Genomic DNA, 115,343 nt, shown 5'->3' on the forward strand with positions numbered 1-115,343 from the left:
GCGACTCTTACCTGAACGGGCACCACCCAAAATAAATTGTTTCATGTTGTTACCTTGGCTGCTTAATAACAGTGAATCGTGATTAAATGAACGACAGTTAAATAATGCAGTGAGTAGGTTGGCAGGAGTGATGAGAGAGCGGTATGAGTTGCGGGTTAGTGGAGTTATTTCTAAATATAACGAGCAGCCCTAACGCTCGATTAATGTATAACCGATAGATGAACTAGGACTCGCTCGTTAACATCATTTTTACTCGTGCAATAAGCTGCCTACTTGCAGTAGCGGAGCTACGTCAAGATCGTTGGCGTTCATCATTAATGAAATGCGCTGCACCGAGGATAGCAATAAGTTTTGCTCCCACTCGGCGAGTGCTTGAAAGCGCTGAATAAAGCTTTCTTGCAAGGGACGAGGGGCAGTTTTAAGTTTATCTTTACCTTCATCCGTTAGCACCGCATAGACTTTACGCTTATCGGTTTGGCTGCGTTCGCGGCGCACTAACAGTTTTTGTTCGAGTCTATCTATGATGGTGGTAGCGGTTGCTTGACTCATATGAGTTGCTTGCGCCAATTTACGCATCGTAATGTCGCCGTGCTCGCTGATCGATTGCAGTAACAGGAGTTGCGGGCCAGTGAGGCCGGACTCTTTACTGAGTTGACGGGAGTGCAGGTCAATTGCGCGAATAATCTGGCGCAGAGCCACCAGCATATCTTCATGTTTTTCCAAGGTCTTACGGCCGCCGATGGTTATCTGAATTTGGCCGAACCATAGCGCAAAATCACGCTTTTTTAAAGTCCAACCAGATAAAGCCTTGAGTAAGCGCCTTACGCGTTACGTACGGCGTAGCGCGTTATCTCGTTTTATAGCGCCCTAGCGCCACTTCTCGAGTTGCAGGTCTAGGCTGTGCTCGCCATCGGTAAGCTGTAGGTCGGTTTCTTGTAAGGTGGCAAATAAGTCAATGCTGCGCTGACATAACGCTGCCAAGGCGGCGGGCTGGGGCTCTGTTAAATGATAAATGGCCAGCCGAGGAAGTGCCGTTAACTCGGACTTATGCTTGTCCCACCACAGCTCGGCGCTGCGGCCACCATAGCTATATACTAAGACTCGCTCAGCGCGCGATAACGCTTGTTTGATGCGCTTTACGCTGGGCTCACCCAGCTCAATCCAGCTTAAGATACGGCCATCGGGTGATTTGAGCCACAGCTCGGGTTCGTCGTCTGTGCTTAAGCCTTTAGTGAAGCTCAAGTCTGGGTCTGCGTGGCGAATAAACGCCAATAAACGCACCATGAGTCGAGTATTGGTCTCCGACGGATGCTGTGCCACGGTCAGGCTATGCTCTTGGTAATAATGGCGATGTAAATCGCTGATATTCAGACGAACTTTATGCAGTGTGGCAGACAGAGCCATGGTGTTTACTCATATAAAAAGCGCTATGTTAACGGCAAGCTCCAAGTAAAGCCACGCCCTTTGGGCCGTTAAAAGGCGCGGCGTGAAGGGCGAGGTGTGAGCAGTCAGACATGCCGCGTAAGGCTTAGCGCGTGTTTTATCGTATGAGTCCTGTTTTTTTATCCAGTACCTTTTGTTTTTTTATTCAAGACCGACTGTTACACTTTGCGCCCTTTATTCGCCTGGAAATTGGTGATGGCTGATTTTAAAACCCATGTACAAGTAGCCTCTGTGGTGTCCGGCGTGTTGGCCAGTGCCTTAGCCTGGACCGAGCTGGTGAGCCTGCCCGAGGCCTGTTTATTATGGTTAACCGGCTCTTTGGGCGGCATTATGCCGGATATCGACTCTGATACGTCGCGCTCGATTCAAATCATTTTTCGTTTGTTTGGCATCTTGGCCAGCACGCTGATGTTGTTATATGGCCGCCAGTATTTACCCTTGCTCGATACCTTGCTGCTGAGTGGCGCTGCATATTTTTTGGTGCGTTATCCCTTTTGCTGGGCATTTGCCAAGCTCACTGTGCACCGCGCCAGTTTGCACTCTTTATTGGCCAACATGGTGTTTGCGGTGGCGGCCGTGGTGCTCAGTCATCATCTGTTTCATTTAAGTGTTGAGCAGTCTTGGCTGATGGGGCTGTTTATGTTTATCGGTGCCTTAATACATCTGTTGCTCGATGAGATGTACAGCATAGATTTGGAAGGGCGACGGCTAAAAAAATCCTTTGGCACCGCCTTAAAAGTCATGCAGTGGCCCGCCCATTTACCTAACTTAGGCTTGTTGGCGTTATTGTGGCTTGGGTTGTGGCTGGCGCCGTCGCCCGCACCCTTATTAGTCGTGTTAAGGCAACTTTTGCCGCTGCCTCTTAGCTGATAAGATAATGCGGCTGGCATGACTCGCTACCCCTCACTTAATACTAATAATGAGTAGCGGCACCGGCGCTTCCCCCATACCACACACAGGACACAACAGATGAGCCTTGCAGACCAGGTGTTGGCCGTAAATAACGACCTACCGATCCGTACCCAGCAAGCTGTACACAGCGGAAAGGTGCGCTCCGTTTACTGGCTAACCGCCGCTGACAGTCGCCGTTTGATAAAAGAGAAAGGCTACAATGTGGCTGCCGATGCGCCCTTGGCCATCATGGTGATCAGCGACCGTATCTCGGCGTTTGATTGCATTTGGCACGGTGAAGAGGGCATGCAAGGCGTGCCCGGTAAAGGGGCGGCCTTAAACGCCATTTCTAACCATTGGTTTAAGCTGTTTCAAGAACAAGGCTTAGCTGATAGCCATATTTTGGATATTCCCCATCCGTTCGTGTGGATAGTACAAAAAGCCACACCAGTAAAAATTGAGGCTATTTGCCGTCAATATATTACCGGCTCAATGTGGCGCAGCTATGTCAAAGGCGAGCGGGAGTTTTGTGGTATTCGCCTGCCTGATGGCCTGCAAAAAGATCAAAAGCTGCCAGAATTGCTGATGACGCCGTCCACCAAAGGTATCTTAACCGGTATCCCAGGGGTGCCCGAGGCGGATGACGTTAATATTACCCGTCAAAATATCGAAGATAATTTTGCTGCCTTTAACTTTAAGCAGGCTGGCGATATCGACCAATATGAGCGGTTATTGCGCGAAGGTTTTGAAGTAATTAGCACGGAATTGGCCAAGCTTAACCAAATATTTGTCGATACCAAGTTTGAGTTTGGTTACGTGACCGATGCTCAAGGCCAAGAAAAACTGATCTACATGGATGAAGTGGGTACGCCGGACTCATCGCGTATCTGGGATGGTGCCGCTTATGCTACTGGCCACATTGTAGAAAATTCGAAAGAAGACTTTCGCCAAATGTTACTGGCGCACTTTCCTGATCCGGATATTTTGCTTAATAAAGAACGCATGCCTGAGCGCGAAGCACTGGCGCGCGATAATGCCCTGCCGGTAAGTGCATTAATGGATATCTCGCGCACCTATATTGGTATGGCAGAAAAAATAACCGGCCAAAAACTGGTGTTATCGGATAATCCCAAAGCCGATATTATTAACATCTTGCGCGAGCAATATGATTTGGTTGATTAATCGGGCCGAGCCGTTTACTGAACAAAATAAAAAACCCGAGGCCAGCTCGGGTTTTTTTATACGTGGTACTTTACTAGCAGGTGTTAAACATCGCTATTTATCGGGTACCAAATACCACGATAGTTTTACCATGAGCAGAAATAAGCTCTTGTTCCTCTAGCATCTTTAAGATGCGGCCCACAGTTTCCCGTGAACAACCCACTATCTGACCAATTTCTTGGCGGGTGATCTTAATTTGCATACCATCTGGGTGCGTCATTGCATCGGGCTGGCGCGCTAGGCTGAGCAGAGTCTCGGCGATACGACCCGTCACATCCAAAAAGGCCAAGTCGCCCACTTTTTGGCTAGTGGTTTGCAGACGTTCGGCCATTTGTGCCGAAACGCGCATCAGTATTTCTGGATTCACCTGAATGAGTTGGCGAAACTTTTTATAAGAAATTTCGGCAACTTCACAGGGAGATTTAGCACGTACCCAAGCGGTACGCAGCGGATTATCTGTTTCTTCAAATAGCCCCAATTCACCAATAAAATCACCTTTATTAAGATAAGACAGGATCATTTCTTTACCGTCTTCATCTTTGATCAGCACCGAAACTGAGCCTTTTACGATGTAATATAAGGTTTCTGCTTTTTCACCCGCATGGATCAAAGAGCTCTTCGCTGGGTATTTATGAATATGGCAATGCGACAGAAACCACTCTAGGGTGGGGTCACTTTGGGGCTTGCTAATAATCATCTCTTACCTCTTAATTATTTTAATTAGCTCGGGGCTTAGGCCTAGCAAGCTATCTGCGTTCAGTATACCTAGTGGGCTAGCATAAAAGGCTTAACTCATATCATCAAGTGGCTTAGGCTTTTATCCTGCTCGTCGTGACTAATCCAATAGGATAACATAGCTATTTTTATGGGAGATTATGATGAAAGCGACAGTTACCTGGTTAGAAGGCATGTGTTTTGAAGGCTTATCTGAGTCTGGTCATAAAATCTTGTTAGATGGCACTAATCCAGGCAAAGGTGCTAGCCCCATGGAAGCTGTATTGCTGGGCGCCGGTGGCTGCAGTGCTATAGATGTAGTTTCTATCTTAGAAAAAGGCCGCCAGCAGGTTACTGGCTGCGTGGTAGAGCTAGATGCAGACCGCGCCGAGCAACCACCACGGGTGTTTACCACTCTTAACATGCACTTTGTTGTGACCGGCCACGATTTATCGGAAAAGCAGGTCGCGCGCGCGGTGAGCTTATCGATGGAAAAATACTGCTCAGTAATGAAAATGCTGGATAAAGCACTGGACGCCTCTTCGTCTTTTGAGATACGCCAAGCATAAGCAGTGAGGTGTGAGGGGATAAGTGTAAAGCGGAAAGCGCGCTCTGTTTTTACTCCTCACTCCTTGCACTTCTCGCTCTTAACGAATCTTCCCAGTTTCCAGCAGGCGCTCCAGCATGGGGCGTAGGATCAGCTCCATTACAAAACCGACTTTGCCACCCGGCACCACTATGGTGTTGCGCCGAGACATAAAAGAGCCGTCGATCATGGCCAGCAAATAGGGATAATCCACGTCCTTAATGCCGCGAAAGCGGATCACCATCATGCTTTCATCGGCACTGGGGATCACCTTGGCACTAAAGGGGTTCGAGGTGTCGACGGTCGGAATGCGCTGAAAGTTAATATGCGTGCGCGAGAACTGCGGCGTAATAAAGTTAATGTAATCTTCCATGGAGCGCACTATGGAGTCGGTGACCGCTTCTCGTGAATGTCCGCGCTCGGCGGTGTCGCGGATCAGTTTTTGGATCCACTCTAAGTTCACGATCGGCACCATGCCGATCAACAGATCCACATGTTGCGCCACATTGTGCTCATCGGTCACTACGCCGCCGTGCAAGCCTTCATAAAACAGCAAATTAGTGTCGTTGGGTAACTGCTGCGAAGGGGTAAAAGTGCCGGGCATTTGATTAAAAGGCACGGCTTCATCAAAGGTATGTAAATAACGACGAAACTGGCCGGTACCTGTGTTGCCATATTCCTTGAAAAAGTGCTCAAGTAGCTCGAAGTCGTTGGCTTCTGGGCCAAAGTAGCTGATATGTCTGCCTTGTTCGCGGGCGCGCCGAATGGCCACGTCCATTTCGGGCCTTGTATAGCGGTGAAAACTGTCACCCTCCAGCATGGCGGCTTTCACCCCCAGCTGGGCAAACATGGACCGAAACACCTCGGTAGAGGTTGAGGTGCCGGCACCCGAGGAACCGGTCACCGCAATGATGGGGTGCTTGGCAGACATAAATAACCCTAAAAATGAGTAAACTGTGAATGTTTATACGCAGTGCGCTGGGGTTAGGTCAAGGCTTGTTACGCAGTTGAGCCGCCGGCACTATGTTCACACTCTCGTGTAATTCACTGTAGACTATGACCGCTTCGCCTACTTTAAGTTGTTGTTTAACTTGAATTACTTTCTCTGATAACGAGATGTCATGTTCGCCATATTCAGTGCCTTCTTGCAGCACAAATTGTTCGATTAAGTTATCTAGCGTTTCGCTGCTTAAGTCAGTAAAAGGAATAATCATGCGTTCTCCAAGTAGGGCGGCCATTGCTGTGCCAACCAGTGCGGCACTCTGTATTCTAACCAATAAAGCGGTGCCCAAGGGGTGCCATGTATAAAACCCACATGGCCGCCACTGCGGCTTAACTCATAGGTGATGGCGGGGGCTAAGTCGCTGGCATCGGGGATCACGCTGTCATCCATAAAGGGATCGTCCGCCGCGTGTATGATCAAGGTCGGGGTGCTGATTTTATCTAATAAATACAGACCGGAGCAACGCTGATAATAATCCTCTGCATCATGAAAGCCATGAGTGGGGGCCGTGATTTTATCATCAAATTGGCGCAGGCTCTTGACCTGGTAAGCCTTAACTTGGCTTTGGTGCTGCGGATGACGCTGCAGCCGTTGCTGCCAATTAAACAGCATGCGCTTAAGTAAATAGTGCTGATAACCCCGAGACAAGCCTGAGTCTATACGATCCGCAGCGGCCGAGAGTTGCAGTGGCGCTGAAATAACCACGGCCGCACATAAAGTATTACGCGGATGCTTAGCTAAATAATTGACCAGCATATTGCCGCCCAACGAATAGCCAATGGCGGCAATGGGGCGCTCGGGGTAGCGCTGGCGTAATAAGTCCAACACATAATGCGGATCTTCAATGGCGCCGGAATGATACGCCTGCAAATAGCGATTGGGCTCGCCGCTACATCCTCTAAAGTGCATAAGCACCGCCTGCCAGCCTTGTTGGTGCAGGGCGGCCATCATGCCTTGAATATAATGGGATTCAATATTGCCTTCTAACCCGTGAAATAACACCACTAGCGGCTTGTTATCATGTTGCACAGACAAGCCCCACGCCAAGTCTACAAAGTCGCCGTCGGGCAGTTCAAGGCGCTCTTTGCGGTAGTTGATGCGCGTGCGATGCAATACTTTGGCTAATATGGTTTGGCTATGGGGGTTACGGGCCCACCAAGGAGGGTGAAATTTGCTGGGATGGATCATGATTGCTGCTTTACCCTTAACCGAATTGATCTAACAGGCTTAGACCGCCGCCCTAAAAAAGCGCGCTGACCGTTAGACGCGTTAACTAACAGCCAATAGACAGACAAAGTACTGGGCGCTGCGCACAAAATCGAGTAAAAGAATACTTTTGCTGCATTTTTACCGAGTGACTCATGGATTTGACCTTACTGGCGTCGGTGGCGGGCTTTGCCTTTGCCGCTTGCGGCACGCCCGGCCCCAATAATATGCTGTTAACCCATTCGGCCACGCGCTTTGGTTATCGACCCACATTGAAGCTGTTATTGGGCATTATGCTGGGCTTACAATTGTTGTTGCTGTTTACCGCGCTCGGCTTAGGCCAGCTATTTTTACGTTGGCCGGTGCTGCAATGGACGCTGAAAATACTCGGCAGTGGTTATTTATTGTGGCTGGCGTGGCAAATTAGCCGTGCCGCGCCGCCGGAGGCTGATACAGTTGAGACCAGCATGAACTGGCGCCAAGGCGCGGTGTTTCAATTGTTTAACCCCAAGGCTTGGCTGATGGCAGTCTCGGCGATGAGCGGCTTTACCTTAGCCGGTGAACAATATTGGTCTTCGGCATGGCTAGTATTGGCAGTATTTTTAGCCTTTGGCATAATTACCGGACATTTATGGACCTTGTTTGGTTTAAATTTGCGCACTTGGTTACGCTCAGGCCAGGATTGGCGACGTTTTAATCAAGGCATGGCATTATTAACCGCCGCCAGCGTAGTCATGATCTGGTATTAACCGATTTTTACGCTTTTTCGTGACAGTTTAACGCTAAAGCAGGTAAAATCTCGGCGTTTTTCGTACTTGTACCTTTTATTTTTTATCAATAGCTTAAGGTTGTCATGGTTTCTGACACTGATTTATTTAAAGACATTCGCCCCTATCGGGATGACGAAGTCGAAGGCGCGATTCAGCGCCTGATCCACGACGATGAGTTTGTGGGTGCCATTGCTAAATACCGTTTTTCGACGTTGTCCGGTATTGGCGGCCCTGTTATCAAGGCTTTGATCCGTCTGTATTTGAGCTGGCGCTGGCGTAAGCTCAAGAGTGTGCGCCACATTCAGCTCGAAGTGGCCAGCTACATGGAAAAAATGATTGCCCGTACCACCTCAGGCGTCACCTATTCTGGACTGGAGCAATTAGATCCCAGCAAAGGCTATGTGTTTATCTCTAATCACAGAGATATTGCCATGGATCCTGCGTTTGTGAACTGGGGTCTGCACAGTCACGGGTTGGATACGGTACGCATCGCCATTGGTGATAACTTATTGCGCAAGCCCTGTGCCGCGGAGCTGATGAAGCTGAATAAAAGCTTCGTGGTAAAACGCTCAGTTAAAGGGCCACGGGAAATGATGAAGGCCTTTAGCGAGCTGTCGGCGTATGTTCGCCACTCCATTGATGAGCAACAATCAGTCTGGATTGCCCAAAAAGAAGGGCGTGCTAAAGACGGTTTTGATAAAACTGATCCGGCTATTCTCAAGATGTTTTACATGGAAGGTAAGCGGGAAAAAATCCCCTTTAGCGATTACATCAAAACCTTGAATCTGGTGCCGGTGTCGATTTCTTATGAGTATGATCCGGGCGATCAGGCCAAGGCGCGCGAGCTGTATGCCAAGGCTGCGCAGGGCGCTTATGAGAAACGCGAATTTGAAGACGTAGAGAGCATAGTACAGGGCATCGTCGGTCAAAAAGGCCGAGTACACGTGGCCTTTGGTCAGCCGGTGCAAGGAGACTTTGAGACGGCGGATCAACTCGCAGACGCCATAGATAAGCAGATTTACGCTAACTATCATTTGTTTCCGAGCAACTTAGCGGCAGCTGGTGATACGGCCGCCGCCCAGCAAACTGCGGACAATGGCAAAGCGGTACAGCTGTTTGAGCAACATATGGCACAAATACCCGCCGAGTTAAAAGCCTTGGTCTTGGCCATGTATGCGCAGCCGGTCTTTAATAAAAACAAAGTGTCATAGGTATGCGCTAAATTACGCCAACGTGAGCCCGCAATGCGCAGCGTTCAAAAAGCATAAAAGAAGCCGCCTACTGTTATGTACAGTAGGCGGCTTTTTTGCACCTAGTAGTGCTAAATAGTGACTGCTTAATAGCAATAAAAACGCTAGCGCTTGGGGGCTTTTAACGCGGGCGTGGCTTGTAAATTGCCTTCAGCGGCCACTAATTGCTTGGGCTCGCAACGCATTAAAAAGCTGACCGGGCGGGCGCACTCTGTTTGCACGATCAGTTCCAGTAAGTCGCCACTGAGTAAGGCACTTTTTAACTGGGCTACTTCGCCGTTCAGCCAAGCCTTGCCGGTGACTTCTTGGTATTTTTGCTTTAGTTCAACACGATAGGTTTCACCTTTGCTGGTTTGCCACTCCCAGCTGCCGGCTACTTTAGCGGGAATAATCCATTTATAGAGGTTGATGCTGCCACAGCGTTGCTGCTGATCTGGCTTCCAATCTCCCATATTAAAGGCATGGGAAACAACACGCGTGCCAGGTTGCAATTCATCAAGCAAGCGTGGGCGCAGCTTAATATTCACGATATCAAGCAGATAAAGTGTGACGACGGTAGCCGCACTGATATCCACTTCCATTAAGTCCGCTTCAGCGAAGTGCACTAAATGCTCAACGCCAGTGTGGCCTGCGTATTCAATGGCCTCATTGATGCGCATGGGGTCTATATCAATCCCCACACCGTGAGCATTGCGCTCTAACGCCGCGGCCACCAAGATGCGACCATCGCCACAGCCCAGATCGTACAAGGTGTCTTTGTTGGTGACTTCGGCTAAATCGAGCAGGCTATGCACTATTTTTTCATCGGAGGGTACATAAGGCACATCGAGGATCATGCCGGAGTCTTCTGTAGAGTAACCGTCAAAATCGAGATCTCTAAAGTCTGAGTCTGACAGGGAATAATCATTAAGTTCATAGCCTAAGTCTCTAAGCTCATCGATCATCTCATCATCAATATTAAAGTCTGATTGGTTATACAAGATAGGCACCTAAGGTTATAAAGTTAATTAATTAAACAGCATATTTCTTAGCTTACAGCGCTAAAAATTAATCCGCTTTTTTTAGCCACTCTAAATTCCACGCTGCAGCATGTTTTGTTGCTAGCTCTTGCTCTAATGTAGCTTGGCCTAAGGTTTCAGCCAGCCTTGGTAGCAACTGCTTAAGCTGTTCATCTAGCTTCCACGGTGGATTTAAGACAATCATGCCGGAGCCATACATGCCAAAGTCTTGGGCTTGCTCGCTTACGCTTAACTCGGCACACAGAATGTCCTTAAAGCCGCTGTTGGCTAAGGCGGTTTTGAGTGCGCCACTGCGGTCTACGTCTTTGGCCAATAGCGGATACCAGATGGCATAGATGCCAATCGGCCAGCGCTTATGCGCTTGGGCCATGGTCTCTACTACGGTCTGATAATCTTCTTTGAGCTCATAAGGCGGGTCAATTAAAACCAAGCCGCGTTTAAGCGTGGGCGGCAACAGACCAATTAAGCCGGCAAAACCATCTTGATGGTGAATGGTCGGGCCCTTGCTTCTCGCAGAATAGTGGTCCCTTGAGCGCCGGCCTTGGGGCGCCATATTCTCACGCAATAGCTCTACTTCATTATTGTGCAGCTCCATCAGCGTCATGCTGTCTTGGGGGCGCTTAAAGTACTCGGCAACTTTAGGTGAGCCGGGATAGAAGTCTAAAGCGTCATCTGTATTCATGTCGCCATTCATCGCATCAATGGCGGCAAAGTAGCCGGCCAGTTCTGGCCACTGCTCACGGGCTTGCCATAAAGGCGCGATACCGGTCAGGTATTCCGACTTCTTTTGCGTCCACTCATGATCCAATGCATAACCACCGGCACCTGAGTGGGTATCGATATAGCTAAAGCCTTTATCCTTAACGGTTAACGACTCTAAGATCAAAGACTGTACCGCGTGTTTAAGCACATCCGCATGATTGCCTGCATGAAAAGCATGACGATAACTGAGCATGAGAATTCCATATTTAAATGAGGTAAAGAAATAAGATAAATGAACCGCTTATGCAGCTAACTTAAGTTGCCAGAGCGGTGCATCAGGCACCTGTAATAAGCTTAAGTAGGCAATCAAACCGCTGCCGCCGTTTGTGCTGAGCGGTATTTGGCCGAGCACTTGTATAAGCTCTTGTTGTTGCCAGCACTCCAGCTCTAATTCATGGCGCAATAAGGCTAAATAATCATCGGTGCAGAGCTTAGCTTTAAGTTGGCGGCGCAGTGGCCGCCACTGGTTAAATAATCCCGATCGCTGGCGTAGTATCGGCAAGAAATGAGTAGGATCTAAGGTCAAGCCGCGCTCCTCCAACATCACCAGCAGCAATAATAAATTCACGTTGGCATCATGGTCATCTTGCAGTTGCAAGCACGCTTCAGCCACGCCGGAGCGCGCATAATGTTGCTCGCTAAACTGCCAAAATTGCTCGGCGCTCGGAATGCTCATCACGTTCCCTCACTGCATCTGCGGTTGACTATTCAGCTTGTTATTCGCTCTCTGCTTACTACTCGCTTTCGGCTTCTAGGGCTTCCAGCTGTTCTTGTAACTCTAGCCACTGGGCTTCAGCAGCGGCTAATTGCTGTTGCAGAGGCGCTTGGGCTTGCAGCAATTGCTGCAGCTTAGTCTTTTGCTCGCTGCTGTATAGCTCAGGATCCGCCATGGCGGTTTCAATATCGGTTAATTGTTGCTGGGCCGACTCCATCTGCTGCTCAAGCTTAGTAATGGCTTTGCGCATCGGTTGTGTGAGTTGGCGCAATTCTGCTTGGCGACGTTTTTCGGCTTTGCGATTATTGGCCGAGTGCTCGCCTAACGTGGGCGTGCTCTCAGGCTGCTCGGCTTTATCTTGATTGACTAACCACTGGTGATAATCTTCTAAGTCACCGTCAAAGGGCTCCACCTTGCCGCCATCCACCAAATAAAACTCATCTGTGGTGGCACGTAATAAATGGCGGTCGTGGGACACAATCACCATGGCGCCTTCGAAAAACTGCAAAGCCATGGTGAGCGCTTCACGCATATCCAAGTCTAAGTGGTTAGTAGGTTCATCCATTAACAGTAAGTTGGGCTTTTGATAGACGATTAACGCCAATACTAAGCGTGCTTTTTCACCACCAGAAAACGGACCCACCGGCTCTTTTACCTTATCGCCTTTAAAATCAAAGCCGCCGAGATAATCGCGCAGGCTTTGCTCGGTGGCTTTGGGATCTAGGCGTCCTAAATGGGTGAGTGCCGACTCGTTAAGATCCAAGCTTTCCAATTGATGCTGAGCAAAGTAGCCCAAGGCGATGCCGCTATTGGCCACTAACTTACCGGATAAGGGCGTTAACTCGCCGGATAACAGCTTGATCAGCGTCGATTTACCGGCACCGTTACGACCCAGTAAGCCAATGCGCGAGCCCGGTACCAGGTTGAGCTTAATGTTCGACAAAATTACCTTGTCCCCGTAACCGGCAGACAATTTCTCCATGGTGATCAAGGGTATGGGCAAGCTACTGGGAGCAAGAAACTTAAAGTTAAACGGCGAGTCGGCGTGGGCCGGCAAAATGCGCTCCATACGTTCCATGGCTTTTAAGCGGCTCTGAGCTTGCTTAGCCTTACTGGCCTTGTAGCGAAAGCGGTCCACGTATTCTTGCATATGGGTCAGCTCACGCTGCTGCTTGGCAAACATCGATTGTTGCAAAGCCAACTGCTCGGCGCGCAAGCGTTCAAAGTCCGAGTAGTTGCCTGTGTATTCATTGAGCTGCTGATTATCGATGTGGATCACTCGATTCACCACCGCATCGAGAAAGTCGCGGTCGTGAGAGATCAGGATCAAGGTGCCAGGGTAGCTTTTTAGCCAGCGCTCCAGCCAAATCACCGCGTCTAAGTCTAAGTGGTTAGTGGGTTCATCGAGCAGCAATAAATCGGAGCGACAAATCAGCGCTTGGGCCAAGTTAAGGCGCATCCGCCAACCGCCAGAAAAAGCACTCACAGGGCGACTTTGAGTGTCGTTGGCAAAGCCTAAACCGTGCAGTAATTCGGCGGCGCGAGCATGAATATGATAACCGCCGTGGGTGTCGAGTTTGCCATGCAATTCGGCAATGGCGATGCCGTCTCCGCGCTCTTCAGCCTTTTCTAGCTCGCTGCACAAACGGCGATATTCTTGGTCACCGTCAATCACATAATCCAGAGCCGAGCATTCGAGCGCTGGGGTTTCTTGGGCCACGCTGGCCAGTTGCCAATCGGCAGGTAAATAAAACTGGCCGCTGTCTAAGCTCAGCTCGCCTTTAAATAAGGAAAACAAGGTGGACTTACCACAGCCATTTTTTCCTACCAGTCCCACTTTTTTGCCGGTGTGAATGGTGGCGCTGGTGTCTTTTAACAGAGGGCGTCCGCCCCTGAGTAGTTCAATCTGGCTGAGGGTGATCATAGAATCTCAAACATGTGATGGTAATAAGAAGGCATTTTATCCGTTTCTAAAGCGTTATTCGCCGCTCTTGGCTAACTAAAGAGCTAACTACAGCGATAACTAATGGGCTAACTGGCGAGCCAGTGGGCACACGCTTGCTCAAATTCGGCTATCGAGCTAAAGCCATAACTTTGTACTAACTGCGCCAAGTCGGCGGTTTTAGCCAACTCTCGTAATATGGTGAGCAAGGCGGCTTGGCGTTTAAAGTCGGCGGGCGCCATATTAAAGTGCGCCTGAAACTCCGCTTCTTGCGGCTTGGTTAAGGCAAAGTAGACCAAGTTAGCACTAATAATCTGTTGCAACTTAGACAAGGAGGCCGCTTTCGAAGAGGCAGTCAGCGGCTGCGGCGTTTGGTGTTGCAATTCATCGTGTAACACGCGGCACAAACGACCGTAAGCACCTTGCCAATTTGACTCATGACCAGCACTGGATGGATGAGTGCTTGACCAGTTTGCTAGTCTGGCGGCACCGGCTAATAACAGCGGGGCATCCGTTAATAAGCCCGCTTGGCGCGGCTGCACTAAGCGCGGCGAAAAGGCCAAGCGACTAATGCGGCTGTGGGCCACCGTGTGCCACGTGAACAAGGTGTCGGCGGGTAAAAACACCGCGTCATCTTTGCCCAGCACATAAAAGTGCGGGCCGAGCTGTAGCAGGCCAGCCCCTTGGTGCACGATAAAGAGCAAACCTTTGAGGTAGCGATGACGTTTGCCAGGAATTAAGTGCGCTGGCTCAAGAAGCTGGTAGTGAATACTGTGTTGGGCGGCTGTGGTCATTGTGATCAGTTCATTTTTGGCGGAGAATTTGAGACAAGGTTTATTGTTCAGGATGTAAAGCCATGGTAACCCGTCGTAAAAAACGTTTTATAGCTGGAGCTGCGTGCCCCAAGTGTCAGGAAATAGATACCATGATGCTGTATCTGGAGCAGGGTGTCGAGAAAGTCGAATGCGTGAGCTGCGGCCACACTCAAAGCCAGACCGCCGAGCAAGTCGCCAAGGCTGGCCAAGGTGAGGTAATCGGACTTTTTAAGCCGGATTAATAGCTCGATTAATGACTTGGTGAGTCCGGGCCAAGGATACTCAAGCGTCGATAAAAGCGGTGCGTTTGTGCGCCCCGCGCATTTAAACCACCTTGGCCATCCTGTATGCTATTACAAAATTCATTAGCAGGTTATCTCATGAGCATTTCTGAAAACAGCGTAGTAACCCTCGATTTCACCGTGACCAACATTGACGGTGAGGTCTTAGATACCACAGAAGACAAGCAGCCGTTAGAGTATTTGCACGGTACCGGTTATTTAGTATCGGGCTTAGAAGCCGTGCTGGAAGGCAAGGTCGTGGGTGAAGACTTCGACGTAACCTTAAGCCCTGAACAGGCTTACGGCGAGCGCGACGACAGCTTGATCCAGTCGGTACCCGGTGAGCTGTTTGATGGCATGGAAGTATCTGAAGGCGATACTTTTGTGGCTGAGACCGACGATGGCCATCGCCCCGTGACCATTATCGAAGTGTCTGAAGAGTCAGTCACCGTAGACGGCAACCACCCCTTAGCCGGCATGACGCTGACCTTTAAAGGCGTGGTGCGTGACATACGTGTGGCTACCGAAGAAGAGCTTGAGCATGGCCATGTGCACGGCGAACATGATCACGACCATGATGATCACGAGCATTCAGACGGCTGCTGCGGCCACCAGCACTAAGAGTCATTTAGTGAGTCGTAAATAAAAAAGGCGCCGAGGCGCCTTTTTTTTGTAAGTGAGGCGTGAGGAGTTAAACACCGAATTTGTAGGGATAGGTTTATATCTCAGCTTTATTCTCGATGGTTCAGTTTTTTCTTTGGCATATCGCGTAGGCTGATAGCGTACGAAGTCGTTCTCGCCTCACACTTTACCGCTTAAACCGTGCCGAACAAGTTGGCACACTACAAAACACAACTCCTGTTAGTTTGGGAGTTAGCTGATCCTTGTCGCAAATAAAGTCTCTTTCAGATTTGATCTTTATTTTTCCGTGCGTTCCGTGTTCTTCCGTGGCAAAAATATTGAGTCTTTAATGTCTAATGTTAGTGTCGCTCACGCCTAACAGACCAATCAATAATGCGGCGGCGGTGGCTCATCTGCTTGGCTGCCAATATTGCTGGGCTGCAGGTCTTTAAGCCGCTGCGCCATCATGCTGAGTTGGGCCTGCAGACGTGCGCTCAGGGCGCCTTGGGCGGTGATCTCTTGGTTGAGCTGCTCTATGGTGTCATCTTGAAACGCGAGTCGTGTTTCCAGTTGCTCTAAGCGCGCTAGGATATCGTTAGTCATTGATTTGATTCTCTTGTTTTTCTTGGCTCTCTTGTTCTAAGGCCAAGGCCCAGCGCTCGCCTAAGCCAGACGAGCTAACGCTGTAAATTTCTTTGCCGCCAATAAATGCCACGTCATAAACCATGGCACTGGCGGGGCGCAGTTTGGTGTGGGTGCCCACCAGCCATGATTGTAATAATTCACCGTTGTCGAGCTGCCATAACTCTAAGCGTCGCGCCGTGCTGCCGGTCAGCAATCTATTGTGCTTAGGGTCAAGCCTTGCACTGACAAAGGTTTGGCCGCGATAGGGCACTTGTAGTTTTGACAGCAACTCACCCGAGGGCAGTTGATGTAATTGGCCTTGCCCTTGGGCATCGGCGCTAAAGGCAGTTTGGCCTTGGGCGTCTAAGCGCACCACAGTAATGCTGTTTTCTTGTTGCCATTGGCTCAGCACGCGGGCATCCGTGGTTTGCCAGAGTAAAACTTGGCCATCCAAGCTGCCGCTTAAGGCGTAACGGCCATTAGCGGAGAGATCGACGGTGTTGATGCGATTATTACCCTCGGGCCTTTGGTGACCCATAAAGAGCAGCCGCCGCCCAGTTTGTAAGTCCACAAACTCTACCGTGCCATCTTGGTAGCCCAGCAACATGCTGCGTGCCGCGTCACTGATGGCTAAGGTGCGCAGTGATTGGGTGAGCTCATAAAAGCCGAGGTTTTGGCCATCTTGCAGCGACCAGAGCGCCACGGTTTTTTCAGTAGCAGTGGCGGCCGTTTGACTATCCGGTGAGCTGGCTAATAGTATGATGCTCTCGCTCGATGCACCTTGATACCAGTGATAAATAGGTGCAGGTTCGCCGGCTCGCCATACTTGCACCGGGCTTGGCCCTGTGGCAACAAAGGTAAAGCGGCCATCTTCGGTGGTTTGCGCGGCCAGCACAGAGCCCTTAGAAAAACGGCTCTGCTCAAGAGGCGAATCGGTGGCATCACAGCCCGTAAGCTGTAAAAAAGTGACGCAGAGCATCAAGCTAAGTAGGTAAGCAGGCATTTTTATCAGTTTGGGCTTTCGCATCGGCAAGAGGACACGTTAGTATAGGTTCGGATTTATAAGCATCTCATTTTCCATGGGAATTTTCCCCTATTCTGGAGCTAATAATGAAAAAATTGTTACAAGTCAGTTTACTTGCCTCTGCGGTATTAGTGGGCCTGAGTGGTTGTAATGACGACAAGGCGACAACCTCTGCCCCTGCGGCAGAGAAGAAAGCGCCTGCTACTCAAGAAAGTGCTGCGAATGAATTCACCAGCTTTGAAGCTAAGTCTGCGTATGCCATTGGTTTGTCTATGGGCCGCTACATTGGCTCTACGCTAGAGAAACAAGAAGAGCTGGGTGTGAACTTGGACAATGACACCATTCTTAAAGGCGTTCAGGATGGCTTTACCGATAATGGCAAGATGAGCGATGAAGAAATTCAGACCGCATTAACCGCCTACGATGAGCACATCAATGAGCTTATCGAAACTCAAGCCAAAGAGCAGTCCACCAAGAGCTTGGAAGACGGTAAGAAATTCTTAGCTGAAAACGCCAAGCGCGACGGCGTTAAGGTGACTGAGTCTGGCTTACAGTACGAAGTGCTGACCGAAGGCAAAGGCAATAAGCCTAAAGCCGAAGACATGGTTACCGTACACTATGTGGGTACGCTCACCGATGGCACCGAGTTTGATAGCTCGATTAAACGTGGCGAGCCGACCAGCTTCCCGCTGAACCAAGTGATCCCAGGTTGGACCGAAGGCGTGCAGTTAATGCCAGTGGGTGCCAAGTATAAGTTTGTAATCCCCTCCGATCTGGCCTACGGAGAAACCGGTGCTAATACCATTCCGGGTAATGCGGTACTGGTATTTGAAGTTGAGCTGTTAGATATCGAATCAGACGAGCCAACCGCTGCTGAGATTGCAGAAGAAGTTAAAGCCGAAGTAGCTGAAGTTAAAAAAGAAGCCAAAGCTGCAGTCGCTGACGTAAAAGAAGACGCTAAAGCCGAAGTAGCCGAAGTTAAAGCAGAAGCCAAAGCTAAAGTAGCTGACATTAAAGAAGACGCTAAAGCGGAATAAGCTTAAGCTGAGTTGATGATGTTGACGGCGCCTTAGGGCGCCGTTTTTATTTGGGCTTTATTTGTGCCAACAGTGCCTGCCAGCCGTTATCTTGCAGTAATAACTGTTCTTTTTTTATTTTAGTTAGGCGTTTAAGCCGCAGTTCTAATTTGAGAGCTTGGGGTTGGTCCGCCACCTCGCGTTGCCACACCAAGTGCGCTGGCCGTCGCGCCCACACATAACGTGACGCCCGCGAGCGTTGTTGATTGTGCTCCATACAGCGCCGCTCAGGATCTAGGCTGATGCCCGCATACAGGCTGCCGTCAACGCAGCGCACTAAGTAGAGATACCAAGGGGCAGGCGTGTTTTCGGGCTGGATGCCCTCGGGCTGAATGTTTTCGGGCAAAACTTTTGGCAAAGAATTGGCTAAACAGGCGGTCATAAAGCCTGTGGGCTCAGTGGCACTTGCACGATTTGTGGCGCATAGCAGAGATCTGTGGTGCAGCCTTGATATTGCACCGTCACGTACGCCTGCTCCGCTACGTGCAGCAAAGGCAAGTTCAAACTAAAAGACTGTTTATATACTTGGCTCTTGCCAAAATATTCATCCTCATGGGGCTCGCCTGCGGGCAACTGCCAGTCCCCGAATGTAGCCAGTTTAGGTTCAATGGTGAGCTGGTGGCGATAGAGATAATAGCCAGGCGCTATATCAAAGCTCAGCTTAAGTGAGTCCGACGTTTGGCTTGAGCTCAATATAAAAGCTTGTTCGGCGGTTAAAAAGTCGCTGTGGTTACTGGCGGCTTTATCGTTAATGCCTAGCCAATCTAACAGGCCCGCGTGGGCTAAGCTCGGAGCCAGCGAAGTGCTCAATAAGCTTAACAAAAACAAATGAGTATAATTTTTTTTCTTGAGCTTGAGAGTAGAAATAAGCACAGACATGGGCAGCTAACCTCATCAATAATGGCTTGAAAACGTCACTATATCGCGCCCCATGGCTAAAAGCATCGGGCGTTGTTTATTGAAAATGGCACGCTTTGTCCCCATTATCATGTTTTAACCCCAATTAAGCGCGGTTTAAGCGCAAGTCGAGGCATGAGTGGGTAAGGTTTTTCTATTGTTCGTGGCAGCAACGCTGTTAGAAATATTCGTATTTATCGAAGTGGGCTCAGCTATAGGGGCGATGAGCACCATAGTGTTAATTTTACTCAGTGCCATAGTGGGCTTGAGCTTGGTGCGGATCCAAGGGTTTCAAACGCTAATGGAGGCGCAGCGTAAAGTTAGCTTAGGTGAGCCACCGGCCCGTGAAATGCTCAGTGGTATTATGCTGGCACTCAGTGGCATCTTGTTGGTGTTGCCGGGTTTTGTGTCGGATATGCTGGGCTTGTTGCTGTTACTGCCGCCGGTGCGCGAAGCGCTAGTGGCGCGTTTACTAAGCAAGGTGCAAATGCAGACTCGCCAGCAGGGACAGACTTTTAGTGGTGAATTTCATCACACCGATGGCGGCGAACAGCAAGCGCGATTGGATGAGTTCCTTAAGTCTCACCAAGGCCATGCTCAGCAAGACGATGACCAAGGTAACGCTAAACCAAATAACGCTCAGCCAAATAAGCAGGACTCTGGTACCACCTTCGAAGGTGACTTTGAGCGCAAAGACGATAAGTAATAATACGTGAGGAGTGAGGCGGAAGGTGTGAGGTGTTGCTGCATCTGCAGACTGATCCTGTGTTTTTGCTCTGCTCCTCACTTTTATTTCTCACTCACTCCTCGCCCCTCACTTTAGTCAATTCGGCCTTTTTATCTTCCACGGGAAGCGCCACCAAGCGAAGAGTCCGGCGATAATGCCGGCCAAGATATTGGCCACTAAAATGCCGATAAACACTCCTTGCTCACCGCGCCATACATTGCCCAGCCACGCCAAGGGCAACAAGATGCCAAATAACCGCAGGCTGTTTAGGCCCAACGAAATACTCGACACCCTCAGGCCATTTAAAGCCGAGGCCAGCAGCATAAAGCAGCCTTGTAAGCCGTAGCCCAGCGGCACTAACTGCAGATAAAACGTCAGGTGCGCACTAACTTCGCTATTGTCAGTAAAGCGCTGGGCCAGCCAAGGTGCGCTTAGCCACAGTAAACCAAATAAGATCAGCTGAAATAACAAGGCAAAGCGCATTGATTGTAATAACGCGCGGCGGCTACGTTGATGTAAACCGGCACCGGTATTTTGCGAAATAAAGGGTGCAAGCACAGAGCCGAGCGCCATGATACCAATCAGTAACATGGCTTCGATGCGTGAGGCTGCGCCATAGGCGGCCACCACTTCGGTGCCTAAACCGGCCAAGATCATCATTAACACGGCGGTGCTTAATGGATTCAGTAAGTTAGTAAAACAAGCGGGTAACGCCACGTGCAACAGCTGGCGCCAATGGGCAAACATGCGACTAGCCTGCTGCAAGGGCCACACTAATAATCGCTCGCGGCGCCACAATAACCACAAGCCCACGCTGCAGGCCATCAGCCAAGAGCAGGCTGAGGCAATGGCCGCACCCTTGATACCTAATTCGGGGAAAGGGCCTAAGCCAAAGATCAGCAGCGGATCCAAGATACCGTTCACTAAACCCGCCACTATCATCACTAGGCTTGGGGTGCGAGTGTCGCCAGTGGCGCGAATGGCCGAGTTGGCCACCATGGGCAATACCAGCAGCGGCACCGTCATATACCAAATCCACATGTAGTCGTGCAGTAGCAATAGCAGCGCCTCTGTGGCGCCTAATAGCCGAAACAGCGGGTCTATGGTGAGCGCTCCCAACACCGACAATAGACTGATCAACCCCAGCGTTAATAACAAGCTATGACTGGTAAATAACGCGGCCTGCTGGTGATTACCGGCACCCAGCGCTTGGCCCATGCATGCGGAGAGGCCCGCCCCTAAGCCCATGGCCAGTGAAATCACCACAAAGGTGACCGGAAAGGTAAAGCTAATGGCGGCCAGTGCATCTGTGCCCAATAAACCGATAAAAAAGATATCGACCAGATTAAAAGCCTGAATGGCCATAATACCCAGCGCCATGGGGCCGGCCATCTTGGTCAGTTGCCGGCCAATGGGGGCGGTGAGTAATAAGTTTGGTGAACCCACAAATGATCTCTTGGGATGGTCGCAGCACCTTATTTAGGCAAAAGTAACCCTGAGTGCGCGCGTCATGAATGAAAAATATTATGCCTAAACCCTTGAAGCAGAAAAAATTGCTCCCATATAGTATGACAGTCTAACAGTTTGCGGCCGTCGGCCGTTTATGTCACTAAGTAACACCACTCATCAGGAGAGTTATTGATGAAAATTCGTCCATTACATGATCGCGTCATTATCAAACGTACCGAAGTCGAGTCAAAATCTGCCGGAGGCATAGTGCTGACTGGGTCTGCTGCCGAGAAATCTACCCGCGGCGAAGTGCTGGCAGTAGGTAACGGCCGCGTACTGGACAGCGGTGAAGTGAAAGCCATGTCCGTTAAAGTGGGTGATCAGGTTATTTTCAACGAAGGCTACGGCGTAAAAACCGAAAAGCTGGACGGCCAAGAAGTGCTGATCCTGTCTGAAAATGACATTCTCGCGATCGTTGAGTAATCCTCACGTTTCCCCATTTTAATTTACACGCTAAGGAATATAAAGAATGGCTGCTAAAGACGTAAAGTTTGGTAATGACGCCCGCGTAAAAATGCTGGCAGGCGTGAACATCCTCGCCGACGCCGTTAAGGTAACGTTGGGCCCTAAAGGTCGCAACGTAGTACTGGATAAGTCATTCGGTGCACCTGTGATCACTAAAGACGGTGTATCCGTTGCCAAAGAAATCGAGCTGCAAGACAAGTTCGAAAACATGGGCGCACAGATGGTTAAAGAAGTGGCGTCTAAGGCGAATGACGAAGCCGGTGATGGTACTACTACCGCAACCGTATTAGCTCAGTCTATCGTGAACGAAGGCCTAAAAGCCGTTGCCGCTGGTATGAATCCAATGGATTTGAAGCGCGGTATCGACAAAGCCGTTCGCCACGCAGTAGAAGAGCTGAAAGCGCTGTCTGTACCTTGTAAAGACACCAAAGCCATTGCTCAGGTAGGTACTATTTCTGCCAACGCCGATGAAACTGTAGGCGCTTTGATCGCCGAAGCCATGGAAAAAGTGGGCACAGATGGCGTGATCACCGTTGAAGAAGGCCAAGGCCTGCAAGACGAGCTGGATGTGGTTGAAGGCATGCAGTTTGACCGCGGTTACTTGTCTCCATATTTCATCAACAAGCAAGAAACAGGCACCGTTGAATTAGACGACGTCTTCATTCTGCTGGTTGATAAGAAAGTCTCTAATATCCGCGAACTGCTGCCAGTATTGGAAGGCGTGGCCAAGCAATCTAAGCCGTTACTGCTGATTGCTGAAGATATCGAAGGCGAAGCGCTGGCCACCTTGGTGGTGAACAACATGCGCGGCATCGTGAAAGTGGTGGGCGTTAAAGCGCCAGGCTTTGGTGACCGTCGTAAAGCTATGCTGCAAGATATCGCCATTCTGACCGGCGGTACTGTGATCTCTGAAGAAGTGGGTCTGGATCTGGAAAAAGCGACGCTGGAAGACTTAGGTCGTGCCAAGCGCATCGTGATCAGCAAAGATAACACCACCATTATCGATGGCGCCGGTGAAGCGACCACCATTGAAGGTCGCGTAGCACAAATTCGTCAGCAACTTGAAGAGTCTTCTTCAGACTACGACAAAGAAAAACTGCAAGAGCGCGTGGCCAAATTGGCAGGCGGTGTGGCAGTTATCAAAGTCGGTGCTGCGACCGAAATGGAAATGAAAGAAAAGAAAACCCGCGTTGATGATGCACTGCATGCCACTCGTGCTGCAGTAGAAGAAGGCGTAGTACCGGGCGGCGGTGTGGCACTGGTACGTGCTGCGAGCAAGCTGGCAGAGTTGACCGGTGACAACGAAGACCAGAACGTAGGTATCAAGGTGGCACTGCGCGCCATGGAATCTCCACTGCGTCAAATTGTTACCAACGCCGGCGAAGAAGCGTCAGTCGTGGTTTCTAAAGTGAAAGACGGTTCTGGTAACTTCGGTTATAACGCCGGTAACGGTACTTACGGCGATATGCTCGATATGGGTATCTTGGATCCGACTAAGGTCACGCGCTCTGCACTGCAGTTTGCGGCATCAGTAGCGGGCTTGATGATCACCACCGAAGCCATGATCACCGATATGCCACAGAAAGATGGCCCAAGCATGCCTGATATGGGCGGCATGGGTGGAATGGGCGGAATGATGTAATTTAAATTACCTCATGCGGCGGGATTTAACCCCTTAGCCATATAAAAAACCGGGCCCTGTGGCCCGGTTTTTTGATCTGGGTGATGCGCATTTAAGCGCAGGTGCAAGGCCCGTATTTATTTCAATAAGATTTAGGTACATAGGGTAAAATGCTCGAGTTATCGTTTGCTGGACACATTAGAATGTGTGACATAAAACGTTGTTTTTAAAATGAATATTACCTAATGTGCTTGTTTAGTCGGTCGTATAAGGAGAGAGCATGAGGTTGCTAGCTGGAATACTGCTGCTGTTGCTCGCCCAGGTTACTCAGGCCAGCACTGAGCCGGTGATATTGAGTGTCTACGGTGATATTCAACTGGGTGAAAGCCATCATCAAAGACTCGACTTTACCTTAAGTGAATTACAAGCCCTCACTCAAGCAGAGGTCACCACCTCTCACCCTTGGAGTGCGAAGGCGCAACACTATCGCGGTATTGACCTGAATGCGTTATTCGAGCAGCTGTTTGCCCATAAACATATCACCAGCTTGAACCTAGAAGCGCTTAACGGCTATAGCGTGGTGCTGGATTGGTCGAAAATTAACGAGTTTTCTCCTATTTTGGCGTGGCAAGAGGATGGCCAATTGATGACTCGGCGTAATAAAGGGCCTTTATGGCTGATGCTGCCTTTTGATCAAATGTCTAAAGTGAAACAAGCCGAGTTCATGCATTACATGGCGTGGCAGCTAAAGGTAATAAGGGTTTACTCGGAGCCTGAATGAAACGCTTATTTGCCTCTTACCCTCGACTTGACGGCCAATATGGTCGTGTTTCTGCCATTAAATTTTTATTAGGTGGCGGTTTGCTGTTGGTGATGCTGTATTTTGGCAGTGGTGCCAGTCTGACGCTGGGTAAGATCCGCGTGCACAACACCTTGCTTGAGCAGCGCACCTATGAGGTACCTTGGTCGCTGATGCAATTACAGCTGGAGATGGGCCGCTTTTTAGATGCGGTGCGACTGCGCCATGCAGCCGCCATCAGCCAAGATGATTTTATGCTGCGCTACGATATTCTGTGGAGCAGAACCCCCATATTGCTGAGCAGTCAGATTAAAAACGGCCTTGGCGAACGCCCTGAGCTGGGGCTGCTGATCCGCCAAATTGATGCCCGCATTCACGAGTTGGAACTCACGGTTGAAGGCTTGCAGCCTCACTCTCCTGATTATCTGGTTATTTTAACGGCACTGAGCCCTTATCTTGAGCCCTTATCGCGTAATGTGAGTGCACTCATGCATGATAACGTGCGCTTTTATGCGGAGTATGACCTTGCCTATCGCCAATTAGGCAAACAGCTTTATCGGTACATAGAGGGCTTTTTTATTGCCTTGCTGTTGCTGCTGTTGCTGTTGTTTCGTGAGCTGCATCGTTACTGGCGCTTACAGCAACAAGATCCCTTGACCGGACTGCCAAACCGTTTTGCATTGCAACGCCACATCAGCACGCTGATTGAACAAGACCAGCCTTTTAGTCTTACTTTATTAGAGCTTAAAGATCTGCATAGTCACTATCAGCACTTTGGTTTTAAGGTGATAGACCAGCTGCTGCAAACGTGCTGTGAGCGGTTGCAAGGCAGCCTATTGGGCTATGAATACCTTGCTCAACCTAGCGAAGGAAAAATAATGGTGGTGGGCAAAGGTGTGGTGGAGCTGGTGGATATTCGTGCGCAACTCTCCAGATTCACGCACGTTTTGAGCGAGAAAGCGTCCGTCGATGGCTATGACTTTTACATGGAGCCCTTAATGGGCGTGGTTTTATATCCGTTTGATGCAGATAACCTCGTAGACCTACAAGCGCGGTGCGAGTTGGCCTTGGAGCTGTGCAAGCAACAGCAAAAAAATTATGTGTTCTTTGACCCCTCGTTATTAAAAGAAATATCACGTCGCCAGCAATTGGCCAAAGATTTACCGGCCGCCATCACCAGTAATAGCCTGACGCTGCAATTACAGCCGCTGATCGCTTGGCCTGCCCAGCAGTGTGTGGGCTTACAAGTCTTAACCAGCTGGCATCACCCCAGCTTTGGCGTGATAGCGCCGGTCGAGTTACAGCGCATGACCGAGCAGTATCAGTGTTCAGAACGCGTGATGCTGTGGAGTTTACACGCTATGTGCAGCCAGCTACGAGTGTGGCAGCGCCATGCTTATCATCACTTTCAACCTAACTTTCCACCTAACTCTCAGCCGCATTCTGAACCGGATTCCCAGCCGCCCTTATTTATCAGCGTCACGCTGCCTGCGCCGTTATTTCGCTTAGGCATAGAGGTGAGCTTAATGGCGGTGTTGCAGCAGTATTCCATTGCGCCCGCCAGTCTGGTGTTAGAGATCAATGAACAGGTCGTCGCCACTGATATACTGGCGGCTAACCTGATACTGGCGCGCATTAGAGCCGTGGGTATTCGTATTATGTTGACTGAGTTTGGCAGTGGCAGCGCGCCCTTAGGGCCATTGTCACAGTTACCTTTGGATTGGCTAAAGCTTAATGCCACCCAGTGCACCGGTATTGAACATCAAGGTGATGCTCGCCGCCAGCTCACTGCCTTATTGGCCATGGCCGAGGTGTTAGCAGTGCCTGTGGTGTGTTGCGGGGTAGATCATGTGAGTGAGTTGGCGGTACTGGAAAATCTAGTACTCGACAGGCCGGTGTTAGAAAAACGAGAGTTAGACAACCATAACGCCGCCTTGTTAGTACAAGGTGACGCCGTGGGTGAGCCGCTGCTAGTGACAGAGGTAGGAGAGTGGCTTAAACGTAGCGCTCAGTTAAAAATAAGCAGTTAAGCGCTCAGTTAAAGATAAACATTCCACGCCTCACGCCGAAGGCAGGCGCATAAATTGCTGCAGCGTTTCGGCCAGTAACTGAATTTTATGCACCATGCGCGAGAGCAGCGCTTGATACTCTTGTTCGCTCACGGTGACCAGTATTTCTAATTCTTCTGCCAGCTCGGCCACGTAGGGTAAAAAATGGTCGGTATGAGTAATAAACTGACTGTCTTCACGCAATACAGCGCTGAACTTGGCCTGACCTTTAGTGCGCAGCTCGGCCAGCTTTTTATCCGCATCAATCGCCATGTGATACAGCTCTTTGAGGGTGTCATTTAACTTGGTAGTAACGGCGTCGTGCATAGGGTTTCCTTTAACGGCTAAGCCGCATCAATTGATGATAAAAATCTCATGTCTGGCTAAAGCTTAAATCCGCTCTGTTTTAGCTCAGTGTTGGCTCCAGCCCTAAATCAATGGGCGTTTTATTGGCCTCGCCGCCAATTTCGCGCACCAATTTAGGCACTAAAAATCCCGGCAATTGAGCGAGCAGCTCAGCCATCAGTGCTTTGGCTTTAGTATCTTCTACCGCAAAGTGCGCGGCTCCCGCCACCTTATCTAACTGATGCAGATAATAGGGCAAGATGCCGGCGCTAAAGAGTCGCTCCGACAATTCGCATAAAGTGTCAGCGTCATCATTTACGCCGGCCAGCAGTACGCTTTGGTTGAGCAGGGTAATGCCCGCTTGGCGCCAGCTATTAAGTCGCTGGCTTAACTCATCATCTAGCTCATTGGCGTGATTGATGTGCAACACCATGACTGCTTGCAGTCGGCTGGTGCTTAGGAGCTCGCGCAACTCATCGGTGAGGCGCGCGGGTATCACCACCGGCAGCCGCGTATGAATGCGCAGGCGCTTCAGGTGCGGGATAGCGGCGAGCTCTTCGAATAAACGTGCTAGGTGGTTGTCTTTGGCCATTAATGGATCGCCACCAGAGAGGATCACTTCGTTAATCTCTGGGTGCGTGGTTATGTAGGCTAATGCGGCCTGCCAACCCGCCTGATCTGGGCTGTTTTCTGCATACGGAAAGTGGCGGCGAAAACAATAGCGGCAATTAATGGCACAACCGCCTCGCACCACTAATAACACCCGCGAGCGATATTTGTGCAAAAGACCGGGCAGGGCGCTGTCGTGCTCATCGAGTGGGTCGGTAACAAAACCTGGCACCTCAGCAAACTCCTCACCGAGGGGCAGCACTTGGCGCAATAGCGGGTCTTGGGCATCGCCTTTGACCATTTTATCGGCAAAAGGACGCGGTACGCGCATGGGAAACAGGCGCCGCGCGGCAAAGCCTGCTTGCCAAGGCGCGGCGTCTATTTTTAAGTAGCCCAACAGCTGCTCGGGAGAAGTAAAGGCCTGACCCAGTTCTTTTTGCCAGTTAATATGTAAATTTCCCTGTTTTAGGGGTATGATTGCCAGCATTTTCTGCAACTCTGTCAAACTCACGAGGGTAACATGGCCTCTTATAATACCAATGATTTTCGCGCTGGCCTAAAAATTATGTTGGACGGTGAGCCTTGCGCTATCATCGAAAACGAATTTGTTAAGCCAGGTAAAGGTCAAGCATTTAACCGCGTTAAGCTGCGTCGCCTACTTAATGGCAAGCAGCTGGAAAAGACCTTTAAGTCTGGCGACACCTATGATGCAGCCGACGTAGTCGATATGGAAATGGCGTATCTGTATAACGATGGTGAATTTTACCACTTTATGGATAACACCACCTTTGAGCAGTTGGCTGCCGATGCTAAAGCGGTAGGCGACACCAAGCTGTGGCTCAAAGAACAAGATGTATGCACACTCACACTGTGGAATGGTTCAACCATTTCAGTAACGGCGCCTAACTTCGTGGAGTTAGAAGTGGCTGAAACCGATCCAGGCCTAAAAGGTGACACTGCCGGTACCGGTGGTAAGCCTGCGACTTTGGTGACCGGTGCCGTAGTACGAGTACCGCTGTTTATTCAAATTGGCGAAGTGTTGAAAGTAGACACCCGCTCAGGCGAATACGTATCACGTGTAAAGTAAGTATCAAGCTTTGTGAACAAGAAACGGCACCCTAGTAGGGTGCCGTTTTTTATTGCGTGAGGAGTGGGGCGTAAAAGGATAAGGAGAAAAACCCCCTCACGCCTCACGCCTCACTCCTTACGTCTTACTCTTTACCGTAAACGTTGTTTTCTTGCTCACGTACGCGGATAAAGGTAGTGCGCTTGGTCAGTTCTTTTAAGCGTGCCGCTCCCACGTAAGTACAAGTGGAGCGTACGCCGCCCAAGATATCTTGAATGGTGTCTTCTACAGGGCCACGGAAAGCCAACTGCACGGTTTTACCTTCTGCGGCGCGATACTTGGCCACACCACCTGAGTGCTTGCCCATGGCGCTCGATGAGCTCATGCCATAGAAGTTCATGTAGGTTTTACCGTCGCGCTCAACCAGCTCGCCACCGCACTCTTCATGTGCGGCTAACATGCCACCTAACATTACAAAATCAGCACCACCACCAAAGGCTTTGGCTACGTCGCCAGGGCAGGTGCAACCGCCGTCACCGATGATCTGACCACCTAAACCGTGGGCTGCGTCGGCACATTCGATAATGGCAGACAGCTGCGGATAACCGACACCGGTTTTTACGCGGGTAGTGCACACCGAGCCTGGGCCTATGCCCACTTTAACGATATCGGCACCGGATAAAATTAGCTCTTCCACCATTTCACCGGTTACTACGTTACCGGCAATAATGGTGTGCTTAGGAAATTCTTTGCGCGCGCGGCTAACAAAAGAAGTGAAGTGTTCGCTGTAGCCGTTAGCCACGTCGATGCAGATAAAGTTCAGCTCATCGGACAGCGCTAACACCTGCTGCAACTTCTCAAAGTCATGGTCGGAAATACCACTGGAAACGATCACATGTTGCAATATTTCGGTCGTTTCGCCTTCAACAAAGGCCTGCCACTCGGCGACTGAGTAGTGTTTGTGAACGGCGGTCAGAATGTCATGTTTTGCCAGTGCTCGGGTCATAGCGAAAGTCGCGACCGTGTCCATGTTAGCGGCAATAATCGGCACACCAGTCCAGCTGCGACCAGAATGCTTAAACAAAAACTCGCGGTTGAGTTCTACTTGAGAACGGCTGTTAAGAGTTGAGCGCTTAGGACGGAAAAGTACATCGCTAAAGCCCAGTTTCAAGTCTTCTTCAATACGCATTGGGATATTCCCTAAAAAAGTGACAGGCACAAAAAAACCGGGAGTTTCTTAGGCCCCCGGTTTTCAGCATTCTAGGTTTCTGAAAATATTTTGCAACACTCTTGACCTAATAATCAGGAATTAAATTGCGCGTTCTGCTCAAGCAATGCAATGAAAGCCAGTAACCGTCTATGATTGAAGGTATCTGCTGTTACTTTAACCTATGTTGACGTTGTGCGGTGCAGAGCGGGTGAGGAATGCATTATGTCTAAGGCGATGTTTGAAGTGTTGGGGCTAGACCACTTGGCGTTAAGAGTCAGGCAGCCCATGAGAATGCTGGATTTTTATTGCCGAGTCTTGGGTTGTAAGTTGGAGCGCGAAGTAGCAGATTTGGGCTTGTATCAGTTACGAGCCGGTAATCATCTAATTGATTTAATTGATATTCAAGGGCCGTTAGGGCGCGACGGTGACCCTGCAGATCAATGTAGAGCGAATATGGACCATTTTTGCTTGCTGGTGTCGCCCTTTGAAGTGTCACACTTGAGTGCACATTTGAAAAAAAACGGCGTTATTCATGAAAAACCCGTGCTGCGCGTCGGCGCGCAAGGCGAGGGGTTATCGATTTATTTGTACGATCCTGAAGGCAACCAAGTGGAGCTAAAAGGCTGTCATCTGCCTGAACGAATAGTTAAATAATCACATAGCCTTTACCTGCTAATTCACACTGTCTGCCTAGCTCAGCTGTTGAGTTAGCTTGGCGCTGGGCGCTTGATGCTGCCTATGCTTATGTCTCAGCTTTCATTTCAGAGCGGGTTAGGGGTAATATCCTGTTATTTTGGACTCGCCTCATGACCTCTATCGCTTGGCCGCCGACCGCTCCGCTGGCTTTTCTGCAACAAAGAGCGCAAATTTTAGCGCGTATTCGTCTGTTTTTTGCCGACCGCCATGTGCTGGAAGTGGACACGCCCACTATGGCCAGCGCTGGTGTTACTGATGTGCACCTACATAATTTTACCACGCGTTTTGTGGGCCCAGGCCAAGCAGACGGACTGGCGTTGTACTTGCAAACCTCCCCTGAATTTCACATGAAACGCCTGCTCGCGGCGGGCTACGGCGCCATTTATCAAATTGCCAAAGCCTATCGTAACGAAGAAGCAGGTCGGCTGCATAACCCGGAATTTACCATGCTGGAATGGTACAGACCCGGCTTTGACCATCAAGCTTTAATGGATGAAATGGCCGACTTACTGCAGCTGGTGTTGGCCGTGGAAACCCCCACCAGAATCAGCTATCAGCAGGCCTTTATAGAGACCTTGGGCGTCTGCCCACTTACTGCTTCTTTAGATGAGCTACGCCTTGTAGGCACAGGCTTAGGCGCCGATGACTTGCTGGCCATAGAAAGCCACAGAGACACACTGTTACAGCTGTTATTTGCCTTTGGCGTTGAACCGCGTATCGGCCAACAGGTGCCATGTTTTGTCTATGACTTTCCTGCTAGCCAAGCAGCCTTGGCGCGGATTAATCCTCATGATTCTCGCGTGGCGGAGCGCTTTGAAGTGTACTTTAAGGGCATAGAGCTGGCTAATGGCTTTCATGAGCTGACCGATGCCGACGAGCAGCGTCGGCGCTTTGAGCTGGATAACCAAGAGCGTGCCGAGCGTGGCTTGGCCGTACGACCGATTGATGAGTACTTACTGGCGGCGCTCGCCCACGGTTTACCTCAGTGCGCCGGTGTGGCGCTGGGCATCGACCGCTTGGTCATGTTGGCGCTGGGGGTTGAATCTCTTGAGCAGGTGATTGCTTTTCCGGTAACGCGCGCCTGAGTGGTGACTTAATCGCTGTTATTAGAGGATAAAAAAGCTTGAAAACCTGTTTTCAGTTAAGCAAACAGGTTTTCAGTTAAGGTTGAAGCTTAAAACTACCTGATTACGTATGAACCTCAGCCATAATGCACCCTGTTTCGGTTTGTTCTTTGTAGCTGCCCCGTCTCTTTAATAAAGAGGACTTCGGCAGGCCAGCTCTGCTGGCTGTTACTGAGGTTTAGATTTAAACCAAAACACCAAACCGGGCCGAAGTCCTCTTCGCCGAAGAGACGGGCCCCTACAAGGTCGAAATACCAAACTGAGCCTCATATTCTTTACCGAAGAGGCGGCACCTCCCTGTAACCTATTGAATTCATTGGTGCTGAGTTCACTGAAACATGGCTGAGCTTTGCGGGTAATCAGGTAAAACTAAACCTCGCCCACTCAAGCGACACCGGCAACTCGGCGGCGCGACTTAAACTGCCATTTTCCGCCATGCTGACAAACAGTCGCAGTTGCTTGAGGGGCACTCCTTTAACGTCGGCTGCTGCAAGTGAAAACCCGCACTTAGTCGCTGGCTTTGGTCGGCGATTTCGGCGTTAAGTCGCTCGGCTTTAAGTCTGCCGCTTTTAGCATAGCGTTCATCTGTTGCTCACCCAAAAGGCGAATATCCACCTGCTGGTGCGGTATTTTAATGTCGTATTTGCGCAAGCGTGTCAGCAACAAGTTATGCAGCTCATGGGTCATCGGCATGCGATAGCTCATGTTTTCCACATACACCCGTACCTCGTAAACCAGCGCCGAGTCGGTCAGCTCTACCAAAAACACTTCTGGCGCGGGAGTCTCGAGAATGCGGCTGCACTCTTCGATGGCTTCATAAGTAATGCGCTGCACTAGGTCGATGTCCGCATCCAATCGCACCCGCACCATCAAGCGCACCCGAGTAATGGCATCCGAAAGTGACCAGTTCACAAATTGCTCGGTAATAAAGGCTTTGTTGGGCACGATAATTTCGCGTCTGTCCCAGTCGACTATGGTGGTGGCGCGGGTTTTTATTTTAGAAATAGTACCGGTCAGCTCGCGTATGGTTACGGTGTCGCCGATACGGATCGGTTTTTCAAATAAAATAATCAAGCCAGACACGAAGTTGGCAAAGATTTCCTGTAAACCAAAGCCTAAGCCTACCGAGAGTGCGGCCACCAGCCACTGGGTTTTTGACCAGTCGATACCAAGCATGCCAAAGGTGGTGAAAGCGCCAATGATCAGCACTATGTACTTAGAGATAGTGGTAATGGCAAAGCCGGTGCCGGGCGATAAATCGATGTGCTGTAATACGCTGAGCTCCATCAGGCCGGGTAAATTGCGCGCCGTGATCCACGTCAGCACAATCAAGAACAAGGCGATGACTAAGTCTTTCAGTGAAATGGGTGTCAGTGAATCTTCACCGGCCAGCGAACTGGATACCTGCCACACTTCTATGCTGTCGAGAAAGCTAAAGGCGGTATTAATTTCAGACCACAGCAGCATTAGGCTGAGCAAGAAGCCCAGCATCAGCGCGGAACGTAATAAGCCTAACGACTGGGCGCTGATGGTGTCCAAGTCTACTTCGTCCACAGCGGCGGCTTCTGCCTCTGGACTAGGGCTGCTTAAATTACCGTCTGTGGTTTCATCTTTTTCTTTACGTTGGGCCAAGATCTCCGCTCGTTTGGCTTTAGCACGATCAAAAGCCAAACGGCGGCGCTGGAGCAGCATCCAGCGGCGCACTAGGTAATAAAACATTAAGAAACCCATGCCGACTAGCACTGAGACTTCCAGCTGGCGCAGCAGGGTGTGAGCGGTAAATAAATAGCCCATTAACGCCGCTATTAAGGCCATTAACGGTGAGATGATTAATATTGCCCACAGCATGTGGTTAACCACGGTCAGATGATCTTTGCGCGGGGGCGAGACTAATAACGGCAAGTCTTCTCGGTACATGCGCCATGAGAACAGGCTAGTCAGTAAGCAGATAACGATGAAACTGAGTCGGCCTAGGGTGTCATATATCGAAAACTCTCGATAATCCCGTGCGAAGTATAAGATCAATAAGGCGGGTAATAAAGACAGCATCAGGCTCTGAAACTGCTTCCAAATGCGCCTTACTCGGTCGTGGTTCAGATTAAAATGTACGATCAATAAGCCGTTACTCAGCATCAGGTTACGGGCGCATAATAAGATAAATACCGGCAACATCAGCTGGGTTAAGGCATTGGCCAGTGCCACCACCACAGGTGGCGCCCACGGGGAGTTGATGGCATTACCGAGTAAAGATAACAGCGCCGGTATCGGCATGGCCGTGAGCAGGCTCAGCAGCAGAGTATTAAAGGTGTAGTCGTATCTATCTTGGGTCACATTGCCGATGTGTGCGCTAATGCGCTCTAAATAGGCGCGCAAGCTGCGCCGACTCATCACGCCCAAATAGATAACCAGCAGGGAGCTTAAGCCGTAAAGGGTTAAGCTGGCACCACTTTGCTGCATTAACGTCTGGGGGACGGCAGTCCACGTCGAAAGAGTCAGCAACCAGCCGAAGGTTTCCATGATGGCGCTAGGGAATTGGCTCCCAATGGGGCGCAAGTCTGGCAGCCAGAATAGGCGCTCATCGGTGAGGGCTCGAATTTCTTGCAGCTGATTATTTTGTCGGCTGTAGGCCACCTTAAGGCGGGTTTGCTCATGAATTTGATTGTCGGTGGCGCTGACTAACCGTTCCAATAAACGCTGCTGAGTGGCTAATAACTCATCCACTTGTAAGCGTTGCGTCTCGGTAATGCTTTGTGCTTTATCACTGAGCAGCAGCTCGGTGCGATAGTTATTATTTCTGAGATTATCGAGCGTCTCTTGATAGCCGTATTTATCGACGCGACTTTGCACTATGCGTGCTTCTAACTGCCCTAAGGAGTAAGGGGCGGGCAGCTCGCTGAGCCGGTTACGCAAGTTTTCGCCAAAACCTCGGCTCACCTGCAGCCATTCTAGCTGCTCTTTGAGATTGGCTTTCATGTCGGTCAGCTCGGAGGCGGCGCGCTCCACGGTTTGATATTCCAGTTGCAAGGCTTCGACGTCACGGCTTTTTTCATTTAATAACGCCGATAAGCGCTGGTTGATCGTCTGTTGTTCAAGCAGTAACTGGGCGTCGCTTGCTACTTCATCCAGTAGGCGGTCACTTTCGTCAATCGTCTCTTGGGTGATGGCGCGGCGCAATTCATTTTGCCGTTGTTGCAGAGCCTCTATTTTAGCGTCGGCATTTTGCAACTGGCGTTGCAGAATATCTAATTTGATGCGGTTGATGGTGTCTTTATTGCTGGAGGATAACTCTTCTAGTTCAAGAGCTTGAATGCGGTGTTGCAGGTGTTGCTCTCGGGCCAAGATCAGCGTGCGCATTGCGGTTTCTTTGCGGCCACGAGTGTCGGCAAATTGCAGTTTATCCAGTGACTGTTGGGTATCCCGCATTTGCTGGCGCAATTCATCGAGCAAGTCGTGCAGGCCAGTGTTGCTTAATTCTTGCAAGTTTAGCGCGTTGGTCAGCTCTTCGCGCTGGCGTCTAATGCCTAAGCGTTGAGCTTGAGTTTCCACTAACTCTTGCTGGGCGGCTTCTTCATCCAGCTCGGTAATGTAGCCAAGATCGTCGGGTTTAAGATTAGCTTGCTCTTTTTCAAGTTCTTTCAGTGCTGCCGGGTAGCCCTCCATAAAGGATTGATAGTCTTTCGCTTGTTCTTTATAGCGATCGCCTTCGCGCACCAGTTGCAGCGCCTGATTGTAGTCTTCCCGCAGTTTCTTAAGCTCAGGCTGCTCCCCTTCGGGGATCTCAGCCAGCAGGGCTTCAATGTCGGCGACCTTTTGATCAGCCAATAACGGGGCGGAAAATAATAAGGTTAGCAATACTAGGATGGGCGCAAACACGGCGGGCTCTCAATAAAAAGAAATATCAGACCGCAGCAGAGCACTGCCGCGGTCAATAGCTTTCTGGCGTAGCTAGTTTAATTATTATCTAATTCATGCTCAATGCTTGCTGAGTTAAGGGTACCAAATTCGGTGCCCATACGGGTGGGAGTGCCAGGCAATAAATGCTCAGCCAAGCTAACTTGTCCTGGGGCAAACAAGCACACCACTGTGCTGCCCAATTTAAAGCGACCCATCTCGTCCCCTTTGGCTAAGCGCGGCGCCGTGTCTGGCTTGTAATCCCAGCGCTGAATACGCTTGCCTGCCGGCGGCGTGACGGTACCTGCCCATACGGTTTCGATGCTGGCTACTATGGTTGCACCTACTAGCACCATGGCCATGGGGCCGGCGACCGTATCAAACACGCAGACTACCCGCTCGTTTCGGGCAAATAGCTCGGGCACGCGAGAGGCGGTCAGCGGATTGACCGAAAATAATTCGCCGGGCACATAAATCATGGTTTTCAATATGCCATCGAGCGGCATATGAATACGATGATAATCCTTGGGTGCCAAGTAAATGGTGGCGAAGTCGCCGCCCATAAAAGGTGCGGCCAGCGCTTTATCGCCACCGAGCAGGGTGCGAGCGCTGTAATCATGGCCTTTCGCCTGAATAATGCGGCCTTGCTGAATCGGCGCCAACTGACTAATGGCGCCATCCACGGGCATGGCCAGCACTTGCTCGTCTTCTACCACAGGGCGGGCATCGGCTTTTAGCGCACGGGTAAAAAAGTCGTTAAAGCTGGCGTAATGAGCGGGGTTTTCATGCAAGGCCTCACGCATATTGACCTGATATTGGCGGATAAAACGGGTGATCATCCACTGGGGCAGGCGGCCGCCTTCTTTGGCGGCTAACCGACCCACCAAGCGTGAGACTAAGTGCTTGGGCATTAAATATTGCAGTAAAATCTTTAAATGATCTGTCATTGATATGCTTCCGAAAGGTACTTTTTACTGTGTTAGGTGAATTGTTATTAAGCCACGTGTAGGTGGCTTGGTAATGGTGTCACTATTGTAAGTGAGCTTATAACTGTGAATAAATCACAGCGAATTAGGGTGGTGGCGCGTCGGCTTATCGGCCATGGCCGCCATAATACGGTGATAGCTTTCTAAACGTTCTGGGTGAATGCGGCCATCTGCTGTGGCTTCTTGTAACAAGCAACCCGGATCCTTGCCGTGGGTGCAGTCGCGAAAGCGACAACCACCCAGATAATCACGAAATTCGCGAAAACACCACGCCACGCGCTCTGGGGCCAAGTGCCAGAGCGAAAACTCCCGAATACCCGGCGAGTCAATTAAAGAGCCGCCCGAGGGGAAGTGATACAGCCGAGCGGTGGTGGTGGTATGTTGGCCAAGGCCCGAGTTATCGGATACCGCACCGGTAACGGCGCCCACCTCTGGCATAACCGCATTGACGATGGACGACTTACCCACGCCAGACTGGCCGACAAAAATACTAATATGGTCGTTGAACGCTTGTTTGAGTTCTTCAAGCCCTTCGCCGGTATCGCAGCTCACATACAGCACTTGATAGCCAATGTCACAATAGCGTTGCAGCAGTGTTTCGGCGTGCGCGCGCTCTTCTGTGGTTAACAAGTCCACCTTGTTCAACACTATCATGGGCGGCATATCCACATCTTCGGCAGCCACTAAATAGCGGTCTATTACATGACAGCTCAGCTCTGGCAGCACCGAAGAGACCAATACTATTTGGTCGATATTGGCCGCGACCGGCTTAACGCCGTCGTAGAAGTCTGGACGGGTGAGTACGGTTTTTCTCGGATGTATCGCCTCAACTACGCCGCTAATGCCTTGGCTGGTGTCTATGCCGGGGCGCCAGGCGACTTTATCGCCGGTGACGATAGAGCCGATAGTGCGCCTTAAGTTGCAGCGATGAATTTGCTGCTCGCCGTCTTCTATGTCGGCATGCTGGCCAAAGCGGCTGATCACCAGCCCATCTTGTTGAGGGCCCAGCTGGCTGTCGTCTATGGTATCGGCGGCATTGCGCTTGAGGCGGCGGTTGTGATTATCACTGACCCGCCGGGACTGGCCTTGGTTGAGCTTTTTTCTCTTGGTCATGATATTCCTAAATCGGTATTTATAAGCCGCTATGATACACTTTCCTGTTTCAACTTGTCCTTATTGCCACCGAGCTTTGCGAGATAATATGAGCGTACATGCAGAAAATCTGGTTTGGATCGATCTGGAAATGACCGGTCTTGAGCCGGATGAACATAAGATAATTGAGATAGCCTCCATCATTACCGATAAAGAGCTGAACATTTTAGCCGAAGGCCCAGTGCTGGCGATTTATCAAGATGAAGCCGAGCTGGCAAAAATGGATGACTGGAATGTGAATACCCACACAGGCTCTGGGCTAGTGGCACGGGTTAAAGCCAGCCAAGTGTGTGAAGGGGAAGCCGTTGCCCAAACCTTAGCGTTTTTACGCCAATGGGTGCCAGAGCAAACTTCTCCCTTGTGTGGCAATACCATAGGTCAAGATCGTCGCTTTTTGGTGCGCCATATGCCGGAGCTGGAAGCCTTCTTCCATTATCGCAGTATCGATGTGAGTACCATTAAAGAGCTGGTGCGTCGTTGGCAGCCTGAGTTGCTAGAGCAATTTACTAAGAAGGGCAGTCATCAGGCGTTGGACGACATTCGGGAATCGATAGCTGAGCTGCAGTTTTATCGTAAGACAGTCTTTAAGATCTAAGGTTAAGATATAAGAGTTAAAATCTAAGATTACGATAAAAGCTCAAGATTTAAGCAAAAAGGGCGGATTTGTCGAGTAAGTAGCCAAACGGTAGCCTAAGACTAAAAAAGGTCTTGCATTCGATCAGTCCGCTCGTATAATTCGCATCCCGTAGCCACTGGTAATTATTAACGCCACCGGTTACGAGTCGTAAGAGTAGATTTTAAGTAAGACCAGATTTTGCGGGAATAGCTTAGCAGGTAGAACAGCACCTTGCTGAAGTTGATAGAGGGTCGCCGCGACCCCTCGCAGAAGAAAAGAAAGTTTAGCGGGAATAGCTCAGCTGGTAGAGCACAACCTTGCCAAGGTTGGGGTCGCGAGTTCGAATCTCGTTTCCCGCTCCAAATTAAAAAGACATGGGCTACCAGGCCGGTGTTTTGAAAAGTTAAAGAAAGTTTTGCGGGAATAGCTCAGCTGGTAGAGCACAACCTTGCCAAGGTTGGGGTCGCGAGTTCGAATCTCGTTTCCCGCTCCAAATTAAAAAGACATGGGCTACCAGGCCGGTGTTTTGAAAGTAAACGTGTGAGTAATAAGTAAGTCTGCGGGAATAGCTCAGCTGGTAGAGCACAACCTTGCCAAGGTTGGGGTCGCGAGTTCGAATCTCGTTTCCCGCTCCAAATTAAAAAGACATGGGTTCACCAGACCGGTGTTTTGAAAGTAAACGTGTTGAGTAATAAGTAAGTCTGCGGGAATAGCTCAGCTGGTAGAGCACAACCTTGCCAAGGTTGGGGTCGCGAGTTCGAATCTCGTTTCCCGCTCCAAATATAAAAAAACCGACCTTAGGGTCGGTTTTTTTTATGGCTATTTTTCAGAAAAATCCTCTGCGCTGTTTTAGGTTAGGGCATCACTGTGCTTTCTAGCTCTGCCTTTGCGGTAGGAGCATAGCCTTCAGGGTTATCTGGATGGTGCTTTACATAATCTAACCAGGCCAAGCCCACCAGACTGACGCGCTTCGCTGCATCCACATCAATGGCGATGTCTGCTTTGTATAAGGCAAAGTCGATCAGCTCTTCGGTATTGGTGAGTGCTACTCGTAGCTGCTCATCGTTATTAATCAGCTGACCGTAATGGGCCATGTAGTCACGGAGCAAGGTGTACAGAGTACGGCGCTCTAAATGAAAAGACATCAGGCCAGTCCTCTCGTTTAAGCTCTTAATTCAGCTCTTAATTCAGCTCTTAATTCAGCTCTTAATTCAGCTCTTAATTGAAACCTTTAGCTCAAGCATAGAAGAGAAAGCCGCGTAGTTGCTCAGCCCATTTGAGCGTGGGGGGGATTATTTGAGCTCTGTAAAACGTGCATGGTTGGGCATGCCTTTGTCGACGGCGCGGATCAAACGTTCGGTCTTGCGGCCCACTTTGGCCAAGCCTGCCATTTGTTGGGCCAGTGCCCAATCAATGTGCTCCAGTACCATCTCATCGAGGTCCTCTTGTAAGCGCTTTTGCTCTAATGCCAAGATAATAGTGGGGCTTACCGGCGCATTGCCTAAGGCGACGGCGATATTGCGCAACCAACGGCGATGGCCAATGCGGCGAATGGGGCTGCCTTCGGTTTGCTTAAGAAAGTAATCCTCATTCCAGTCAAATAAAGCCAGTAATTCGGGCGCATGCAGATTATCGCGGGCGGCAAAGTCGGGCTCTTGGCTGGCTTTGGTAAACTTGTTCCAAGGGCAGATTAGCTGGCAGTCATCACAGCCATAAATGCGATTGCCCATTAGCGGGCGTAACTCTAGTGGAATGGGGCCATCTTGCTCTATGGTGAGATAAGAAATGCAGCGCCGCGCGTCCACCACATAAGGCTCGACGATAGCGCCGGTGGGGCAGGCGGTAATACAGGCCACACACTTGCCGCAGCCCTCTTCTACGGGCTGATCCACCGACTGACTCAGGGGTAAGGGCAAATTTATCAGCAATTCACCGATAAAGAAAAATGAGCCTTGCTGGCGATTAATTAATAATGAGTGCTTGCCCACCCAGCCTAAACCGGCCTTGGCCGCTAAGGGGCGCTCTAATACGGGGGCTGAATCAACGAACGGGCGCGCCACTAATTCAGACGCCGCTTGTTCGATGCGATCTGACAGCTTCTTTAAGCGTTGGCGCATCAGCTTATGATAATCACGCCCCAGCGCATAACGGCTGATATAACCAAGGGTTGGGTCACTGAGTACATGAGCGATGGCCGCTTGTTCGGGCAGATAATTCATGCGCACCGAAATTACCCGCACAGTGCCGGGCAGCAGCTCATGAGGGCGTGCGCGCATCATGCCGTGGCGGGCCATATATTCCATATCACCGTGATAACCCTTAGCCAGCCAGTCGGCCAGTTTGGGCTCATGCTCAGTTAAGTCGGTATCGGTAATGCCCACTTGGCTAAAGCCTAGCTCTGCCGCCCACAGCTTGATATCGTGCGCTAAGGTCTCAAAATCGGGAACTGAGTTAGGAGCTGTCATGGATATTATCGGTCTGGAAAAGTCTCACAGTCTAACACAATCCTTATGGCGTTCGGAGCAGATCCGACATCTCGAGCGGCAAGCGGCGACGGCGGCCGGTATCCGCTTATTTGAGTTGATGGAGCGGGCCGGTCAAGCGGTGTTCAACCAAGCCTGCTTAAGCTGGCCGAACGCGGGCTGCTGGTGGATATTTACCGGTGGCGGTAATAATGCCGGTGATGGTTATATAGTGGCGCGATTAGCCCAAACGGCCAGCATTTCAGTGCGGGTAATACAGGTGGGTGATGCGGCGCGCTTAACCGGTGGTGCGGCCCGTGCCCGTGATGAGTATGTGGCCGAGGGTGGGCTTATCGACGCCTTGGCCAACCTTGAGAGCCAAGCGTCAGAGCCCCCACCGGATTTAATTATTGATGCCTTATTGGGCACCGGCTTAATTGGGCCCGTGCGCGAGGATTTTGAGCACGCTATTCACCATATTAATAACCACCGAGCACCCGTGGTCGCCATCGATGTGCCCTCGGGTTTATGTGCCGATACCGGCCAAATACTCACGATAGCCGTGGCGGCTGAACAAACGGTATGCATGATTGGCTTGAAGTTTGGCTTACTCACCGGCCGTGGCCCAGATGTAGTGGGCCGCTTATTGCTGGCAAACTTAGGTGTGGAGTTAGACGCACCGCTAGGCACGCCGTTATTGGAGACTGCGGCATTACCTTCTCTGGCATTGCCTCTTGCTGCATTAAAGGAAACGCCAGTGGCCAGCCTGATGCATTGGTCGGACTTACGCCAAGGTTTACCGCAGCGTCGGCGCGGCGCCCATAAAGGGGAAGCGGGGCGAGTATTAGTGATTGGCGGTAATCTTGGCATGAGTGGCGCTATTCGTCTTGCGGGCGAGGCGGCACTGCGCACGGGCGCAGGCTTGGTGCGTTTACTCAGCCATCCAGATCATCAGGCTAGCTTGAATCTTACGCGGCCGGAATTAATGACCGCCAGTTTTCCAAATTTTCACGACTGGGACTGGGCATCCACCTTAGTGTTAGGCCCAGGCCTTGGGCGCAATGATTGGGCGCAGGCGCTGTTTTCTGAAGTCTTGCTTGTAGCATCGGATCAGCCAATGGTGATTGATGCGGACGGGCTGTGGTTTTTAGCTAAAGAGCGGCTCGCTAACCATCCACGGTTAGCGGCGGCGTCCCGATCTAGGGTATTGACGCCTCATTCGGGAGAGGCGGCGTTATTACTGGGCTGCACCGTCGCCGAGGTTGAAGCGGATAGACTGGCGGCAGTGCGTGCTATACAGCAGCAATATGGCGGTGTGGTGGTACTAAAAGGTGCAGGTAGCCTGATTGCTGATGAGTGCCATGTTAGATTATGTCATTATGGTAATTGCGGCATGGCCTCCGGTGGGATGGGCGATGTGTTATCTGGTATCATAGGCGCACTTATGGCTCAAGGTTTAACGCCGTTTAATGCGGCCTCATTGGCTGTTTGCGTGCACGCGTTAGCCGGTGATATGGCGGCTACTCAAGGCAAGCTTGGCATGCTGGCAGCAGATTTATTCTTACCACTCAGAAGCCTGATTAATCAAGATGATAAATATGACGACACAGACCCTACAACTGGCTCTTGCAGATGAAGAGCAAACGCTGGCGCTTGGTACCAAACTGGCCCAGTCTTTCAGTGCTGCCACGATTATTTTTTTGCACGGCGATCTGGGTGCCGGTAAAACCACGCTCAGTCGCGGCGTGATCCAAGCGCTGGGGCATGTCGGCAAGGTAAAAAGTCCTACCTATACTCTCGTTGAGCCCTATCAAGTCGCGGGCTGGCAGGTGTATCACTTTGATTTATATCGTCTCGCCGATCCAGAAGAGCTGGAATATATGGGCATTCGCGATTATTTTACGCCCGACAGCCTGTGTTTAGTGGAGTGGCCAGAGCGCGGCCATGGCTTATTGCCGAACGCCGATCTTGAGATCACCTTGCGTTATGAGGGGCTCGCGCGCGTGGCGTTATTGTCGGCTAATACTCAGGTAGGGAACGCGTTATTGGAGAAACTATCAACATGAGAGCGATACTGGTATTACTCTGTTTTTGGTTCAGTGTTTCAGCATGGGCGAATCAGTTAGAAAGCATTCGAGTCTGGCCCTCGCCAGATAATACGCGCCTAGTGCTGGACATGAGTTCGGCTCCGTCATATGAGTACTTTACGTTGCAAAACCCCCACCGTTTGGTGGTGGATCTTAAAAATACCCAGAGCCGCGTGCGGTTTAATTCGATTACCAATAAAAGTACCTTGGTTACCAAAATTCGCGACAGCAAGCCAGAAGTGGCCAACAGTTATCGGTTGGTGTTTGAGCTTAAGAGTAGCGTGCGCCCGGTGTTGTTTCCTTTAACGCCGGCGGGGGATTACGGCCACCGTTTGGTTATTGATATGCCGTACACGGATGGCGCGCGCGCGCAGCAAGCATTACCGCATCAAGTGGCACCACCCCAGCAAGCAGTACGTAACACGGCACCTGCTGGACGAAAAGAAGTGGTGATCGCCATTGATGCGGGCCACGGTGGTGAAGATCCGGGCGCCATAGGGCCGAAGAAAAATCGTGAAAAGCACATTACCTTGGCCATTTCTCGCCGCTTGGCGGATTTGATTAATAGAGAGCCCGGCATGCGGGCCGTGATGACCCGCACCGGTGATTACTTTGTGAACCTTAACCAAAGATCCGAGATTGCCCGCAAAGGCCGAGCCGACTTATTGCTGTCTATTCATGCGGACAGCGTGGCGAACAGTGGCCCGCGCGGCGCATCCGTGTGGGTGTTGTCGTCTAATCGGGCCAACCGAGAAATGGCCGGTTGGTTAGAAAAACAAGAGCGCCAGTCTGAATTACTGGGCGGCGTGGGTGAGGTGATTTCACAAACAGATGGTAATCCATACTTAACACGTACCTTCCTCGATTTATCGATGGATAAGTCTCGCGCCGACAGTTACGCCATCAGTGAGCATATTTTAAGTGCCATGGGCAAGGTGGTGCGTCTGCACAAAGCGAAGCCTGAACATGCCAGCTTGGCGGTATTAAAATCCCCTGATATTCCTTCGTTGTTGATTGAGGCGGGCTTTATTTCTAACCCCGAAGAAGAGCGGCTGTTGTTAACCGCCGATCACCAGCAAAAGGTGGCACAGGCGGTCTTTAATGGCGTTAAATCCTATTATCGACAAAACCCGCCTAGCGGCACCATGATGGCCAGCCAGTCTCAATCCCAAGGCCGAGCACAGAAGCATACTGTGCGCAGCGGTGAAAGCTTATCGCTGATTGCCCAACGCTATGGGGTGAGCATGAGCCGCTTAAAAGGTCATAACAGCTTACGGACTGATGTAGTACGAGTCGGGCAAGTATTGGATATTCCTGGGAGCTGATATGGCGATTCAGATCCTGCCCGCGCGATTAGCGAACCAAATAGCCGCCGGCGAAGTGGTTGAGCGTCCCGCCTCTGTGGTGAAAGAGCTGATTGAAAATAGCTTGGACGCGGGGGCTACTCGCGTCGAGGTCGACATCGAAAGGGGCGGCGCGAAATTAATCCGCATCCGCGATAATGGTGCCGGCATAGCTAAAGAGGAATTGGCGCTGGCGTTATCGCGCCATGCCACCTCAAAAGTCAGCACCCTGGAAGATCTCGAGTGCATTATGAGCTTGGGCTTTCGCGGCGAAGCGCTCGCCTCGATTAGCTCGGTGGCGCGCCTGACTCTCACCTCCAGAACTGCCGAACAAAATGAAGCTTGGCAGGCCATGGCCGAAGGGCGCGATATGGAGGTGAAGCTGATGCCAGCTTCGCATCCGGTGGGCACTACGCTAGAAGTCAGCGACTTATTTTTTAATACGCCTGCGCGGCGCAAGTTTATGCGCACCGAAAAAACCGAATTTAGCCATATTGATGAGCTGATCCGGCGCATCGCGCTCAGTCGCTTCGACGTGGATTGGATATTGCGCCATAACGGCAAACAAGTGCGCCAGTATCGCGCCGCCCGTTTGCCGTCTCAGCAGGATAAACGGCTGGCCGCCATTTGTGGCTCGGCTTTTATGCAGTCGGCACTTAAGGTCGACTGTGCGCATCATGGTTTGCGCTTGTGGGGCTGGTTAGCGGCGCCAGCAGGCGGCCGATCTCAGCCTGACGTGCAATACACTTACGTCAATGGCCGCATGATGCGCGATAAGTTGCTTAATCATGCGGTGCGCCAAGCCTATGGCGAGCGGCTGCCCAGTGATACACACGGCGCCTTCGTCTTATATCTGGAGCTGGATGCCAGCGAGGTGGATGTCAACGTGCATCCGGCGAAGCACGAAGTGCGTTTTCATCAAGCGCGCTTGGTGCACGATTTTATCTATCAGGTATTAGCCCAAGCGCTCGAGCAAGCGCCGCGAGTGTTGGCAGAGCCAGATTCAGACTTAGACTCAAATTCGGGTCTGGGCGCTTATTCAAAAACGCCTTCAGCTGTGCCTTCAGAGACAATAATCAGTCAGGATTACGCCAGCGCACAGAGCGCGGCTAGCATCGAACGAAGTGAGGACGGCTCCGCCTCTGAGCCGGTACGTTATCAAGCACCGCGTCATGGCTATGGCGGCGCTACTCGCGAGGGCTCGGCCCGAGAAAATTCGCCCAGCAATATTAGCCGCAGCGCATGGCAGGGCATAGATGGTTTATTAACCACCTTGCCGCCGATCTCTCAACCCTATGATGCTCACACCCAAACTCATGCCCAAGCCCCTTTGCCTGCGCTCGGGGAGGCGGCTCAGCCATTAAATATTGAGCACAGCCAAGCGCTGCAGCTGGTTAACGGTCAGGGGTTAGTGGTGTGGCATCAAGGGCAACTCTGGTTGTGCGAGCTTAATCGGGCGCGTGCTTATACGGACGGTCGTGCTTTATTTGCGGTGTGGGAACAAGGGTTTACGCCGCAACCCTTGTTGCTGCCCATTCGCATTAGCCTGGATGCGGCGCAGCAGCAAGCAGTGGTTGAGCATCAAGCGCAATTGCAAAAGCTCGGGCTGGAGTTGAAAAAGGGCAATGGCGACACCATTATTCTCACTCGCGTGCCTCAGCCACTGCGCCACGCAGACTTAGCGTGCTTGTTTCCTGAATTATTAAACCAGTTGCAGCAACAGGCGGCGCCGGCAGACTTGTGTCAGTGGTTGTGCGCGCATAACGCCAAAACGAGCCGCTGGTCGATGGCTGAAGCCCGTGCTCTATGGCAGCAACTTCACGCTGAGCTGCCAAGTGATTTAGCCACTGCTGCCGTCAGTGATTTTTTACAGCCCTTAGCCCTAGCGCAACAATTAGACAGGTGGAATCATGAGCACTCTTTATAAGTACTCAGCATGAGTACTAAACCGCTCGCAATATTTTTAATGGGCCCTACGGCGTCCGGTAAAACTAGCCTCGCCATGGAGCTGTGCCAGCAATTGTCCTGCGAGTTGATCAGCGTCGACTCAGCGCTGGTATATAAAGGCATGAATATTGGTACGGCTAAGCCGACCGCAGCGGAACAAGCACTGGCGCCGCATCGCTTGATTGATTTAATTGAACCCGATGAAGCCTATTCGGCGGCGGACTTTAGACATGATGCGCTAGCTGCCATGGCTGAAATCACCGCGGCGGGGCGTATTCCGCTGTTAGTGGGCGGCACCATGCTCTACTTCAAGGCCTTGCTAGAAGGATTATCGCCCCTGCCAAGTGCTAATCCTGAGATCCGCGCACAGATTGAAGTGCAAGCACAGTTGCAGGGCTGGGAGGCGCTGCATCAAGAGCTGGCTGAGATTGACCCGGTGGCGGCGGCGCGTATTCACCCTAATGATCCGCAGCGAATCTCCCGCGCATTAGAAGTTTTTCGCATTTCTGGGTGCACGCTAACAGAATTAACGCAGCATAAGGGTGATCCCTTACCTTACAAAGTGTTACAGTTTGCCATTGCGCCCACCGATCGTGGTGAACTGCATAAGCGGATTGATGCACGTTTTCTACAGATGTTGGCTGAAGGCTTTGAACAAGAGGTTCGAGGTTTGTATGAGCGCGGCGATTTACATCCCGATTTGCCCTCTATTCGCTGCGTGGGTTATCGGCAAATGTGGGATTACCTGAGCGGTGTAGTCGGCTATGATGAAATGGTGGCGCGGGGGCAGGCTGCCACGCGCCAGCTGGCGAAACGCCAGCTTACTTGGCTGAGAGGCTGGCCAGAGGTGTGCTGGTTAGATACCCACAATACCTTGCTGGCTCAGGATGTAATAGCACAGATAAAAGCCGTAAATAACGACCAATAAAAACAGACAACAACAATAACAACACTCATAACGATAAAGATAAGGATAACATTATGGCTAAGGGACAATCTTTGCAGGACCCATTTTTGAATGCGCTGCGTCGTGAACGGGTCCCGGTCTCTATTTATCTAGTCAATGGCATTAAGCTACAAGGACAAGTAGAGTCATTTGATCAATTCGTTATCTTACTGAAAAATACCGTCAGCCAGATGGTCTATAAGCACGCTATTTCGACTGTGGTGCCTGCCCGACCGGTGCAAATGACACCCAGCGCCGACGAACCTGCGAGCGAGCAGCAACCCGATTGAATTTAAGCAAACTCAGCCTGCAGGTAGCGTTTGGCTTGGCTGTTAATGTCGACTTCATGTTAGGGAGTACGCAACTTGTTTGAGCGTGATGAAAGCAGCGAGACTGCTATTCTGGTGCACATTAATTTTGATAATGATAAAGAACGTGAAGATCTCGAAGAGCTGGAATTATTGGTCGACTCTGCGGGAGTCGAGCGCATCGGTCTGTTAACCGGCAGTCGTGCTTCCCCGCAAGCCAAATTATTTATTGGCTCGGGTAAGATAGATGAGTTGGCCGCATTGGTGCAGATGCTGAATGCGGATGTGGTGATTTTTAATCATCCCCTCAGCGCATCGCAAGAGCGCAACATAGAGCGCGTGATCAACTGTCGAGTGCTCAATCGCACTGGGCTTATTTTGGATATTTTTGCCCAGCGTGCGCGTACTCACGAAGGTAAGCTGCAAGTCGAATTGGCTCAGCTTAGCCATATGTCGACGCGCTTGGTGGGTGGGCGTGCAGAGCTTGGGCGCCAAAAAGGCGGCATTGGTTTGCGCGGACCCGGTGAAATGCAGCTGGAAACTGACCGTCGCTTGTTGCGTGAGCGCATTAAACTCATTCAAAAGCGCCTAGATAAAGTAGCACGCCAGCGTGAGCAGGGGCGTCGAGCACGCAAGCGTAATGCGATTCCTACCGTGTCTTTGGTGGGCTATACCAACGCCGGCAAGTCGACGTTATTTAATCGCCTGACTGATGCCAACGTGTATGCGGCAGACCAATTGTTTGCCACCCTAGACCCGACGTTGCGCAAGATTGAATTGCCGGATGCGGGCCCTGCGGTGTTAGCCGATACGGTGGGCTTTATTCGTCATTTGCCCCACGACTTGATTGCGGCTTTTAAGGCCACACTGCAAGAAACCCGTGATGCGGATTTATTGCTGCATGTGGTGGATTGCTTTGATGAGCAAATGAACGAAAATATCGATGAAGTAAATTCGGTACTTGAGCAAATAGAGGCCGACCATGTGCCCGTGCTCATGGTATTCAATAAGATAGATAAGTTAGATAATACGCCCCCGCGTCTTGAGCTAAACGAGGCGGGTTTGCCGCGCGCGGTGTGGCTCTCGGCGCAAAACAATCAAGGTATCGAGTATTTGCTTGATGCCCTAAACCAATTGCTGGCCGGAGTCTTGGTCGAGCATAGATTAATCTTGCCGCCTACGGCGTCTAAGCTGCGCAGTCGCTTATATGCACTTAACGGCGTGGTAAATGAGACTTTTGGTGAGCAGGGTGAGTTTGTAGTGGATATTCGGTTACAGCAGGCAGATTGGCAGCGCTTGTTGAAACAGGAAAATGAGCCGTTAGAGCGCTTTATAAGCGATGAATTGCTTGATAAAGTTACTTTTATAAATCAGAAAGACGGAGAGACAAATGGCTTGGAATGAGCCTGGAAATGGTGGCAAAGACCGTGACCCTTGGGGGAATAACGGTAAGCAGCAAGGTCCGCCAGATCTGGATCAGGTAATTCGAAACCTGAGAAATAAGTTCGGTGGTTTACTCGGCAAACGCAGCTCTGACTCCGGTAACGGAGGCGACTTCGGCTCTTTTGCTGTGGTCATTGCTTTGGTTGTTGCCCTAGTGGTGTGGGTAGTCAGCGGTTTCTATACTATCGGCGAAGCTCAGCGTGGTGTGGTGCTGCGGTTTGGTAATTATTACCAAACCGTAGAGCCAGGCTTAAGCTGGAAAGCGACCTTTATCGACCGAGTATTTCCGGTGGATGTGGAGTCGGTGCGCTCACAACCTGCGTCTGGCTTTATGCTGACTGAAGACGAAAACTTGGTGCGCGTGGAGATGGAAGTGCAGTATCGCGTGATCGAACCTCGCGACTATCTGTTTAACGTCACTAACGCCGACGACAGTTTGCATCAGGCTCTCGACAGTGCGCTGCGCTTTGTGGTGGGTCACAGCACCATGGATGACGTGCTGACCACTGGCCGTGATGGTGTGCGTCAAGCAACCCGTGAATTACTCGAAAGCATTATCGAACCTTATGATCTGGGTTTATCGATAGTGGATCTGAACTTTTTGCCGGCACGTCCGCCGGAAGAAGTAAAAGATGCCTTCGATGATGCGATCGCCGCTCAAGAAGACGAACAACGCTTTATTCGTGAAGCCGAAGCTTATGACCGTGAAATTCGGCCTAAGGCTCGAGGCCAAGCGAAGCGTCTGCTGCAAGAAGCTGAAGGTTATAAAGAGCAGATTGCGCTGCGTGCCGAAGGTGAAGTGGCACGATTCCGCCAGTTGTTACCGCAATATCAGCAGGAGCCTGAGTTGATGCGCCAACGTATTTATCTTGAGACCATGGAAGAGATTTATTCCAAGGTGAACAAGGTGATTGTTGATACGCCGGAAGGAAGCAGCAACCTGATGTATCTGCCGTTGGACAAGTTGGTTGAACAAAACGCCAGTCGTAAAACAGTGGTAGACCCGAATATTATTACCTCGGATTATATCAATGGCTTACAAAAGGCAGCGGGTTCAGACAGCGGTCAAACCGGATCCGGTGCTGAGCAAGGCACTATTCGTCCAACAGGGAGAAACTAAGCCATGAGAAAAGGTTTATTGGTTATTGTTGCCCTGATTGCCATCATTTTTTATGCCTCGGTATTCGTGGTAGTGGAAGGTGAGCGCGGTATAGTGCTGCAATTTGGCAAAGTAAAACGTGAGCAAGGTACTGAGCTGCCGACGCTTTATGGGCCAGGCCTGCACTTTAAAGTGCCGATGATAGATCAAGTTCGTAAGCTAGATGCGCGTTTACAGACGCTAGATGATCAAGCTGATCGCTTTATCACCTCGGAGAAGAAAGACTTAATCATCGACTCCTACGTGAAATGGCGTATCGACAACTTTGCTACTTATTATCTGGCCACGGGTGGTGGTAATCGTCTGCAAGCAGAAAACCTGTTACGCCGTCGTATTAACAACAGCCTGCGTTCAGAAATTGGTAACTTGACCATTCGTGAAATCGTGTCCGGTAAACGGGGCGAAGTCATGGAAGCGGCGTTGCGCAATCAGTTGGAGTCGTCTGCTGATTTAGGTATAAAAGTGGTGGATGTACGGATCAAGCAGATTAACCTGCCGACCGAAATCTCTACTTCTATCTATCAGCGGATGCGTGCTGAGCGTGCCGCTGTGGCCCGTGAGCACAGGTCTCAAGGCCGTGAGCAGGCGGAAATTATCAAGGCGAAGGCCGATCGTGACGTAACCGTTATGATTGCTGACGCTCAGCGTAATAGCCGTACCTTACGCGGTGAAGGTGATGCATCAGCAGCTAAGATTTACGCGGATGCCTATTCAGCTGACCCAGAATTTTTCAGCTTTATTCGTAGCCTCGAAGCCTATCGTAAAAGCTTTGAACATGGCGGTGACTTGATGGTGTTGAAGCCGGACGGAGATTTCTTCCGCTTCCTGAAAGATCCATCAGGGAAAGCTCAGTAACATCGAATAAGCACGTTTAGTCAAACCAAGCCCGGTTCGCCGGGCTTTTTTATGTGTTACCGTAAGTCGATAAAAAAGTGCTGGTTGTCTTTAGCTGATGGCTGACAGCTTATCGTTTAACGTCGGTTTTGTTTTATTGGCATTACTTTATTTCGACTCTGGTCAAAATTTGATAGACTCGGTTTTTAATAACTTAACAGTTAGTGAAAGGAAAAATGGGACAAAACGTTGTTGTACTCGGCACCCAATGGGGTGATGAAGGCAAGGGGAAGGTTGTAGACCTTCTGACTAATAGAGCCCGTTATGTAGTTCGCTATCAAGGCGGCCATAACGCGGGTCATACTCTTGTTATCGACGGTGAAAAAACCGTTCTCCACCTTATTCCATCAGGTATTTTACGTGACAACTGCCTGTGCATTATTGCCAACGGTGTAGTGTTGTCGCCGGAAGCTTTGCTAAAGGAAATGGCCGGTTTGGAAGCCCGCGGTGTGCCAGTGCGCGAGCGTTTGGTACTCAGCGAAGCTTGCCCGCTGATCCTGCAATACCATGTGGCCATGGACCAAGCACGAGAAATCGCGCGCGGTGCTAATGCCATTGGTACTACAGGTCGTGGTATTGGCCCTGCCTATGAAGACAAAGTAGCACGCCGCGGTTTGCGCGTCGGCGACCTTGCCAACATGGACACCTTTGCCGTTAAGTTGAAAGAAATTGTAGAATATTACAACTTCCAGTTAACCGGTTTTTACGGTGTAGAAGCGGTTTCTTATGAAACGGTATTAGAAGAAGCCAAAGGCTACGCCGAGCTGCTGACTAGCATGGTTATCGATGTGACCAACGTGCTGGATATTGCCCGTAAAAACGGTGATAAAATCATGTTTGAAGGTGCCCAAGGCACTCTGCTGGACATTGACCACGGTACTTATCCGTTTGTGACCTCATCTAATACCACTGCTGGCGGCGTGGCTACTGGCTCAGGTTTTGGTCCCCGTCACATTGATTATGTGTTGGGCATCATCAAAGCTTATGCCACTCGCGTAGGCTCAGGTCCTTTCCCGACCGAATTGTACGACGGTCAAGAGAAGCTGGATGAAGTCGGCAAACACCTAGGTACAGTGGGCCATGAATTTGGTGCTACTACCGGTCGTTTACGTCGTACCGGCTGGTTGGACTTGGTGGCCGTTAAGCGTGCCATTCAAGTGAACTCCATTTCTGGTTTCTGCTTAACCAAGCTAGATGTATTGGATGGTTTGAAAGAGCTGAAAATCTGTGTGGGCTACCAAATGCCAGACGGTTCAATCAAGGATGTGCCTCCGATGGCCGCCGAAGATTATGATACCGTTGTTCCTGTGTATGAGATTATGCCAGGCTGGAGCGATAACACTGTAGGTGTGGTCACCCTTGAAGGTTTGCCACAAGCGGCGCGCAATTACATTAAGCGCATCGAAGAGCTAACCGGTGTGCCGATTGATATTATTTCTACCGGCCCGGATCGTGATGAGACCATGATTTTGCGTCATCCTTTTGATGCTTAATCGTTAGGTTTATCCATATAAAAAACGCCAGCTTATTGAGCTGGCGTTTTTGTTTTTAACGTAAGGGGTAAAGGGTGAGGAGGGAGATGAAAAACACCTAACCTTCAGATCTAGGTGTTTTAGCCGTCTTCCTGACGCACGTCAGGATCTCGCTTTTCTTAAGTACTAGATACCGAGGCAAGCCCAGCATAAAGAAAACACACCGAGCATGCAGATATCCAGTTTTACCCCTCACACTTTACTATTCACATAATCAGCTGCTACGTTCTACTGCCATATGAGCCAGATCGATCAGCGCTTGTTTGTGATCCGAGTCGGGCAAGATGCTTAAACTGTCGATGGCTTTTTGTGCTTCAAGCTCGGCTTGTTGCTGGCTGTATTCCAGCGCTTGGGTATCGGCCAAGATGGCCATGATCTCTTCGAGATGATCCATACCGGTACGATTAGCAATAGCATCACGAATACGCTCGCGTTGCGCCGCGCTGCCCACCTCCATGGCACGCAGCAGGGGCAAGGTAGGCTTACCCTCGGCCAAGTCGTCACCGACGTTCTTGCCCATGTCCTCGCTGTCTGAGCTGTAGTCCATGATGTCGTCAACCAGTTGGAAGGCGGTGCCCAAATATTTACCGTAATCCAGCATGGCTTGTTCAACGTCAGGCGCTTGGTGGGTAAGCACCGCGGCCAAGCGGGTGGCCGCTTCAAATAACTTGGCGGTCTTGCAGTAAATCACCTGCATATAGCTGTCTTGGGTGGTGTCGGGGTCGTTACAGTTCATTAACTGCAGCACTTCACCTTCGGCAATAATATTGGTAGCGTCGCTTAAGATATGCATGATTTTCATGTTATCCAGTTCAGTCATCATCTGAAAGGCGCGAGTATAAAGAAAGTCGCCGACCAAAACGCTGGCTGCATTGCCAAATAAGGCGTTGGCAGTATCGCGGCCACGGCGCAAGTCTGACTCATCGACCACGTCATCGTGCAGCAGCGTCGCGGTGTGAATAAACTCGATAATGGCGGCCAAGGTAATGTGCGCATCACCCTCGTAACCTAAGGCGCGTGCGGCCAATACGGTGAGTTGGGGGCGCATACGCTTGCCGCCAGCACCCACTATATAGAAGCCCAGTTGATTAATGAGCGCCACGTCTGATTGCAGTCGTGAGCTGATTAAATCGTTCACCGATTGCATATCTTGCTCGGTCAATTGTTTTATTTTATTCATATTTACCATAAATTTGTAAGCCAAACGACGCCGTCAACAGCCACTGATGCTGGGATTTTACACTATTTACCATAGGGATAAAGCCGACAAGCTCGCCTTTGCAAGCTTGTGCGATAAGACTGATTTTTTTATGTCTGCACTCTTGTCTCGCTCTATCAATCTGCGTACAATACGCGACCATTGTAGAACAGTTTTAGTGCACACCCCTTTGAGGGTAAAAGTGCCAATAATTCGGAGTTAAAATCATGTACGCGGTAATCCAAAGCGGCGGAAAACAGCACCGTGTAACCGAAGGTCTGGTAATTCGTCTAGAGAAATTAGACGTTGAAACTGGCGCATCTGTCGAATTCGACAAAGTGCTTATGGTTGCTCAAGGTGAAGATGTTAAAGTTGGTGTTCCTTACATCGACGGTAGCACAGTAACAGCTGAAGTCGTAGCTCACGGTCGTGGCAAAAAAGTCAAGATCGTTAAGTTCCGTCGTCGTAAGCACTCACGCAAACAGCAAGGTCATCGTCAGTGGTTCACTGAAGTTAAGATCACGGCTATCAGCGCTTAATATAGGAGTTCAGTTCCATGGCATCGAAAAAAGCAGGCGGCTCAACTCGTAACGGTCGCGATTCAGAAAGTAAACGTCTTGGTGTTAAGCGTTTTGGTGGTGAAAATGTCTTGGCGGGCAACATCATCGTTCGTCAGCGCGGCACTCGCTTCCACGCCGGCGTTAACGTAGGTTTGGGCAAAGACCACACTTTATTCGCCACTGCCTCTGGCAAGGTGAAGTTTGAAGTTAAAGGTCCAAACAACCGTAAGTTCGTAAGCATTGAAGCTGAGTAAGCATCAAGGCTGAACTAAAAAAGCCCCGCCCATCGGCGGGGCTTTTTGCTTTATAAAAAGCACGTTCGGTGCTGAAACCAGATACACTGGAGTCAGTGCACGAATGGGAGATTAATGTAATGAAATTTGTAGATGAAGCACAAATCCAAGTTGAAGCCGGTGACGGTGGTAACGGTTGTGTGAGTTTTCGCCGTGAAAAATATATTCCCAATGGTGGCCCAGATGGTGGCGATGGCGGTGATGGTGGCGATTTATATATGCTGGCCGACACTAACCTCAACACCCTGATCGATTACCACTTTGAGCGATTTCATCGTGCCGAGCGTGGCGAGAATGGCCGCAGCAGTAACTGTACGGGTAAACGTGGCCAAGATTTAGTGATCAAAGTACCGGTCGGTACCCGCGCTAAAGATGAGATGACGGGCGAAATCCTCGGTGACTTAACCCGTGACGGTCAGAAGTTACTGGTCGCTAAAGGCGGTTTCCACGGTTTGGGTAATGCGCGTTTTAAAAGCTCAGTTAACCGTGCCCCTCGCCAAAAAACCAATGGCACGCCAGGTGAAGTGCGCGCGTTAGTGCTGGAGTTATTGCTGTTAGCAGACGTAGGCATGTTGGGATTACCTAACGCCGGTAAATCTACCTTTATCCGCGCCGTGTCTGCGGCTAAGCCAAAAGTGGCGGATTATCCCTTTACGACACTTGCGCCTAACTTAGGTGTGGTACGTTGCGATGGTCATAGAAGCTTCGTGGTTGCGGATATTCCAGGCTTGATTGAAGGTGCTGCAGACGGTGCTGGCTTAGGTATTCGCTTCTTAAAACACTTAGAACGTTGCCGTGTGTTGCTACACATCATAGATGTCTTGCCTGCCGATGAGAGTTGCCCTGTAGATAACGCCGAGGTCATCATCAATGAGCTGGTGCAATACAGTGAAACTGTGGCCAATAAGCCACGCTGGTTGCTGTTTAATAAGCTCGACTTAGTGTCACCAGAAGAAGCAGAAGCCATTATTGAACGTGTGATTGAGCGTCTAGATTGGCAAGGTCCAGTATTTCGCATCGCCGCCATCAGCAAAGACGGTACTAAAGCCGTGACGGAAGCGCTGATGGACTTCTTGGATGAAAATCCTCGTACTCAACAAGAGTTAGAAGATGCCCATGAAGTGGTGAACTTCAAGTGGGACGATTACCACGAGACCACGCTGCAAGAGCATGCGCAGCCGATCGCCGAAGACTTTGACGACGAAGATGATGACGACTGGGACGACGAAGAAGATGACGGACATGTTATCTATACGCGTGAATAAGCCATGATAGTCGCGTTAATCGTAGCCATGACGCGCAATGGCGTGATTGGTAAAGACAATGCCATGCCTTGGCATTTGCCGGCTGATTTGGCGTACTTTAAGCAGACCACGCTGGGTAAGCCGATAGTGATGGGGCGTAACACCTTCAACTCTATCGGCCGTGCCTTGCCGGGTCGGCGTAATATTATCGTTAGCCAAAGCTTAAATGAGGCGCCAATCGGTACCGAAGTGGTGGCCTCGCCTGAGGCGGCGCTGGCGTTATTAGTCGGCGAGCCCGAGGTAATGGTGATGGGCGGTGGCCAGTTGTATCAGGCATTTTTGTCGTTAAGCCAACGCTTATACCTGACCCAGATTGAAGCGGATATTGAGGGTGATACCTATTTTCCGTTTCAGGCCAACCATTGGCAGCTTGAGTCTGAGCAGTTACGCCCTCGTGACGAGCGTAATGAATATGACTGTCGGTTTCAGGTTTATAAACGAGTGTAAGGCGTGAAGGGTAAAGAGTGAGGAGGAAAGTCTGCGTTTGCAGATTGGATGTTTCCCTCTCACCCTTCACTTTTATGATGGTCTTACTTTTAATGCTCTATTCTTTCGCGCTTCACGCGCTATAAACAGGGCAGGGCGTACTGATACGCTCACCGGTTTCCCAGCACAGTAATGTCATACTGCCACCCCACACACAGCCCGTATCTAAAGCATAAATATCCTGTACCTCACACTCACCCTCTAATGCGGCCCAATGGCCGAAGATCAGTGGTGGATCTTGGCGATCCTTACGCAGGGTAAACCAAGGTGTGAGTTCGCTCGGCGCGTCGCTTAACCCCGCCTTATGGGCAAAGTCTAAGCGGCCATCAGGATGGCAAAAACGCATGCGCGTAAAGGCGTTGATAGTAAAGCGCAGTTGCTCGACCGCGGTTAAGTCAGCTTGCCAAAAATTCGGTAAGTTACCGTACATTTGTGCCAAGCGCGCTTTGTAATCGCTTGAGCGTAGTTCAGCTTCCACACTGCGTGCCGCAATTCTTGCTTGCTCAATACTCCACTGCGGGGGAATACCCGCGTGGGTCATTACAAAAGGCTGAGCTTGTGCCGCCGGCTTATATTCGGATCGCTTATCTGCTGCTGGCTGATATACGGCGGGCTGATATTCAGCCAAGAGCGGTTGCTGGCGTAACCAATACAATAAATCTGAGCTATCGGCGGCTTGTAGGATCGGCATGATCTTATCTGCCGCTTTTGGCTGGGCTATGCCATTGGCAACGGCTAATAGGTGTAAGTCGTGATTGCCCAGTACTGTGGTGGCTGCGTTACCCAGCGCGATAACGCGGCGTAAACAGCCGAGCGAGTCAGGCCCACGGGCGACTAAGTCACCGGTGAGCCAGAGTTGATCGCGGGAAGGACGAAACGCCACCTCATTGAGCAGGGTGTCGAGCTCAGCCAAACACCCTTGTAAGTCGCCAATAATATAAGTGGCCATTAGTTAATCAGATGAGGCAAAGACAGGCGAAAAGGAGCGATAGGTGCATCAAATTCGCGGCCATCTTGCTCAATGAAACGATAGCTGCCTTCCATGACGCCTACTGGGGTGTCTAATTTAACGCCACTGGTATAGGTAAAGGCGGCTCCCGGCGTAATATTAGGCTGTTCGCCCACCACACCACTGCCTTCTACCTCGATTATTTTACCGTTGGCATCCGTTATCAACCAACGACGGCTAAGCAGTTGTACACTGCTTTGGCCGCGATTTTGGATGCTAATGGTGTAAGCAAACACATAGTTTTGCTCATCGGGTGCTGAATGTTCGGCTAAGTAATGGGGCTCGGTAGTAATGTGAATATCGTCGGGAGACATCGAAAGCTATTCCTTGCGTTGGGCCAAGGCATTGGCCAAGGCGACATATTGCACCAGCGTAAGCTGCTCTGGACGGGCACCGGGATCTAAGCCCAGCTCCGTCAGCTGCTCGATGCTGAACAGATGACTTAAACTATTACGAATGGTTTTGCGGCGTTTGCCAAAGGCATCGGCCGTGACTCGTGATAGACAAGTCATATCTTGTACTGGATGCGGGGGGGTTTCATAGGGTAATAACTTTACGACCGCCGAGTTAACTTTAGGCGCAGGCTTAAAGGCTTCTGGGCCGACTTCCAACACCGGCACCACTTGGCAGTAATATTGCGCCATCACACTTAAGCGACCATAGGTCTTACTACCTGGGCCTGCCGCGAGGCGGTTTACCACTTCTTTTTGCAGCATAAAGTGCATGTCTTGCACGTGAGCGGCAAATTCAAACAGATGAAACATCAGCTGAGTGGAGATGTTGTAAGGCAGATTACCAAAAATCTTCATCTTTTTACCCGGCTCTAACAGCTGAGTAAAATCAAACTTCATGGCATCCGCTTGATGAATGTTGAGTTTGTCTTTTAAGAACGGGTGCGTCGCCAAACGTGCGGCCAAGTCTCGGTCGAGCTCCACCACATTCAGGCGTTCGATGCGCTCGCATACAGGGCCAGTTAAGGCGCCGAGGCCGGGACCGATTTCAACCATGGTAAAGTCATCAGTGGGATAAATAGCATCCACAATTTGATCGATTACGTAGTCGTCGTGTAAGAAGTTTTGGCCAAAGCGTTTACGGGCTTTGTGCCCTTGGTGGACTTTACTATTCATCGCGTTTTTCTATCATTTCAATGGCTTGATTAAGCGCGCACAGCATGCTGCCCGCATCGATTTTATCGGTTCCTGCTAACTCTAAGGCAGTGCCATGATCCACTGAGGTGCGGATAAAGGGCAAGCCGAGCGTGATATTCACCGCTTGGCCAAAACCAATGTATTTCAGTACCGGTAAGCCCTGGTCGTGGTACATGGCGAGATAGGCATCCGCGTCCGTCATGTATTTGGGCTGAAATGCGGTATCCGCAGAAACAGGTCCAATAAGCTCCATGCCCTCGACGCGGAGTTTGTCCAGCGTCGGGCTAATAATATCCAGCTCTTCACGGCCCAAATGACCGTCCTCACCCGCGTGGGGGTTAAGGCCGCACACATAAATGCGTGGGTTAGGTAGCCCAAACTTACTTTTTAGCTCCGCATGTAAGATGCGAATGATTTTTGTCAGTCGGTCTTCGGTAATGGCCTTGGCCACGTAGGCCAGTGGGATATGAGTGGTCACTTGCGCAACACGCAAACCCGGTGCCGCCAGTAACATCACCACATCCGGCACATTGGCTTGCTGGGCAAAGAATTCTGTGTGGCCACTAAAAGACACGCCGGCTTTATTGATAATACCTTTATGCACGGGGCCGGTGACCACTGCGGCAAATTCACCGTTCATGTTGCCATCGGACGCGCGCTTGAGTGTTTCCAGTACATAGAGGCCATTGGCCTCATCCAACACACCGGGAACGGCGGGTTTGGCAAGCTTTACCGGTGCTATGGTGAGCGTGCCGGCGCGCTGCGGTTGGGGTGCCCGCTCTGGGTCATAAGGCAGCAAGGTAATTGACTTGCCTAAGGCTTGAGCGCGGCTTTGAATAAGCTCGGGGTCGGCAATGACAACTAACTCTACCGGCCAATCAAGGGCAGCCAAGGCCAGCATCAGGTCGGGACCTATGCCGGCGGGCTCGCCTGGAGTTATCGCGATACGTTTACAGATCACAGTTCACCGTTTGATAATTGAGTGTCGACAATACGGATATAGGCTTCATCTTTGAGTTCGTCCAGCCAAGTTTGTACTTCTTCAGTAAAGCGACGATTAAAAATAAGTTGATAGGCTTTTTGTTCGGTTGCTTGTTCGGTGGCATCTACCACGCGTTTATCTTCAAGCTTAACCAAGTGCCAGCCGTGCTCAGAGCGAAACGGCTCACTGAGCTCGCCGACCTTAAGTTGCGACACGACATCGCGAAAGCTACTGACATACACTTCAGGTGCCGACCAACCTAGGTCGCCGCCTTGAATGGCGGAGCCGGGATCTTCAGAATGCAGCTCTGCTAGCTGAGCGAGTGTGGCTCGGCCGCTGCGAATCGAGTTCGCATATTCATTAAGCAAGGTTTGGGCTTTTTCTTCACTCATGATGATTGAGGGCTTGAGTAAGATGTGACGAGCACGCACTTCAACGGCTTGTACGGTTTGTTGTGTGGCCGCTTCTACCTCAAAAATAGTTAAGATATGCACACCCGCGCCTGAGCGCAGCGGACCAATAATATCACCCTTACCGTGATTTTTCACCGCTTCACTAAACAGCGAGGGCATTTCATTGATACCCAGTAGTCCCCAGTCACCGCCTTCCAGTGCTTTAGGACCGGCACTTTTCGCGATGGCGAGTTGACGAAAATCCGCGCCTTGCTTTAATTGTTTGATCAACTGATCAGCCTGTTGACTGGCTTGACGCAGTTGGGTGTTACTGGGATTGGTGGGCAGCGCCAATAAGATATTACCTACGCGATAGCGGCTTTGGTTTTGTCCTTGCTCGGACATCATCTGCACCACTTGCTTTACTTCTTGATCAGAAATATTAATGCGACGACGTACTTGATTACGCGCTAATTCGCTGAGCAAAATTTCGTTGCGTACCTGTTCACGAAACTGGCTGTAGCTTAGGCCATCGGCTTTGGCTTCCACGGCTAATTGCTCGGCGGTTTTGCCTTGGCTGCGGGCCACGTTAGCAATGGCTTGCTCCAGCTGGGTGTCGGTAATGCGCAGGCCCAGACGCTCGGCTAATTGCAGCTGTAAACTCTCTAGAATTAACCGCTCCAAGGCTTGCTTGCGCAGCGCTTGCTCATCGGGCAAGGCTTGGCCTGCGCTATTCGCGCTGCTTTTAACCTGATTGACCAAGCCTGTGAGTTGGCTTTCTAGTACCACATCTTTATCTACTACGGCCACGACATTATCCAACAGTTCGACTGCTTGGCTACTGACTGCGAATAGGCCAACACTGGCGGCAAGCAGTAATTGTTTACATCTTTTATTCATGACAAGTCCTGTGCACTATGAAAATTAGTTATTGAGATTAAAGGGGCGATAGTAAGGCAATAAATCCGTACCCGGTGAAAACTCACTGTTACCGGCACCAAATGAGCTGAGGCCTTTTAACTCAAACCTCAAGCCAATCAGCGTTTCTTGTTCTACTTCATTGGGATTAGTCAGCTTGCTTTCTTTCTGCGCTTGCTCCCACACTAAGCTAACCGCCCAGCAGCAAGAGTCATAACGCAGTCCTATCAGACTGTCGATATTACGATTGAGTTCAATATCTCGATAATGGCCACCAATCAGCCGCCAATCAGGGTTGAGTGGCCAAGAAAAGGTGCCGCCCAATTGATTCAGATCGTCAGTTAAGCTGGCATCCGGAAAGTAGGTTTGATTAAGGTGGCGAAACCCGACCTGTGCCAATTTACCTTGGTTGTTGTATTCCAAGGTGATATTGCCGCCAGCCAGTCTATGGTTGCGCGTATCTTGCTGCGCCTCTGTGTGCATAAACCAGTTACCGTCTATGTTGAGGTCGCCCTCAAAGGTCAAAAACGACTGTTTGGTATCGCTAAGTTCTTCATTGGGATAAAGGCGCACTCTGGGCGAGGTAAAGTTATAGGTTTGTGCCACCGCTAAGCGCAAGCGCTCCACACTTTCTGCATCATAAACACGACTGGTAAAGCCGCCGGTGATTTGGTTGGCATCACTGATGCGGTCAAGGCCGGCAAAACGCCGATCGCTAAACAAGCTGTAATAGTCTTGGCGCATACTGGTCGTATCGTAAAGACCAATATTATCTTGGTCTTTAAACGGCACATATAAATACTGCAGTTGCGGTTCAATAGTTTGGGTGAAATCGCGCTCAAACCACTGGGTCTCGCGGTCAAATACCAAGGTGCCGTTCAGTCGTGCCCGCGGCAATAAGCGATCGACATTGCTGTCTAGACTATCAGTGGTAAAGCCCAGGCCACTGGGATCTTGATTACCATAGTAGCTCGATAAGTTAGCGGGAATGTCTTGCTCGTAATGGGTGTAATAAGCCCCCACATCGGCAGAGAGTTGCGCCCCCGGCTGATTAACCAGTGAGTACACCAGTTTGGGCTCGGCATGAACGCGAGTAGCTTCATACACTTGGTTTCCGTCATTTTTAAACTGGGTCACTTCTGCATCAAAACCCAAATCAAAACCACCAAAACCTTGATAACTGGTTAAGGCTACACTGGGCGCCAATTGGAACGGCATGGTCGCTAAACCGGGTTTTAAGATCTGATAATCACGTACTTCTGTGGTTAGCTGCCAGCGTTTGTCGTAGTAACCACCACTAAACGACTGCATTAGTTGGTCATCAACTAACTGGCCGACAGGTGGCGAGAAATCATCAAAATAGGCATTGTCCCAACCCGCGACTTTGGTGTAGTCCACATTGGCACGCCAGTGTCCTGCGGCGTCAAAACGCGCATTATGGCGCCAGTTCACCAGCCAGCGCGCATCCTCTTCCCATTCGGTATTCAGTAACTTATCGTCGCTGGCTAAATACTCGCCGTATAGCGTGCCATCTTGGCCGGCGATGGGCAGATAACGAAACTCCAATTGCGACATGGTGCCGCGATTTTCCATATAGCGCGGGGTAAAGGTGGCGTCGTAGTTTTCCGCTATGTTCCAGTAGTAAGGCACGCTGATGTCGGTGCCGTTATCGCCGCCAAAGTTAAAAGAGGGGAATAAGAAACCACTTTGGCGTTCGTCTTTAACGGGGAATTTTAAGTAGGGGAAGTAAAACACCGGCACCTCGCCCAGCCACAGTACCGCGTTCCAGGCTTCGCCAAATACTTCGTCTTGTTCCACTTTCACCGAGCTGGCTTTTAATTTCCACGCCTCGCCATCCGGCGGGCAGGTGGTGTAGCTGGCACCATTTAAATCCACCTGGCCAGCATTGTCGCTGAGACGCACTTTTTTGGCGAGTCCACGACCGGGCTCACCGTGAAACTGATAACGCGCATCTTCCAGCTCGGTGTCTTTGGTATTTAAGTTACCGGTCAGCTGTTTATTACTGTCCACGCTGATGGTGCCATCCGTATAATGGATATTACCGGTGGCCAGCACATCACGACTAATTTGTTCAAGCTCTACCTGATCTGCATTAAATTTACGCGCGCCTTGCTCTACTTCGACCTTGCCGCTGTAAATGATTTTACCATCGCGGGTGGCGTCTAATAAATCAGCGGTCACGCTAATAGGGGCATTGGTATCCCCCGTTGCTGAGTCTACTAGCAAGGGCACATGGCTAAAGCAGCGGCTGAAAGGCATGGCCGAGGGGGCTGAAGCATCTGGCGTTTCAGCTTGGGCCTGAGTGAGGCCTGAAAGCAGCAGCAAGGGTAAGCCGATAATCCGTTTTCTCATGGGTTGACGCTCGCTTCCTGGTGGCGACACCGCCCATTGGGCTGGTTGAGATTTGGGTGTCATTACTTTATGGTAACGGGCTATGATAAAGCATTCTTGCGGCCAGCACTATCGACCTGCAAGATGACCTACCTTAGCTCCATTGTTCATCTAGGATCCTGCTTATGAGATTAGCTGCTCTTCATCGGTTTTTGTGGCCGAGACGCTTTAGGTTGGTTTGCGTGCAAGCTTTGCAACTCAACAAGCAAGAGGCATAGCTATTATGTTGGCACACATTAAAGGCAAGCTGATTGGCTTATTTTTTGGTTTCTTGCTCGGCAATATCCCCGGCGCCTTAATTGGCTTATGGTTGGGGCACTTATTAGATAAGAAGCTCGCCAATGCTTGGCTGTTTAATAAAGATGCTCAAGCTGAGTTTCTCTATACTACTTTTGCCACCATGGGCCATATTGCTAAGTCCAGTGGTCAGGTGTCGAATGAAGAGATCCGTTTAGCCGAGCAGTTAATGACGCAGATGCGCCTACAAGGTGAGCTGCGCCTTAAAGCGCAAGAGGCGTTTCGGGCCGGTAAAAGTGCAGATTTTCCATTAAAAGAAACCTTGCGTCGTTTTCGAGCACGAGTCAAAGACAGTCGCAACTTGTTGCGCTTCTTTATGGAAGTGCAATTACAAGTGGCCTTCGCCGATGGTGAGTTGCATCCGGCCGAGCGCCGTTTATTGCTGACCATTGCCAGTGAACTGGGCTTTTCAGAAACGGAACTGGAGCAGTTGTTGGCCTTTGCCGAAGCACAGCTGCATGGTTTTCGCCAAGGTTCAGGTCACTCCAGTGGTGGCCGCCAAGCGCCCCCGTCGGCAGATAGATTACGCAATGCTTACCGCATTTTGGAAGTGGCAGAAACCGCCGATGACACCGAAGTAAAACGAGCTTATCGTCGCCAGATGTCCAAACATCATCCGGATAAATTAGCGTCCCAAGGGTTGCCCAAAGAGATGATGGACATGGCCCAAGAAAAGGCCCAAGACATACAGCAAGCTTGGGAAACCATTAAAAGCGTGCGCAAGATAAAATAGCTTTAACGCTAAGTAAGTGGTGAGGCGAAAGGAGTTACTCCTCACTCCTCACCCTTCACCCCTCACGTTAATTTATTAAACCACTCTATTCTGCGTGTTACCCGCCACGAAGGCTTCTATGTTATCGATTAACTGATCCGCTAAGCGTTGCATGGAGGCTTGACTGGCCCAAGCGATATGCGGCGTTAAGATAAAGTTCGGATAGGCGAGCGCTTGCATCAAAGGGTTATCTGCTGCCGGCGGCTCAGCCGTCACTACATCAAAGCCCGCCCCGCCAATCAGCTTTTTCTCCAGTGCCACTAGTAAGGCCGCTTCATCCACTAAACCACCGCGACCGACGTTGATCAACAGCGCGTCTTCTTTCATTAGCTTAAATTCCGGCTCGGCAATTAAATGCTGAGTTTCTTCATTCAATGGGCAATGCAGGCTAATAATATCGGCTTGGGATAATAGCTGCTCAAAGCTCACTCGGCCCTCACCGGGCACTTGGCCTTTACGCGCCGCCACTATGACCTTCATCCCTAGTGCTAACGCCAACTTTTCGAGATCTTTAGCAATAGCGCCATAGCCAATCAGGCCTAAGGTTTGGCCGTGTAAGTCGCGGACCGGATAATCGAAGTAACAAAATTGCCCGCTTTGCTGCCATCGGCCGTCCACAATCGAGCTGCGATAAGCATGCAAGTTACGACTGAGCGCCATCATCAAAGATAACGCATGCTCAGGCACCGAACTTTTGCTGTAATCGCGCACATTACACACCGCAATGCCCGCTTGCCGACAGGCCTCTAAATCCACGTTATTGCAACCAGTAGCGGCCAGCGCAATCATCTTTAGTCGTGGTAAAGTGGCCAGCATCTCTGCAGTCAGGCTGATTTTATTCACCAATACAATATCTGCTTCTGCTAAGCGCGTCTGTACTTGCTCAGGCTGCGTGTCGTCATAGCTTTGCCATTGGTGGTCAAAGTTAGGGCGTCGCAGGTGGGCCGATGGTGGCAGGGTTTCTTGGTCGAGAAATACCAGATTCATGATGTTGCTCCTTTAAATAATGGGGCGCATTAGGGGGCAGAGGTAACCAACCCAGCCGCACCAGCCAGCCCGCGATTTGCTTGTTCAAATTCTCAATGCCATTAAAGCGTTGCTGTGCGTAACCGGTTTTCTCTCGGCGGCTGAGCTGCTGTTGGCGTCGTTGTTGATTATGCCAAGCCAACGGGCTGTCGGGGCGACGATAGATATCCAAAACCGGATAAGGACTGCGCGCCAGACTGACGGCTAGCATTTTTTGTTGCGCCATCGGCTGCGGCAAAGCATCAAATAAAATTAAGGCGTGAGGCGCGATGAGTTGCTCCGTATCCACCCATTGTTGATACCAGAGAGCGGCACTGCCTTGAGCGAGCATGACCACAGGTCGCGTAGTCGTTTTATCCGAGTCAGAGTCACCATTAATCTCGGCATCTTTGTCTATATCGGTAGCAGTCAGTTCAGCGAGGCGTACCAGTTGTAGCGTTAACCAAGCTTGCTGGGCGGGCGAGGGGTGTTCGCTACTGGGATCAAACACCTGTTGTGCGGTATCCGGCAGTAACAGCCGGACTTCCCAGTTGCGTTGTTGCCAATAGTGCGCGACCGGTAACCACAAATGTGTCTGATTAAGCTCGGGCCAAATCAGCAACTGGCCCTGCGCGCGACTGGATGCAGGAAAGTGCAACATCTGGCCGCGGGCTTGATATTGTTCAAACGCGGGCCAGCTGAGCTGAGACTGACGCAGAGTCTGCGCTTGACTGGCAGGAGTGATCAGCCAATAGGCCAGCGCAAGCGCGGCCAATGGTATGATCCGCCTGCACGCCTGTCTCATGTGATGGCGAAGGGGGCGGGAGCGGTAAATTTTAGCCACTCTTTGGTTTTAGGATGGCGAAACTCCAGCTCAGCCGCGTGCAACTGCAAATGGGGCGCCATGGTTAGCGCCTCACCTTCTGCATAGAGATTGTCGCCCAAAATCACATGACCCAAACTTTTCATGTGCACCCGTAATTGATGAGAGCGACCCGTAATGGGCGTCAACTTAATTAAGCTGCGATCTCTCAAGCGACGTATGCAGCGCCAATGGGTGAGCGCCGCTTTACCATTTTCATGATCCACCATATGCCGCGGCCGATTAGGCCAGTCGCAACATAAAGGTAGGTCTATGCTGCCCGCATCTTGCCTAGGATTACCGTACACCCAAGCGTAATAACACTTGGCGGTTTCACGCTCACGAAACTGGCGGCTTAATTCAGCGTGCGCCTTGCGGTGCAGAGCCATCACTATCACACCCGAGGTGGCCATATCTAAACGATGCACCACTTGGGTGGTCGGGTAAACCCGTCCCACCCGCAGTGATAAACTGTCGAAATGGACAGGATCTCGGCCAGGTACGCTCAGCAAGCCGCTCGGCTTATTTAGCACAATTACGCTGTCGTCTTGATACAAAACGTCAAACATGGGATCCATCGGCGGATCATAGCGCAGTAATGCCATGTGCTTATCTTCCTTATTGATGACTGACGACTATATAGCGAATCGCGTCCAATTTTAAGCGGGTGTTGTTAAGCAAGCTATCCAACTCTTCAAGCAGCGCTTGCACATGGCTGATTTCACTTTCGCGCACGTTAGGGTTCACCTTGGCTAATTGCTGCAAACGAGCTAGCTCTTGACCAATGGAGGCATGCATACGCTCGCGTGCTTGCTCGACCAAGGCTTGCATCTGTAACTCGGCGACCGGTGCGGCTTGCTGTAACAAATGGTGAATAACGGCTTGCGATGCATTTACCAGCTTACTGGCTAAGTGACGATTAACTGGGCTGAGTTGGCGATCAAATGACTCAAAGGTCACTTTATCGGCCAGATCGTTGCCGCTCTTATCTAGCAGTAAGCGGATCGGCGCCGGTGGCAAGAAGCGATACAACTGGGAGTTTTGTGCCGACTCAGCGACAAAGATCAGCTCTAAAAATTGGGTACCAACTGGCAGCGCCTTGTTTTTTAGGATCGCCACTGACGTGGTGCCAATTTCCGAGCCCAGTACCAAGTCCATGCCACCGCGGATCATCGGATGATCCCAAGTTAATAGTTGCAAGTCATCACGACTGAGCGCCGTTTCTCGGTCAAAGGTAATGCTGGCGCCATCTTCGGGTAAACCCGGAAAACTGGTCACCAACATATGCTCACTGGGGTGCAGCACGATGGCATTTTCGCCTTTGTCGTCTTGGTGCACGCCCACTTCATCAAACAACTTGATGGCAAAAATGGCCAAGGTCGGATCTTCATCTACCGCACTCAACTCACCCGCCAAATCCCGGTCCAAAATAACGCCGCTGGAATTAAGCTCCAACAAGCGGTCTCGGCCCAATTCCATATGGCTTTCCAGCTCAGTGGTTAGCGCACGGGTTTGCTCAATTAATTGTGCCAGTCCGTCTTGGTTTTGACCGTGTTCAGCAAGCAAAGCCAGTAACGTATCGCACGTTTGCTGATACACCGGCTGACCCACGGCGTTAGGTTTACTAAAGGCATCCATCCCTTGGTGGTACCACTGGGTGAGTGCGGCTTGCGCCGTACCTTCTAAATAAGGCACATGAATATCGATGTCGTGTTCTTGACCAATGCGGTCGAGGCGACCAATACGCTGCTCTAATAAGTCGGGGTTCAACGGTAAGTCAAACAGCACCAGCTGATGGGCAAACTGGAAGTTACGACCTTCGGAACCAATTTCCGAACAGATCATTACCTGCGCGCCGCCTTCTTGCTGGGCAAAATAGGCCGCGGCTTTATCACGGTCCAGCAAGGTCATGCCTTCATGGAAGACGGTGCCACGAATGCCTTCTTTGGTACGCAGTACCTCTTCCAGTGCTAATGCCACGCCGGCTTTGGCGGTAATGACCAAAATCTTGATATTGCGGTGCGCTTTAGTGAACTCCAATAACCAGTCGACACGGCTATCGAACAGCGTCCAAGCATTATTATCGCCTTCAAACTGACGATAAATTTCTTCCGGATACAAGGCTTGCAACGCTTGTTGCGTAACGTCCAGCTGCGAGCCCATCATGTTCGCCACTTTAATCGCGGTGGTATATTGGCTGGGCAAGGGCAGGGGGTGTAAATGCAAGACGCGCGCCGGAAAGCCTTTAATGGCGTGGCGCGTATTACGAAACAACAAGCGACCGGTACCGTGGCGGTCTAATAGTTGCGCCAATAACTGTTTACGCTGGCTGGCATCTTGTAATGCAGTTTCGTCCAGTCCGTCCATAAAGGGCGCTAACCCGGCAATGGCCGCCGCATCCAAAGGCGCATCGGACAGCAAGGTCTCGGCTGCAGCCGCTAACGGCAGATATTCTTCTTCTTCGGCTAAGAAAGCGTCGTAATCGTAGAAGCGCTCCGGATCCAGTAAACGTAAACGCGCGAAGTGGCTCTCGTGGCCTTGTTGATCCGGTGTCGCCGTCAACAACAACACGCCGGCGGTGTCTTCGGCCAGCGCTTCTACTACTTCATAGGCGCGGCTCGGCTGCTCTGCGTCCCACAATAAATGGTGCGCTTCATCGACCACCATTAAATCCCAATCGCTTTCATGCAATTGTTCAAAGCGTTTACGCTTTTTGGTAATAAAATCCAAGCTACACAATACCAGCTGCTCCGTATCAAACGGATTCGCCGCATCAGCAAAGGCTTCTACACATCGCTCTTCATCAAACAGCGCAAAATGTAAGTTAAAGCGGCGCATCATTTCAATCAGCCACTGATGGATCAGTGCCTCGGGTACCAAGATCAAAATGCGGTTAGCGCGACCCGACAACCATTGCTGTTGAATGATCATGCCTGCTTCAATGGTCTTACCCAAGCCTACTTCATCGGCCAGCAACACTCGGGGTGCATAACGACTGCCCACTTCTTTGGCGATATGTAACTGATGTGGGATCAAGCTGACCTTACCACTGGCCAAGCCGCGTAGCGGTGAGCGGCGGCGATTAAACTGATGCATCAAGGCTTGGTAACGTAAGTTGAAGCGACCAATTTTATCTATCTGGCCGGCAAACAAACGCTCTTGCGGTTTATTCAGCTTAATAAAGTGGTTAAGGAAGGTTTCCCTCAGGCTGGTCTCCTCACCATTATCGAGGCGAGTACCATGGTAAGTGAGCAGGCCGTTATCTTCGGTAACAGAAACGACCTCTAACTCCCATTCTTCATGACTGCTGATCACATCACCGGGATTAAACATGACGCGCGTAATAGGCGCATCACCTTTGGCATACATGCGGTTTTCGCCGCAAGCCGGAAAAAGCATGGTTACTATGCGCACATCGATAGCGACGATGGCGCCCAGTCCCAAATCGGTTTCTGTGTCACTGATCCAACGCTGGCCGAGGGAAAAAGGCATTCAAGTCTCCAAGCTGAAGGGGGAGCAAAAAAGGGGCGTTATCTTAGCGCAATCAACCGACGGGCGCACCCGTAAAACTAAAACGCCGCCGCCGAGCACTTTAGATTGCCACTTTCGTTGTGAGGGTGGGGGAAAGTTAGAGTAGAAAAAAGTCTAGATTAGAGAAAGGTTAGGTTACAGAAAGCCTCCTATCCATATAGATGAGGTTGAACCACGAGCATCAGGGGTACCGTAACGACAACACCGAACTCAGCAGCCAGTACGACTACTTACTAACTAGTAGATACATATATAGGTGCTTATATATGTATAGCAATCTATACATCGTCATATAGATAATCTTTGGGTTAGGGCGTAGCGCTATCTTCCTATCGTCATTGTTTAACTGGGGAAAACCCTTAGCCAATGCAATACACATCCTGAAGTCACGGCTTTATAACCGCTTTATCTTTTACTTTGCGCCAAGTGTTAGGCTCTGGATGCGGTTTTATGTCTCCGCCTCACCCCTTACACTTCACACTACACCGGCTTAATGTGCATAACTCTGTGGGTATCTTGTGCGCTTGCTGGGTGTTTAAGCAGTCAGTCATTAAAGTGTCATTTATCGTAAGAAACGCCTTGCGCTAAAAGCTCAGATCTCTATACTCGCCTCCACTGACACGGGGCAAGGCGCTCACGGTCACAAGGGTTTGCAGAGAACGAAAAATTAGTTTGAAACAAACACTTGACGAACACTGAGGAATGCGTAGAATACGCATCCCTGACCTGAGATACGGTCACGCTCTTTAACAATTTATCAAGCAAACTGTGTGGGCACTTAGCAGCACGTTGAGAACAAAATAATATTGTTTATCAATGTCTTGTGAAGTGCACCTAGAAATAGAAGTACATCAGCAATTCATTGAGCATCAAGTCTTTAATTGAAGAGTTTGATCATGGCTCAGATTGAACGCTGGCGGCAGGCCTAACACATGCAAGTCGAGCGGTAACAGGAGATAGCTTGCTATTTTGCTGACGAGCGGCGGACGGGTGAGTAATGCTTGGGGATCTGCCCAGTCGAGGGGGATAACCATTGGAAACGATGGCTAATACCGCATACGCCCTACGGGGGAAAGGAGGGGACCTTCGGGCCTTTCGCGATTGGATGAACCCAAGTGAGATTAGCTTGTTGGTGAGGTAATGGCTCACCAAGGCGACGATCTCTAACTGGTCTGAGAGGATGACCAGTCACACTGGGACTGAGACACGGCCCAGACTCCTACGGGAGGCAGCAGTGGGGAATATTGCACAATGGGGGAAACCCTGATGCAGCCATGCCGCGTGTGTGAAGAAGGCCTTCGGGTTGTAAAGCACTTTCAGTGGTGAGGAAAGGTAGCAGCTTAATACGTTGCTACTGTGACGTTAACCACAGAAGAAGCACCGGCTAACTCCGTGCCAGCAGCCGCGGTAATACGGAGGGTGCAAGCGTTAATCGGAATAACTGGGCGTAAAGCGCACGCAGGCGGTTTGTTAAGCCAGATGTGAAAGCCCCGAGCTCAACTCGGGAACTGCATTTGGAACTGGCAAACTAGAGTCTTGTAGAGGGGGGTAGAATTTCCAGTGTAGCGGTGAAATGCGTAGAGATTGGAAGGAATACCAGTGGCGAAGGCGGCCCCCTGGACAAAGACTGACGCTCATGTGCGAAAGCGTGGGGAGCAAACAGGATTAGATACCCTGGTAGTCCACGCTGTAAACGATGTCAACTTGAAGTCTGTGTCCTTGTGACGTGGGTTTCGGAGCTAACGCATTAAGTTGACCGCCTGGGGAGTACGGCCGCAAGGTTAAAACTCAAATGAATTGACGGGGGCCCGCACAAGCGGTGGAGCATGTGGTTTAATTCGATGCAACGCGAAGAACCTTACCTACCCTTGACATACAGCGAACTTTTCAGAGATGAATCGGTGCCTTCGGGAACGCTGATACAGGTGCTGCATGGCTGTCGTCAGCTCGTGTCGTGAGATGTTGGGTTAAGTCCCGCAACGAGCGCAACCCTTATCCTTTGTTGCCAGCGCGTAATGGCGGGAACTCAAGGGAGACTGCCGGTGATAAACCGGAGGAAGGTGGGGACGACGTCAAGTCATCATGGCCCTTACGGGTAGGGCTACACACGTGCTACAATGGCGCGTACAGAGGGAAGCCAACCAGCGATGGTGAGCGGATCCCAGAAAGCGCGTCGTAGTCCGGATTGGAGTCTGCAACTCGACTCCATGAAGTAGGAATCGCTAGTAATCGTGGATCAGAATGCCACGGTGAATACGTTCCCGGGCCTTGTACACACCGCCCGTCACACCATGGGAGTGGGTTGCTCCAGAAGTAGATAGCTTAACCTTCGGGAGGGCGTTTACCACGGAGTGATTCATGACTGGGGTGAAGTCGTAACAAGGTAACCCTAGGGGAACCTGGGGTTGGATCACCTCCTTACCTTAACTTAACGTCTGTTGAGTGTTCACACAGTTTGCTTGATAAGAAAGAGTGACTTAAATCGCATGGGCAAAAGCTGCTGGTGCGATTTTTTGCCCTCAGAGTGCCGCTTTTGAGCAGGTTTGAGGGTAAAAACGGTTTTGGGTCTGTAGCTCAGTTGGTTAGAGCGCACCCCTGATAAGGGTGAGGTCGGTGGTTCGAATCCACCCAGACCCACCAAATCACCCTAATACTTCGTCATAAGACTCGTCGTTTAGCGTGCTAAACTTCCTCATCTTATTTCCTTGTCTTAGCATGATTTGGTGACAAGTTGAACACTGTGCATATAGTGTAAAGCTAAACACAAAGCTAAGAACTAAATGGGGCTATAGCTCAGCTGGGAGAGCGCCTGCCTTGCACGCAGGAGGTCTGCGGTTCGATCCCGCATAGCTCCACCATTTAGTGCTAACACCAAAAGCCGAAGTCTAGACATCAAAGACATACACTGCTGGTCAGTTTATCACTTTGATTTCTAACGAAGTCACGCTCTTTAACAATCTGGAAAGCTGATAGAAATAATTTGTAGTTCTTGATACGCAAGTGTCTTAGAAATTCTTGGCGAAATAGTGTTGTAAGCATCAGTCACTGATGCAAACGACCCCGCTTAGAGAATTGTTTTTATACTGTCTAAGGTTCGCTTTTATAAAGTGGGCTTTTAGACGAGCGTTAGCAACGCGAGTTCGAGGCGCGAACTTGAACGAGTGCTTGAGCATAGTTTTCTATGTGATAGCACGAGTGAGAGTCGCAACGAAGAAATCGCTCAGCAAACGCCGTATAAAACACACTTCTTGGGGTTGTATGGTTAAGTGACTAAGCGTACACGGTGGATGCCTTGGCAGTCAGAGGCGATGAAGGACGTGCTAACCTGCGTTAAGTACGGATGAGCTGGTAAGAAGCGCTTGAGTCCGTAATATCCGAATGGGGAAACCCACTCTACTTAGTAGAGTATCGTTACATGAATACATAGTGTAACGAGGCGAACCGAGGGAACTGAAACATCTAAGTACCTCGAGGAAAAGAAATCAACCGAGATTCCCCTAGTAGCGGCGAGCGAACGGGGACCAGCCCTTAAGCATTCTTGGCGATAGTGGAATGGTCCTGGAAAGACCAGCCGTAGTGGGTGATAGCCCCGTACACTAAATTGCCTTTAATGTGAAATCGAGTAGGACGGGACACGTGATATCCTGTTTGAATATGGGGGGACCATCCTCCAAGGCTAAATACTCCTGACTGACCGATAGTGAACCAGTACCGTGAGGGAAAGGCGAAAAGAACCCCTGTGAGGGGAGTGAAATAGAACCTGAAACCGTGTACGTACAAGCAGTGGAAGCCCACTTGTTGGGTGACTGCGTACCTTTTGTATAATGGGTCAGCGACTTAATTTTAGTAGCAAGGTTAACCGTATAGGGGAGCCGTAGGGAAACCGAGTCTTAACTGGGCGAATAGTTGCTAGGATTAGACCCGAAACCCGGTGATCTAGCCATGAGCAGGTTGAAGGTTGAGTAACATCAACTGGAGGACCGAACCCACTAATGTTGCAAAATTAGGGGATGACTTGTGGTTGGGGGTGAAAGGCCAATCAAACCGGGAGATAGCTGGTTCTCCCCGAAATCTATTTAGGTAGAGCCTCGGACGAATACTTACGGGGGTAGAGCACTGTTTGGGCTAGGGGGTCATCCCGACTTACCAACCCCATGCAAACTCCGAATACCGTAAAGTACTATCCGGGAGACACACGGTGGGTGCTAACGTCCATCGTGAAGAGGGAAACAACCCAGACCGCCGGCTAAGGTCCCAAAGTCATAGTTAAGTGGGAAACGAAGTGGGAAGGCTCAGACAGCCAGGATGTTGGCTTAGAAGCAGCCATCATTTAAAGAAAGCGTAATAGCTCACTGGTCGAGTCGGCCTGCGCGGAAGATGTAACGGGGCTAAACTATGCACCGAAGCCGCGGATGCACTCTTTATTGAGTGCGTGGTAGGGGAGCGTTCTGTAAGTCTGCGAAGGTGTGTTGTGAAGCATGCTGGAGATATCAGAAGTGCGAATGCTGACATGAGTAACGATAATGGGGGTGAAAAACCTCCACGCCAAAAGACCAAGGGTTCCTGTCCAACGTTAATCGGGGCAGGGTGAGTCGACCCCTAAGGCGAGGCTGAAAAGCGTAGTCGATGGGAAACGGGTTAATATTCCCGTACTGACGTGTACTGCGATGGGGGGACGGAGAAGGCTAAGTGAGCCAGGCGTTGGTTGTCCTGGTGAAAGGGTGTAGGCAGCGTGTTTAGGTAAATCCGGACGCGCAATGCTGAGGCCTGAGACGAAATCGCTACGGCGGTGAAGTCACTGATGCCCCGCTTCCAGGAAAAGCCTCTAAGCTTCAGGTACACGTGAATCGTACCCCAAACCGACACAGGTGGTCGGGTAGAGAATACTAAGGCGCTTGAGAGAACTCGGGTGAAGGAACTAGGCAAAATAGTACCGTAACTTCGGGAGAAGGTACGCTGAGGCATGTGAAATCCCTTGCGGATGGAGCGTGACTCAGCCGCAGTGACCAGGTGGCTGGAACTGTTTATCAAAAACACAGCACTGTGCAAACTCGTAAGAGGACGTATACGGTGTGACACCTGCCCGGTGCTGGAAGGTTAAATGATGGGGTTAGCCTTCGGGTGAAGCTCTTGATTGAAGCCCCAGTAAACGGCGGCCGTAACTATAACGGTCCTAAGGTAGCGAAATTCCTTGTCGGGTAAGTTCCGACCTGCACGAATGGTGTAATCATGGCCACGCTGTCTCCACCCGAGACTCAGTGAAATTGAATTTGCGGTGAAGATGCCGTATACCCGCGGCTAGACGGAAAGACCCCGTGAACCTTTACTATAGCTTGGCACTGAACATTGGCCCTACATGTGTAGGATAGGTGGGAGACTGTGAAGTAGTGACGCTAGTTGCTATGGAGTCAACCTTGAAATACCACCCTTGTATGTCTGATGTTCTAACGTAGGCCCCTTATCGGGGTTGCGGACAGTGCCTGGTGGGTAGTTTGACTGGGGCGGTCTCCTCCTAAAGAGTAACGGAGGAGCACGAAGGTTGGCTAAGTACGGTCGGACATCGTACGGTTAGTGCAATGGCATAAGCCAGCTTAACTGCGAGACGGACAGGTCGAGCAGATACGAAAGTAGGTCATAGTGATCCGGTGGTTCTGTATGGAAGGGCCATCGCTCAACGGATAAAAGGTACTCCGGGGATAACAGGCTGATACCGCCCAAGAGTTCATATCGACGGCGGTGTTTGGCACCTCGATGTCGGCTCATCACATCCTGGGGCTGAAGTCGGTCCCAAGGGTATGGCTGTTCGCCATTTAAAGTGGTACGCGAGCTGGGTTCAGAACGTCGTGAGACAGTTCGGTCCCTATCTGCCGTGGGCGTTGGATGATTGAGAGGAGCTGCTCCTAGTACGAGAGGACCGGAGTGGACGAACCCCTGGTGTTCGGGTTGTATCGCCAGATGCATTGCCCGGTAGCTACGTTCGGAATCGATAACCGCTGAAAGCATCTAAGCGGGAAGCGAGCCTCAAGATGAGTCATCCCTAGGGCTTTACGCCCTCTGAAGGGCCGTTGGAGACTACAACGTTGATAGGCAGGGTGTGTAAGCGCAGCGATGCGTTGAGCTAACCTGTACTAATTACCCGTGCGGCTTAACCATACAACACCCAAGAAGTGTGAGACCTTGCGGTCAAGAACAACAAACACAAATTATTTAAATCAGAGCACCTAAACCTGCTTTGATACAAAATCAGCCTTCCAGATTACAATTTATGCCTGGCGGCCATAGCGCTGTGGAACCACCTGATCCCATGCCGAACTCAGTAGTGAAACGCAGCCGCGCCGATGATAGTGTGGCAGCTGCCATGTGAAAGTAGGTCACTGCCAGGCAACTCATTTAGTATCTTAACTATCCCATCTTTGCGGAGTGGTAGTTCAGTTGGTTAGAATACCGGCCTGTCACGCCGGGGGTCGCGGGTTCGAGTCCCGTCCACTCCGCCATTTTAAAAAAGCCCTTAGCTTATTGATAGCTAAGGGCTTTTTGCTTTTTTATCCTCGTTAAAACTCCTCATTTTGACATTATCAAATCCACCTCCGTCACCAAACCGTGACCATCTGATGAGCAGGCTCCTGTTTTGACTGGTGTTCATCACTACGGTTATCTTCTCTAGTGTTCCAACTGCAATGTCATGGGTATGCCAGCCAACACTATCCATTATCACTATCGCATGCCGGTCTGGCTCAGTAATGTCAGCGATCTGTCTTAGGTGAGTCCGCATTGTTTCTGTGCTTGTCTAGGGCATCACAAGGGCTTGATCTATTGCTCTGTCTGGGTAGACGGAGCAGAAAAAATAGGCATATTCAAACTGCTGCTGACGGACGACTCTTTACTTAGAATTGTATAAGTCCCTCCTTGTTGTAGTTAAAAGTTGTTAATCTTGTGAGTAATCGGGAATAGCCGAATTATCTTCAAGTAAAATAATTAGCATAGGGATGTAGATAAATAAAAGGCGGGTACAAGTTAGGGTGACTATAGTCAATATGACTTTTGCTACGGAGATATAAGGATGAGAACACCTTTGTTACTACTGGCTTTGGCCAGCATTAGTGTACAGGCACAAACTGTGAGTAGCATTACACTAAACACAGATACAGCCCTGCAATTGGTGGCCGCAGGTCTCAAGCAATGCGCCAAAGATGGATATCATGTAACGGTTGCTGTAGTTGACCGCTCAGGTGTACTCAAGGCCTTGGCTCGAGATGAACTCGCTGGTCCACACACGATAGAAAGCGCTCGTAAGAAGGCCTTTACCGCAGCTTCTATGGGTATGGCTACGGCAGACATGGCGAATAACATTGCCGATAAACCTGCTTTATCGGGCCTACGTGATATGCACTCAGACATTTTGATCTTGGGCGGTGGTATGCCGATACGCATTGATGATCAGCTGGTAGCTGGAATTGGTGTCGGTGGCGCTCCAGGTGGCCACTTAGATCAAGCTTGTGCCGAAGCAGCAATAAAAGAAGTCTTGAAATAGTTCCAAGCTAGTTGAATTCATTCTGTAACGGGTGTTGTTTCTACCTTTAGTTTTATGCACAGTAAATTTTGTAATTTGTGAGTTACGTCACAGCACCCATTTTAAATTCTAAAAACATGGTATGTTTTAAAATTTTGATGCGTCTCCTTAAGCAAAATAATAAATATGTTCTAGAATAAGGAAAGGAGTAAGTAGTGTTTTCATCAATGTACTAAACTAAATTTGTCGTGGCCAACACTAACAATATGGTTTTACAATAAACTAAGGACAGGAAGTCCTATGCGGCATCTATTTGAAAACATTCGAATCATAAGTCTATTTCGTGCCGGTCGGCATCATTCTAGATTCCGTTTCCTACGCTGGTTTTCATTGCTTAGTGCTTTGCTGATCGCGGCTGTTGCTATTGGTGTTGGATCTATTACTACACAATTTTTGCGCAATGAAAGCATAGATCGTGATTCGATGTTGAGCGCACAGTTCATACAATCCATAGCAGAGGTGGAAGTTGTTCATGCCGGTATTCCTCTGTTGCCAACCATTGGTGAGTTTTTTTTTCCTGCTCTGCATTATAAATATTCGGAATCTTTTGAGGTTGCTGATGTTCGTGTAAAAAAAGCAAGGAATGAGTTCCTTGACCACATATCCCACTTACCCGACTTACTCCTAGCTAATATATATTCAAATGATAGAGATATTGTTTGGTCAACTAATCCAGAATTAATTGGTAAAAAAATTGTAGATAATAATGAGCTCGATGACGCATTTAATCTTCGGCGTTACGTTGCTAGCAGTCATTATAATGTTGATGAGCATAGGTCTGAACAGCAATTCCACTGGTTACCGAAAGATTTGTATATCGAGAACTACATTCCACTGCTTGATATTAATAATAACGTGTTAGCTGTTGTTGAAATATACAAAGAGCCCAGAGATCTTAACGCGCGGATCCAACGTGGATACGTATTGATCTGGCAGGCTGTGGCCCTTAGTGGTGGTTTAATGTATTTGGGGCTGTTTTGGATCGTATATCGGGCATCTGTTCAACTGGCTTCGCAGCAGCAACAGCTGATTGCCAATGAAACCTTTGTGGTATTGGGGGAAATGTCGTCATCAATCGCACATAGTCTGCGTAATCCACTCGCCTCCATTCGCTCTAGTGCTGAGCTATCATTAGAGTTGTCCGATCAGCCTATTCATAAAAATATTAATGATATCATTAATCAGGTTGACCGTATGTCACAGTGGATACGTGAATTATTAGTCTCCTCCCCCTCTCTTGCGGGCGAGAGTGAAGCTGTGGATCCAGTAATAGTCATTCGGGAAGCTGTGCTTGCATTTAAGACACAAATACATAATTCAAATATTAAAGTCGAATGTGAAATAAAACAAGTTTCCCTCGTAATCAGTCGACGAACGTTGCTCACTCAGGTATTAAATAGCTTAATAGCTAATGCTATTGAAGCTATGCCTGATGGTGGTTTGCTCCGTATTGTAGCTGAACAGGATGTCAGCCAGCGCTGTTTGAATGTGACTATTAGTGACACTGGTAAAGGAATGACAAAGCGACAGGAGATGATGGCTTTTAAACCTTTCTATACCACCAAACAAGGTGGGGTAGGAATCGGATTAATGCTAGTTAAGCGTTTGATGGAACGATTTGACGGGCAGGTTGAGCTAAGTTCCTGCGAGAAAAAAGGTACACAAGTGAACTTGCGTTTCAAGGTCGCTACGGGAGGTAAGCCATGGAGTACAGCATACTGATTGTTGAAGATGACCAAACGTTGGCAGAGAACATTCAGACATACCTTAAACTCAAGAAATTTGAAGCCTTGGTATGCCACTCAGCAGAAGAGGCACTAAAGCTATTGGAAACTCATCACCCTGATGTGGTGTTGACGGACAACTCGCTGCCTGGCATGAATGGGATAGAGTTTATTCGACATATTCACTCTAGTGACCCTCAACTTAAAGTCATCATGATGACAGGCTTTGGCAATATAGAAGATGCCGTTACTGCTATGAAAGCGGGTGCTTTTCATTATCTGACTAAGCCCGTCATATTGGCCGAGCTTAAATTGCTGCTCGATAAAACGTTAGCCGCCCAACGTATGGAATATCAATTGTCTTTCTATCAGAGCCGTGATGTACAGAGTGCAGGGCTAGATGCCATGCTTGGCAATTCATCCGTGATGCTACAGGTCAAACAAACTATACGGCAGTTACTCGATGCGGAAAGCCGCATGACGGATACGGATCTGCCCAGTGTCTTGATTGAGGGGGATACAGGAACCGGCAAAGAACTTGTTGCGAGAGCATTGCATGTCGATGGTGTTCGCCGTAAAGAGCCTTTTATTGAGTTTAATTGTGCCTCAATTCCAGCGCATTTATTGGAAGCTGAATTATTTGGCCACGAGAAGGGTGCCTTCACCGATGCCAAGGAGCGTAGAATTGGGCTCGTAGAGGCGGCGGATGGGGGATCTTTATTTTTAGATGAAGTGGGAGAAATGGATCTCGCGCTTCAGGCCAAGCTACTTAAATTATTGGAAGACCGTACTATTCGTCGGATCGGCTCGATTATAGAGCGAAAAATTAATTTGCGAATTATTAGTGCAACTAATCGCGACCTAGAACAAATGGTAGAAGAAGGCACCTTTCGTCGTGATTTGTTTTTTCGGCTGAGAATTATTTCTATTAAGGTGCCGAGTCTTTCATCACGTGGCGACGATATATTATTGTTAGCAAATTATTTTCTTAATATGCATGGTAAGCGTTATGGTAAATCTGGATTGATTTTTTCTGAGGATACGGAATCCTTACTTAAAGCTTACCATTGGCCGGGTAACGTACGAGAATTGCGTAACATATTAGAACAGGCCGTTTTATTGACACAGGGAGCGATAATTAAGCCAAATCAGCTGGCGATCAATCCAATATCAGTGGCCAATTCTGTCCATCATGAGAGTGTTAACTCAGCTGGAGGAGCGGTAAATGAAGAAAGTTTGCCTGAGGTGGAGCGGAGCCTAGTGATAAAAACATTGGACAAGACCGACTGGAATGTCACCAAGTCGGCCCGCCTGTTAGGTATCACTCGGGATATGTTACGCTACCGTATAGAGCGCCTTGGCCTGATACGGCCCCAGCGGTGAGAGATTGCCAATAGAGCTCATCGGTAACAGCGTATTCGACTGCCCATTATATTACTGAATGCTTGAAGCCAGATCGAAGATAGGCATATACATCAGAATAACAATCACGCCGATGAGCAGCCCGATAAAGGTCATTAGTAAAGGCTCAAACAAACGCACAAACCATTCGACCCAACGATTGTTTTCCTCGTCATAGAAATCCGCAGTGCGTTCCATCATTTCTCCTAGTTTTCCCGACTGTTCACCCGCGCGCAGCATGCGCAGGGCAACAGAAGTCGTTAGTCCTTTTTCTGATAGCGCTGCTGACAAAGGATGTCCTTCTTGTATGCTCTGTCTGGCCTCTTCGAGTCGAGGGCGAGACATAACGCCAAGTAGATCACTAACCATTGCCATAGCCGTCAAAATGGGAATTCCCCCTTGCAGTAAAATACCCAGTGAACGATAAAAACGCGCCAGCTCATAGGCGAATAAGCGTTTGCGGATGGCGGGCACTTTATTAATCAAAGTTATCATTGCCCGTCGTACTTTCTCCTGTCTGAGTAGTACGACCAAACTCAGAATAACCAGTAGCAAGCCTCCCAAGATAACGAGCATATGTTGATTCAGGAGCAATCCCGATTTTAACAACAGTTGCGATAGCCAAGGCAGATTAGTACCTACTCCTTCAAACACCAGACTGAAGCGGGGGACCACATAACCGATTAAAAACAGCAGTACCCCGCAACCGACAACGAAGAGCAGAAGCGGATAGAGTGAGGCACTAAGTACCTTTTGGCGGATCTCATCCATTCGACGATGATAGCTAACATACCGATCTAGAGATTCACCGACGGTACCGGTTTTTTCACTGGACTGTATCAAAGCAATATAGAGAGATGGAAAGTCTGAGGGAAACTGCGCCAATGCCAAAGAAAATGATTTTCCCTCATAGAGTTGGCGAACAAGGCCAGAAAGGATCTTATTTGCTCGCGGCGTTGATTCTTTCTCTGCCAAGCTTTCTAAGGCATCGATCAGCGCCAGTCCAGCTTTTAGCAAGGTGGCCAGTTCTTGACTGAATAACAGTAGTGGAAAAGCCTCGCGGGGACGCCAATGATTCAGTGACCAACGTTGTGCAGGACGCACTGCGAGCACACGCAATTGTTGCTTCTCGGCGAGCAGTTGGGCATCCGCTGCAGATGATGCCTCTAGCGTCAGAGAAACAATAGCGGCTTGTTTAGTGACCCCTTTGATATGAAAACGCATATGACCTCACTGTGTTATTACCAGCTGACAATATCGGCACTTTCGTTTTCACCACCGGGTTGTCCGTCCTTGCCCAAAGACAGCAGGTCGTAATCGCCATACTCACCAGGAGAACGATAAATATAGCTCAACCCCCATGGATCTTGAGGTACTTGTTTCTGTAGATAAGGGCCGCCCCATTTGAGTTCGTTGTCCGGTGCTATGACCAAGGCGTTCAAGCCTTGTTCGGTACTGGGATAACGGCCCATGTCCAACCGGTAGAGATCTAATGCCTTTGCGAAACCCTCTATCTGGGCACTCGCTACTTTGACTTCGGAACGTCCCAATTGGCCAAAATACTTTGGGGCTACTATGCCGGCGAGCAAACCCAGTACCACGAGTACCACCAACAGCTCTAACAGAGTAAAACCCCTTTGCTTATGTATTAGCATGTTTTTTTCTCCCCATTCCTTGGCGATGAAATTTACCTATGCGGTGATCATATGAGGAGGATGCAATAATCATGCAAGTTAATTGCACTCCTCGTTTTTTATTTTGGCGCGCTTCTTGCTGGGGTTTGATTACTAAGGTCAGGGCATGGGGTGTGGAAGGGAGTTTCCAAAACTCATGCCTCATTGCGGCAGAGAGGAGGATCAAGGATGAAAGCACCAACTCTGATTTGGCTAGTTTTAAGTTTGTCTACTGGGGTGCATGCTGATGTGTATGTGATGACCGCCAGTGACGGCAGTATTACTCTGACGAATATTCCTGCTAAAGGAAAACGCTACACCTTGTTACGGCGGGAGCCTAAGGTAGTTACACCACAAGGTGCACGAATTGACCACGTATTAGCGCCTTTACCTAGCTTAAAAGGACGTCCTTTTGCTGCTTTGATTACTCAGGTTGCTCAGGAACAAAAACTGTCAGAAAATTTACTGCATGGGATAATTTCTGCTGAGTCTAGTTATAATCCGTCCGCCCTGTCCCCAAAAGGGGCGATTGGTTTGATGCAGTTAATGCCTGATACGGCGAAAGAACTGGGTGTCGATGATGCTTGGGATCCTTTGTCGAATATCCGCGGTGGCGCTCGTTATGTGAAACGATTGATGAAGATGTTCGATAACGATCTTTCTTTAGTACTCGCGGCCTATAACGCAGGTCCAGGCGCGGTAAGAACACGTGGTGACATTATCCCTCCTTTCCCAGAAACCCAGCAATATGTAGCTAAAGTGACCGAACATTATCGGCAGTTACAGGCCATGGTGCACTAATTTCCCCACTATGTTGTCCCCATAATTGGGGTTTTTCACCCAGGTTAGGTAACTAGCTAACTTAATTGTGTCCAACATCGGCGGGTCGGAGATCGGATTTAAAAATCAGCATGGGCCGTGTCACTTATTTTTTTGCTCTGTATTAAATGAAGGGTGGCCTTCATTAGAATGTCGCGCCAGCTGTCCAATGCTCCATCCCCGTTAATGGGGGGGAATAACACCCAGAAAATAAATAAATAAAATTAAGTTGTTGAATTTATTGTTTTTTATTGTTGGTATGGGTTTTGCTTGTATGTGAGGTAGTGATGATATTGAGCATATTGGAGGCTTGTCATGATGATACGGAACAGTCATTCGGAAATATCCCATACACTCCCGCCTTGTAACGCAACATCAAGGTCATTAACCCATATTTCTGGGTCCATATTATTAACGACAGCCTTACTCTTTTTCTCACACAACGCACAAGCGGCGATTAGTTGCGCCCGCAATTTAGAAGCCAATATTGTTGCTCTTGACCAGCCCCTGATGTTTAACCGCTTAGGTGCACAGAATGTGAACGGCATGATGTTCGCTCTGCGCCGAGACGTGGTGGATAGCAATGATGTTCCTTTGGCCATGGGAGGCGCTGCAGTACCCGGTGGCGTGACCTTGAGAGCCGATAAGCGACCCCGGCCACTGGTATTGAAGGTGGCTGCCGGTGACTGTTTGACGGTGAACTTGCAGAACCTATTGGCCAATCAGTCCAACCCTCATAATGCCGATGTAGCCGAGTTGCACATTGATGAACAAGTCGCGGATCGGCATGTCGGGTTTGAAGTGGCCGGTATGCAGGCAGTGAACACGATTGGCGATATTGCCACTTATGTTGGTCGTAACGAGAGTGCTTTGTTAGCCCCAGGTGCTAGTCGCACTTATACCCTTTATGCCGAGCATGAAGGTGCTTTTGCTGCAACTAGCTATGGGGCCACCTTAGGCGGTGAAGGTACTAGTGGTAACGTGGGTAATGGCCTGTTTGCGCAAGTTATTGTGTTGCCAAAAAGAGCCAAGGTTTACCGAAATACCCTGACCGAAGAAGAGATGCGATTAGCCACCACCGCTAGGACACCTGCGGGGCAGCCGGTGATCAATTATGAAGCTCGTTATCCCATGACTGAACCTTGGTTGACCGAAGGTAAGGCTGGATTACCTATTCTGAACCTAGTGGACGGTAACGAGATTATTGCCAGCCATACCGATACCGTTGTCATGGGGCCTAATGCCGATGGTAGCTTTCCGCCTGAGACTTATCCGTTGGAAAGTATCGGCAAACGAAACCCCGCCTTGCCCAATCGACTGGAACCCTTTCGCGACTTTACTGCGGCCTTTCAGGATGAAGTTGCTGTCGCGCAGGCATTCCCTGGTTATTGGGCCGATCCGGTATTCGGTCATGTGTTGGCGCCAGTGCGGGATGCGTTCATGATCAACTACGGTGCCGGTGGCTTGGGCTCGGAGCTGATTGCCAATCGGCTCGGTGTTGGTCCCATGCATGATTGTATGTCGTGTGCTTACGAGGAGTTTTTCCTCAGTGCGCATACCGTTGGTGATGTGGCCATGTTAGTGGATGTGCCTGCCAACGTTGGTTTGGAACAGATGCGCCCTGGTGAAGTGCCTCCGGCTGACAGCATAGGTATTAAGGCTACTATGGCTTTGTATCCAGCCGAACCCTCTAACGTTAGTCACAGTTATCAGGGGGACTTTGTCAAAATACGTAACACTCACTCGGGTATTGAAAATCATATTTTTCACTTACATGGCCATCAGTGGCTGTTCAACCCCAATGATGATAACTCCGATTACTTAGATGCTCAGGGCCTAGGCCCGGGATCGGGCTATACCTATGAAATTGCCAACGGCGGCTCAGGTAACCGTAACCGTTCGGCCGGTGACTCTATCTACCACTGCCATTTTTATCCGCACTTTGCTCAAGGTATGTGGGCGATGTGGCGGGTGCATGATGTGTTTGAAGAAGGTACTCGTCTACAGGTTTCCGAAGACGGAGATGATGGTTATCACTCTGAACCTTTTGCTTTGCGCAGCGGCCTGCCCGCGGCAAACGCGCGCGCCTTGCCCGATGGCGAAATAGTGGCGGGCACTCCTATACCGGCAATCGTGCCTCTACCGGGCAAGGCCATGCCGCCTATGCCGGGTAAGGTGACTGTGGTGACCAAGTACGGCAGTGACCCTGAAGATGATGATGAACTAGTCGCTGTGGGTTCCGTTGCTTTGGTAGATCGCAGCGAGGCCAATCGTAACGCCGATGGTAATCTGAAAAATCCAGGCTTCCCGTTCTGGATTGGTGGGATTGAGCACACTGTCGGCCAGCGGGCACCTACGCCGCCGTTAGATATGCTAGAGCCTGCTACTGCTCAGGCATTAAAAGATAGCGGTAATAGCTTGTGGGCAGCACTCGATCCTGCACAGGTAGACGGTTGGAATGGTGGCTTGCCTCGTCACGCGCTGCAAGGTTGGTCGAGCGGCGGCGAAGCCGAAGTGATCACCAGCGCGCTGGATTTTACTAAGGTTATCACCCGTGCCAAGCCGGTTTTCTTTCCAGAAGAGGGGACCGATGTCGAACAGGCAGCCATGGCATACCATGCCATGGCTCAGCACCCCAGTTTTACGGTGTTACCGAATGGTGAAGTGCAGCCGAGAAGCTTTTTGACCAACGGTTCTCCCCCAGTATCTGGGGCTCCTTTCTTTGAGCCCTGTATCGATGATCGGCAAAAACGTTTGACCCAAACGTCAGGTCCTGGTGAATTTGTCAGCGGCGAACGGGCGGATGGCATGTCTTTTACCGGCTCATCCCAATTTACTGCCGACAAGCCCCGCATTTATAAAGCCGCCAATATTCAAATTGATGCGGTGTTCAACAAGGTGGGGTATCACTATCCACAGACTCGGATGCTGGCGCTGTGGGAAGACGCTTGGCCCATCATCAATAAACAGCAGCCACCAGAGCCGTTGGTGATGCGACTGAACACCTTCGATTGCGCTATGTACCAGCAAACCAACCTGATCCCTGCCTTTTTCGAGCTGGATGACTATCAGGTGCGCACACCGACTGATGTGATGGGGCAGCATATTCACTTACCTAAGTGGGATCAGACGTCTTCCGATGGTGGGGCTAACGGCTGGAACTATGAAGATGGTGTCTTGTCACCCACTACAGTCGTTGAGCGTATCGCAGCGATTCGTGAGTACAATCAGTGCCAGAGCAATGATCCACGCGAAGGGACAGATGCGTGCCCTGAGGCCAAGGTGCATCCTTATTTTGGCCAGTTCAATCGCAGCGACTGGGTAGGGGCGAGAACCACTATGCAGCGCTGGTTCGCCGATCCTGTGGTGAATATTCATAATATCGATCGCGGCTTGGGCAATATTTTTACCCATGATCATTTTTCTCCTTCAACCCATCAACAATTGGGACTCTATGCCACCGTATTAACTGAGCCAGCTGGTTCTGAGTGGTTTCACTCGGAAACTGGTGCGCGCCTGTATGATACGGCGACACGCCAAGATGGCGGCCCCACCTCTTGGCAGGCTGTGATTGCCACAGGTGATCTTAACGGTGATGGCAAGAACGACAGTTTCCGAGAGTTTTTCTTGGAGTACAGTGATTTCCAACATGCTTATGAGGCCGGTGTCTATGTCGGCGCGGGCCCAGATGGTGTGCCTAACGCTGACGCCTATCCGGCGACGAGCGATAGCTTCCGCTATGCCATTAACCCGCCAGTGCGCCAAGGAGCCAGTTCTTTGCTGGAATCTGTGGTGGATGCGGAGGGCGGTCAAGTACCCGGTTGTCCAAGCCGACCTTGCCCGCAGGCGATCTCGGTCGAAGACCCCGGTATTTACACTGTTAACTATCGTAATGAGCCGCTGGGGCTGCGTATCTATGATCCGGAACGGCTGGCGCCTGATGGCAAACCGGGTATGCAGGCTGCAGGACTGGCTGGTGACCTGTCCTACGCACTGCAAAGTCGTACCGACCGAGCCATACCCGCATTGAACCTAGCACCCAGTGCCATTACCTCGGCTGTGGGACCTACCGGTGGCACAACTCACTTCCCACCCCACATCAACTATGGTGGTGATCAGCCTGGTGATCCTTTTACCCCATTACTGCGTACCTATTCTGGGGATAATGTACGGTTAAGAATACATGCGGGTGGGTATGAGGAGGCACACAACGTTGCCCTGCATGGGGTTAAATGGCTGCGTACCGGCACCGGTTACGGCTCTAGCTCTAACTCCGGCTGGCGTGCTTCGCAGATGGTAGGTCTCTCGGAGCAATTCGGTTTTGCTGCCCCAGTGGCCATGCTCTCAAGCTCGGACTCAGAGACAGGTGACTACCTTTATTCCATGAGTGCATCAGCAGAAGGTTATTGGAATGGTATGTGGGGGATCATGCGTAACTACACCAACAGCCGCAGTGATTTACTCCCCTTACCGAGTAACCCAAAGCCGCTGGCGATGCGTAACACGGCGGACTTTAATGGGTCCTGTCCAATTTATGGGCCAGATCCCAATGGTGTTGGGAACAGAATAACGCCACAGCGCAACTACGAAATAGTGGCCGTGCTGGCTAACGATATCCTAGATAACCCTTTAGGGCTGACGATAGGTGACCCCAGTGGTAACGGCCTGCATGTGGGTGGCCCGCTCAATCCTGCTGGTGGCACCTTGGTTTATAACTCACGTTTAGTGAGCATACCTGAGGCGAGTGTAATAGATGATGAAACAGGTGAAGTTAGCGTGATTGGTGGTCAATCTGGACCGCTGCATGATCCCACAGCCGTCATGTATGTACATAAGTCCGATCTGGATCCTCAGACCGGTAAGCTGAAAGCGGGCGTACCTATTGAACCGCTTATGCTGAGAGCGGCCGCCGGTGATTGCGTTACCGTCACATTAGAAAACAGATTACCAATGGAGATGCCCGATTTACCTAACTTCTCTGTGATGCCAAGCGTGGTTAAGCGTGACCGCTTTGCGAATAAAGGAGTCACGGCGTTTAACAATAATCTGATGCGACCTTCCAGCCATGTGGGCTTACATGCACAATTGCTGGCTTATGACATCACTAAAGGAGACGGTGCTAACGTGGGTATTAACCCAGTACAGACAGTGCCGCCACGCGCAGCGGGAGCTCTTGAGTATCCAAGCCGTAGTTATCAGTATTATGCAGGGCACTATGAACGAGAAGGGCGACCCGTTGCTCGTATGGGACGTAATGTCGATCGGATCATGACGCAGCCTATCGAGTTCGGTGGTTTGAATCTGATGCAAGCGGATCCTATCAAGCAGCCACAGAAAGGCTTGTCGGCGGCCATGGTGGTCAGCCCCCTTGGGTCTACTTGGACTGAAGATGCGGGCATGCGCGCTGCAGCAAGAGTACAGCCCTTGGGTAAACCGGCCTATCGTGACTTTACCTTGCTTTGGCAACGAGGGCTGAACATGCGTTGGGCCAATGGCAAACCGGTGGAAAATATGGCACCGGAAGGCTTTGGGGTACCCGCGGATCCGGAAGATAACTCAGGCATGGCGATCAACTATAAGAGTGAGCCGCTTTGGTACCGATTTGCCAAGGCACCCGATGCTCCCTTTGGTCGTGCGGGGGGCCATGGTTGGGGGGATATACCCAACGCTCATATGGCTTACAGCAATGCTTTAACCGGTGCGGACCCCGAAACGCCGATATTGACCGTCGCTCCTGGGCAACCGTTCCGTACCCATGTGCTGCAAAGTAGCTCTGCCGGTCGCTCGGGAAGTTTCCAGCTGACGGGTCATGTGTGGGGACGCATGCCTTACATAGCCGAGAAACAGGACGGTTATGGTTATCCGATGAAATACCCAGGTATAGGGTCTGTGGCCTTTGGTTATAACCCGCTGGACATTTATACCGGGGTTCAGGAACACATTCTGCCGGCGGCTCATTTCAGCATGATGTTCCCGAGTGCCGGTGGTGGGAATGCAGTGCCAGGAGACTATTTGTACCGAGATTTTGCGGGAGGTGGTAATGCCAACGGCTTATGGGGCATCTTGCGGGTCGAAAACCAGCAGTCTGTACCCGTGACACCTCCGCCTGCAGATAACGGCAGACCACCGCGAGGTGATCGGAACCGAAGATAGTCATTAACTTAAGCCCGGAAATGGATTCCGGGCTTCTTAAGTGTGAGGGATAGGCCTGTGAAACTATCATCGATATTTTATGTGCTCTGTTGCGCGGCACCTTTGCTGGCTACCCAGCTTCCAGTGCAGGCGACCGAGACCACCACTAAACCATCGGCGGCTGTTGCTGCCGCCCACCTTGTTCAAAACGCCGAAACCGAGGACATGAATCACCTGCAGCGGGATGGCGTTGACATCGACTTTGAAATCCGTCCCCTTGGTAACGATGCTATGCCGACAGAAGGAAAGTTGGTCGATATCCGGTTTCGTCTTCGCGATGCGACTACGGGGCAACCCATTTCCGGTCAGGTACCCGGTGCTTGGCTCGATGCGGCCCAAAGTGTTCCCGAGGGGGGAGATTATCAATCGCAGTGCAAGTCCAGAATCGGTTATTACCTCAAGGGGCGTATGGGAGCGCGTCCGCTGATTGACTTTAATAGTTACTATCTACTGGTACTCAATCAAGACGCCAGTTTAACGGTGATAGACCCGTCCATTTCGGTGGGGGGGATCACCAGTACCCTAAGTCGCATCGCACTCAAGCGTGCCCCCATGGATTGGGTGGCAAGTACAGATGACAAGCGACTGTATGTCTCCATGCCCAACGCCGGAGAAGTGGCGGTGATAGATACCAACAGCTTTAAGGTGTTGACCAATATAGCGGCCGGGCCCGATCCGATCCGGGTGGCACTACAGCCGGATCAGCGTTATTTATGGGTCGGTAACGACAGTCGCCATGCGGAGCAGGGCGGAGTGACCGTCATTGATACCCAGAGTTTGGAGCGGGTAAAAACGCTGATCACCGGGGCTGGGCATCATGATATTACCTTTAGCGACGACTCTCGTTATGCCTTTGTCAGCAATCGGGATGCGGGAGCCTTGACGGTGTTTGATGTAGAGACATTGAGTCAAGTAGCGAAAATCAATACTGGGCCGCATCCCTTGGCAGTGGCATTCTCGCCTTTATCGCAGGCTGTTTATGTCAGCGATGGCAAGGACGGCACTGTGACTGTGGTCGATGCGCGTAGTTTGCAGGTGCGCAAGGTCATTCAAATCGGTCGCGGCATAGGACCCTTGCGGTTTAGTCAGAACGGCCGCTTTGGCATAGTACTCAACACCATGGAAGACAGCGCAACTATCATAGACGCGGCAACCGATGAAGTGCTGCATAGTGTTGAAGTGGCGGCTGAACCTTATCAGCTGGTATTCACTCGTTCTTATGCTTATATCCGCGGGCTTGCCTCATCCAAAGTCTCCATGATTAGTTTGTTATCTTTGGGCGAAGGAAAAACACCCACAGTCCAGAGTTTCGAAGCGGGACCTGCGGCGCCCAAGCTGGCTGGGGATCTTCCCATCGCCACCAGCTTGGCACCGGCAAGGGAAGACGCCGCGGTGTTCGTGGTTAATCCCGTGGACAACAGTACCTACTTCTACACTGAGGGGATGAACGCCCCCATGTTTAGTTACCTGAATCGTGGGCATGCGGCGCGGGCAGCCAAGGTGATAGATCGCAGTTTACGGGAGGTAGAGCCCGGCGTTTACAGCACCCGAGTTAAGCTGCCGCCGGCCGGTCAGTTTGATGTGGCGCTGATGCTCAACCAACCGGAGCTGACGCACTGTTTTTCTACCGAGGTGGCACTCGATCCGGCACTGGTGCAGCAGTTACAAAAGCCCAAGGTGGAGTTTATGTGGGATAAACCCTTGATAGCTGGCTCCCCGGCTAAGATACGAGTGCAGTTGACGCAGGGGCGAGACAGTCAGCCGCTGAGCGGCGTTGCTGATTTACGGCTACGTTATTTTCTTGCTCCTTCTTCTCGTCCGCGTGAAGTTGAAGTGCTGGAGGTGGGGAAGGGCCTCTATGAGGCCAAAATTGAACTAGAATCAACTGGAGCCTATTACTTGCATCTGGCTTCAACCTCTCTGGGGTTGGGATTTAATGACCTGCCTTATACGAGCCTACGCACACAAGCCGCCACATTGAAGACGGCACAGTCTCGTTGATGAGGTGAATTAACGTTACAGGAGTAATGATCATGAAAGGATGCAGCAACACACGCACAGCTAAGTTATTTACTCTGATGACCATAAGTCTGCTCAGCGCGTCAGTGCAGGCGCATTCTCCTGAACAGCACGCGCATGCCCACGCCGAGCCTACTCAGGCAGCGGATACCACAGTGCATTTCGTCGAGGTGCCCCTGCTCGACCAACATGGCCACACGGTCAACCTCAAGCAGGATCTGGTGGCAGACAAGCTAGTGGTGATGAGCTTTGTTTACACCAGTTGTACGACAGTGTGCCCAGTGGTGTCCGGATTAATGAAGCAGGTACAAAGCCTGCTGGGGGAGCGGGTCGGAGCTGAGGTGCAGCTGGTGTCCATCAGCGTAGATCCCTTACGTGATACTCCTTCTCGGTTGCAGCAATATTCGCAGGGTTTTAACGCGGGGGACGGCTGGATCTGGCTTACCGGCACCACACAATCGATAAACCAAACTCTAAAGGGGTTGGGCGCTTGGGCCGCGGATTATGAGGCCCATCCACCCTTGATCATGGTCGGTGATGGCCGCAGCAATAACTGGTCGCGATTCTATGGTTTTACTGCTCCAGAAGTATTGGTCGCCAAGGTAGACGAGCTCAGCAGCGCTCGTCATTCGCTGGCTAAACAGGATCCCGCTATGCATACAGGAGCGCATCTATGAGATTTATTACCACTAGCGCGGTTTTGCTGAGCCTGATGATGAGCCCTCTCTACGCCCATGAACATCATGGTGATCATATTGAAGGAAAGAGTGAAGGGGCTGAGATGAAACCCACGAGTGCGCCAGTTGAAGTGAGTGCGCCTCAGGATGCGCGTAGCTACTTTACCGATACGGTATTGCAGAACCAGCATGGAGAAACGGTGCGTTTCTACAGTGATGTATTGCAAGATAAAGTCGTGCTGCTCAATGTGATCTTTACCCATTGCGATGATGCCTGTCCCTTGATAACCCGCAAGCTGAAGGAGGTACGGGAAGCCATGGACGAAAAGACGGCTAAGCAAGTGCATTTTATTTCCATTACCAGCGACCCTTTAAACGATAAACCCGAAGTACTGCAGGCATTTATACGCAAGCATGAAATAGAAAGCCCGAATTGGACTTTTCTAACGGGTGACAAGGCGCAGGTCGATTTGGTGTTGTCTCGTCTTGGGCACTTTATTGCCAGCCCTGAGGCTCATTCTACTTTGCTGATTGCCGGTGATGTGGCGAATAAACGGTGGAACAAGATCCAGCCCGATGCTCCGGTACCCGCAATAGCACAGCGTTTAGAGCTGTTGACTGAGCCTAGGCACTAATCTGATGCGTTATCGGCGTTGGTTGATGGCCAGTCTCCTCTGCCTGAGTGGGCCAACAGGTGCCCTTGAACTGAGCCCGCAAGAAATGGCAGGCAAGCAGCTGTTTCTGCATGGCTCTGGCTCGGGGGACAGTATCATCCAGGCTCGAGTTGGGGCTGCAGGCTCGCTATTGCCAGCTTCGGTAATGCCTTGTGCCAGTTGCCACGGCGCAGACGGGCGGGGTCGACCGGAAGGCGGAGTTCGTCCGCCGTCTATTCTCTGGCGGCGGTTGACCCTTTCTTATGGCGGGCGGCTGAGTCATGGCCGTACTCGACCCGCTTATGACGAGCAAACCTTTGCCCGTGCCGTAGTTGAAGGGCGAGATTCGGCAGGAAAACTGTTGAATCCGTCCATGCCCAGATTTGTGATGTCGCAGCGTGATATGAACAATTTGACTGCCTATCTGAAACGATTGGAAGAGGACGATGATTTCGGGTTGGAGGATGACAAATTGCGGATCGGTAGTCTGCTTCCTCTGACAGGGAGCTGGGCGGAAATGGGAACAACAGTGGAAGCTGTGCTTGAGGAGGTGCTGGCGCGGATTAATGATAATGGTGGTATTCATGGCCGCCGGCTTGAGCTGATTATCCTAGATTCCGGTGAAACTAAAGCCAGTGCCGAAGCGGCATTGGATGAATTACAGCAGCAAGGACCCTTTTTTTCTTTACTCGCACCACTGGAGACGACCTTGGAGGAGGGGCTGACAGAATGGGCCGAGGCGATGGGAATTCCGTTGATAGGGCCGCTTGGCCCACAGGTGGAGTACCGCCAAAGTGCCATGGTCTTTCATCCTTTAGCTGGCTTGCGTGACCAACTGCTAACCTTGGGTGAATTTGCCGGCGACATGCTGCCCGCCAGTGAACGCACTGCCCTCATTGCCTATTCAGATCAGGCTCATCAACGCGAACTAGCGGAGTCTTTAGCAGAAAAGCTACGCCGCTCTGGCTGGCTTGGGGTGCAGCTGTTGGATAGCCGCCAGCAGAAAGAGACCATTGCTGTCACCGCAGCGACAAACCCGGCGTTATTTTTCATTGGTGCATCAGAAGACTTTGTCGACTTGGCAGAGCGATGGCATGCGTCTGGGCTGCGTCCTTATCTGTTTGCGGCTTCAGGTCAAGTTGCAGGGGAAGTCTTTAATATTCCGAGTTCTTTCTCCGAGCGGGTGTTTCTTGCTTATCCTTTTTTACCCAGTGATTGGAGTCCCGCCGGCGCTTCTGAGCTGGCCAAGATTCGGCAGAAGCGCCAACTCAGTGGCCGAACTACCACACTGCAGGTACAAGCCTATTGTGCTGCGGTGTTACTGGGTGAAGGCCTCAAGCGTGCGGGTCGTGATGCCAGCCGAAAAAAATTGGTGGCGGCAATTGAAGCCCTTTATGGTTTTAATACTGGGCTGAGTCCAGCTCTGAATTTTGGTCCAGGGAAGCGGGTTGGGGCTGTGGGTGCTCATGTAGTGACGGTAGATCTTGAATATCGACGCTTTCGGCCTTTGGGGCCTTATCTGCGTATAGAGGACTCGCTATGAAGGGAATCAAAATGGGCATATTGATGCTCTTATGTTGCGTTCAGGCAAGCTCCGTTTGGGCTCAAGTTGTGGGTGTGGCAGCCAAGGTGAACGGAGTCGAGATCAGCAATTTTCGACTTGAGCGTCATTTTGCTGATTATTTGTTGGCCCAAGGTCGTAGTGTGGGCGCTATCCGCAGTCCCAATGTGTATAAGCGGTTCCGGAAAGAAGCGTTGGAACAGCTGATAGATAAGGAACTCTTGTGGCAAGAAGCACAAAAACGTGGCCTTAACGTGGATCCGGTGCGGGTGCAGAGAGAACTGAAAAAATTAAAAGCCGCTTTCGGCAGTCCGGAAAGTTTTGCTCGGCGGCTGGTGCAAGAAGGGTTTGACGAGTCAAGTTATACGGATTATTTAAGGCAGGAGCTAGCGGCCATGATGATGCTGGAGGCGCTCACTCCGGTGTCTGCGCCATCAGCAGCAGAAGTGGAGCGGCTTTATCAGCTGAACGTGAAACAGTTTGAGCGTCCGGAGCTGATACAGGCCAGGCACATATTGCTTAAAGTCAGTACAGCATCGGATCAGGAATCTGTTGCAGAGGTGCACAAGCAAATAACGAGCTTACAACAGCAATTAAACCAAGGCGCTGACTTTGCCGCTCTGGCGCGCCGTTATTCGCAAGACAGTACGGCGGAGCAGGGCGGTCTGCTGGATGATTTTCAACGAGGTGACATGGTTCCGTCATTTGAAACGGCGGCCTTTGCCTTGTTACCGGGAGCCATCAGTGAACCGGTATTAACCCAGTACGGTTGGCATTTGATCAAACTCGAACAGCGTCATCCCGCTGTAACCATGCCACAGCAAGAAGCGAAGGAGCTGATCCTACGACAGCTTGCTAGCGAACAAATCAACCAAGCTCGCACTGCCGCACTTGTACAATTGCGGGCTGATAGTGAGGTTGTAATCTTGTCTCGCTAATAGTGAATTAATTCCCCAATGTCGGGTAATTTACCCGACTCCCCCGACCTTTCCCCATTTTTGGGTGCTCGCTCGCAGTATCTAATGAAAACATCGGCTATTCCTATGATGTAGAGAATAAATTAACTATATTTTTCTGGCGTGAATTATGCATATTAATATTGGCTGGAGTGCTCTTATGACAAAACAATCCCCATAAAAATTTAGGAGTTCTACTTTATGAATAACAAAGTGTTGATCGTCGAGGATGAGCTTATTTTTGGACAGAACCTCAAGCTCTATCTCGAGGCTCAGCAGTTTGACATCCAAATAGCCAGAGACGGAGCCAGTGCTATTAACCTGATAAAGGGCAGTTTTATGCCCGACATTATCGTACTCGACTTTCGTTTGCCCGATATGCCGGGGTTTCAGGTATTAGATGAAATCCGCCAATACTGGCATGGTCATTGTGTATTAATGACGGGAAACCCTAGCAGTGAAGTGAGTGCACAAGCTATTCAGTACGGCGTCAAGTACATACTGTTTAAACCCTTTCCGCTAGCAGAGTTGGCGTGTTCAGTTCGAACCTTAATAAATACCAGCCAGTATCAAAAGCAGGATAGCGTTAGTCAGTCAGGCCTAACACCGAAACGCAGGCGCCATCAAAGCAGCCACTTTCCGTTACAGATGTATGATGGCACTTGGATATATGCTGACCGACGTCAGTCTGATCAGGCTGACAATTTAGATGCCAACAGCGCTGAAAAAGAATCAGTCAATAATAATGATCCAACATAATATGTGAGGGAAGGTCATGGATAGACGATCCTTAATGATGGGGCATACATTAGATAATTTGACGGTGTCGGCAATACCCATCATGCCTCGTTTCGATACCGGGTTGTTAAGTCAGGCCAGAGTCTTGTCCGCTACAAGCGGACGCCAACTCTTGGTTGAACTGGAAGAGCTGGCGGGGCTAGCGCCGGAGGAATTTGCGCTAAGCCTAGGTAAAACCCTGCATTATCCTGTGCTGGACGGTGAATATTTGTTTTCATGCCCCCCTTGTTTTGAGCGAATTTCGCTGGCGCAAGCGCTCAAACGAAAGTTTGTCATGATCAAGCAGGATCAGCAACGAGTGGGGGTGTTTTCCGATCCGTTCGACGATGCCGGCATCGCTTGGATCGACAGTTGTTTGGACGGTGCACCCTTGTACTTGGTGCACAGAGACGCTCTGATTGCTTATCTCGCCCTTCACGAAGAGACTTATCAGGCCGTTGATATTCTGAATGCTGAGGCCGACCTACATGATAAAAGCGACAGTTTTATGGAAGACTTGTCGCTGACCAGTATTAGCGAAGATCCCAGCTTGGTGATTAAGTTGGTTAATTCAACTCTTTACGATGCTCTAAAAATACATGCCAGTGACATTCATATCGGTATGACAGGTCAGGGACTGGTCATTAAATACCGTATCGATGGTGTGTTGAATAATATCAGCCGAGTCCATGGTAATGATATTGCCGAACAAGTTATCTCCCGCGTTAAAGTGATGGCCGAATTAGATATAGGCGAAAAGCGGGTGCCTCAAGATGGCCGTTTTAAGATTGCAATAAAAGGCCGACAAATAGACTTTCGCGTCTCTATTATGCCCAGCATTTTTGGTGAAGATGCGGTGCTGCGAGTGCTCGATAAACAGGAGCTGGCGGACAGCACACAGGGGGTTCGCCTTGACACCTTAGGTTTTGAAGACACCACCCTGCGCCATCTGCGGCGGCTGGCAGCCGAGCCCTATGGCATGGTGCTGGTTACCGGCCCCACGGGTAGTGGAAAAACCACCACACTTTACGCCATGTTGACGGAGATTAATCATGGTGTAGATAAGATCATCACGATAGAAGATCCTGTCGAATATCAACTTTCCGGCGTGCTGCAAATCCCCGTTAATGAGAAAAAAGGACTGACCTTCGCTCGAGGGTTGCGTTCTATTTTACGTCATGACCCAGATAAGATCATGGTTGGCGAAATTCGTGATCCCGATACCGCTCAAATAGCGGTCCAGTCAGCGCTGACCGGTCACTTGGTGTTTACCACCATTCATGCCAATAACGTGTTTGACGTCATCGGTCGTTTCACTCAGATGGCCGTGGATCCCTATAGCTTTGTGTCTGCATTGAATGCGGTGCTCGCCCAACGTCTGCTGCGTTTGGTGTGCCCGTCCTGTGCCGCATCGGTTACTCCTAGTGATGAAGAACTACAAGCCTCGGGTCTGAACAGATCCAGCGTCGAGCATTTTCATTTCGTACAAGGCGCCGGTTGCGGCCATTGCCGTGGTACCGGTTATCAAGGCCGCACGGCCATCGCCGAGCTATTGCAATTGGATGACGAGCTACGCCAGTTGATTATTGACCGCAAACCGATAGCTGAACTCAAGGAACTTGCCTGCCGCCGAGGATTGATTCTGCTGCGCAGTTCGGCGCTGGCGCTGGTGCGTGAGGGACGAACCACTCTGGAGGAGATCAACCGTGTCACTTTTGTCGACTGAACGTTATATCGCCATCTTGGGCGCTGATGGAGTGGGTTTGTGCCGACGATCCAAGGATGGTCTGGTGTGGCTAGGGCGTGTTGATAATAAAGAAGAGGCTCGGTCGAGCTGGTTAGCGGCCACGGAGGCGCTTACATACTTACTGGAACAGGTGCCGAGTCAGCGCAAAAGCGAACTTTGTATACTGGTTTCCAATCATTTTATCCGCTATTGCCTGCTGCCTTGGAGTGAGCAAATCGATTCGCTTAGGGAGCTGAAAAGTTATGCCGAAATCTGTTTTGAAGAGATTTACGGCTCCTTAGGTAATGAGTGGTATTTTCGTTTTTCCCCCCAAGCTAGCGGCCAAGATCGATTAGCCGCGGCGATGCCAGCGGCCTTGATTGCCGGTTTGCAGCAGAGCGCGAATGACAGAGGTTGGCGGCTGAGATCGATACAACCTTATCTGATGGCCGCATTCAATCGGTTCGCTAACGCACTGCCAACGCAGGATTTCCTATTTATCCTAGCCGAACCCAAGCGCAGTACTTTGTTGCTGGCACAGGGCGGACATTGGAGCCATGTACGTTCGCTGTCGAGTATTGATTCCGATCAGGCGCTGGGGACCTTGATTGCGCGAGAAACTGAGTTGCAAGCGCTCGATGGCATGTCGGCGGCACCCGTCTATTTTCATGCCCCCGACCGAGTCAAAGCGTTCCCCATACCTATTTGTGGAGTGTCTACCTACCCTCTTAGCCTGCCATTGTCTGAGGCCAGCGAGGATTATCTATATACCATGGCCATGGCGGTGATCTGAGATGCGCACACTCGAACTCGATTTTCATTCTCGTCCCCAAGCCAGCCTGCTGGGCTGGAGCTTGTTGGTCGTGGGCATACTCGTCGTTGTGGTCAGCCTGTTCTACCAATGGCGGTTAACCACGGCCATTGGCGTTCAGCAACATGAATTGGCTCGGGCTGAACAGGTATTACCGGGGCATAACATGGCCAATGGAACCGGCACAGTTGCGCTAAGTGTGATTCAAGAAGCAGAACTGAAAGAAATTCGTCGTGTTTCCGAACAGATGAATCGTCCTTGGGAAGGATTGTTGACTATGCTTGAAAAGGTGTCACGTGAGAACGTATCTTTGTTGCTGCTGGCGCCGGATGCACACAAGCGGCAATTGCGAATCTCGGCGGAATCTCGTGACTTGCCGGCCATGCTGGCCTTTCACCGTCAGCTGGAACAAAGCGATGAGTTAAGCGATGTTTCTCTGCTCAGTCACGAGATAGTAAAAAGCGTTGCCGAGCAACCGATCCGTTTTAACCTATTGGCGACTTGGGAGGTGAACCATGAGTATCCCTAAGTTGATCCTGCAAGAGCAGTGGCAACGATTAGGTCGGCCGGGCTGGGTTGGTAGCCTCTTGCTGCTGTTGGCTATCGGTTATTGTGCCTTGGTGTTATTGCCTCAGCGGCAACATTTAGCGGGGCTTGAGCGACGCACCACACAGGCTGTTGAATACCGTCTGCGATTGGATCAGGGACTGGATCTACCGGTGGCGGCGCCTGGGCAGCAAGTGGATGATTTTTATCAGACTCTGCCCGCACAGCTGGATGCCACGGCGGCTATCGATCGTATCTACGCGCTAGCAAATAAAGAACGTATTGCTTTGTCTCGTGGTGAATATGCACTGGGAGTGGATCCTAAAACTCAGCTGGCGCGCTATCAGATAGTGTTGCCGGTGAGTGGTAGCTATCCTCAGTTGCGGCGCTTTCTCCATGGTTTATTGGCCGAATTACCCGCAGTTGTGTTGGAAGAAGTGGATTTTAGGCGTAAGCAAATTGCCGACACTCAACTCGAGGGCCGTATTCGCATGACGCTTTATTTGTCGAGGTTGTAATGCATAACCGCAAGCGGCTGTACTGGATAATTTTTTTTGGCTTGGCCGGCATTATTGCCGTTATTCCCGAGTATTTTTTTACGGAAAAGACGGATGTAATTGGCGTGACCCAGGCGGATTTCTCGTTGGATAAGCAAGGGCAATTAGCTGCATTACGTTCTGGGCCTGAGTCGACAAAGAGCGGCAAGCAAGAGCTGGGGATCACAGCGAAGGGGCACAATATAGCGGTTAATACCGATCTTTTTGCCTCTCATAGTTGGTATGTGGCTCCACAGCGAGCGCCCGTGGTAGTGGCCCCCGTTTCGTCACCACTACCGCAGCCCAAGCCCATGACTCCACCTTTGCCTTTTCGCTTTATCGGCAAACTGGATGACAGCCAAAAGGTACGTGTGTTTTTACAGCAAGGAGAAAAAGTTTATGTCGTTAGTGTGGGGGATGTGATTGACGGTACGTACCGAGTAGACGGAGTCACCGATAACTTGATGACATTGCTCTATTTGCCTTTGCAAGTGACTCAGTCTCTGAGTGTAGGGAGCAAACTATGATAATACCCGCCAGAGTTAAGGATGACAGAATGGCGTTAGACCGTATGTATTTATCGACTGTGATATCAGTTACTGGAGATCAGAGATGGGTGAGCAGGTTACTGGTGAGATATTCGTGGCGCTACTGGCTAGTTATGGTGCCTATGCTGATTTTGCTGGCCGCATGTGCAGGTTCGGCTAAACATCAAGGGGTGACATTAATTGAATCTGGCCAGTACGAAGATGGACTGGCGATGTTGGAGCAGAGTGCCGCCGCCGCACCAAGAGACACTGGGTTACAACTTACGCTGGCTACCCAGCGTAAAAAAGTATTAACCACTTTGTTAAGCCAAGCTGATCTGGCGATTCATGGGCGAAACTTTAGTGCGGCACGACTTGGTTATCAGCGAGTACTGGGTATTGATTCTTATAACGCCAGAGCCGAAGAAGGCTTGCGTCAGTTAGATCAGATGCATTACATCGGCGATATGCTGCGCAATGGACAAACCGCACTCCGGCGCGGTGATTTAAGTGGCGCCGAACAACAGATGCGAGCAATTTTTGCGCTGGATCCTAAACATGAAGGCGGGCAGCAATTACAGCGCAATATTGAGGCGATCAAGGCACGTACTTATGCGCCTTATCCCCAGTTGCGTTCACGTTTAAACCGTCCAGTGACGCTGGAATTCAGAGACGCCAATCTTCGGGTTATTTTCGAAGTTTTGGCCAGTACGGCGGGTATGAATTTTATCTTTGATAAAGATATAAGGCCGGATATCAAGGCTTCTATATTTGTGCGACAGGTGAGTATTGAGGATGCTGTTTCCCTGTTATTGCAACAGAATCAGTTGCACCAGAAGGTGGTCAACGATAACACCATTCTTATTTACCCTGACTCGCCACAAAAACTGAAAGATTACCAAGAGCTGGTAATGCGCACTTTTTATCTGACCAGTACCGATGCCAACTCGGCACTCAATTTAATCAAGACCATGCTTAAAACCCGCGATGTTTTTATCGATGAGCGGCTCAACACGCTGACTATGCGAGATTCGGCGGAGGCAGTACGCATGGCTGAGATGCTGTTGTTGGCGCAGGATCAGGCGAGCCCAGAAGTGGTGCTGGAGCTGGAAGTAATGGAGGTCTCCCAGCAGCGCATTCTGGATCTGGGCTTGCAATGGCCCAATACCTTTGGTGTGCTCAGCGATGATGGCTCAGATATCAGGATCTTGGATCAGTTGCGTGGCATAGATGCGGGGCGCATTAGTATTTCACCTTCTCCTCAGTTAAAGATTAATGCGCAGGATAAAGATGTGAATACCTTGGCCAGTCCGGTGATCCGGGTCACCAACAAAGAGCAGGCTAAAATCCATATCGGTCAGCGCGTCCCCATTGTCAGTGCTACTTCAACACCCTCCACACAAGGCCCAGTGATTACCGAAAGTATCACCTATTTGGATGTAGGTTTGAAATTGGACGTGCAGCCGACTATCTATCTTAACGATGAGGTGGGTATAAAAATATCCCTAGAGGTGAGTAATGCCACGCCGCTACGGCCCACCAATACCGGCACTATTCCCGTGCAAATAGACACGCGCAATGCGACCACCACCTTGCGACTACGCGATGGTGAAACGCAACTGCTGGCAGGTTTGATGCGAAATGATCATTCTTCCAGCGGCAATAAGGTTCCAGGACTTGGGGATGTACCAGGTTTGGGGCGCTTGTTTGGCAGTAACCAGGATATCGTTGGTAAATCTGAATTGGTGTTGTCTATTACTCCGCGCATCGTGCGTAATTTGCCATACCGAAGCCCCAGTGACATGGAGTTTGCGAGCGGTACCGAGAGCCATTTGCAGCTACAGCCCGTGGTGGTGCCGGTATTTTTCAGTGATACAGAATAGTGTTCGCCGGTTTTTAGGAGGCGTTATGTCACAGGGATCGAGAGGTTTTTCACTGATTGAGATGGTGATAACCATGGCACTGGTCGCGTTAATTGCCAGCATGGCGTTACCTATGACAGAAACTGTGATCCGTCGTGGCCATGAGCAGGAGTTGAGAACGGCCTTATATCAGCTGCGTGATGCCATTGATGCCTACAAGATGGCGGCAACGGCGGGGCATATCCAAACGGCGGCGAATGAAAGTGGTTATCCGCCCTCTCTGCAAATATTGGTGGAAGGCGTACGAGATGTGCGAGATGTCAAAGGTGGGAAAATATATTTTTTACGGCGCATACCGAGAGATCCTTTTGCTGATCAGCAACGACAAGTAACCGAACACTGGGGGCTGCGTGCCTATGATAGCCCAGCAGAAGATCCCAGATCTGGAGATGATGTCTTCGATGTGTATTCATTGGCTCGGGGGCAAGGGCTCAATGGTGTTCCTTATCGGGCATGGTGACTTATGAAACGAAGCCGAGGTTTTACATTGATTGAACTGCTGGTGGTGATGGGCATTATCGCCATGCTGCTGACAGTGGCAGGACCGCGTTATTTCACCAGTCTGGAAAAGGCGAAGGAGACCACGCTCCGTCAAAGCTTATCTGTAATGCGCGAGGCGCTCGATCAATATTATGGTGACACTGGCCGTTATCCAGACTCGATAGAGCAATTGGTGGAACAGCGTTATCTACGCAAGTTACCGCAGGATCCTATTACCGAACGCAGTGATTTGTGGGTAATAGTGCCCCCGCCGGAAGGTGATGGAGTGTGGGATATTAAAAGTGGCGCCCCCGGCCAAGCCCGGGATGGAAGTCAGTATGCACATTGGTAATGGCTCTGGCACACAACAGGGGTTTACCTATATAGGAGTGCTATTTCTGGTGGTATTGATGGGGTTGGCACTGGCAGGAACCGGACAGCTCTGGTCACTGGGTAGCTTGCGTGCCAAAGAACGGGAATTACTTTGGGTGGGCACTCAATACGCGCAGGCGTTGCGTAGCTATTATCGCAGCTCGCCGGGGGTGGCTCTGTACCCACAACGGTTGGAAGATTTATTGGAGGATCCTCGATTTCCCCAAGTTCATCGCCACCTGCGCCGCCTCTATCCGGATCCCATGACCGGCAGCCATGACTGGGGATTGATTCTGTCTGTGGATGGTCGTATTGCCGGCGTGTATAGCCGCTTACAGACCAAGCCGTTAATGCAGGCTCACTTTCCCGCCCAATGGAGTGAATTCGAGCATATGAACAGCTATCGGGATTGGCAGTTTGTTGCGGAAAAATCGTTTTTAACGCACTGAAATAGCACTGCAGGGTTGGGCAATGGAATGTCAATTTATCATTTAGGGAGAGCAAGATGGAGCGTCAGGCGTGCAGCAAGTCAGAAGCTTTCAGCGTACAGGATCGTGGGGCTTGCCTTGGCATTGCGGTGGGGTACAGAGGGAAGAGAAAGGGTGTCATGCGCAAAGGAAACCGAACCTTGCTCATGGGAGTAATGTTGATGCTGCTATCGAGTGGGGTTAACGCGAATGAAGACGAGATGATGGGATTCATCGTCGATAACAGCATCTCCCGTGTAGGTCATGAGTTTTATCGTTATTTTACTGAACGTTTACGAGATACGAGTCAAATGGACTTTAATCTGGTGGTACGTGAACGACCTTCAGCGCGTTGGGGGAGCTTGGTGTGGGTGGAGTATGAAGGGCGCACGCTTTATCGTAATTTTCTGGCTCCTAATACTTCGCAGTTGCAGTCGGTTGCTCATGAAGCGGCGGATCTAATACGTGATGAAGTGGCGCGGCAGAAGCTAGAAAATATGTTTCAGGATACATTCGATTTGGAGAGGGATGAATTATGAAGGCAAACATGACATTTACTTCTGTCGGTCTTTGGCTAGCCGCCAGTTTTTTTACGAGCGCCATTCAGGCCAGCGAGTTGGTTTACACACCCATCAATCCCACCTTTGGCGGGAGTCCTTTAAACGGCTCTTTTTTACTGGGTAATGCTCAAGCCCAGAATAAGTACAAAGACCCAGATCTAGAAGACAGAGTGAGAAATAATACACCTACGGCGCTGGAGCGTTTTACCTCTCAGCTGGAGTCGCGCTTATTATCGCAGTTATTAACCAATATTCAGGAAAAAAATTTCGGCAGCCTGACCACGGATGCGTTTACCATAAACCTTGAGGACGTTGATGGTATTTTGACTATTATAATCACCGACCGAGTGACCGGTGATGTATCGGAAGTTATCGTTAACAATTTCTAAGTCTACAGGCAGTTCAAGACCCACAAGGATGTCGAGCCCATGAACAAATTTATTATACTGACTCTAGTATCAGTGGCGTTATCCGGATGTGCGTTGCGTGAGCCGATGCCGGCAGAAATAGAGCCGGAAATGCCGACGTTAACGCCCCGAGCGTCGACCTATTATGATTTATTGGCACTACCAAAACCTAAGGGGCGATTAGTCGCCGCTGTCTATGGCTTTCGTGATCAGACCGGTCAGTACAAACCGACACCGGCCAGCTCTTTCTCTACCAGTGTGACTCAAGGTGCTGCCAGTATGCTCATGGATGCGATGCAAGCCAGTGGCTGGTTTCACGTGCTGGAGCGAGAAGGACTGCAGAACGTACTAACCGAGCGCAAGATCATCCGCGCCTCTCAGAGTAAGCCCAACACGCCGATTAATATTCAAGATGAACTGCCACCTTTGCAAGCCGCTAATATACTACTGGAAGGCGGTATTGTCGCCTACGATACTAACGTGCGCAGTGGTGGAGAAGGCGCGGCATATCTTGGGATCAGCATTTCTCATGAATATCGAGTAGATCAGGTTACGGTTAATCTGCGGGCTGTGGATGTGCGCAGTGGCCGGATGCTGGCCAATGTGATGACCAGTAAAACCATTTATTCGGTAGGGCGCCAAGCGGGCGTGTTCAAATTTATCGAGTTCAAAGAGCTATTAGAAGCCGAAGTAGGTTACACCACTAATGAACCGGCGCAGCTATGTGTGCTGTCGGCGATAGAGTCGGCGGTAGCTCATTTGGTGGCGCAGGGTATTGAACAGCGTTTGTGGCAAGTGGGTGATGAAAGCAGCTTTGAGCAATCATCATTACCTAAATATCTCCGTGAAATGCCAATGAGCCCCGCACGTATCTAACAAGTCCTCTTCACTGAGACGATAGCCATGTATGCAGTATGTAAAGTACGGCATACATGGCTAACTTTAATGCGATTATATGAGTTTCAGGCTTCTGCATGCGCCGTGGTGTCATTGATGCTCGCGAGCTGACGTTCCATTCTGAGTAGATATAACTATCGGAACTGACGCGCTTTGCCCCTGGTTGTTGTATGCCAGTAGGGGGAGGGCGTAGCGTACCTGCAGGCCATTTCCTTAAAACATAAGCTGAGCTGAAGCCAACTTGGGTCAAGTTGTGTGACATCTAACAGGGAGAACTATGGGTAGAAGTAGCGGTGGAGAGCAAGAAGGAAGACATGGCCTTTACCTCCAGCAATAAATCCGGCATAAAAAAACGCCGCCCTTCAGGACGGCGTAAAGTAAGAGTTTTCTTAGTTTTGGTTGCTGGTTGCCAGGTTACCACTACCGTATTGGGTAATGTAGGCGGCTTGGTTGTAGCCAGACTGGGTGATATAGGCTTGGTTGCCGGAACCGCCCTGAACGGTGGATGCGTAGTTGTTACTGTCAGATTGAGAGATCTGAGATAGGTTGTTATCGCCATATTGCTGCTCAACCCAAGCAATATTATCGCTACCAGACTGAGCTAGGTCCACGCTGTTATCGGTACCGACGCTGTAACCCGATGCAAGGTTACCGCCATCCTGTTGCTTGGAAGTCAGCGTATTACCTGTACCATTTTGGGTGAAATACAATTCGTTATAGCTGCCGGTCTGGCTGAGATTTATTTTGTTATCAACCCCGTTCTGGGTCAGGCTGGCTGTTTGGTTAATACCATACTGGCCTCCCTCCTTAGCATCATACTCGGTACCAGCATAAAGCTCGTTACCAGTGCCGTTCGAGGTAATGGTCAGGTTATGGTTCACACCTTCTTGTTGAATAAAACTGAGGTTGAGACTGCCGTTTTGACTAACGTAAGCGTTCATTCCTGTAGCATCGAATTGTTCGACTAGCGCACCGTTTTGACCGCCACTTTGCCAGATGGTCGCTAGATTATTCTCACCGACCAGCTGGTCAACGATAGCATCGTTATATACACCTTGCTGGTTGATGTATGAGACGCTGGCCAGCTGTTCCTCCTGCCAGGTTTCCGCATAGTTATCGATACCTGACTGTACTATATTGGCGCTGTTATCCATACCATCATACTGCTCAACATAGGCATCGTTGTATTCACCTGATTGTTGCAGATTAATGTTGCTGTTTTCATATTTTTGATACGTCGCCGCTCGGTTGCTATTACCACTTTGGTGTATGTAAGCATTGCTGGCTGCGGTCTGCTCCTGATAAATGGAAGCGTCGTTACTATTACCATATTGTTCGGCAGTGGCGTAGCTGCCCACCTGATCTTGTTGCCAGCTCCGTGCATCGTTACCGTAACCAGCCTGAGTTTGCGAAGACGACCCCGTATCGCTGCCTCGTTGGATGCTAAGAACTGAGTTTAACGTTCCTGACTGATTTTGTAATGAGTTACTATTCATGTCGTCTATCTGCTCGACACCTGCATAGTTAGTCGTACCATTTTGTGCCTGGGTAGCGGTACTGAAGCTGGCTAAGCTCTGTGTAACAAGGCCAATGTTGCCATCACCATATTGGTTCTGGTTAGATGTACTGTCGTTAGCGAGAGCCTGAACACTAAGCAGTGTCATTATAGCGGCCGCGATGGGTGTGATTTTGAGTTGGGTTATATTCAACATGGTATTATCTCCTGAAAGTATTATTTGCGTCCCTGACAAATGAGCGCAGTTGCTACTATTGATACTGGTTAACCTGCACATTTTGGTTATTACCGTATTGCGTAATGCTGCCTCGCAGCCCCCCTCCTGACTGATCGATACGGGCGCGGTTGTTGATACCAGCTTGTATTATCACCGCTTGGTTATCTGCACCCGATTGTGAAATTAAGGCTGAATTGCCATACCCAGACTGATCGATAATTGCCATTTGATTCCCTCCTTGTTGCAAGATATAAGCTTCTTGGTCAGTGCCAACCTGAACTATGCTCCCCAGCAGGGATTGGCCCGATTGGTTTAGCTGCGCTAAATTGTTTTGACCTACTTGGCGCACTGCCAACTGTGCCGTTGTAGTGCTGCTGAACTCGAGCCCTTCTGGCATCAGTAAGTTGGTCTGTTCAAACAAATCAAAATTGTCCATCAAATCAGCCGCCTGCGACGTAGCGCTGATCAAGCCTAGACAGAGAACCAGCGCAATCCTGGTATAATGATGCCGCCAATCCAATAGTCGTAGCATGAGTCAGATCCTTCTGATTTTTATTTTTGCCTACTTTCCTTGTAGTAAAACCTGCCTTTGCAACCTTGCAAAGACAGGGAACAGGCTATTGAACGTTCACTGGGACCGTAGTGACGGTACCGAAGGCCGACCTTATGGTGGCAGTGGGATTAGCGATCAGCACCAAATCATCGGTCCGAGCTGCCAGCCGCCAATTTCCTGTGGGAGTTGGTGTTGTTGTACCCAAAATGACGGGGCCATCAATACTCGATACTTCGACGGTAATGGTATTGCCTGTTGCTAATGAGGTTTGGCCTTGAATGCTCCAAGTGAGCCTATTTCGTCTTCCTCTCGCCTCTGCCTCGGTCACTGTCAGCGTTTCAGCCGTATTCGGTGGTGGTGATACCGATACGGTGACGGTAGCCGGTGCCGATTGAGCGCCTAGCGAATCTTGCGCTTGATAGGTGAAGCTAGCGGTAAACGCGCTGGTAACCGAGGTTGGAGGGGTATAAGACACTGTAGTGCCGTCGGTAGAGACTGTACCTTGCCCCGTAGTTGGCTGTGTCAGGTTGACCACCGTAAGCGGTGTGTTGCCTTCTGGATCGCTGTCATTAGCTAATACCGTGATGGTAAGTGGAATGCCCAGTGTTGCGGCGTCGTCGTTTACCGCTATCGGGGCTTGGTTTGCACCCACGGTGACAGTGACGGTTGCCGGCTCAGAGAGACCGCCGCGGCTATCTTGCGCACGATAGGTAAAGGTCGCGACCAATGGGGCGTTGTTGGTGGTAGTCGGTGGTGTATAGACCACAGAAGTGCTGCCATTCAGCGCGACACTGCCTTGTCCGACGGCCGGTTGGGTCAGTTGCACTATGCTGAGCGGGGTATCACCATCGGGATCGCTATCGTTAGCCAGTAACTGCAGTGTTAGCGGTACGCCTACAGTAGTGGTGCCGCTGTCGGCTTGAGCCAGAGGTAACTGATTATCGGGTATATCAGGAGCGCTACCTGTCACAGTAACCATCTCAATATCCGAGCCGCCAGCGGCGGACTGTACCCTGATGCTGGCAGGGGGCTGGCTCAAATTAAGTATGGTCAGCGTCTGCGGGTTAGAAGATTTGCTCAACCTACCGAAGCCGGTGGCCACCAGATCCGGTACTTGAGTTTCATCGCTTGATGTCGCCTCTATGCGCAGTGTGTTGTCATCCCACGAATAGGTAGCGCTATTGATCTTGACGATATCAATCAACTCGCTGGACAGGGAGCTGGGTGTGCCGTTTGGCGAACTGGCGGTCACCACGATCAAGGACGGCAACTCAGCTGATGGGGACTGCTGCACGAAGAAGCGGCCGTTATTATCAGGGGTAAGGTCGGTCAGGCAAGGGTCGCCATCGACCAGCGCCAGGGTTTCGCGGTAGCAGACCTCGGCATCTTCCGATGAGCTGGCGAAGACTTCGATGTTGGTCTGCCCGTTGGTGCGTTGGTAGCTGGCTCGCTCGATTTCCAGTGGTAACGAGGGGACCGAGTCGCGTACCTTGCCGGAGAGGGTAAAATCATTATTTTGAATTATCCCCGGCGGACCATCGATGCGCACAAAGTTGGTATCGAAGGGGCTGCCGATGACGGGCTCGGTCACGCTGGGGTTACCAATAAAGGTTTCTGTTACCCCTGTTTCCGGGTTGGTCTCGGTATAGGTGCCATTCAGACTTTGCAGGAAGGGGCCTATGTCTCCCCCGAGAGCGCCGGTGAAGTCGCCAGGCGTGCCGATACCGATATCACGGGTCATATTGATAGCCCGTCTGCCGACATCGGCTGCGTCTACCACGAAGGTTTCGACGCCGTAAGGATGGGTGACAGTGTAGGTACCCGCCACTGGCACCGAGGCGCGGATACGAATACGGGCAAAGCCCACTTGATCTCCTGCTTTGGGGTTTTCTGCGGCGAAGGCTGCTTCCAGTGCCGCAACATAAACCTCGAGCTCATAGCCGGGGACTGCACCTTCGGGGATGGAGGTTTCGGCCAGAAACCAGAACAGCTCGCCGGGCCAGTTGCCCGGGAAAACCAGCGGGTCGGCATCGTCAAATACCCCGGGTTCTGGATTTAAGGTACACATGTAGGCACCGGCAGTGCCCCCGCTGACGGCTTTGGATCTACACAGCTCCAACTGCACTTCATTTTCGTCCTCATACCAGAGCGGAAAACCGCCGGATATGGCCGTATGAGGTCCTGGGGCCACCACCGACAGCGCGGCCTGAGCCGGCCCAACGGTGGCGACAAACAGCCCTATGGGTGTGATGATTGTTCTTGTCCATTTGTTCATAATGCCTCCTGGCTCACTGGATACTTAGGGCTGAATAATGACTTCTTCGAGATCACTGCCGCCGTTGGCCGATACCACCCGTATCTGGGCAGGCGGAATGGGCCCGAGGTCGGTGGTGAGCGACTTGATTGGCCCGGCTCCAACGAGCTCTGCGATTTCGTCACCGTTGCCGAACACGGTCAGTGTCGGCGATGCCGTTTCGTCGCTGCTGCTGGCGGTAATAGTGATCTCGCTGGTTGCCAGGTTGTACGTGGCACTGTGGATCTGCACCAGATCGACTAAGGGCGTAGTGACTGTGGCTGCCGTGCTGTTGGGGATGGCCAGCTGGTTGTCGGCGGTCAGGTTCAGGGTGACCGGCAGAGTGGAGGGATTGGTGCTCGATTGACCATACCAATTGCCGGTGGCGTTAGCTTCAGTCATCTCTATGCTGACATCGGCCGAGTCAGTAAAGCTGGCGCTAGCCGGTGGTGGCGGGGCTTGCAGAAACACATCCTGCTGGGCAACCACGCCGCTGTTTACATTTTTGCGGGAGTAGGTGGCGCGTTCGACCTTGGCCGGGGTGGTCAGGTTGATGGTCGACAGTTTTCCCATCACGGCGAACAAGTCAGTGCGTAAATCGATTCCTCCCGGGCCCTGAATGCGAATGAAGTTGGTATCGAAGGGGCTGCCAGTGACTTCTTCTTCCAAGTTGGGATCACCGATAAAGCTTTCAACTAGGCCGGTGAGCGGATTGGTTTCGCTATAGGGGCCGTTCACGCTACGCAGAAAAGGTCCCACATCACCGGTCAGGGCACCGTCATAGGTTTGGGGCGTGCCTATGCCGATATCGCGGGTCATGTTGATGGCCCCTCCACCCGCTACATCCACCTCGAATATCTCGACGCCGTAAGGGTGGGTGACTATGTAAGTACCGGCGGTGGGTACATCGACCCGAATACGAATACGAGCAAAGCTGACTTGATCCCCTTCAGCCACTTCCTCGGCGGCAAAGGCGGCTTCCAGAGCCGAAACGTAGGTTAAATCGATACCCGTAGTCGCATCCACTATGCTGGCATCACCGGTAAACCAGAAGGCTTCGCCCGGAAAGTTAGTGGGAAAATTGACCGCTTGGGTAGTATCGAAGCCAGGTTCGGATAGCAGTCCACACATATAGGAGGGCGCGCCTGGGGTCCCCGGGGCGCGTGAGCTGATTGCCTTGGACAGGCACAGGTCGAGTGCTCGCCCGTGGGTATCTTGATACCAAGCGGCAAAGCCTCCGTTTGCCTGCACATAAGGCCCAGGGTCTACGGCATTCAATGCCCCCTGCGCCGACTGACTCGCCACCATGACGAGTAGCAGCGAGGTTGCGGTATTAACAATGGTGTTTTGCATCTGTTCTTCCTCCAGCCATGAACGGTGTCCCTCATCCTTGTTTCCGACTCACTTGCAAAGAGGGTTCAAGCATAAGGAGCAATATCCATACCAGAATTTTTTTTGTACAAATAGCGCAGAGATTGGGCATTAGTGAGGGGGTATGTGTATTGGTGATATATATATTTGGGGAAATATACCCAGCATTGGGTATTTTTGGGTGAGCGGGCGTAAGAGAAAGGGGGAATTTTGATGATTACTAGGCCACTAATTTTGGCTTGATGAATCAGAAGCTCGGCTCAGATTCTGTTTTTATTTCTTGGGTCTTAAAGAGCCATGTACTTTAATAGCTGATAGCAGCTAGGGGCAGAGCAACGAGTATGTCATCATGTGGTCATATTGTTGCTAGCGACAGGGAAGGTTAGCTAGGTGTAACAGCGCAAACCATTCATCTTGAGTACCGCCTGTGATTATTTCTAACTTAATTAAAACTGCTGTTTTGACTACTTGTCTATTGGCTGGCTCCGCTTATACAGGCCACAGTTATGCTGCAACGACACCACTGAAAAGCAGTACCGTCCAACAAGATCTTGCCGCAGGTAGCGCATTACTGGTGGATTTAAAAACCAATGAAATTCTCTACGCTAACAACGAAAACTTTGTGGCCCCCATTGCCTCTGTGACTAAATTAATGACGGCTATGGTTGCCATTGATGCGCAGCAGTCGCTCGATGAAAAACTGCCAATTGTCATTAGTGATACCACAGAGATGCAGGGGGTATTTTCTCGGGTGCGCCTTAGCAGCGAGCTGAGTCGCCATGATTTATTGCTGATCACCTTAATGGCGTCAGAAAACCGCGCTGCGGCTAGTTTAGCGCACCATTACCGTGGCGGGCATGCGGCATTTATTCAAGCCATGAATGACAAGGCGCACGCTCTGGGAATGCAGCATAGCGCCTTTGTTGAACCGACGGGTTTATCGGAAAAAAATGTGTCCAGTGCCCATGATTTAGTGTTGCTGATCAAAGCGGCAAATAGCTACCCACTGATCCGCATGTTCAGCACTATGGATGAGAAAATCGTCGCCTTTACTAACCCTAATTACACTCTGGGTTTTCGTAATACTAATGGCTTGGTCCGCAAGGACAATTGGAATATTGCGCTGAGTAAAACCGGTTTCACTAACAGTGCAGGGCATTGCTTAGTGATGAGCACCGAAATGAATCAGCGCCCTGTCGCGTTTGTGGTGCTGGATGCGTTTGGCAAATACACTCATATGGCCGATGCTAATCGTCTAAAAAGATGGTTAGAAACCGGCATAGTAACGCCAGTACCGGCTGCGGCGCTCAACTACAAGAAAGCCAAGCAGCAGGAACGCCAAAATCAGGCTTTTGTGGCAAATGGCAGATAAATATAACGTCCCTAAACCTTCCAATGGCTGTTCGGTAAGAACCGCTCCTCGCCGTAGCCTTGGGTTACGGCGTGTAAATTAGCTAATACCACTCTGTATAACTAACTCATCATATTATCCTGCTACGCAGGACTGTCGAAGTCCTCTTTACCAAAGAGACCGGCAACTACAAAAGATAAGACTTCGATACGGTTTTGTAATTAAATTACTTTCTTACTGAGATTTGTATAAACCCAACCGCGACTAAGTAGCCAGAGGGTGAGTAGCCAGTTCGATTTGCGCAGCCGCCTATTTTCACCAGCACTGGGAATGCGACTAACACAAAAGACTCGATGATGGCCACAGACACTTCTTCTGTCGGTTTTGAAACTACGCTATTTTAGCCTAGGGTTTCTCGCTCCAAGCCAATAGGGCAATATGCTCATACCTAACTACTAGTGGATGCGCCGTCTTGGCAGATGGTCGCAATGGCATCCGCAGCCCGTTGCAACGCGGGCAAAAAGGCAAGGGCTTGCTCGCGTGTCACTCGCATGATGGGAGCTTGCATGGCCACACCGATATTGGATACGCCGTTAGGGTTAGAAGCCAGTACCGCAATGCATAGTAATCCAGGCAAAAACTCTTCGTCGTCAAACGCATAACCTTGTTGCTTTACCGTCTCAATTTCCAGCTCAAGCGCATTAAAATCAGTGAGCGTGTTGTGGGTAAATTTCTTTAGCGGCATATCGGCGAGCAAGCGCTTCCGTTGCGCTGGAGCCATTTGTGCTAAGAACAGCTTGCCACTGGCAGAGCAGTGCACGGGCACTCGTGAGCCGGGTTGCAAATAAAAACGCAGGGGCGCCGGCGTTTCTACCCGATCCAGATACAGCACTTCGCCGCCGGATAGCGCGGTAATGTTGCAGCTTTCTCCTATTTCTTCCCCTAGCGAGGCCAGTATGGCGTGCCGCGCCCCACCTACGGTGTCGTTTAACAGCAGGTTTTCTGCCAATCGGCGTAAGCGCGCGCCGCGGCTGTAGTGCCGCCCGTCAGCTTCTCGCTGCAACATGCCAGAGCTTTCTAGCTGCTGCAGCATGCGGTGCAGCGTCGGCTTAGGGATACCGGTTTCTTCTACCAGTCCTTGCAGCGTAACAAATTGATCTTTCTCGGAAATTACCTCTAACAGCGCGAGCAGGCGCTGGGTGGGAGTTCCGCCTTCTAAACGGTGTCTACCAGCTTTAGTGTTGGTCATAGTGCCATCCTCATTGTGGTAATGATTATGTTTTATTTCATAAAACAAAGCAATTTGTACTAAATTGTGAAATCTATGTTGACGTTAGGTTCGGATAAGGTTAAGTTTGAATCACGTTCCGCTTTTCGGAATGAAACGAACAAAAAAATGAAACTTTGATCGGCTGGCTTTGAGGCTACTCTGGAGATAACTCATGAGCACTAACAACACAGAAATCCGTCAGAAAACAGATACCCGCCAAGTAGTGGAGGGCATGCAGAAGATGACACCTTCTGAAGCGTTTGTAGAAACGCTGGTGGCCAATGGCGTGACCGATATGTTCGGTATCATGGGCTCGGCCTTTATGGATGCAATGGATATTTTCGCTCCAGCCGGCATCCGTTTGATTCCGGTAGTACACGAGCAAGGTGCGGCACACATGGCCGACGGTTATGCCCGTGTATCTGGTCGCCATGGTGTCCTTATTGGTCAGAATGGCCCTGGTGTCTCTAACAGTGTTACTGGTATTGCTGCTGCTTTTTGGGCACACAGCCCAGTGGTCATCATCACGCCAGAAACAGGAACAACGGGCATTGGTTTAGGGGGTTTCCAAGAGTGTAACCAGCTGCCAATGTTCCAAGAGTTTGTAAAGTATCAGGGTCACGTTACTCATCCATCGCGTATGGCAGAATACACAGGTCGTTGTTTTGACCGTGCTATGTCAGAAATTGGACCCACTCAGCTGAATATCCCTCGTGACTACTTTTACGGTGAAATTGAAGCTGAAATCCCTAAGCCTGCACGTTTAGATCGTGGTCCTGGTGGAGCCAAGAGTCTGGATGAAGCCGCTGAGCTGTTAGCTAACGCCAAGTTCCCGGTTATTATTTCCGGTGGTGGTGTGGTAATGGCTGATGGCATGGAAGAATGTAAAGCATTAGCTGAGCGTTTGGGTGCTCCTGTAGTGAACAGCTACCAGCACAACGACTCCTTCCCTGCTAGCCACCCATTGTGGGCAGGCCCTTTAGGCTACCAGGGCTCGAAAGCAGGCATGAAATTGATGGCCAAGGCCGACGTAGTACTGGCGTTAGGTACCCGTCTTGGACCGTTTGGCACTTTGCCGCAGCACGGTATGGACTACTGGCCGAAGGATGCAAAAATCATCCAGATTGATGCCGATAATAAAATGCTTGGTCTGGTGAAGAAGATTGCAGTCGGTATTTGTGGTGATGCTAAAGATGCAGCGGTAGCCCTGACCGAGCGCCTGAATGAGCGTGAGTTGGTGTGTGATGCCACCCGTACAGAGCGTGCTGACCTTATCGCTAGCGAGAAAGCAGCGTGGGAGAAAGAACTGGACGAGTGGACGCACGAAACTGACGCATTCAGCCTTGATGCGATTGAAGAAGCGAAAGGCGAAACGCCGTTCTCTGGTGGTACTTACCTGCACCCGCGCCAAGTATTGCGCGAGCTGGAAAAAGCAATGCCAGAAAACGTGATGGTGTCTACCGACATCGGTAACATTAACGCGGTGGCTCACAGCTACCTACGTTTCGAAACGCCACGCAGCTTCTTTGCACCAATGAGCTTCGGTAACTGTGGTTACGCTTTCCCAACTATTATGGGAGCTAAAGTTGCCGCTCCTGAGCGTCCAGCGATTGCTTATACCGGTGACGGCGCTTGGGGTATGAGCTTGATGGAAACGATGACCGCAGTACGTCATGACATTCCAGTAACAGTCGTGGTATTCCACAACCGCCAATGGGGTGCAGAGAAGAAGAACCAGGTTGAGTTTTACAACCGTCGCTTTGTGGCCGGTGAATTGGACAACCAGAGCTTTGCTGAAATCGCACGCGCTATGGGTGCGGAAGGTATCACAGTCGACCGTTTAGAAGATGTGGGCCCGGCGCTGAAAAAAGCCGTCAGCATGCAGATGAACGAAGGTAAAACGACGGTTATCGAAGTGATGTGTACCCGTGAGCTGGGTGACCCCTTCCGCCGTGACGCACTGAAGAAGCCAGTGCGCCTGCTTGAGAAGTATCAAGACTACGTATAACACTTGGTTGTTGAATAAATCATAACTCTCCTTACCCCCGGCATGCCGGGGGTTTTTTGGTTATGCTGGCGTTATTGGCCCTACAGGCGGACACCATGCAAACAAATACTCAACAGCACTCGGCAATCGTCGCGGCCTATCGGAGTGAATGAAATTGATAAACTTCATTATTGAGGCACCTTGGTTATTTCTAATCATTGCAGGCTTCGCCGGTTATTTTCAGACCGTGACCGGTTTTGGCTTAGGGATGATTGTGATGGGGCTGGCGGGTGGACTGGGCATAGCGCCAGTTGCGACGGTTGCCGCTGTGATTAGTCTGATGACGCTTGTCAACTGCGTGGTGGCGTTACCCGGACGTTTGCACCATGTACACTGGCCATCAGTGCGTGCCACAACCTTGGGTATCATACCCACCATCGTCGTCGGCGTGCTGCTGTTGGATTATTTGAGTGACGGTGCCGCTACCGTCGTACAAAT

The 115,343-nt window shown here is 50.5% G+C and carries 100 protein-coding genes, 7 tRNA genes, 3 rRNA genes and 1 pseudogene (2 of these 111 cut by a window edge); 68 read left to right on the forward strand and 43 right to left on the reverse strand.

Translation table 11 applies throughout. The features are described from left to right. From cobU to R0134_RS03055, 3 genes are all read right to left on the reverse strand, one after another. Positions 1–45, reverse strand: partial view of a bifunctional adenosylcobinamide kinase/adenosylcobinamide-phosphate guanylyltransferase gene (gene cobU / locus R0134_RS03045; RefSeq protein ID WP_319783416.1) — the beginning only. It extends 474 nt beyond the left edge of the window; the window shows 45 of its 519 coding nt (coding positions 1–45); it begins with the start codon at positions 43–45; its stop codon lies beyond the left edge, outside the window. A 204-nt stretch (positions 46–249) separates the two neighbouring features. Continuing rightward, positions 250–723, reverse strand: a complete 474-nt coding sequence (locus R0134_RS03050; protein ID WP_319783417.1) for a MarR family transcriptional regulator — start codon at positions 721–723, stop codon at positions 250–252. A 144-nt stretch (positions 724–867) separates the two neighbouring features. Then, positions 868–1,404, reverse strand: a complete 537-nt coding sequence (locus R0134_RS03055) for a YaeQ family protein (protein ID WP_319783418.1) — start codon at positions 1,402–1,404, stop codon at positions 868–870. Positions 1,405–1,638: 234 nt separating this feature from the next. Between R0134_RS03055 and R0134_RS03060 the strand changes: the two genes are divergently transcribed. Beyond that, complete coding sequence (locus R0134_RS03060) at positions 1,639–2,313, forward strand: metal-dependent hydrolase (protein ID WP_319783419.1); 675 nt, start codon at positions 1,639–1,641, stop codon at positions 2,311–2,313. A 99-nt stretch (positions 2,314–2,412) separates the two neighbouring features. Further along, positions 2,413–3,516 carry a phosphoribosylaminoimidazolesuccinocarboxamide synthase gene (locus R0134_RS03065; protein WP_319783420.1) on the forward strand — a complete coding sequence of 368 codons (1,104 nt, stop codon included), beginning with the start codon at positions 2,413–2,415 and terminating at the stop codon, positions 3,514–3,516. A gap of 97 nt (positions 3,517–3,613) precedes the next feature. Here R0134_RS03065 and crp read toward each other — a convergent pair whose 3' ends face one another. Continuing rightward, the gene (gene crp, locus R0134_RS03070; RefSeq protein WP_319783421.1) at positions 3,614–4,252 is read right to left on the reverse strand and encodes a cAMP-activated global transcriptional regulator CRP; all 639 of its coding nucleotides are present in this window, start codon (positions 4,250–4,252) and stop codon (positions 3,614–3,616) included. Between the two features lie 181 nt (positions 4,253–4,433). Here crp and R0134_RS03075 point away from each other — a divergent pair, with 181 nt between their 5' ends. Then, the gene (locus R0134_RS03075) at positions 4,434–4,838 is read left to right on the forward strand and encodes an OsmC family protein (RefSeq protein WP_319784292.1); all 405 of its coding nucleotides are present in this window, start codon (positions 4,434–4,436) and stop codon (positions 4,836–4,838) included. 78 nt (positions 4,839–4,916) lie between these two features. Here R0134_RS03075 and R0134_RS03080 read toward each other — a convergent pair whose 3' ends face one another. Genes R0134_RS03080 through R0134_RS03090 form a run of 3 tightly spaced genes read right to left on the reverse strand, consistent with a single transcriptional unit; the run spans position 4,917 to position 7,046 of the window. Next, positions 4,917–5,786: a phosphoribulokinase gene (locus R0134_RS03080; protein WP_319783422.1), complete on the reverse strand. Its 870-nt coding sequence runs from the start codon at positions 5,784–5,786 to the stop codon at positions 4,917–4,919. Between the two features lie 58 nt (positions 5,787–5,844). After that, the gene (locus R0134_RS03085) at positions 5,845–6,069 is read right to left on the reverse strand and encodes a YheU family protein (RefSeq protein WP_087037198.1); all 225 of its coding nucleotides are present in this window, start codon (positions 6,067–6,069) and stop codon (positions 5,845–5,847) included. Next, positions 6,066–7,046: a hydrolase gene (locus R0134_RS03090; RefSeq protein ID WP_319783423.1), complete on the reverse strand. Its 981-nt coding sequence runs from the start codon at positions 7,044–7,046 to the stop codon at positions 6,066–6,068. The genes R0134_RS03085 and R0134_RS03090 overlap by 4 nt, the downstream gene beginning before the upstream one ends. Positions 7,047–7,219: 173 nt before the next feature. Here R0134_RS03090 and R0134_RS03095 point away from each other — a divergent pair, with 173 nt between their 5' ends. Further along, a complete protein-coding gene (locus tag R0134_RS03095; protein WP_319783424.1) occupies positions 7,220–7,813 on the forward strand; it encodes a LysE family translocator in 594 nt (197 codons plus the stop codon). A gap of 104 nt (positions 7,814–7,917) precedes the next feature. Continuing rightward, the gene (locus tag R0134_RS03100) at positions 7,918–9,045 is read left to right on the forward strand and encodes a 1-acyl-sn-glycerol-3-phosphate acyltransferase (protein ID WP_319783425.1); all 1,128 of its coding nucleotides are present in this window, start codon (positions 7,918–7,920) and stop codon (positions 9,043–9,045) included. A gap of 143 nt (positions 9,046–9,188) precedes the next feature. Here R0134_RS03100 and R0134_RS03105 read toward each other — a convergent pair whose 3' ends face one another. The 5 genes from R0134_RS03105 to R0134_RS03125 all read right to left on the reverse strand — a co-directional run bounded on the left by R0134_RS03105 (position 9,189) and on the right by R0134_RS03125 (position 14,316). After that, positions 9,189–10,064 (reverse strand): class I SAM-dependent methyltransferase, encoded by an 876-nt coding sequence (locus R0134_RS03105; RefSeq protein ID WP_319783426.1) that lies wholly within the window; start codon positions 10,062–10,064, stop codon positions 9,189–9,191. Between the two features lie 67 nt (positions 10,065–10,131). Continuing rightward, complete coding sequence (locus R0134_RS03110) at positions 10,132–11,058, reverse strand: 23S rRNA (adenine(2030)-N(6))-methyltransferase RlmJ (protein WP_319783427.1); 927 nt, start codon at positions 11,056–11,058, stop codon at positions 10,132–10,134. Between the two features lie 48 nt (positions 11,059–11,106). Then, on the reverse strand, positions 11,107–11,541 hold the full coding sequence (locus tag R0134_RS03115) for a TIGR02444 family protein (RefSeq protein ID WP_319783428.1): 435 nt from the start codon (positions 11,539–11,541) through the stop codon (positions 11,107–11,109). Between the two features lie 58 nt (positions 11,542–11,599). Continuing rightward, a complete protein-coding gene (locus tag R0134_RS03120) occupies positions 11,600–13,504 on the reverse strand; it encodes an ABC transporter ATP-binding protein (protein WP_319783429.1) in 1,905 nt (634 codons plus the stop codon). Between the two features lie 107 nt (positions 13,505–13,611). Then, the gene (locus tag R0134_RS03125; RefSeq protein WP_319783430.1) at positions 13,612–14,316 is read right to left on the reverse strand and encodes a hypothetical protein; all 705 of its coding nucleotides are present in this window, start codon (positions 14,314–14,316) and stop codon (positions 13,612–13,614) included. A 62-nt stretch (positions 14,317–14,378) separates the two neighbouring features. Between R0134_RS03125 and R0134_RS03130 the strand changes: the two genes are divergently transcribed. Further along, positions 14,379–14,579, forward strand: coding sequence for a YheV family putative zinc ribbon protein (locus R0134_RS03130; RefSeq protein ID WP_087037211.1), 201 nt, complete (start codon positions 14,379–14,381; stop codon positions 14,577–14,579). Between the two features lie 138 nt (positions 14,580–14,717). Next, positions 14,718–15,239, forward strand: a complete 522-nt coding sequence (locus R0134_RS03135) for a peptidylprolyl isomerase (protein ID WP_319783431.1) — start codon at positions 14,718–14,720, stop codon at positions 15,237–15,239. 387 nt (positions 15,240–15,626) lie between these two features. Here R0134_RS03135 and R0134_RS03140 read toward each other — a convergent pair whose 3' ends face one another. Continuing rightward, positions 15,627–15,842 (reverse strand): SlyX family protein, encoded by a 216-nt coding sequence (locus tag R0134_RS03140; protein ID WP_087037214.1) that lies wholly within the window; start codon positions 15,840–15,842, stop codon positions 15,627–15,629. Then, positions 15,835–16,890, reverse strand: a complete 1,056-nt coding sequence (locus tag R0134_RS03145; protein ID WP_319783432.1) for a hypothetical protein — start codon at positions 16,888–16,890, stop codon at positions 15,835–15,837. Before R0134_RS03145 ends, R0134_RS03140 begins: the two co-directional genes overlap by 8 nt. An 83-nt stretch (positions 16,891–16,973) precedes the next feature. Here R0134_RS03145 and fkpA point away from each other — a divergent pair. Beyond that, positions 16,974–17,759 (forward strand): annotated as a pseudogene (gene fkpA / locus R0134_RS03150) (FKBP-type peptidyl-prolyl cis-trans isomerase); the annotation flags it as partial. Between the two features lie 211 nt (positions 17,760–17,970). Here the strand turns inward: fkpA and R0134_RS03155 are convergent. Both R0134_RS03155 and R0134_RS03160 read right to left on the reverse strand, forming a co-directional pair. Continuing rightward, positions 17,971–18,345: a GIY-YIG nuclease family protein gene (locus R0134_RS03155; RefSeq protein ID WP_319783433.1), complete on the reverse strand. Its 375-nt coding sequence runs from the start codon at positions 18,343–18,345 to the stop codon at positions 17,971–17,973. Continuing rightward, positions 18,342–18,842 carry a protein-disulfide reductase DsbD domain-containing protein gene (locus tag R0134_RS03160; protein ID WP_319783434.1) on the reverse strand — a complete coding sequence of 167 codons (501 nt, stop codon included), beginning with the start codon at positions 18,840–18,842 and terminating at the stop codon, positions 18,342–18,344. The genes R0134_RS03155 and R0134_RS03160 overlap by 4 nt, the downstream gene beginning before the upstream one ends. A 157-nt stretch (positions 18,843–18,999) precedes the next feature. On the opposite strand from R0134_RS03160, the gene R0134_RS03165 reads away from it, so the two are divergent. Next, positions 19,000–19,566 (forward strand): FxsA family protein, encoded by a 567-nt coding sequence (locus tag R0134_RS03165; protein ID WP_319783435.1) that lies wholly within the window; start codon positions 19,000–19,002, stop codon positions 19,564–19,566. Positions 19,567–19,683: 117 nt separating this feature from the next. On the opposite strand, the gene R0134_RS03170 is transcribed toward R0134_RS03165, so the two are convergent. Beyond that, complete coding sequence (locus R0134_RS03170; RefSeq protein ID WP_319783436.1) at positions 19,684–21,033, reverse strand: MATE family efflux transporter; 1,350 nt, start codon at positions 21,031–21,033, stop codon at positions 19,684–19,686. Positions 21,034–21,228: 195 nt separating this feature from the next. On the opposite strand from R0134_RS03170, the gene R0134_RS03175 reads away from it, so the two are divergent. The 4 genes from R0134_RS03175 (at position 21,229) to R0134_RS03190 (ending at position 26,011) form a co-directional block, all read left to right on the forward strand. After that, the gene (locus R0134_RS03175; RefSeq protein WP_319783437.1) at positions 21,229–21,519 is read left to right on the forward strand and encodes a co-chaperone GroES; all 291 of its coding nucleotides are present in this window, start codon (positions 21,229–21,231) and stop codon (positions 21,517–21,519) included. Between the two features lie 46 nt (positions 21,520–21,565). After that, positions 21,566–23,203 (forward strand): chaperonin GroEL, encoded by a 1,638-nt coding sequence (gene groL / locus R0134_RS03180; protein ID WP_319783438.1) that lies wholly within the window; start codon positions 21,566–21,568, stop codon positions 23,201–23,203. A 259-nt stretch (positions 23,204–23,462) separates the two neighbouring features. Beyond that, a complete protein-coding gene (locus R0134_RS03185) occupies positions 23,463–23,963 on the forward strand; it encodes a molybdopterin-binding protein (RefSeq protein ID WP_319783439.1) in 501 nt (166 codons plus the stop codon). Then, complete coding sequence (locus R0134_RS03190; RefSeq protein WP_319783440.1) at positions 23,960–26,011, forward strand: EAL domain-containing protein; 2,052 nt, start codon at positions 23,960–23,962, stop codon at positions 26,009–26,011. The genes R0134_RS03185 and R0134_RS03190 overlap by 4 nt, the downstream gene beginning before the upstream one ends. 30 nt (positions 26,012–26,041) lie before the next feature. Here R0134_RS03190 and R0134_RS03195 read toward each other — a convergent pair whose 3' ends face one another. Together R0134_RS03195 and epmB are read right to left on the reverse strand one after the other, a co-directional pair. Further along, positions 26,042–26,356, reverse strand: coding sequence for a hypothetical protein (locus tag R0134_RS03195; protein ID WP_319783441.1), 315 nt, complete (start codon positions 26,354–26,356; stop codon positions 26,042–26,044). 79 nt (positions 26,357–26,435) lie between these two features. Further along, on the reverse strand, positions 26,436–27,470 hold the full coding sequence (gene epmB / locus R0134_RS03200) for an EF-P beta-lysylation protein EpmB (RefSeq protein WP_319783442.1): 1,035 nt from the start codon (positions 27,468–27,470) through the stop codon (positions 26,436–26,438). A gap of 33 nt (positions 27,471–27,503) precedes the next feature. Here epmB and efp point away from each other — a divergent pair, with 33 nt between their 5' ends. After that, entirely contained in the window at positions 27,504–28,070 is a 567-nt protein-coding gene (gene efp, locus R0134_RS03205) for an elongation factor P (RefSeq protein WP_319783443.1), read from the forward strand. 124 nt (positions 28,071–28,194) lie between these two features. Here the strand turns inward: efp and R0134_RS03210 are convergent, their stop codons facing one another. Continuing rightward, on the reverse strand, positions 28,195–29,238 hold the full coding sequence (locus R0134_RS03210) for a GMP reductase (RefSeq protein WP_319783444.1): 1,044 nt from the start codon (positions 29,236–29,238) through the stop codon (positions 28,195–28,197). 243 nt (positions 29,239–29,481) lie between these two features. Here R0134_RS03210 and R0134_RS03215 point away from each other — a divergent pair, with 243 nt between their 5' ends. Both R0134_RS03215 and epmA read left to right on the forward strand, forming a co-directional pair. Continuing rightward, a complete protein-coding gene (locus R0134_RS03215) occupies positions 29,482–29,913 on the forward strand; it encodes a VOC family protein (protein ID WP_319783445.1) in 432 nt (143 codons plus the stop codon). Positions 29,914–30,065: 152 nt separating this feature from the next. Beyond that, the gene (gene epmA / locus R0134_RS03220) at positions 30,066–31,040 is read left to right on the forward strand and encodes an elongation factor P--(R)-beta-lysine ligase (RefSeq protein WP_319783446.1); all 975 of its coding nucleotides are present in this window, start codon (positions 30,066–30,068) and stop codon (positions 31,038–31,040) included. Between the two features lie 546 nt (positions 31,041–31,586). On the opposite strand, the gene mscM is transcribed toward epmA, so the two are convergent. The 3 genes from mscM to rsgA all read right to left on the reverse strand — a co-directional run bounded on the left by mscM (position 31,587) and on the right by rsgA (position 37,069). After that, complete coding sequence (gene mscM, locus R0134_RS03225) at positions 31,587–34,952, reverse strand: miniconductance mechanosensitive channel MscM (protein ID WP_319783447.1); 3,366 nt, start codon at positions 34,950–34,952, stop codon at positions 31,587–31,589. Between the two features lie 77 nt (positions 34,953–35,029). Next, positions 35,030–35,917 carry an archaetidylserine decarboxylase gene (gene asd / locus R0134_RS03230; protein ID WP_319783448.1) on the reverse strand — a complete coding sequence of 296 codons (888 nt, stop codon included), beginning with the start codon at positions 35,915–35,917 and terminating at the stop codon, positions 35,030–35,032. 114 nt (positions 35,918–36,031) lie between these two features. Beyond that, positions 36,032–37,069 (reverse strand): small ribosomal subunit biogenesis GTPase RsgA, encoded by a 1,038-nt coding sequence (gene rsgA / locus R0134_RS03235; RefSeq protein ID WP_319783449.1) that lies wholly within the window; start codon positions 37,067–37,069, stop codon positions 36,032–36,034. A gap of 88 nt (positions 37,070–37,157) precedes the next feature. Between rsgA and orn the strand changes: the two genes are divergently transcribed. The 5 genes from orn (at position 37,158) to R0134_RS03260 (ending at position 38,503) form a co-directional block, all read left to right on the forward strand. Beyond that, on the forward strand, positions 37,158–37,703 hold the full coding sequence (gene orn / locus R0134_RS03240; RefSeq protein ID WP_319783450.1) for an oligoribonuclease: 546 nt from the start codon (positions 37,158–37,160) through the stop codon (positions 37,701–37,703). Between the two features lie 307 nt (positions 37,704–38,010). Then, positions 38,011–38,086, forward strand: a tRNA-Gly gene (locus R0134_RS03245). 55 nt (positions 38,087–38,141) lie between these two features. Further along, a tRNA-Gly gene (locus R0134_RS03250) sits at positions 38,142–38,217 on the forward strand. Between the two features lie 66 nt (positions 38,218–38,283). After that, a tRNA-Gly gene (locus R0134_RS03255) sits at positions 38,284–38,359 on the forward strand. A gap of 68 nt (positions 38,360–38,427) precedes the next feature. Continuing rightward, positions 38,428–38,503: transfer RNA gene (locus R0134_RS03260), tRNA-Gly, on the forward strand. Between the two features lie 75 nt (positions 38,504–38,578). Here R0134_RS03260 and R0134_RS03265 read toward each other — a convergent pair. Further along, positions 38,579–38,869, reverse strand: a complete 291-nt coding sequence (locus tag R0134_RS03265; protein ID WP_319783451.1) for a hypothetical protein — start codon at positions 38,867–38,869, stop codon at positions 38,579–38,581. 147 nt (positions 38,870–39,016) lie between these two features. After that, positions 39,017–40,189 carry a tRNA epoxyqueuosine(34) reductase QueG gene (gene queG / locus R0134_RS03270; protein WP_319783452.1) on the reverse strand — a complete coding sequence of 391 codons (1,173 nt, stop codon included), beginning with the start codon at positions 40,187–40,189 and terminating at the stop codon, positions 39,017–39,019. On the opposite strand from queG, the gene R0134_RS03275 reads away from it, so the two are divergent. From R0134_RS03275 to R0134_RS03320, 10 genes are all read left to right on the forward strand, one after another. Further along, positions 40,188–41,822 carry an NAD(P)H-hydrate dehydratase gene (locus tag R0134_RS03275; protein ID WP_319783453.1) on the forward strand — a complete coding sequence of 545 codons (1,635 nt, stop codon included), beginning with the start codon at positions 40,188–40,190 and terminating at the stop codon, positions 41,820–41,822. The genes queG and R0134_RS03275 overlap by 2 nt on opposite strands. Then, the gene (gene tsaE, locus R0134_RS03280) at positions 41,785–42,252 is read left to right on the forward strand and encodes a tRNA (adenosine(37)-N6)-threonylcarbamoyltransferase complex ATPase subunit type 1 TsaE (RefSeq protein WP_319783454.1); all 468 of its coding nucleotides are present in this window, start codon (positions 41,785–41,787) and stop codon (positions 42,250–42,252) included. Before R0134_RS03275 ends, tsaE begins: the two co-directional genes overlap by 38 nt. Next, entirely contained in the window at positions 42,249–43,598 is a 1,350-nt protein-coding gene (locus R0134_RS03285) for an N-acetylmuramoyl-L-alanine amidase (RefSeq protein WP_319783455.1), read from the forward strand. The genes tsaE and R0134_RS03285 overlap by 4 nt, the downstream gene beginning before the upstream one ends. A 1-nt stretch (position 43,599) precedes the next feature. After that, a complete protein-coding gene (mutL, locus tag R0134_RS03290; protein WP_319783456.1) occupies positions 43,600–45,543 on the forward strand; it encodes a DNA mismatch repair endonuclease MutL in 1,944 nt (647 codons plus the stop codon). A 9-nt stretch (positions 45,544–45,552) separates the two neighbouring features. Then, complete coding sequence (gene miaA / locus R0134_RS03295) at positions 45,553–46,491, forward strand: tRNA (adenosine(37)-N6)-dimethylallyltransferase MiaA (protein WP_319783457.1); 939 nt, start codon at positions 45,553–45,555, stop codon at positions 46,489–46,491. 53 nt (positions 46,492–46,544) lie between these two features. Then, on the forward strand, positions 46,545–46,799 hold the full coding sequence (gene hfq, locus R0134_RS03300; RefSeq protein WP_319783458.1) for an RNA chaperone Hfq: 255 nt from the start codon (positions 46,545–46,547) through the stop codon (positions 46,797–46,799). A gap of 75 nt (positions 46,800–46,874) precedes the next feature. Beyond that, positions 46,875–48,221 (forward strand): ribosome rescue GTPase HflX, encoded by a 1,347-nt coding sequence (gene hflX / locus R0134_RS03305; RefSeq protein ID WP_319783459.1) that lies wholly within the window; start codon positions 46,875–46,877, stop codon positions 48,219–48,221. Continuing rightward, positions 48,208–49,380: an FtsH protease activity modulator HflK gene (gene hflK, locus R0134_RS03310; protein ID WP_319783460.1), complete on the forward strand. Its 1,173-nt coding sequence runs from the start codon at positions 48,208–48,210 to the stop codon at positions 49,378–49,380. Before hflX ends, hflK begins: the two co-directional genes overlap by 14 nt. Positions 49,381–49,383: 3 nt before the next feature. Next, the gene (hflC, locus tag R0134_RS03315; protein ID WP_319783461.1) at positions 49,384–50,274 is read left to right on the forward strand and encodes a protease modulator HflC; all 891 of its coding nucleotides are present in this window, start codon (positions 49,384–49,386) and stop codon (positions 50,272–50,274) included. 215 nt (positions 50,275–50,489) lie between these two features. Beyond that, positions 50,490–51,806: an adenylosuccinate synthase gene (locus R0134_RS03320; protein WP_319783462.1), complete on the forward strand. Its 1,317-nt coding sequence runs from the start codon at positions 50,490–50,492 to the stop codon at positions 51,804–51,806. A 253-nt stretch (positions 51,807–52,059) separates the two neighbouring features. Here the strand turns inward: R0134_RS03320 and ispB are convergent, their stop codons facing one another. Next, on the reverse strand, positions 52,060–53,025 hold the full coding sequence (gene ispB, locus R0134_RS03325) for an octaprenyl diphosphate synthase (protein ID WP_319783463.1): 966 nt from the start codon (positions 53,023–53,025) through the stop codon (positions 52,060–52,062). Between the two features lie 245 nt (positions 53,026–53,270). On the opposite strand from ispB, the gene rplU reads away from it, so the two are divergent. From rplU to R0134_RS03345, 4 genes are all read left to right on the forward strand, one after another. Then, positions 53,271–53,582 carry a 50S ribosomal protein L21 gene (gene rplU / locus R0134_RS03330; RefSeq protein ID WP_319783464.1) on the forward strand — a complete coding sequence of 104 codons (312 nt, stop codon included), beginning with the start codon at positions 53,271–53,273 and terminating at the stop codon, positions 53,580–53,582. 17 nt (positions 53,583–53,599) lie between these two features. Further along, positions 53,600–53,857, forward strand: a complete 258-nt coding sequence (rpmA, locus tag R0134_RS03335) for a 50S ribosomal protein L27 (RefSeq protein ID WP_319783465.1) — start codon at positions 53,600–53,602, stop codon at positions 53,855–53,857. Positions 53,858–53,976: 119 nt separating this feature from the next. Continuing rightward, positions 53,977–55,161: an Obg family GTPase CgtA gene (gene cgtA / locus R0134_RS03340; RefSeq protein ID WP_319783466.1), complete on the forward strand. Its 1,185-nt coding sequence runs from the start codon at positions 53,977–53,979 to the stop codon at positions 55,159–55,161. 3 nt (positions 55,162–55,164) lie between these two features. Beyond that, complete coding sequence (locus R0134_RS03345; RefSeq protein ID WP_319783467.1) at positions 55,165–55,647, forward strand: dihydrofolate reductase; 483 nt, start codon at positions 55,165–55,167, stop codon at positions 55,645–55,647. Between the two features lie 112 nt (positions 55,648–55,759). Here the strand turns inward: R0134_RS03345 and R0134_RS03350 are convergent, their stop codons facing one another. Genes R0134_RS03350 through lptD form a run of 6 tightly spaced genes read right to left on the reverse strand, consistent with a single transcriptional unit; the run spans position 55,760 to position 62,508 of the window. After that, a complete protein-coding gene (locus R0134_RS03350; protein ID WP_319783468.1) occupies positions 55,760–56,635 on the reverse strand; it encodes a symmetrical bis(5'-nucleosyl)-tetraphosphatase in 876 nt (291 codons plus the stop codon). Beyond that, positions 56,635–57,009: a Co2+/Mg2+ efflux protein ApaG gene (apaG, locus tag R0134_RS03355; RefSeq protein WP_319783469.1), complete on the reverse strand. Its 375-nt coding sequence runs from the start codon at positions 57,007–57,009 to the stop codon at positions 56,635–56,637. The genes R0134_RS03350 and apaG overlap by 1 nt, the downstream gene beginning before the upstream one ends. Before the next feature lie 6 nt (positions 57,010–57,015). Next, positions 57,016–57,822: a 16S rRNA (adenine(1518)-N(6)/adenine(1519)-N(6))-dimethyltransferase RsmA gene (rsmA, locus tag R0134_RS03360; protein WP_319783470.1), complete on the reverse strand. Its 807-nt coding sequence runs from the start codon at positions 57,820–57,822 to the stop codon at positions 57,016–57,018. Next, positions 57,815–58,804 (reverse strand): 4-hydroxythreonine-4-phosphate dehydrogenase PdxA, encoded by a 990-nt coding sequence (pdxA, locus tag R0134_RS03365; protein WP_319783471.1) that lies wholly within the window; start codon positions 58,802–58,804, stop codon positions 57,815–57,817. The genes rsmA and pdxA overlap by 8 nt, the downstream gene beginning before the upstream one ends. Next, positions 58,801–60,117, reverse strand: a complete 1,317-nt coding sequence (gene surA, locus R0134_RS03370; protein WP_319783472.1) for a peptidylprolyl isomerase SurA — start codon at positions 60,115–60,117, stop codon at positions 58,801–58,803. Before surA ends, pdxA begins: the two co-directional genes overlap by 4 nt. Positions 60,118–60,141: 24 nt before the next feature. After that, on the reverse strand, positions 60,142–62,508 hold the full coding sequence (lptD, locus tag R0134_RS03375; protein ID WP_319783473.1) for an LPS assembly protein LptD: 2,367 nt from the start codon (positions 62,506–62,508) through the stop codon (positions 60,142–60,144). Between the two features lie 262 nt (positions 62,509–62,770). On the opposite strand from lptD, the gene djlA reads away from it, so the two are divergent. Then, entirely contained in the window at positions 62,771–63,577 is an 807-nt protein-coding gene (gene djlA / locus R0134_RS03380) for a co-chaperone DjlA (RefSeq protein WP_319783474.1), read from the forward strand. A 75-nt stretch (positions 63,578–63,652) separates the two neighbouring features. Here the strand turns inward: djlA and R0134_RS03385 are convergent, their stop codons facing one another. Genes R0134_RS03385 through rapA form a run of 4 tightly spaced genes read right to left on the reverse strand, consistent with a single transcriptional unit; the run spans position 63,653 to position 68,975 of the window. Continuing rightward, on the reverse strand, positions 63,653–64,606 hold the full coding sequence (locus R0134_RS03385) for a D-2-hydroxyacid dehydrogenase (RefSeq protein ID WP_319784293.1): 954 nt from the start codon (positions 64,604–64,606) through the stop codon (positions 63,653–63,655). Then, positions 64,542–65,396, reverse strand: a complete 855-nt coding sequence (locus tag R0134_RS03390) for a DUF3530 family protein (protein ID WP_319783475.1) — start codon at positions 65,394–65,396, stop codon at positions 64,542–64,544. Before R0134_RS03390 ends, R0134_RS03385 begins: the two co-directional genes overlap by 65 nt. A gap of 26 nt (positions 65,397–65,422) precedes the next feature. Further along, positions 65,423–66,088: an RluA family pseudouridine synthase gene (locus tag R0134_RS03395; RefSeq protein WP_319783476.1), complete on the reverse strand. Its 666-nt coding sequence runs from the start codon at positions 66,086–66,088 to the stop codon at positions 65,423–65,425. Between the two features lie 13 nt (positions 66,089–66,101). Then, positions 66,102–68,975 (reverse strand): RNA polymerase-associated protein RapA, encoded by a 2,874-nt coding sequence (gene rapA / locus R0134_RS03400; protein WP_319783477.1) that lies wholly within the window; start codon positions 68,973–68,975, stop codon positions 66,102–66,104. 917 nt (positions 68,976–69,892) lie between these two features. Here rapA and R0134_RS03405 point away from each other — a divergent pair. From R0134_RS03405 to R0134_RS03445, 9 genes are all read left to right on the forward strand, one after another. Continuing rightward, positions 69,893–71,435, forward strand: a 16S ribosomal RNA gene (locus R0134_RS03405). A gap of 142 nt (positions 71,436–71,577) precedes the next feature. After that, a tRNA-Ile gene (locus R0134_RS03410) sits at positions 71,578–71,654 on the forward strand. 142 nt (positions 71,655–71,796) lie between these two features. Then, positions 71,797–71,872 (forward strand) — tRNA-Ala (locus R0134_RS03415). A gap of 402 nt (positions 71,873–72,274) precedes the next feature. After that, positions 72,275–75,167, forward strand: a 23S ribosomal RNA gene (locus R0134_RS03420). Positions 75,168–75,282: 115 nt separating this feature from the next. Further along, a 5S ribosomal RNA gene (gene rrf / locus R0134_RS03425) occupies positions 75,283–75,397 on the forward strand. The 16S, 23S and 5S rRNA genes sit together here with 3 tRNA genes alongside, the layout of an rRNA operon. Positions 75,398–75,431: 34 nt before the next feature. Continuing rightward, positions 75,432–75,508, forward strand: a tRNA-Asp gene (locus R0134_RS03430). A 566-nt stretch (positions 75,509–76,074) separates the two neighbouring features. Continuing rightward, positions 76,075–76,545 carry a heme-binding protein gene (locus R0134_RS03435; RefSeq protein ID WP_319783478.1) on the forward strand — a complete coding sequence of 157 codons (471 nt, stop codon included), beginning with the start codon at positions 76,075–76,077 and terminating at the stop codon, positions 76,543–76,545. Positions 76,546–76,824: 279 nt separating this feature from the next. Next, a complete protein-coding gene (locus R0134_RS03440) occupies positions 76,825–78,306 on the forward strand; it encodes a HAMP domain-containing sensor histidine kinase (RefSeq protein WP_319783479.1) in 1,482 nt (493 codons plus the stop codon). Further along, the gene (locus tag R0134_RS03445; RefSeq protein ID WP_319783480.1) at positions 78,288–79,691 is read left to right on the forward strand and encodes a sigma-54 dependent transcriptional regulator; all 1,404 of its coding nucleotides are present in this window, start codon (positions 78,288–78,290) and stop codon (positions 79,689–79,691) included. The genes R0134_RS03440 and R0134_RS03445 overlap by 19 nt, the downstream gene beginning before the upstream one ends. 51 nt (positions 79,692–79,742) lie before the next feature. Here R0134_RS03445 and R0134_RS03450 read toward each other — a convergent pair whose 3' ends face one another. Both R0134_RS03450 and gspG read right to left on the reverse strand, forming a co-directional pair. Beyond that, positions 79,743–80,933, reverse strand: coding sequence for a type II secretion system F family protein (locus tag R0134_RS03450; RefSeq protein ID WP_319783481.1), 1,191 nt, complete (start codon positions 80,931–80,933; stop codon positions 79,743–79,745). Positions 80,934–80,950: 17 nt separating this feature from the next. After that, positions 80,951–81,364, reverse strand: a complete 414-nt coding sequence (gene gspG, locus R0134_RS03455) for a type II secretion system major pseudopilin GspG (RefSeq protein ID WP_319783482.1) — start codon at positions 81,362–81,364, stop codon at positions 80,951–80,953. 207 nt (positions 81,365–81,571) lie between these two features. Between gspG and R0134_RS03460 the strand changes: the two genes are divergently transcribed. From R0134_RS03460 to R0134_RS03555, 20 genes are all read left to right on the forward strand, one after another. Next, positions 81,572–82,183: a lytic transglycosylase domain-containing protein gene (locus R0134_RS03460; protein WP_319783483.1), complete on the forward strand. Its 612-nt coding sequence runs from the start codon at positions 81,572–81,574 to the stop codon at positions 82,181–82,183. A 336-nt stretch (positions 82,184–82,519) separates the two neighbouring features. Next, positions 82,520–88,354, forward strand: a complete 5,835-nt coding sequence (gene mnxG, locus R0134_RS03465) for a manganese-oxidizing multicopper oxidase MnxG (protein WP_319784294.1) — start codon at positions 82,520–82,522, stop codon at positions 88,352–88,354. A 57-nt stretch (positions 88,355–88,411) separates the two neighbouring features. Beyond that, entirely contained in the window at positions 88,412–90,394 is a 1,983-nt protein-coding gene (locus tag R0134_RS03470; RefSeq protein ID WP_319783484.1) for a YncE family protein, read from the forward strand. 32 nt (positions 90,395–90,426) lie between these two features. Then, entirely contained in the window at positions 90,427–91,089 is a 663-nt protein-coding gene (locus R0134_RS03475; RefSeq protein WP_319783485.1) for an SCO family protein, read from the forward strand. Continuing rightward, on the forward strand, positions 91,086–91,724 hold the full coding sequence (locus R0134_RS03480; RefSeq protein WP_087037305.1) for an SCO family protein: 639 nt from the start codon (positions 91,086–91,088) through the stop codon (positions 91,722–91,724). Before R0134_RS03475 ends, R0134_RS03480 begins: the two co-directional genes overlap by 4 nt. A gap of 25 nt (positions 91,725–91,749) precedes the next feature. Next, positions 91,750–93,285, forward strand: coding sequence for an ABC transporter substrate-binding protein (locus tag R0134_RS03485; RefSeq protein WP_319783486.1), 1,536 nt, complete (start codon positions 91,750–91,752; stop codon positions 93,283–93,285). Continuing rightward, positions 93,282–94,241: a peptidylprolyl isomerase gene (locus R0134_RS03490; RefSeq protein ID WP_319783487.1), complete on the forward strand. Its 960-nt coding sequence runs from the start codon at positions 93,282–93,284 to the stop codon at positions 94,239–94,241. Before R0134_RS03485 ends, R0134_RS03490 begins: the two co-directional genes overlap by 4 nt. A 219-nt stretch (positions 94,242–94,460) precedes the next feature. Then, on the forward strand, positions 94,461–95,018 hold the full coding sequence (locus tag R0134_RS03495; protein ID WP_319783488.1) for a response regulator: 558 nt from the start codon (positions 94,461–94,463) through the stop codon (positions 95,016–95,018). A 16-nt stretch (positions 95,019–95,034) separates the two neighbouring features. Further along, entirely contained in the window at positions 95,035–96,762 is a 1,728-nt protein-coding gene (locus R0134_RS03500) for a GspE/PulE family protein (RefSeq protein ID WP_319783489.1), read from the forward strand. After that, on the forward strand, positions 96,743–97,555 hold the full coding sequence (locus R0134_RS03505; RefSeq protein ID WP_319783490.1) for a hypothetical protein: 813 nt from the start codon (positions 96,743–96,745) through the stop codon (positions 97,553–97,555). Before R0134_RS03500 ends, R0134_RS03505 begins: the two co-directional genes overlap by 20 nt. 1 nt (position 97,556) lies before the next feature. Next, entirely contained in the window at positions 97,557–98,102 is a 546-nt protein-coding gene (locus R0134_RS03510) for a hypothetical protein (RefSeq protein ID WP_319783491.1), read from the forward strand. Next, a complete protein-coding gene (locus tag R0134_RS03515) occupies positions 98,089–98,637 on the forward strand; it encodes a GspMb/PilO family protein (protein ID WP_319783492.1) in 549 nt (182 codons plus the stop codon). The genes R0134_RS03510 and R0134_RS03515 overlap by 14 nt, the downstream gene beginning before the upstream one ends. Next, the gene (locus R0134_RS03520) at positions 98,637–99,182 is read left to right on the forward strand and encodes a hypothetical protein (protein ID WP_319783493.1); all 546 of its coding nucleotides are present in this window, start codon (positions 98,637–98,639) and stop codon (positions 99,180–99,182) included. Before R0134_RS03515 ends, R0134_RS03520 begins: the two co-directional genes overlap by 1 nt. A 143-nt stretch (positions 99,183–99,325) precedes the next feature. After that, positions 99,326–101,065: a type II secretion system protein GspD gene (locus R0134_RS03525; RefSeq protein WP_319783494.1), complete on the forward strand. Its 1,740-nt coding sequence runs from the start codon at positions 99,326–99,328 to the stop codon at positions 101,063–101,065. A 25-nt stretch (positions 101,066–101,090) separates the two neighbouring features. After that, the gene (locus R0134_RS03530; RefSeq protein ID WP_087037320.1) at positions 101,091–101,564 is read left to right on the forward strand and encodes a type II secretion system protein; all 474 of its coding nucleotides are present in this window, start codon (positions 101,091–101,093) and stop codon (positions 101,562–101,564) included. A gap of 3 nt (positions 101,565–101,567) precedes the next feature. Then, entirely contained in the window at positions 101,568–101,936 is a 369-nt protein-coding gene (locus tag R0134_RS03535) for a type II secretion system protein (RefSeq protein WP_087037322.1), read from the forward strand. Further along, a complete protein-coding gene (locus R0134_RS03540; RefSeq protein ID WP_087037324.1) occupies positions 101,923–102,405 on the forward strand; it encodes a type II secretion system protein in 483 nt (160 codons plus the stop codon). The genes R0134_RS03535 and R0134_RS03540 overlap by 14 nt, the downstream gene beginning before the upstream one ends. Before the next feature lie 56 nt (positions 102,406–102,461). After that, the gene (csgE, locus tag R0134_RS03545) at positions 102,462–102,962 is read left to right on the forward strand and encodes a curli production assembly/transport protein CsgE (RefSeq protein ID WP_319783495.1); all 501 of its coding nucleotides are present in this window, start codon (positions 102,462–102,464) and stop codon (positions 102,960–102,962) included. Between the two features lie 8 nt (positions 102,963–102,970). Next, complete coding sequence (locus R0134_RS03550) at positions 102,971–103,372, forward strand: curli assembly protein CsgF (RefSeq protein ID WP_319783496.1); 402 nt, start codon at positions 102,971–102,973, stop codon at positions 103,370–103,372. 39 nt (positions 103,373–103,411) lie between these two features. Further along, complete coding sequence (locus tag R0134_RS03555; protein WP_319783497.1) at positions 103,412–104,266, forward strand: CsgG/HfaB family protein; 855 nt, start codon at positions 103,412–103,414, stop codon at positions 104,264–104,266. 410 nt (positions 104,267–104,676) lie between these two features. On the opposite strand, the gene R0134_RS03560 is transcribed toward R0134_RS03555, so the two are convergent. From R0134_RS03560 to R0134_RS03575, 4 genes are all read right to left on the reverse strand, one after another. Next, positions 104,677–105,999 (reverse strand): hypothetical protein, encoded by a 1,323-nt coding sequence (locus R0134_RS03560; protein WP_319783498.1) that lies wholly within the window; start codon positions 105,997–105,999, stop codon positions 104,677–104,679. Between the two features lie 55 nt (positions 106,000–106,054). After that, positions 106,055–106,456 carry a hypothetical protein gene (locus R0134_RS03565; protein ID WP_319783499.1) on the reverse strand — a complete coding sequence of 134 codons (402 nt, stop codon included), beginning with the start codon at positions 106,454–106,456 and terminating at the stop codon, positions 106,055–106,057. A 181-nt stretch (positions 106,457–106,637) separates the two neighbouring features. Beyond that, positions 106,638–108,848, reverse strand: coding sequence for an Ig-like domain-containing protein (locus R0134_RS03570; protein ID WP_319783500.1), 2,211 nt, complete (start codon positions 108,846–108,848; stop codon positions 106,638–106,640). 24 nt (positions 108,849–108,872) lie between these two features. Continuing rightward, positions 108,873–110,219 (reverse strand): hypothetical protein, encoded by a 1,347-nt coding sequence (locus tag R0134_RS03575; protein ID WP_319783501.1) that lies wholly within the window; start codon positions 110,217–110,219, stop codon positions 108,873–108,875. A gap of 478 nt (positions 110,220–110,697) precedes the next feature. On the opposite strand from R0134_RS03575, the gene pbpG reads away from it, so the two are divergent. Next, complete coding sequence (gene pbpG, locus R0134_RS03580; RefSeq protein ID WP_319783502.1) at positions 110,698–111,609, forward strand: D-alanyl-D-alanine endopeptidase; 912 nt, start codon at positions 110,698–110,700, stop codon at positions 111,607–111,609. A gap of 427 nt (positions 111,610–112,036) precedes the next feature. On the opposite strand, the gene R0134_RS03585 is transcribed toward pbpG, so the two are convergent. After that, on the reverse strand, positions 112,037–112,837 hold the full coding sequence (locus R0134_RS03585) for an IclR family transcriptional regulator (protein ID WP_319783503.1): 801 nt from the start codon (positions 112,835–112,837) through the stop codon (positions 112,037–112,039). A gap of 193 nt (positions 112,838–113,030) precedes the next feature. Here R0134_RS03585 and xsc point away from each other — a divergent pair, with 193 nt between their 5' ends. After that, positions 113,031–114,866, forward strand: a complete 1,836-nt coding sequence (gene xsc, locus R0134_RS03590) for a sulfoacetaldehyde acetyltransferase (protein ID WP_319783504.1) — start codon at positions 113,031–113,033, stop codon at positions 114,864–114,866. Positions 114,867–115,014: 148 nt separating this feature from the next. Continuing rightward, on the forward strand, positions 115,015–115,343 hold the 5' end (the start) of the coding sequence (locus R0134_RS03595) for a sulfite exporter TauE/SafE family protein (protein WP_319783505.1). The gene runs 439 nt beyond the window's last position; 329 of the gene's 768 nt are visible here — the first part of the coding sequence; it begins with the start codon at positions 115,015–115,017; its stop codon lies beyond the right edge, outside the window.

It is taken from the genome of Oceanisphaera sp. IT1-181, assembly GCF_033807535.1.
Lineage (GTDB): Bacteria > Pseudomonadota > Gammaproteobacteria > Enterobacterales > Aeromonadaceae > Oceanimonas.

Excerpts from the sequence above, each read along its gene's own strand:
- R0134_RS03055 (WP_319783418.1), bottom strand. The coding sequence starts at position 1,404 with ATGGCTCTGTCTGCCACACTGCATAAAGTTCGTCTGAATATCAGCGAT.
- R0134_RS03060 (WP_319783419.1), top strand. The coding sequence starts at position 1,639 with ATGGCTGATTTTAAAACCCATGTACAAGTAGCCTCTGTGGTGTCCGGC.
- R0134_RS03065 (WP_319783420.1), top strand. The coding sequence starts at position 2,413 with ATGAGCCTTGCAGACCAGGTGTTGGCCGTAAATAACGACCTACCGATC.
- crp (WP_319783421.1), bottom strand. The coding sequence starts at position 4,252 with ATGATTATTAGCAAGCCCCAAAGTGACCCCACCCTAGAGTGGTTTCTG.
- R0134_RS03075 (WP_319784292.1), top strand. The coding sequence starts at position 4,434 with ATGAAAGCGACAGTTACCTGGTTAGAAGGCATGTGTTTTGAAGGCTTA.
- R0134_RS03080 (WP_319783422.1), bottom strand. The coding sequence starts at position 5,786 with ATGTCTGCCAAGCACCCCATCATTGCGGTGACCGGTTCCTCGGGTGCC.
- R0134_RS03085 (WP_087037198.1), bottom strand. The coding sequence starts at position 6,069 with ATGATTATTCCTTTTACTGACTTAAGCAGCGAAACGCTAGATAACTTA.
- R0134_RS03090 (WP_319783423.1), bottom strand. The coding sequence starts at position 7,046 with ATGATCCATCCCAGCAAATTTCACCCTCCTTGGTGGGCCCGTAACCCC.
- R0134_RS03095 (WP_319783424.1), top strand. The coding sequence starts at position 7,220 with ATGGATTTGACCTTACTGGCGTCGGTGGCGGGCTTTGCCTTTGCCGCT.
- R0134_RS03100 (WP_319783425.1), top strand. The coding sequence starts at position 7,918 with ATGGTTTCTGACACTGATTTATTTAAAGACATTCGCCCCTATCGGGAT.
- R0134_RS03110 (WP_319783427.1), bottom strand. The coding sequence starts at position 11,058 with ATGCTCAGTTATCGTCATGCTTTTCATGCAGGCAATCATGCGGATGTG.
- R0134_RS03115 (WP_319783428.1), bottom strand. The coding sequence starts at position 11,541 with ATGAGCATTCCGAGCGCCGAGCAATTTTGGCAGTTTAGCGAGCAACAT.
- R0134_RS03120 (WP_319783429.1), bottom strand. The coding sequence starts at position 13,504 with ATGATCACCCTCAGCCAGATTGAACTACTCAGGGGCGGACGCCCTCTG.
- R0134_RS03125 (WP_319783430.1), bottom strand. The coding sequence starts at position 14,316 with ATGACCACAGCCGCCCAACACAGTATTCACTACCAGCTTCTTGAGCCA.
- R0134_RS03130 (WP_087037211.1), top strand. The coding sequence starts at position 14,379 with ATGGTAACCCGTCGTAAAAAACGTTTTATAGCTGGAGCTGCGTGCCCC.
- R0134_RS03135 (WP_319783431.1), top strand. The coding sequence starts at position 14,718 with ATGAGCATTTCTGAAAACAGCGTAGTAACCCTCGATTTCACCGTGACC.
- R0134_RS03140 (WP_087037214.1), bottom strand. The coding sequence starts at position 15,842 with ATGACTAACGATATCCTAGCGCGCTTAGAGCAACTGGAAACACGACTC.
- R0134_RS03145 (WP_319783432.1), bottom strand. The coding sequence starts at position 16,890 with ATGCGAAAGCCCAAACTGATAAAAATGCCTGCTTACCTACTTAGCTTG.
- R0134_RS03155 (WP_319783433.1), bottom strand. The coding sequence starts at position 18,345 with ATGACCGCCTGTTTAGCCAATTCTTTGCCAAAAGTTTTGCCCGAAAAC.
- R0134_RS03160 (WP_319783434.1), bottom strand. The coding sequence starts at position 18,842 with ATGTCTGTGCTTATTTCTACTCTCAAGCTCAAGAAAAAAAATTATACT.
- R0134_RS03175 (WP_319783437.1), top strand. The coding sequence starts at position 21,229 with ATGAAAATTCGTCCATTACATGATCGCGTCATTATCAAACGTACCGAA.
- groL (WP_319783438.1), top strand. The coding sequence starts at position 21,566 with ATGGCTGCTAAAGACGTAAAGTTTGGTAATGACGCCCGCGTAAAAATG.
- R0134_RS03185 (WP_319783439.1), top strand. The coding sequence starts at position 23,463 with ATGAGGTTGCTAGCTGGAATACTGCTGCTGTTGCTCGCCCAGGTTACT.
- R0134_RS03190 (WP_319783440.1), top strand. The coding sequence starts at position 23,960 with ATGAAACGCTTATTTGCCTCTTACCCTCGACTTGACGGCCAATATGGT.
- R0134_RS03195 (WP_319783441.1), bottom strand. The coding sequence starts at position 26,356 with ATGCACGACGCCGTTACTACCAAGTTAAATGACACCCTCAAAGAGCTG.
- epmB (WP_319783442.1), bottom strand. The coding sequence starts at position 27,470 with ATGCTGGCAATCATACCCCTAAAACAGGGAAATTTACATATTAACTGG.
- efp (WP_319783443.1), top strand. The coding sequence starts at position 27,504 with ATGGCCTCTTATAATACCAATGATTTTCGCGCTGGCCTAAAAATTATG.
- R0134_RS03210 (WP_319783444.1), bottom strand. The coding sequence starts at position 29,238 with ATGCGTATTGAAGAAGACTTGAAACTGGGCTTTAGCGATGTACTTTTC.
- R0134_RS03215 (WP_319783445.1), top strand. The coding sequence starts at position 29,482 with ATGTCTAAGGCGATGTTTGAAGTGTTGGGGCTAGACCACTTGGCGTTA.
- epmA (WP_319783446.1), top strand. The coding sequence starts at position 30,066 with ATGACCTCTATCGCTTGGCCGCCGACCGCTCCGCTGGCTTTTCTGCAA.
- asd (WP_319783448.1), bottom strand. The coding sequence starts at position 35,917 with ATGACAGATCATTTAAAGATTTTACTGCAATATTTAATGCCCAAGCAC.
- rsgA (WP_319783449.1), bottom strand. The coding sequence starts at position 37,069 with ATGACCAAGAGAAAAAAGCTCAACCAAGGCCAGTCCCGGCGGGTCAGT.
- orn (WP_319783450.1), top strand. The coding sequence starts at position 37,158 with ATGAGCGTACATGCAGAAAATCTGGTTTGGATCGATCTGGAAATGACC.
- R0134_RS03265 (WP_319783451.1), bottom strand. The coding sequence starts at position 38,869 with ATGTCTTTTCATTTAGAGCGCCGTACTCTGTACACCTTGCTCCGTGAC.
- R0134_RS03275 (WP_319783453.1), top strand. The coding sequence starts at position 40,188 with ATGGATATTATCGGTCTGGAAAAGTCTCACAGTCTAACACAATCCTTA.
- queG (WP_319783452.1), bottom strand. The coding sequence starts at position 40,189 with ATGACAGCTCCTAACTCAGTTCCCGATTTTGAGACCTTAGCGCACGAT.
- tsaE (WP_319783454.1), top strand. The coding sequence starts at position 41,785 with ATGACGACACAGACCCTACAACTGGCTCTTGCAGATGAAGAGCAAACG.
- R0134_RS03285 (WP_319783455.1), top strand. The coding sequence starts at position 42,249 with ATGAGAGCGATACTGGTATTACTCTGTTTTTGGTTCAGTGTTTCAGCA.
- mutL (WP_319783456.1), top strand. The coding sequence starts at position 43,600 with ATGGCGATTCAGATCCTGCCCGCGCGATTAGCGAACCAAATAGCCGCC.
- miaA (WP_319783457.1), top strand. The coding sequence starts at position 45,553 with ATGAGTACTAAACCGCTCGCAATATTTTTAATGGGCCCTACGGCGTCC.
- hfq (WP_319783458.1), top strand. The coding sequence starts at position 46,545 with ATGGCTAAGGGACAATCTTTGCAGGACCCATTTTTGAATGCGCTGCGT.
- hflK (WP_319783460.1), top strand. The coding sequence starts at position 48,208 with ATGGCTTGGAATGAGCCTGGAAATGGTGGCAAAGACCGTGACCCTTGG.
- hflC (WP_319783461.1), top strand. The coding sequence starts at position 49,384 with ATGAGAAAAGGTTTATTGGTTATTGTTGCCCTGATTGCCATCATTTTT.
- R0134_RS03320 (WP_319783462.1), top strand. The coding sequence starts at position 50,490 with ATGGGACAAAACGTTGTTGTACTCGGCACCCAATGGGGTGATGAAGGC.
- ispB (WP_319783463.1), bottom strand. The coding sequence starts at position 53,025 with ATGAATAAAATAAAACAATTGACCGAGCAAGATATGCAATCGGTGAAC.
- rplU (WP_319783464.1), top strand. The coding sequence starts at position 53,271 with ATGTACGCGGTAATCCAAAGCGGCGGAAAACAGCACCGTGTAACCGAA.
- rpmA (WP_319783465.1), top strand. The coding sequence starts at position 53,600 with ATGGCATCGAAAAAAGCAGGCGGCTCAACTCGTAACGGTCGCGATTCA.
- cgtA (WP_319783466.1), top strand. The coding sequence starts at position 53,977 with ATGAAATTTGTAGATGAAGCACAAATCCAAGTTGAAGCCGGTGACGGT.
- R0134_RS03345 (WP_319783467.1), top strand. The coding sequence starts at position 55,165 with ATGATAGTCGCGTTAATCGTAGCCATGACGCGCAATGGCGTGATTGGT.
- R0134_RS03350 (WP_319783468.1), bottom strand. The coding sequence starts at position 56,635 with ATGGCCACTTATATTATTGGCGACTTACAAGGGTGTTTGGCTGAGCTC.
- apaG (WP_319783469.1), bottom strand. The coding sequence starts at position 57,009 with ATGTCTCCCGACGATATTCACATTACTACCGAGCCCCATTACTTAGCC.
- rsmA (WP_319783470.1), bottom strand. The coding sequence starts at position 57,822 with ATGAATAGTAAAGTCCACCAAGGGCACAAAGCCCGTAAACGCTTTGGC.
- surA (WP_319783472.1), bottom strand. The coding sequence starts at position 60,117 with ATGAATAAAAGATGTAAACAATTACTGCTTGCCGCCAGTGTTGGCCTA.
- lptD (WP_319783473.1), bottom strand. The coding sequence starts at position 62,508 with ATGAGAAAACGGATTATCGGCTTACCCTTGCTGCTGCTTTCAGGCCTC.
- djlA (WP_319783474.1), top strand. The coding sequence starts at position 62,771 with ATGTTGGCACACATTAAAGGCAAGCTGATTGGCTTATTTTTTGGTTTC.
- R0134_RS03395 (WP_319783476.1), bottom strand. The coding sequence starts at position 66,088 with ATGGCATTACTGCGCTATGATCCGCCGATGGATCCCATGTTTGACGTT.
- rapA (WP_319783477.1), bottom strand. The coding sequence starts at position 68,975 with ATGCCTTTTTCCCTCGGCCAGCGTTGGATCAGTGACACAGAAACCGAT.
- R0134_RS03435 (WP_319783478.1), top strand. The coding sequence starts at position 76,075 with ATGAGAACACCTTTGTTACTACTGGCTTTGGCCAGCATTAGTGTACAG.
- R0134_RS03440 (WP_319783479.1), top strand. The coding sequence starts at position 76,825 with ATGCGGCATCTATTTGAAAACATTCGAATCATAAGTCTATTTCGTGCC.
- R0134_RS03445 (WP_319783480.1), top strand. The coding sequence starts at position 78,288 with ATGGAGTACAGCATACTGATTGTTGAAGATGACCAAACGTTGGCAGAG.
- R0134_RS03450 (WP_319783481.1), bottom strand. The coding sequence starts at position 80,933 with ATGCGTTTTCATATCAAAGGGGTCACTAAACAAGCCGCTATTGTTTCT.
- gspG (WP_319783482.1), bottom strand. The coding sequence starts at position 81,364 with ATGCTAATACATAAGCAAAGGGGTTTTACTCTGTTAGAGCTGTTGGTG.
- R0134_RS03460 (WP_319783483.1), top strand. The coding sequence starts at position 81,572 with ATGAAAGCACCAACTCTGATTTGGCTAGTTTTAAGTTTGTCTACTGGG.
- mnxG (WP_319784294.1), top strand. The coding sequence starts at position 82,520 with ATGATACGGAACAGTCATTCGGAAATATCCCATACACTCCCGCCTTGT.
- R0134_RS03475 (WP_319783485.1), top strand. The coding sequence starts at position 90,427 with ATGAAAGGATGCAGCAACACACGCACAGCTAAGTTATTTACTCTGATG.
- R0134_RS03480 (WP_087037305.1), top strand. The coding sequence starts at position 91,086 with ATGAGATTTATTACCACTAGCGCGGTTTTGCTGAGCCTGATGATGAGC.
- R0134_RS03485 (WP_319783486.1), top strand. The coding sequence starts at position 91,750 with ATGGCCAGTCTCCTCTGCCTGAGTGGGCCAACAGGTGCCCTTGAACTG.
- R0134_RS03490 (WP_319783487.1), top strand. The coding sequence starts at position 93,282 with ATGAAGGGAATCAAAATGGGCATATTGATGCTCTTATGTTGCGTTCAG.
- R0134_RS03495 (WP_319783488.1), top strand. The coding sequence starts at position 94,461 with ATGAATAACAAAGTGTTGATCGTCGAGGATGAGCTTATTTTTGGACAG.
- R0134_RS03500 (WP_319783489.1), top strand. The coding sequence starts at position 95,035 with ATGGATAGACGATCCTTAATGATGGGGCATACATTAGATAATTTGACG.
- R0134_RS03510 (WP_319783491.1), top strand. The coding sequence starts at position 97,557 with ATGCGCACACTCGAACTCGATTTTCATTCTCGTCCCCAAGCCAGCCTG.
- R0134_RS03515 (WP_319783492.1), top strand. The coding sequence starts at position 98,089 with ATGAGTATCCCTAAGTTGATCCTGCAAGAGCAGTGGCAACGATTAGGT.
- R0134_RS03520 (WP_319783493.1), top strand. The coding sequence starts at position 98,637 with ATGCATAACCGCAAGCGGCTGTACTGGATAATTTTTTTTGGCTTGGCC.
- R0134_RS03525 (WP_319783494.1), top strand. The coding sequence starts at position 99,326 with ATGCTGATTTTGCTGGCCGCATGTGCAGGTTCGGCTAAACATCAAGGG.
- R0134_RS03530 (WP_087037320.1), top strand. The coding sequence starts at position 101,091 with ATGTCACAGGGATCGAGAGGTTTTTCACTGATTGAGATGGTGATAACC.
- R0134_RS03535 (WP_087037322.1), top strand. The coding sequence starts at position 101,568 with ATGAAACGAAGCCGAGGTTTTACATTGATTGAACTGCTGGTGGTGATG.
- R0134_RS03540 (WP_087037324.1), top strand. The coding sequence starts at position 101,923 with ATGCACATTGGTAATGGCTCTGGCACACAACAGGGGTTTACCTATATA.
- csgE (WP_319783495.1), top strand. The coding sequence starts at position 102,462 with ATGGAGCGTCAGGCGTGCAGCAAGTCAGAAGCTTTCAGCGTACAGGAT.
- R0134_RS03550 (WP_319783496.1), top strand. The coding sequence starts at position 102,971 with ATGACATTTACTTCTGTCGGTCTTTGGCTAGCCGCCAGTTTTTTTACG.
- R0134_RS03555 (WP_319783497.1), top strand. The coding sequence starts at position 103,412 with ATGAACAAATTTATTATACTGACTCTAGTATCAGTGGCGTTATCCGGA.
- R0134_RS03560 (WP_319783498.1), bottom strand. The coding sequence starts at position 105,999 with ATGTTGAATATAACCCAACTCAAAATCACACCCATCGCGGCCGCTATA.
- R0134_RS03565 (WP_319783499.1), bottom strand. The coding sequence starts at position 106,456 with ATGGACAATTTTGATTTGTTTGAACAGACCAACTTACTGATGCCAGAA.
- R0134_RS03570 (WP_319783500.1), bottom strand. The coding sequence starts at position 108,848 with ATGAACAAATGGACAAGAACAATCATCACACCCATAGGGCTGTTTGTC.
- R0134_RS03575 (WP_319783501.1), bottom strand. The coding sequence starts at position 110,219 with ATGCAAAACACCATTGTTAATACCGCAACCTCGCTGCTACTCGTCATG.
- R0134_RS03585 (WP_319783503.1), bottom strand. The coding sequence starts at position 112,837 with ATGACCAACACTAAAGCTGGTAGACACCGTTTAGAAGGCGGAACTCCC.
- xsc (WP_319783504.1), top strand. The coding sequence starts at position 113,031 with ATGAGCACTAACAACACAGAAATCCGTCAGAAAACAGATACCCGCCAA.